Consider the following 115,343-nt stretch of genomic DNA (forward strand, 5'->3'; position numbering starts at 1 on the left):
TTTAAAACTTTAACCAATATTATTATGGCGGCCTAGCTCAGCTGGCTAGAGCGTCCGGTTCATACCCGGGAGGTCGGGGGTTCGATCCCCTCGGCCGCCATATTACCTAAAGGACCTTTAGCTCAGTTGGTTAGAGCAGACGGCTCATAACCGTCCGGTCGCAGGTTCGAGTCCTGCAAGGTCCACCAAGTAAGAACTTTATATACTATCTCGGAGGAATACCCAAGTCTGGCTGAAGGGATCGGTCTTGAAAACCGACAGGCGGGTCAAACCGCGCGGGGGTTCGAATCCCTCTTCCTCCTCCATATTAACCATACAATATAAATATTATTATCGCGGGGTGGAGCAGTTCGGTAGCTCGTCGGGCTCATAACCCGAAGGTCGCAGGTTCAAATCCTGTCCCCGCAACCAATTAAAAATGGTCCGGTAGTTCAGCTGGTTAGAATGCCTGCCTGTCACGCAGGAGGTCGCGGGTTCGAGTCCCGTCCGGACCGCCATTTTTAAAAAGATACATAAGTACAATCAATCATGGGTTTGTAGCTCAGTTGGTAGAGCATTAGATTGAAGCTCTAAGTGTCGGCGGTTCGATTCCGTCCAAACCCACCATGATTGCGGGTGTAGTTTAGTGGTAAAACCACAGCCTTCCAAGCTGTTGTCGGGAGTTCGATTCTCCTCACCCGCTCCAAAATGGGCCTATAGCTCAGCTGGTTAGAGCGCACGCCTGATAAGCGTGAGGTCGATGGTTCGAGTCCATTTAGGCCCACCATTTATATGATTCCGTTGTAGCTCAGTTGGTAGTAGCATCTGACTGTTAATCAGAGGGTCGCAGGTTCGAGTCCTGCCAACGGAGCCATATGGGGAAGTACTCAAGTGGCTGAAGAGGCGCCCCTGCTAAGGGTGTAGGTCGGGCAACCGGCGCGAGGGTTCAAATCCCTCCTTCTCCGCCATATTGGCCCCTTGGTCAAGCGGTTAAGACACCGCCCTTTCACGGCGGTAACACGGGTTCGAATCCCGTAGGGGTCATACTAATAATCGATTGCATATGATATGCAATCGATTATTTTTTTGTTTTTTAAATTATTTGGTAGGGTATTCTAACAAATATCTATTATTAATAGAACCATATAAAGTAAGGAGTTTTCATATGAAAAAAATTCTTTATATTTCAGTGACAGCGATTATTTTATCTGGATTCATTATTGCCGTAATGCAAGTTCAGGAGTTATTTGCTAATGAAAAAACCATACAGATTGCTATGAAAAAAAGTATAGAAGAAAAAAATAAAGCGCTACCTATTCAAAATATAAATACCTTAAAAAAGAATATTAAAAGTAAAGAAGCTCTTTTAATTAACTTAAATACGAATCAAGTACTTTATGCAAAAGAAGCTGAAAAAAGAGCCTATCCAGCATCGTTAACAAAATTAATGACTGTTATTGTTGCATTAGAAAATATACCGAATTTACAAAATCAAGTAACAGTTCCCGATTCAATTTTTGATTATATTCAACAAGCAAACGCTTCGATTGCTGGATTTAAGCCTAATGAAAAAGTGACAGTTGAAGATATACTATATGGTGTTATGTTACCTTCAGGAGCAGATGCATCTTTAGCTATTGCAAAATATGTTGCAGGTGATGAAAAAAACTTCGTTCATTTAATGAATGAGAAAGCAAAAGAACTTGATATGGATCAAACTCATTTTGAAAATGTTGAAGGTCTCCATCATGACAATCATTATTCAACTGCACATGACTTAATGAAATTGCTTCAATATGGAATGAAAAACCCAACATTTAAAGAAATCTTCTCTGCTAAACAGTACGGTGTTCAAAAAACAAATTTACGTCCTCAGGGCTTTTCATTCTCAAGCACACTGTTTAATAAAATAAACCCTAATAAAAAGCGTTCTTTTACATTTGTAGGTGGAAAAACAGGATATACATTAGAGAGTGGGTTGTCACTTGTTTCAGTTGCTAATAAAAAGGGAAAGACTTACGCATTAATCACTCTTAATGCGAAAGGGGCTGCAAGTGGAGAACCAATGCACATTGTAGATGCAATAACATTATATTCTGCTATTAAATAAAAGTCGAAACGATGTCGTTACAGAACGATATTGTTTTGACTTTTTTCTTATATTTACTAGAACAATGTCTAAAACATCTATATAGTTAAAGTAATGGAATAGTAAAACGAGGTGTAAGAATGGAAATAATTGATTTGCATTGTGACGTTCTTTATACATTATCACAAGCAGAAGAACCAATCTCTTTTAAAAACAATGAGAAACTAGAAGTAACGTTAGAACAATTAAAAAAGACAAATACGAAATTACAAGTATTTGCGATTTTTATAGACGATACACTAAATGAAAATCAACGATACTTAGAAGCGATTCGCCAAGTAGAAATTTTTCACCAGGAAATCATAACACCTTATGAAGAAATGGTACACATTACAGATTGGAAACAATTAGAACAATTACAATCGAATCAAATTGGTGCAGTGTTAAGTCTTGAGGGCTGCGATGCGATTGGCTCAGATCTGCGAAAACTTCAAACATTTATAGATGCAGGCATTTTATTATGCGGACTAACTTGGAATCATGAAAATGCAGTAGCTTATGGCGCTGAAGAAGATCCTACAAAAGGAATTAAACCTTTTGGTCGAGAAGTCATTGCTTTATTAAATGCACATCACATTATTATCGATGTATCGCATTTAAATGAACAATGTTTTTGGGATACGCTGCAAGAAGCAACATATGTGATTGCTAGTCATTCAAATGCACGTACTATTCAAGATCATCCACGTAATTTATATGATCAACAATTAAGAGCAATCGCTGAAAAAGGTGGGCACGTACATTGTGTATTCTATCCTCCTTTTATTAGCAATGAAGCATCTGTGACAATTGATGACTTAGTAAAGCATATCAAACACCTTGCTAAAATCATCACACCATCTAGAGTTGGTCTTGGCTCAGATTTTGAGGGAATTGATTTGTATGTTGAAAATCTTACGAGAACAGAAGAAATACCGAATCTTTTACAAGCATTAGAGGGTATTTTTACAACAGAAGAAATAAAAGGAATTGCAGCTGAAAACTTTCAACATTTTATTTCTAAAATCGAAAGAAGCTAGGATTTATTATGTGCTGAATAGCTTATAAAGTTGTATGATAGTATATGAAGTAAGTATGTACGAGTAGATTTAGAATCTACTGACGGAGGTAATTTTGATGAATCGTAAATTGTCGACGATAAACGGCGATCTAAGTAAAACTGATCAGTCGACAGTCCACTTTTATATTGAGTCGAAAGAGTTAGAAACACAATCTACTTTAGTATTTTTTGAAATCGGCGAAGAAAAGTTTAAGGGACAATGTTTTTATTGGCAAAACAAAGATAAAGATTTCACATTAGTTGGGCTAGGTCATGCTTATACAATTAAAAGTAATGATGCAGATGCTCGCTATGAAGATGTTGAAAAAGCATGGAAACATTTGATTCATTCAACATCATTAAAAGGAATTAAACAACAACCCATTTTATTTGGTAGCTTTACCTTTGATCCAAAAAAAGGTGTGTCGGATGAATGGGCTAATTTTTCACATGCGAATTTCGCACTGGCAAAACACCAATTAGTAGAGTCAAATGGACGCTTTTACATGAATACACATCTTGTATCAGAGGAAGTCATTACAGATGAAGATATTGAGCTTGCACGAGAAGAACGAGAAGCATTGCTTGAGCAAGCGAAAGGGCGTACATTAAAGACGTATATCAAACCACATGTTGTATTAACAGAAGAACCGTATAAAGAGGAATATCTTCAATCTATTACACAAGTAACAAATCAAATCAAAGCAAAACAAGCGGATAAAGTCGTGATTGCGCGCTCACTTGCGCTGACGTTTGACGAGGAAGTAAATACGTCGAATTTATTAGCACAACTTTCAGAAGAACAACCAGAAAGTTATTTATTTGCACAGGAGCAAGGGCAGGACTTGTTTTTAGGTGCCACACCTGAGCGACTAGTTTTTGTAAATCATAAAAAAGCGTATTCATCTTGTGTAGCGGGTTCGATTCGACGTGGTGCAACGGTTCAAGAAGATGAGGAGTTTGGGCGTATTCTTTTAAATGATACGAAGAATTTACAAGAACATCAGTATGTTGTAGATATGATTTCAAATTCATTTAAAGAAACGTGTGAACAGTATACGTTACCAAATCATCCAGATTTATTAAAAATTCGTGATATTCAGCATCTTCATACGCCAATTGAAGGTATTTTAAAAGAAGATGCAACAATCTTACAAATGGTTGAAAAATTACATCCAACGCCTGCGCTTGGAGGATCACCACGTGAAGTTGCGATGGAGATGATTCGCCAGTATGAACCGATGAATCGTGGTGTATATGCAGCACCAATTGGTTGGCTTAACGCAGATGGCGACGGTGAGTTTGCTGTTGCGATTCGTTCAGCATTATTACAAGATAAAAAAGCTTATTTATATGCAGGCGGCGGCATTGTGGCAGATTCTGAACCACAAAGTGAATACGAGGAAACATTGGTGAAGTTTAGACCGATGTTACGTACATTAGGAGGAAAGTTGAATGACGAATAAGCAAATTCTATCGGATTATGTTTATCGAATCATCGGCTCATTAGCAGAGTATGGCGTAACCGATGTTGTTATAAGTCCAGGATCACGTTCGACACCTCTTGCTTATGGGTTTGCATCTTCTAAAGAGTTTAACGTATTTCGACAAGTAGATGAGCGCTCAGCAGCTTTTTTAGCGCTAGGTATGGCGAAAACAAAAGCAAAGCCCGTTGCGTTACTCTGTACATCAGGAACAGCAGCAGCCAACTACTTTCCTGCGATTGTAGAAGCATATTATGCACGAGTTCCACTTATTATTTTAACAGCAGATCGTCCGCATGAATTGCGCGACGTCGGAGCACCGCAAGCGATTAATCAACCGGACTTATATGGACATCATGTGAAATGGTCTGTTGATTTACCAATTCCAGACGAATATGAAGCGACACTGCCTCATATTGAACGTCATATTGCACGCGCTACAACGGTGTCGATGGCTTCTCCTAAAGGACCTGTACATTTAAATATTCCTTTTAGAGAGCCGCTTTTGATTGATTTTCAAGATGAATTACCAAAGCCAACTTTTCATCAGTCATTTACTGCGAAACTCGTACCAAGTAATGATGCACTACAATTTTGGAAAGAGGCTATTCAACAAGCTAGAAAAGGTTTTGTTGTAATAGGGGAATTAGCAGAAGGTACAGATTTAAACGAAGTTTGGTCATTTATTCGTACATTAAAGTGGCCTGTCTTAGTTGAAAGTTTATCGCAGCTACGTACCCAAGTGCCAAATGACTGTAAGCATTATGTGATTGAACATTATGATAGTATCTTAAAAAATGATGTATTTAAAAAGAACATGCATCCAGATACGGTCATTCGATTTGGTGCGCAGCCTGTTTCAAAGCCGCTAACACTATTTTTAAAAGTCGTGAAACCACGTACTTTTATTACAGTAGATGAAGATAGTTTATTTAGAGATCCATTAGGTGTTACAACTACACACATTCAAGCAGAAATCGGTTCTTGGATGTCTGATTTTAATGTAGATGAGATGAACTATGACGCGGAGTACCAACAAATCTTTACACGGGCAAATGAAATTGCATGTCAACATGTGAAGGCCTATATTGCTAAAGAACATGATGAAGGTGCATTGGCAGGAATGCTGTTTGAATGTTTACCAGATCAAAGTGATTTAGTTGTGAGCAGTAGTATGCCAATACGTGATGTAGATACATTCTTCTACCAAACAGAACGTGATATTCGTATATTTGCGAATCGTGGTGCAAATGGTATTGATGGTGTTGTATCTACTGCAATTGGCGCGCAATTAGGTACGATGCGCGACACGTATTTATTAATTGGTGATTTAGCGTTTTTACATGATGCGAATGGTTTGCTTGCGAGTCGTTATCAAGATACACAGTTAACGATTATTGTGATGAACAATGATGGTGGTGGTATTTTCTCTTATTTAGCACAATCGTCTGTTGAAGCGCATTATGAACAACTATTTGGTACACCTACAGGACTTGGCTTTGAGGAATTGGCACGTATGTATGACGCACAGTATGAGCATGTTCATACGAAGGAAGAATTTAAGTCTGTTTTACAACAACCGAAAGAAAAAAATCTTCGAATCATTGAAGTACAAACGAATCGTGAAGATAATGTTGTCACACATCGTAAACTATGGGCAAGCATGAATGAGGAGCTTAATCAATTATGGCAAGTGTAATAACGAATATACGTGGCATTGATGTACATTATGAAGTGCACAATGCACGACAAGAACAAACAATTGTCTTTTTACATGGCTTTACAGGTAGTACACGCACGTGGGATGAAGTGATTGAACAACTTCCTGCTACACATCGTCTGATTACAATTGACTTAGTTGGACATGGTCAGACGGATGCACCGAAATTATTGCGCTATTATTCTATGCAAGAACAAGTTGAAATACTAGAAGCCTTCTTCGAATGGAAACAAATCGAACAATTCGATTTAATTGGTTATTCAATGGGAGGACGTGTGGCGTTAGCTTATGCAATGAATTATCCACAACGTATTCATACGCTAATTTTAGAAAATGCGTCACCGGGTTTAAAAACGATTGAAGAACGTGAGCAGCGTATTCAGTTGGATCATTTACTGGCAGATCGAATTGAACAGCGAGGTATTGTGGATTTTGTTGATTATTGGCAAGATATCCCACTATTCCAAACACAAAAGTTATTATCTGAAGAAAAGCAACATGCGATTCGAGAAGAACGCTTGAACCAACAAGAGATTGGCTTAGCGAATAGTTTACGTGGAATGGGAACAGGGCAACAAAATTCATATTGGCCGGAGTTGTCAAAATTCGAGAAAAATGTGGTATTATTAAATGGAGAGCTTGACTTGAAGTTTATAACAATTTCTGAGCAGATGAAGGGACTATTTCCAAATGCTCAACAAATTGTGGTACCAAAAGTTGGGCATGCAATTCATGTGGAAAATCCACAATCTTTTGCTACAATAGTAAAAGAGCAATTACATCTATAATAGTAGGAGGAGTTCATAATGACTCGTCAATGGGTAACAGAACATGTCTATGAAGACATTAAATATGAATCATACAATGGAATCGCAAAAATTACGATTAACCGTCCAGAGGTTCGTAATGCATTCCGTCCAAAAACAACTGCTGAAATGATTGATGCTTTCACACGTGCGCGTGATGATGCGAAAATCGGTGCAATCATCTTAACAGGTGAAGGCGAAAAAGCATTCTGTTCAGGCGGTGACCAAAAAGTACGTGGTAACGGTGGTTACGTAGGTGACGATAATATTCCACGTCTAAATGTATTAGATTTACAAACATTAATTCGTAAAATTCCAAAACCAGTAGTTGCGATGGTAGCAGGTTATGCAATCGGTGGAGGTCACGTATTACATGTTGTTTGTGACTTAACAATCGCAGCTGATAATGCACGCTTCGGTCAAACAGGTCCTCGCGTAGGTTCATTTGACGGTGGTTACGGTGCAGGTTACTTAGCACGTATTATCGGTCATAAAAAAGCACGTGAAATTTGGTTCTTATGCCGTCAATATGATGCACAAGAAGCACTTGATATGGGCTTAGTTAATACAGTAGTACCTTACGAGCAGTTAGAAGACGAAACAGTGAAATGGTGTGAAGAAATGCTTGCACTGTCACCAATGGCTCTTCGTATGTTAAAAGGTGCATTCAATGCAGATTCAGACGGTCTTGCAGGTATTCAACAACTTGCAGGTGACGCAACACTTCTTTACTACACATCAGATGAAGCAAAAGAAGGTCGCGATGCATTCAAAGAAAAACGTCAACCAGACTTCGGTCAGTTCCCACGTTTCCCATAGAACTTAAATGATTATAAAAAGTAGCGTAGACCTTTGGATGGTTTACGCTACTTTTTTATTATCATAATCCCATGCGTTCACGGAATGTATGCTCCATGTAAGCCTCTCTAAAAAGTCCTCTTTTTTGCATTTCAGGAACAATCATTTCAACAAAATCTTCTAAACTATCAGGTAATGTTGGAGGCATGAGGTTAAATCCATCAGCTACGCCTTCCTTAAACCAGATCTCCATTTGGTCTACAATTTCCTTTGGTGTACCAATCAATGTACAATGTCCACCGCCAGCATTTAAGTAACCGAGTAATTCTTTCACTGTTGGATCGGTATCACGAATGATTTCTAGAATCGTTTCATAGCGTCCCACAGGTCCATTGAATGCTTCTACAGAAGGTAATGGAGGGATCTTTTCATCAATATTCCAATTTAAGCAGTCTTGCTGAATAAATGAGCTTAATTGTTTTAAAGCAACTTCAATTGGGAGAGCTTGGTCCAATGCTTCCTTTTTAGCTAAAGCTTCTTCATGTGTATGACCTACATATGTTACTAATCCAGGTAAAATTTTAATATGTTTCTTAGGTTTAGATGATTTTTCAATTGCGTCATTTAATTTATGTCGAAAATTTTTAGCTTGCTTGAGGTTCCAAGAGACTGAATAGACTACTTCAGCATGATTAGCAGCTAAAGCAACGCCCTGTTTTGAAGCACCTGCTTGCATTTTGACCGGTGCACCTTGTGGACTTTTTGGTACAGTAGAAGGACCTGCAACTTGAAAATAATGACCACTGTGATTAAAAGAGTGAATATTTGAAGCATTGATAATTTTATTTTCTTCACGATTATAGACAAAATCACAAGCATCCCAAGATAAAAATAGTTGATCCATAAGTATCGAAAATTCTTCAGCTTTTTCATAGCGTTGATTATGGGGAGGTAATGCTTCCATACTGTGATTACGAGCTTCATTATCACTCATTGATGTAACGAGATTCCAACCTACGCGCCCCTCGGTGAGATGGTCCAAACTTAATAGTTGTCTAGAAACTGTATAGGGATTAGAGAACGTACTTGAAATAGTGGCAACTAAACCAATATGATGCGTTACTTGAGAAATAGCTGTTAAATTAATTAGCGGATCAAACCAAAATGCAGGCATGACTTGTGCATCATTTGCTGGAAAAGCATGATGATCTGCAAAAAATACAGCGTCTAACAATCCTTTTTCCGCTAGTTGAGCTAATTCTTGATAATAAGAGATACTTCCAATATCCTCAATGCGTGAATTGTCCATTAGCCAAGCTGCTTGATGATGACCACAACCATATAGTAAAACACCTATATGTAACTGTTTTTCTGTAGTTTTTAACATGATTTACACCTCGATTTATTTGGATAGGGATTAGTTCATTGTTAAACCACCATCTACTGTAAAGTTTTGTCCTGTAATTCCATGTGCTTTTTCGGAACATAGATAAGCTACCATATTGGCAACATCTTGTGGCGTGGTTACTTTTCTTAAAGGTGTAGATTGAGAGATTAAATCGAATACTTCAGGTGTTGTAACAGCACTGGCATCTGTTGTTTTTAAAAGACCTCCTGAAACAACATTTGCTCGGATGCCATAGACGCCTAATTCTGAAGCGAGATTACGTGTGAAACCAATCAAAGCTGCTTTAGCAGTTGTGTATTCATGGTAGGGTACGACAGGATTTTGAAATAAATTAGTACCAATGCTAATAATGCTACCGTTTTTTCTTTCAATAAACTGTGGAATCACACTCTGGCTTGTATTGAATGCCGCTTTTAACGTACCATCCAGCTGTTTTTGATAATCATCCCAAGAAAGGTCTTTGAAAGATTTTTGTTTAATCGGATCGAATTTAAAGTCGATTAATGCATTATTTACAACAGCGTCTATTTGACCAAAGTGTTCTGTTGCCATGTTCATTAATTGATCGACTTCTTTTCGATTCGTTACATCAGCTTGAATAGCAATGGCTTTGTCTTCACCAATTTCAGCTACTAATTTTTCAGCAGCTTCTTTACTTTGATAATAATTAATGACAACTTGAAAATCTTGTTGTGCAAGTGTTTTGACAATAACTGCACCTAACCCTCTACTCCCACCTGTAACTACTACTGTTTTTTTCATTCAAAACAACTCCTCTTATTTATTTCAACTTAAATAAAAAATACACAACCTTCGTAGGAAAGTTGTGTATAACAAATCATTGCATAACAAAAAAGTACAGACTTTTTTCAGTATGTATAGAATTGACACTTTCCTACGCTAGTATTAACTAGTTCAGGTTCAAAGGGTTTGAGTAGGACTCATCTCAGTTAAATAACACCCCTAGTGTAGACCTATTAAGTTACATTGAATACTAACTTATAAGGTTTATATTGTCAAATTTGTTTATTATTTATATTGATATTAAACAAAAGTTTGTTTTTATAAACATTTGACACTAGACTTAATTTTGTTTATGATGTAAACAAATAAAACTTAGGGTGATGACATTGACGGAGAGAGAACAAGCACTGATTCAACTCATTAAGGAAAACCCGTTTATGCAGCAACAAGAGATGGCTGAAAAATTAGAAATGTCGAGACCGGCTCTAGCTAACTTAATATCGGGGTTAGTGAAAAAGGGTAAGATTATAGGGAGAGCGTACGTATTGCCAAAAGAAAATAAAATTATATGTATTGGTGGAGCCAATATGGACCGAAAACTTCATTTGAAGGGACAGGTTCAGATGGGGACATCAAATCCTGTAACATCTACAGAAAGTGTAGGTGGCGTAGCGCGAAATATTGCTGAAAACTTGGGAAGACTTGGACATCAAGTGAGTTTACTGACGACTGCTGGAAAAGATTCTGATTGGCAAGCAATTGTTGCAGCTTCGAATGCTTTCATTCATTTAGAAGAAGTCGAGCAGTTGGAACAATGTTCAACAGGTTCTTACACAGCCATTATGGATGAACAAGGCGAATTGGTTATGGCAACAGCGAATATGGACGTCTATGATGCATTAACACCACAAATTCTAATGAAGCATGAACATGTTTTATCGACTGCTCCGGCAATTATAGTTGATTTGAATTGTCCGAAAGAAACAGTTGATTATATTCAACAATTTGCAGTAACGAGAGAAGTACCTCTTATTATTGTGCCGGTATCTTCTCCAAAGATGAACCGTATGCCAACAACATTAGAAGGCGTTACATGGTTCATCTGTAATACAGATGAAGCCGAAACATTAACAAATCGTACGATTACATCAGAAGCAGATTATTTACAAGCAATTCAAGAGATCGCTCAGATGGGCGTAGAAAATGTCGTAATTACAGCTGGCGCAAAGGGAGTTTATGCTGCAAACAAGAACTTGATGCCAACACATTTTGAAGCACGAGCAGCAAATCAAATTGAGGATGTTACAGGCGCAGGAGATGCATTCGTCTCAGCAGTTGTACATGCTTGGTTAGAGAAGTACACATTTGAACAGACGATTCAAGCAGGATTAATCAATGCGAAAAATACGCTTGAATCTAAGTTTACTGTACGTCCTGAATTAACAAAACAATCGTTAGAACAAGAACTGGAGGATTAATTATGAAACAATACATCGAATTATCAAAAGAAGTACAAGAAGGAATGGACGCTGGTAAAGCTATCGTTGCATTAGAATCAACAATTATCTCACACGGTATGCCATACCCACAAAATGTACAAACAGCACGTGAAGTAGAACAAATCATTCGTGAACATGGCGCAGTTCCAGCAACAATCGCAATCATCGATGGCAAAATCAAAATTGGTTTATCAGATGAAGAATTAGAAATGTTCGGTAATGCGGATAATGTAGCAAAAGCTTCTCGTCGTGATATTCCATACTTAATCGCAACGAAAAAAATCGGTGCGACAACAGTAGCAGCGACAATGATTGCAGCTGAATTAGCAGGAATCGAGTTATTCGTAACAGGTGGTATTGGTGGCGTTCACCGCGGCGCAGAAACAACAATGGATATTTCAGCTGACTTAGAAGAATTAGCAACTTCTAAAGTAGGTGTTGTATGTGCAGGTGCAAAATCAATTTTAGATATTGGTTTAACACTTGAATTCTTAGAAACAAAAGGTGTGCCTGTTATTGGATATGGTACAGACGAATTACCAGCATTCTTCACACGTAAATCAGGATTTGATGTAAACTTCCGTCAAGATACACCTGCAGAAGTTGCAGCAACTTTACGTACAAAATGGAATTTAAATATGGCTGGTGGCGCAGTAATCGCTAACCCAATCCCAGAAGCAGATGCATTAGACCATGACTTCATTACAAATATTATTCATGAAGCATTAAAAGAAGCAGAAGAAAATAATATTCAAGGTAAATCAGTTACGCCATTCTTATTAGGTAAAGTAAAAGAGTTAACAGAAGGTAAGAGCCTAGTAGCTAACATTGCATTAGTAAAACACAATGCGCATATCGGTGCTCAAATCGCAGTTGAATTAAATAAAACAAAATAATATACGAACGGAAACCTTTCGATTTGAGGGGTTTCCGTTTTGTATTTCACATGTTTCGTATTAGAATAAGAAAGGATGAAAACAATAGAGTTAGGGATGAAAAAAATGATACCAAACTGGATTGAGCAACGCACGTCATTAACACCTCATCGTGTAGCATTAACTTTTCAAGATGAGAAATGGACGTATGAACAGCTATCCGAACAATCGAAATATTATGCTGGTGCTATAAAAGCTGCCGGTTTACATGAAGGACAACGCGTTGCCATTTTTGGGCGGTCAACACCGCATCTTATTCGTACGATTTTTGCATGTATGCAATTGCGTATCGAGATGGTGTTATTAAACTTACGATTAACAGAAGCAGAACTTGCTTATCAAATTCAAGATGCACAAGTAGATGCATTACTTGTGGATGACGATTTAGTAGAACAATTACCTTCTACGCATAAATTGCAAATTCTATTTTCTGATTTAATGACCTCACAAGAAAAGGCAGAGGTAATTAAACATTGGTCACGAGATGAAACAATGACTATCATGTACACATCAGGTACAACTAGTCAGCCAAAAGGTGTTCGTCAAACGATTGGTAATCATATGGCGAGTGCGACCTCAGCACTTTATAATACAGGTTTAGTAGAAGATGAAGGATGGATTTGTACAGTCCCTATTTTTCATATTAGCGGGTTCTCTATGCTGTGCAAATGTATTTTACATGGTGTTCGACTAGATTTGTATGAGAAATATACAGTTGAAGAAGTGGCATTACAATTAATTGAAGGTACTGCGACTCGTATGTCAGCTGTCGCAGTTATGTTAGAGAAGTTAGTGTCTTATATTGAAGAGCAAGGACAGCGTGTATCGCCAAAGTTCCAATTACTATTAGTAGGCGGTGGTCCTGTTCCCAAAAGCTATTTAACACGTGCAGAAGCCATTGATCTACGTGTAGCACAAACATACGGAATGACGGAAACAGCAAGCCAAGTAGCGACACTATCCAGTAAAGACGCGCTTCGTAAAGTGGGTTCTGTTGGAAAACCACTGATGTTTAATGAGATTTGTATTGCAGGAGCAGAAAGACCATTTGACCATGGTGAGATTTGTGTAAGAGGGGATAGTGTTACACCAGGTTATGTTGGACAACATGCCCATATTAAAACACAGGTAGATGGTTTTTTACACACAGGAGATATTGGCTATTTTGATGATGAAGGTTATCTTTATGTAGCCGATCGTCGTTCAGATTTAATTATCTCAGGTGGAGAAAATATTTATCCAGCTGAAATTGAAAATGTATTAGCAGGGCATCCTCATATTGCCGCAGTTGGTGTATGTGGTGTCCAAGATGAGATATGGGGACAAGTTCCGGCTGCCTTTATTATGTCAAAAGAGACAACATTGAATGCAGAAACGATTTTAGCCTTTTGCGAAGATAAATTAGCAAAATATAAACTACCCAAACAAATTCATTTCGTCGAAGAATTACCACGAAATGGTACAGGGAAATTACTTCGTCGTAAATTAGTTGAGTTAATACCAAAATAATATTGAAAAAGAGGAATCATTTTTATACGATTCCTCTTTTAGTATGCATTTTTTTGTTTTTTAAGCCACTCTTGCATGAATGGAATGAATTTTTTAGAAGCAGGTGACAAACTTTTTAAATCGTCTTTTGATGTAATGCCGAGTGTACGAACATGGTTTGGTTCAAGAGGTAGGCTTATCATATCATCAGCGTGGTCTTGAATGAGTAGCTCTGATAATAAAGAGATACCAAGACCTTGTTTAACCATGGCAATAATCGCTTCATCACCACGAATTTGATACGCAATATTTGGCTTAACATTTGCTTGTTTAAAAATACGTTGTACATCCTTATGTGTATCTTCATATGGAATAATGCAAGGTTCTTCTGCAAATTGCTCAATTGCAAATGCATGATTTTCTGCAAGTGTATGATTTTCAGGAAGAATTGCCATCATACGATCTTCCATGAGTGGTAAAAAATGAAATTCTTCTGGACGCTGAATCGTGCTAATCGCAAAATCAATATGGCCTTCTTCAAGCCATGCATGAATCTCATCTGAGTTCCCTTCGAATAAGTGAATATCAATTTTAGGATAACTTTTATGGAATTCCTTTAATAAATAAGGCATCCAATGAACGCAAATGGACGTATAAGCGCCAATCCGAATGGCTCCGACATCTAAACCATGAATGGCACAAACGGCTTCAGAGAGATGTTCATAGCGTTGTACGATATCTTGCATGATTGGAAGAAGCTCAAGCCCATTATCAGTGGGTGTCACACCACTTTTGCTACGTGTTAATAACGAAAAGCCATAATCATCTTCTAAAGAATGAATCATATGACTAATACTTGGCTGTGTATAATCAAGTGCCTCTGCCGCTTTCGTTAAAGAACCAAATTGTACAGCTGCAATGTATGCTTTTAATTTTAAAATACTCATGTAATCACCTAACTATAGAAAAATGTAATGTTAACTATATAATAAATTCAATTTACTTATATTAAATATGAAATTACAATACAAGAGAAGCGACATTTACAAAACACAAAGGGAGATTTCAAACATATGGGGTATGTCATCCAATTCATCATTGGCGGTTCAGTTATGCTGCTCGCTACGATTTTAAGTCAGTCGAAATATTTATTCTTATCAGGAGTCATTACACTACTACCGATTTTGACATTGCTTAATTTAAAACTGCAAGTTCAGCATATGTCACAAGAAGCCTTTCATGAAACGCAACGAAATGGCATTATCGGTGCAGTAGGTATGGTCATTCTGATTGTGGCAATTTATATTTTTTCGAGCCATTTCAAGCCTTCAACAGCTGTCTTAATGGGAATTGGTCTATATGTGATGTATATGTTCGGTTCGAAATTAATAGTAGCATAAAAGTGAGCTTAGGTGGGGGGAACTTAAGCCCACTTTTTTAATTTTGACTTATAGGAGAAATTTCGGTTATGGTGTAGAAAGAACGTACATTATTCAAGGAGTTGAAAATGATGTGTATCATTACATTTGCTTATAAAGTAGTAGAAAATCAGCCACTCATTGTTGTAGCCAACCGCGATGAATTCTATGAAAGACCAGCAAAAGAAGCTGCTTTTTGGGAAGATGAACCGAATATATTTGGTGGGCGTGATTTAGAAAAGATGGGTGGCTGGCTTGCAGTTCAAGAAAATGGGCGCTTTGCCGCTGTCACAAATTATCGTGACTTTTCAATGGATCCTGTAGGTGAGAAGTCGCGTGGTGAAATTGTCAAAAATTTTGTGGCAGGCACTGAATATCCAGAAGCCTTCTTGGAAGCGATTCAGCAAGAACGCACACGTTACGGTGCAATGAATGTACTTGTTTACGACGGTGAAACATTCATGCATTATAATAATATCGAAAATGTGTTACATACAATTGAACCTGGTATTCATTGTGTAAGTAATGCGATATTGAATACACCATGGCCAAAATTAGAGCGCATGAAGATGTTAGTTGCGCATCAATTAGAACAACAAGCTACAACAGAAGAACTTGCGCAGATTGGATTAGATGATATAAAGCCGAATGACGAACGATTACCTAATACAGGAGCAGGTCTCTTGTTAGAACGAGATTTATCTTCAATCTTTGTCAAACGAGAAGGTTACGGCACACGTTGTACGACTGTACTTCGTTTGATGGAAGATAAAATCGAATTTTTTGAACAAACGTATGAGCAGGGGATAGCGACAACTTGTGTGCATGAATGGATTAAATTGCGAGTAAATGCATAAAGAGGCTTTGATAAAATATTTCATTCGCTCTTTTAGGGTTTGTAACGAAAAAAAAAACGAAACCGCATTACGATGCGATTTCGTTTTTTTTATGCTCATATGAGAAGATGTTTAACACTTATTTTATTATTGTAACGCTTTTTTAAATGTTTCTAAGTTTTCTTTCATAATCGATACATAATCTTTTTTCGCAGCGATATCTTCTTTTGTTAAAACACTCAAGTTATTAACTGTTAAACTCTCAGCACCAATATCATTCTTTAATACTTCTGCAAGTTTAGAAGATACATTCTGTTCGAATAAGATATATTGAATATTATCTTTTTTCGCTTCATCTGCAATTTTTGTTAATTCTTTTTGAGAAGGTTCATCTTGTGAATTTAATCCTGCAATTGATTCTTGTTTTAAACCATATGTCCCAGCAATATAGCCGAATGCTGCATGTGAAACAAAGAACTCTTTACGTTTCGCATTGTCAGCCATTTCTTTATAGTCTGTATTTAAATCTTTCAAGTCTTTAATCAATGCTTCATAATTTTTTTCGTAATCTGCTTTATGAGTCGCATCTTTTTGAACAAGGCTATCTTTAATCGATTTTGCTAAATCTTGTGAAATAATAGGAGATAACCATACGTGCGGATCAACACCACCGTGGTCATGTTCATCTTCATGTGCTTCACCTTCATGTTCATCATGATCATGCTCTTTTGAAGCAGTACTTACATCTAAAGCGCTCTCGGGTACATCTTTTGTTGTTTCTATCATTTTAACATTTTCATTTTTTAATGTTTTTTGTGCATTACTTACAAAACCTTCTAGACCTAAACCAATATAAAAGAATAAATCTGCATCTGCTAATGCAATCATGTCTTTTTGTGTTGGCTCAAATGTATGCTCGTTTGAACCAGGTGGATAAATTGATGATACATTGACGTGATCGCCACCAATTCTTTCTGCGAAATATTGTAAAGGATACACTGTAGTATAAATTTTGATTTGATTTTTCGAAGCGTTGTTTTCTTTTTCTGTATTACCACACGCTGCTGTAAAAATAGTTAAAACAGCTACGAGTAAAAGTAGTGAGAGTTTCTTCATAATTTCCTCCTTAAATAGTAATGGTTACGATTTACTCTTATGAATATACTAGAAAAAATACTTTTTGACAATAGAAAAACCATCGAAATTATTTTTTTTTCGATGGCCATTCTTCTGGTACAGGATCATAACCGCCTTTTGAGAACGGTTGACAGCGTAGAATACGATATACAGTTAAAATCGTGCCTTTGATTGCACCATGTTTACGCATCGCTTCAATTCCATAGTTAGAACATGTTGGATAGAAGCGGCAACTAGGCGGTTTTAAAGGAGAAATCACTTTTTGATAAACACGAAATAGGAAAATAAAAATTTGTTTCATCATCAAACTTCTTTCTATTATGAACTTAGAATACCTTCTTTTAGTATACTCGATTTTTTGAAAAATCCCCAATAGAATGATTTTAAAAAAAATTAAATAAAAATGTTTAGACTAGCAACTTTTAGGAAATAGATTATAGAACCTATATATGAGAGGAGAAGGGTATTATGTTTTCATTTCTTTGGTACATCATTATAGGGGGCATCTTGGGTTGGCTAGCAGGACTTATTGTTAAAAGAGATGTGCCTGGTGGTATTCTAGGAAATATTCTAGCAGGTATCGTCGGCGCATGGCTTGGTAGTGTATTACTAGGAGATTGGGGATGGCAAGTAAGTAAATTCTACGTGTTCCCAGCATTAATCGGTAGTATTATTTTAATTTTAATTGTCAGCTTTATTATGAGAGCTACAGCTAAGAAGTAATTATCCATTTCTTTTATTTAAAAACCCATTATACTCTCTAAGAGTTTGAAAAGAAGAGAAAGAGGCTAAGTTTAAAACTTAGCCTCTTTTTTTAATACGTTGAAGTAGCCACTCGGTCGATAATTGCTTCTGCAATATCATGAGCTAATTCAAGTTCTGATGTGAATCCAACACATGAACAATTCATCTCACCAAGTACATAACAATCTGTTCCATCTGGATTTGTGTCTAGAATAAAGTCCGCAGTCCAAAGTAATGGTAAATCATAACCGCCTAACTGTTTTGTAACGTCAGGTAACTGCATTAAAAATGATGTTACAAGCTCTTGCCACTCTTCTGGTGAATCATAACGATAGGCAGCACCAGAAAATAATGTAGCACTAAAAGCATCTTCATGGTCTTGAGGCTTTTTATGCACAACATTAATTGGGCGATCTTTTAGCATTAATAAACGAATTTCGCCTTCTTTAATACGTGGTAAGAACGGCATATCAACAAGCATACCATTATCACCTGTAATATATTGTTCGCAGAAATACATAAAGTCTTTGAGTTCCCAATGTTCCACATGGTTATCTTTTGCTTCTGTACACTTAATTTTTGATTTTGCATGTGGAACTTCGCCTTCATCAACTAGTGAAACTCGCCAGATACCTTCGCCTGTAGATCCACGATTTTGTTTTAATACACGTTCTCCTTTTGCTAGTGATGAAGGAAATTGCTCGAATAGCTCCTGTAATGAATAATATGCGTACGTGTCTGCTGGCACGAGTGACGTATTTGTTAATTTAACAAGGGCATCTTTTGCGCCATAGCCAATCATAGCGTCTGGATGTGGCATACCGATTATGCCATTTTCACAAAGCTGGCGTAGCATAGAAAAGTATGCTGATTCATGCTTTAAGTTACCGGGATTAATACGCGATACATATGCACAGGCATTTTCTAAAACGTCGTTTAAAATCTCTTGTTGGCGTTCAAAATCGTAGAAAACAACCTCTGCTTCAAATCCACGTTGTTGTAAAGCTTGTACCATGGGCATCGTATCTTTTCTATAACCGTCTGGACCTTTGTCGCTGCCGCCTTGTACCTCGAAAATAATGATCTTTTTCATTATTCATATAGCCTCCTTTTGCTTTTTTTCTTGCTAGATTAATATACACTGTTTATGTAAAGATGGTATAGTATATTTTGTAAAAAAATATGTATAATTAAAGACAAGGTCACGAATGTAAAAGAGGTGTAAAAATGGACGTAGCAGCAATGTCATCTGCTTTATCGGCGATGCAATTACAACAGCAAGTACAGCTTAGTGTTGTGGGAAAAGCAATGGATTTTCAAGAGCAAAATGCAACAGCTCTAATTGAAACAATGTCAGAAATTCCAGTCGCACAAGACCCGAATCGAGGTCAGTTATTTGATATGTCAGTATAAAGGCAAAGTAAGAGTATGGCTTAATACGCGATACTCTTTTTTGTATCGTTGTTTCTCTATGTATTTTTCGATACACTTTGTATAAGGGAGTGATTTTCTTGTTTAAATTTACAGATTTAAATGGTTATGGTGTCACTTTATCTTTTAAAAAAGAGGCATTTGAAATAGAACCGACGCATATTTTAATATTAGCTAAAAAACAAAATCAGTGGCTATTAACGAATCATCCAAAAAGAGGACTTGAATTTCCGGGTGGCAAGGTAGAGGTAGGAGAAACCTTAACAGAAGCAGTTATTCGTGAAGCGTATGAAGAAACAGGAGCTACCCTTACGAACATTGAGTGGTTTGCTTCTTATTATGTGCAATGTGAAGAACCTTTTGTAAAAGCAGTCTATACAGCAGAAGTACAGTTGCTAGATGAAGATTTCAAAAGATACGAAACATTAGGGGCTGTTCTTTGTCCAACAGAAGATTTAATGAATGAAGAGCATTTAAGCTTTTATATGAAAGATGCTGGAATGAAGAAGATGCTAGAGAAGGAGAGCGAACGCGTGTGAAGAATGCCATGATTGTAACGGAACGAATTTATCCATCACCTAGTCCACATATTCGATTAATAGAAATTACGTATTGGTCTGAGGGAGTTCGCGTGAAAGGAATGCTAGCAGAACCCGTACGAAAAGGCGATTATGAAGGCGTTCTTTATTTACGTGGTGGTATTCAATCAATCGGTATGGTACGTCCTGCACGAATTGCTGAAATTGCATCACAAGGTTTTGTTGTTTTTGCACCTTATTACCGAGGAAACCGTGGTGGAGAAGGCAAGGATCAATTTGGTGGAGTAGATGTATATGATGCTGTTCATGGAGTAGATGTACTAAAAAGGCGATATAATTCTTCAAAAATTCATCTATTTGCATTCTCACGCGGTGGGATTATGGCGTTATGGACAGCTATTTTACGAGATGATATAACCTCTGTGGTCACATGGGGAGGTGTGTCGTCATTAGAATTAACGTATGAAGAACGAGTCGATATGCGTCGTATGATGAAGCGAGTAATTGGTGGTACACCGAGTCGTGTGCCTGATATTTATAATAAGCGCTCTGCTTTAAAACAATTAGAACACATTCATGCACCAGTCTTAGTTATTCATGGTGAAAAAGATTTGAATGTTCGAGTGACACATGCACATCTTTTAGAAAAGTTGCTAAAAAAACATCATAAAAGAATAGAGACATGGTACTATCCTGAGTTGAATCATTTCTTTCCGGGTAAATTAAACCATCAGGTTCTTGTAAAAGCACTACAGTGGATGAAAAGACAATGATGGAAGGGTGAATATGAGTGGGTTATTTTCGTGCGAAAATTGATATTAATCAAAATGGTCATACACCTTTTTCAAAAAATTATTGGTATTGGGAACGATTATGGAATCGATACGCAGTGAAATTAGCAGAGGTACAAGTACAATGTTGGAATGAAGAAACTAAGCAAATTCATGAACTACACGCAGTAGCAGAGAATACACAACAAGAAGGACTTGTGCATATTCATTCAATTGAACTCACCAAGGAACATTTTTTATTTTTGCGAGATGATTCATATGATGGACGAAAATTAAAATGGTTTATGATGACTTTTACGGATTGTGAAGGTGTTGAAAGATTAGAGATTCGTGATTATGGTACAGAAGTGATTTTTAATCAAATATCGATCGAAGACGCACAGCCAGTCATTGAGCTTTTCCAAGAAGGAAATGCGAATGCCGTGTTTGTAAAAGATGAACAAGATTAATTAATTTTTAAAAAAGGAAGAATTATGCTTAGGCGTAATTCTTCCTTTTTTAACAAACGTTTTAAATTTAAGTTTACAAATTTATAAACGAAATGTTATATTGTTTATATAAATAGGAGGTGCATGATGGAGAAAGATATATTTGAGCAGGCGACTGTCGAACAATTAGTAAAAGGTTTTATAGAAGATGAACAAAGCTATACATGTATTTTTTGTGGTGATGTTATTGAAAAGGGCATTATTTACCCACACAATGAGCGTTTATTAGAAGCACAAAAATATATGGAAGTTCATATTCAAACGCAACATCAATCACCTTTTCATTATTTTATTCAGCTTAATAAAAAAATGACGGGGTTAACAGAACAACAAAGCCATGTAATGAAAGCTTTTTATGAAGGTAAAACAGATCAGCAAATTCAGCAAGAATTAGCGATTGGTAGTGCCTCTACAATTCGCCAATATCGTTTTGCACTGAGAGAAAAAGAGCGCCAAGCAAAAACATTTTTAGCGATGATGACTTTATTAAAAGAACAGGAGGAGAATCCAGTGGAATATGTGCCAATCCATGCAACAGCTACAATGGTAGATGAACGCTATCATGTAACGCGTGAGGAGGAAGAAGAAGTACTAAGAAAACTTTTTCCGAATGGTTTAGAGGGACAATTAGTGCGTTTCCCCAAAAAACAGAAGCAAAAAGTAATCGTATTACGCGCAATTACATCGATGCTTGATCAAACGAAAAGATATACAGAGCAAGAATTAAATGCAGCGATTGCTAAATATGATCCGGATTATGTAACAATTCGTCGTTATTTAATTGAATATGGTTTTGTAGACCGAGAAAATGATGGTAGTGCTTATTGGGTGAAAAAATAAGAAAAGAGATGAATGGAATGGATCAACGAAAAATATTAAAAGAGCAGTATAAAGAAATAAAAATTGAAGCAGGTATTTATACGATTACAAATAAGCAAACTGGAGACATATATATCGGTTCATTAAATAATCTAAAACGATTGAACGGAATTATTTTTCAATTAAATAGCGGAACACATATGCATAAAAACTTACAACAAGCATGGAAAGAACAAGGCGAGTCGGCTTTTGAATGTGTAGTTCGAGAAATATTAAAAGAAGAAGTAATAGAAGAACAAGGTATGAAAGAAGCTTTGGAAAAAACACAGGAAAAGTGGTCAAGTCAATTAGGTCATACAATTTCATTAAATTAAACAACAATAAAAGAGGCTCTCTTTGGGAAAGAGCCTCTTTTCTATTTAAACCATATGATATTTGGGTGTAACTAATCTTAAACTAAAGGAGCGCCTTTTGTTGCGATATCTTCAGCTACTTCACCGAATTTTTTGAAGTTCTCGTGGAACATACCAGCAAGTTGTGTTGCTTTGATGTCATAAGCATCTTTATCGGCCCAAGCATTGCGAGGATTTAATAATTCAGTTGGTACGCCTTCAATTGAAGTTGGAATTGCTAAACCGAAGAATGCATCTTTTTCAGTTGGTACATCATTTAATTTACCTTCGATTGCAGCATTAACCATTGCACGTGTATAAGAAAGTTTCATACGTGTACCTGTACCGAATGAACCACCAGTCCAACCAGTGTTTACTAGGAATACATTAACATTATGTTCATCAATTTTCTTACCTAACATTTCAGCATATACTGTTGCCGGTAATGGTAAGAATGGAGAACCGAAGCAAGTAGAGAATGCTGGTTCTGGTTCTACAACACCACGTTCTGTACCAGGTGTTTTTGAAGTGAAGCCAGAGATAAAGTGATACATTGCTTGTTCTTTTGTTAATTTAGAGATTGGAGGTAATACACCAAATGCATCTGCAGTTAAGAAGATGATTGTATTTGGGTGACCTGCAACAGATGGTAATACGATATTATCAATATTCGTAATCGGATAAGCAGCACGTGTATTTTGAGTCGGTGTTTCATCATCATAATCTGGGATACGTGTTTCTTCATCTACTACTACGTTTTCAAGTACTGTACCGAAACGAATTGCGTTATAAATTTCAGGTTCTTTTTCAGCTGAAAGGTTGATTGTTTTTGCATAGCAACCACCTTCAATGTTGAATACGCCATTATCTGACCAACCATGCTCATCATCACCAACTAATTTACGGTTTGCGTCTGCAGATAAAGTAGTTTTACCTGTACCAGAAAGTCCGAAGAATAAAGTTGTATCACCTTTTTCACCAACGTTTGCTGAGCAGTGCATTGATAAAATACCTTGTTGTGGTAATAAGTAGTTCATAATACCGAAGATTGATTTTTTCATTTCTCCTGCGTATTCTGTACCGCCGATTAAGATAATTTTCTTTTCAAGTGAAACCATAATAAATGTTTCTGATTCTGTACCGTCTATAGCTGGGTTTGCATGGAATGTTGGAGCTGATACGATTGTGAAATCAGCAATATGGTTTGCAGCTTCTTCTTCTGTTGGACGAATGAATAGATTATGTGCAAATAGATTATGCCAAGCATATTCGTTCACAACGCGGATTGCTAAACGTGTTTCAGCGTCAGCACCAGCAAAACCTTTGAATACGAACACTTCTTCTTTTTCTTTAAGATAATTAATTACTTTTGTATAAAGGGCATCAAATACTTCAGATGAGATTGGACGGTTTACTGAACCCCAATCAATATGATCTTTTGAAGACGCTTCTTCAACCATAAACTTATCTTTAGGAGAACGACCTGTATATTTACCTGTGTTAGCACGTAATGCACCATCAACTGTTAAAATCGCTTCACCGCGAGATGTTGCTTTTTCAACTAATTCTGGAACAGTTAGTTGTTCTTTAATGTTATTACCTGATAGAAGTGTGTTCAGTTCATTCATCATTTCTACTGAATTCATAATGTGTATATACCATCCTTTTTTCGTATTTATTGTACCCACAAATGTGGTTAGTCATCATTTATGGAATTAGTATAACACATTAAAAGAATTAGTCTATACTAATATGATATGTTTTTTTATTTTTTTAACATTTTATCATGTTTAGGACAAATTATATATATACTTTATTTAAAACACTCTATATATAGGTATAACATTTAAGTCATATTCAGATTGAGGTTGACATCGACGTATAATTCTACTAACATAGGCTATGAACGGATACTCTTATCCCGAGCTGGTGGAGGGTCAGGCCCTATGAAACCCGGCAACCTGCATTTCATTTCACGAGATGCGCTGGTGCTAATCTGAATGCAAGGATTCATTCCTTGAACGATAAGAGTGAAAGGTGCTTACGAAATAACCCCTTTCTCTCATACTGTATGAGTGAGAGGGTTTTTTTATTTCAAAATATATGGTGGTGGAACAACTACCTTTTTATTACGTATATACTGGCACTTTCTATAAAAAAAATCCTCGTGTAAAAAGCAGCATAGGCTGGCTTGGAGTTTTTTCTACATTTATATAGAAGAAACACACATGGATAAAGAGTACCGTATCTTTTTTCGAGGCGATCTCGTATAGGAGGAAACCAATTATGGCTCAACGTCGATTATTTACATCAGAAAGTGTTACGGAAGGACACCCTGATAAAATTTGTGACCAAATTTCAGATGCGATTTTAGATGCAATCATCGCAAAAGATCCAAATGCTCGTGTAGCATGTGAAACAACTGTTACAACAGGACTTGTGTTAGTAGCAGGAGAAATTACAACATCTACGTATGTAGATATTAAAGGAATTGTTCGTGAAACAGTTCAAGAAATCGGTTATACACGTGGTAAATATGGTTTTGATGCAGAAAACCTAGCTGTACTTGTAGCAATCGGTGAACAGTCACCTGATATTGCACAAGGTGTTGACCAAGCTTTAGAAGCACGTGAAGGAAGCATGACAGATGAAGATATCGAAGCAATCGGTGCTGGCGACCAAGGTTTAATGTTCGGTTATGCAAATAATGAAACACCTGAACTAATGCCGCTACCAATTAGTCTAGCGCATAAATTATCACGTCGCTTAACAGAAGTTCGCAAATCAGGATTATTAAAGTATTTACGTCCAGATGGTAAAACACAAGTCACGGTAGAATACGATGAAAATAACCACCCTGTGCGTGTGGATACAATCGTTATCTCAACACAACATGATGAGGAAGTAACATTAGAACAAATCAATGAAGACCTTCGTAAACATGTGATTGCGGAAGTTGTACCTGCTGAATTATTAGATGCAGATACAAAATACTTTATTAATCCAACAGGTCGTTTTGTAATTGGTGGACCAAAAGGTGATGCAGGTTTAACAGGTCGTAAAATTATTGTTGATACTTACGGTGGTTATGCACGTCATGGTGGTGGTGCATTCTCTGGTAAAGATGCTACAAAAGTTGACCGCTCAGGTGCTTATGCAGCGCGCTATGTAGCGAAAAACATCGTAGCTGCTGGTCTTGCAGATAAAGCAGAAGTACAGCTAGCATATGCAATCGGTGTAGCACAACCTGTATCAATCGCAATCGATACATTCGGCACAGGCAAAGTAACAGAAGCAGAACTTGTAGAAGCTGTTCGTGAATTATTTGACTTACGTCCAGCAGGTATTATTAAAATGCTTGATTTACGTCGTCCTATATATAAACAAACAGCAGCTTATGGTCATTTTGGACGCACAGATTTAAATGTTCCATGGGAAGCAACAGACAAAGCAGATGCATTAAAAGCAAAATTTTTAAAATAATAAAGTAAAATGGTAGGAGTCATGCAAAAACATGAAACTCCTGCCATTTTTTTATCTTTCACATCAATTTTTAGCAGTATAAAATAGTGTAAGAATGAGTTTTCAAATATACTATGCGCGATTGGTACGCATAAATATTCGTATAAAAAATTACACAACTAAGTAATTATTCGGTCGAATGTTTTTTTATAATTTACGAAAAGATCCGATTCGTGCAATGAATTGGTCGAATACATTAATCGAAAAAATACATTTAAGATGAGTAAAAAGCATGCGAAAATATTTAATGCAAATGGCACAATCAATATAACCATTCGTAAAAATATATTTGATTATTTCAATTCATCTGTTTTGTTTACACTATATGTAAAAAATGGTGTTGGCACGAATAAGTTGATTTACTGTGAAGTAACAGAAAAAAATAAAAAAGATTTATTAACAAATACACTTCAAAACATGTTGAGTGAGATGATTTATATAAAATATAATGTCCAACCAGATGGCTCACGTCAAACTGACCGTGTCTATTTTCCGGAAAGTGTACTAAGAAAAACGATTTAAAAATACTCTAATAGAGTAAAATCAAAGTATCTAAAATAAAAATAATTAAATCATTTGAACATATAAAAAATAATTCAAGCTATTCTCACAACTGCTATTCGATATAGTGATAAGATTTACAATAAGCTGTTTCATTTTTTCTTGCTTATTTCTATTCGCTTTGCAAAATGAAAGTTGACACTAATGGATAGTCCCGTATGGTTACGAAAAACTATACGGGATTTACTGTATTAAAAACATTCTTATCTTACGCACTTTTTGTATTTTGATTGAAAATTCCTAGGTGTTTTATGAGTAAAATTATGGGATAAGGGAAAATAATGGAGATGGTAAAAAATGAATAAGGAGGTATGGTCTGATATTTTATATGCGTATGAAAATAGAGGGGGGTGAATAAGAAAAATACGTATAGTAGCATATGTACTATTTAAATAGAAGAAACTCTATTTAAAAGCCAGATTTTACAGACTATTTTAGAAGAAGTTGAATTTAGAATTGAGTATTGAAGAAAAGAAGAACAATGTTATAATGGGTAAGAAGTTTTTCCTATATAATATATGAGTAAACTCCTTCAATCGAAAAGATTTACAATTCAAACGAATAGACTGTGGTTTTGTAAGGTTTATGTCGTTTGTTTGTGACTTTTTCCATTTTCAAGAGTTTTTCGTGTAAGAACGACCTATTTTTTGCAGTGTATTCTAGAATTTATAAAAAGTTGCAAAAGAAATATTGGTTTATGAAAACTAATTAAGTTATTAAAAGGTAATTATATAGTTCTAAAGTAACTAAAAAGTGCTTGAAAATTGCTAGAAATAGAAGTCGTCCACAGAACGTTCAAAAACTTTCAAAGAAAATGTGAAATTATAGATATTTTTATTCTTTTCGGTAGATATTAGGTTTATAATTCATTTGAATTGAAAAGAAGGTTGAATGCTTCTTAGTGTAAGAAGAGGGTTAGAGAGCTTGGGTTGCTTTACTCGTCTTATACTTCGTCTTAACAATCGTTTTAGTTTAACTTATTTTCGTTCTATAGCAATTATAAAAGAAATTAGAACGACTCAATGATTAAGACGAATAAGAGTAAAAAATGTTCAATCATCTCAGCAGTTCATAAACTTGCTTATTCTACATAGAATAGGTTAGGGGGAAACACTTCAATATCCATTCAACATTCTGCACTTAAATTAAAAGAAGGTTGTTTTAGAAGGGAGTACAACATGAGTAAAAAAGTGTTAATTATGCCAATCGTTGCAGGTTTGTTAGCAGTGTTTTTATCTGGATGTGAACCACTAATGGTACTAAATCCAAAAGGACCTAACGCACAAACATTATCGAACACGATCTGGATCTCTATCGGGACAATGTTATGTGTATTAGCAGTTGTCTATGTTTTATTAATCAATATGTTAGTTAAATACCGTGCTGGAAAACAAGCGGCGGACTATGAGCCACCACACGAAGCAGGTAACCACAAACTAGAAATTTTCTGGACAGTTATTCCAATCCTAACAGTTGCTTTCTTATCAGTTGTAACAATCATCACATTAAAGGATGTAGAAAGTAAACCAGAAGGTTACGGAGACAAGAAACCTCTAGTAATTTATGCGTCATCATCACAATGGAAATGGCATTTCAGTTATCCTGAAGAAGGAATTGAAACTGTAAACTATGCACATATTCCAACAGATCGTCCAATTGAGTTCCGTTTATACTCATATGGTACAATCACAAGTTTCTGGGTTCCACAATTAGCTGGTCAGAAATATGCGATGACAGACATGTTAACAACAATCCATTTAGCAGCAGACCACGAGGGAGACTATTGGGGTCGTAACTCGAACTTCAACGGTGAAGGATTCGAGGCAATGCAATTCGAAATCACTGCTCAAAAACAAGGTGAATTCGATCAGTGGGTTAAAGATGTAAAAGCAAATGAACCAAAATTAACAGAAAAAGAGTTCAGTAACTTACTTAAAGCAAGTGTTGTTGGACGTAAGAGCTTCTCTTCTACTCATTTAGGTTTCTCTTCACCACCTATGGATCACTCTAAGATGATGGATGCTGAGAAATATAATGAATCTAAAAAAGCTCAAAATGGTAATTTAGATTTAGATTCTCACGACATGGAAGAAATGGACGATATCGGTGAATAATCCGATTACATTGATACAACATGTTATTTACTAAATAGTAGATGTATGAAAGGAGTTAACCAAATTGTTTACCAAAATGACAATGAGTGAAGTATTTGCACCGCTTAAAGAACCACTGATCATGGGTACGGCGATCGGTATTTTAGTTGGTGTAATCGCAGTAGTTGCAGGTCTAACATATTTCAAGTTATGGGGTTGGTTATATACTAACTACGTAAAGACAGTAGACCATAAAAAAATCGGTGTAATGTACATTTTCGTAGCATTACTAATGTTATTCAAAGGTGGGGTTGAGGCGTTATTAATGCGTGCTCAAACTGCTGTTCCGGATAATAAATTATTAAACTCTGAACACTACAATGAGATTTTCAGTACACATGGTGTGTTAATGATTATCTTCGTAGCAATGCCATTCTTATTTGGTTTGTTCAACGTAGTTATTCCACTACAAATTGGTGCGCGCGACGTAGCATTCCCACGTCTTAACGCATTATCTTTCTGGTTATTCGCAATGGGTGCAGTGTTAATTAACGTTTCATTCATCATTGGTGGATCTCCAAACGCAGGTTGGACTTCTTATTTCCCACTTGCAGGTATTGAATTTAACCCAGGCGTAAACAATAACTATTATGCTTGGTCACTACAAATCTCGGGTCTAGGTACATTAATGACAGGGATTAACTTTGTAACAACAATCGTGAAAATGCGTGCTCCAGGTATGACATGGATGAAAGTTCCAATGTTCACTTGGTCATCATTCATCGCAAACATTATCATCGTATTTGCATTCCCAGTGTTAACAGTAGCACTTGTAATGATGACAATGGATCGCCAGTTCGGTACTAAATTCTTCGCTACAGAAGATGGCGGTATGGACATGCTTTGGGCGAACATCTTCTGGGTATGGGGACATCCAGAGGTATACATCGTAATTCTTCCAGCATTCGGTGTATTTAGTGAGGTAATCTCTACATTTGCTCGTAAAAACTTATTCGGTTATGGTTCGATGGTTGCTTCTATGATCATCATCTCGTTACTATCATTCTTAGTATGGGCTCACCATTTCTACACAATGGGTCAAAACGTAGCAGTAAACGGCGTATTCTCAATCACTACAATGTTAATCGCAGTTCCAACTGGGGTTAAAATTTTCAACTGGTTATTAACAATGCGTCATGGTCGTATTACATTCACAACACCAATGTTATATTCTTTAGGCTTTATTCCAATCTTCACAATCGGTGGGGTTACTGGGGTAATGCTAGCAATGGCAAGTGCTGACTATCAATATCACAATACATTATTCTTAGTTGCCCACTTCCACTATGTATTAATTCCTGGTACAGTATTTGGTGTACTAGCTGGTTACCACTTCTGGTGGTCTAAAATCTTCGGTTTCCAACTTAAAGATTCAATCGGTAAAGTTGGTTTCTGGTTAATTGCAATTGGTTTCAACGTAACATTCTTCCCTATGTTCATCTTAGGTTTAGATGGTTACGCCCGTCGAATGTACACGTACTCAGCTGAAACAGGCTATGGTACATTAAACATGATTTCATTCATTGGTGCATTAGTATTAGCTCTTGGTTTCTTAGCGCTTTGCTACAACATCTACTACAGTGTTCGTCACAGAGAAGAATTAAAAGTTACTGGCGATCCATGGGATGGTCGTTCACTTGAATGGGCTACTCATTCTCCAGTTCCTGAGTATAACTTCGCAGTTATTCCAAAAATTTCTCGTCTTGATGAATTCTGGTTTGCTAAAAAAGAAGGCCGCGATTTACAAGCAGGCGAAATTAAAGATATTCATATGCCTAATGACTCTGCCGCGCCATTCTGGCAATCAGTTGTTATGGGATTAGCATCATTCTTCTTCGTATTCAACGAAATTGGTATCGCAATTATCTTAGGTATTGTGACACTACTATTCATGGCTTACCGTTCATTTGAAATTGATAATGGTCGTCATATCCATGTTGAAGAAATCGAAGAAACAGAGCGTAAGCTAAAAGAAACAGAGCGTCAATTGAGAGGTGACCGATAATGTCAAAACATAATAATTCAGTGCCATTGGAGTACCAAGGTGAAGAAAATGATTTGAAAATCTTCGGTTTCTGGGTATTCTTAGGCGCAGAAATTGTTCTTTTCGCAACTTTATTCACAGCGTATTTCACATTAGTTGACCGTACAGGTTCAGGTCCAACAGGCGTTGACCTTTTTGAATTACCACCAGTAATTCTAGAAACATTCTTACTTTTAACATCTAGTTTCACAATTGGTTTAGGTGTTCACGCAATGCGTTTAGGCCGTGTTAAACCAATGATCGTATTCTACATCATTACATTAATTCTTGGTGCAGGATTCATCGCGGTAGAGGTAGATGAGTTTATCACTTATATCTATCACGAAGATGCTACGATTCAAACAAGTGCATTTACTTCAAGTTTAATGACTTTACTAGGTACTCACGGTGCCCACGTATCGTTTGGTTTACTATGGGGAATTGCGATTATTATTCAAGTTGCTAAGCACGGTATTAATAAGCGTACTGCCAATAAAGCGTTCATCTTCTCTTTATACTGGCACTTCCTAGATGTTGTTTGGATCTTCCTATTCAGCTTTATTTACTTGAAAGGAATGATGTAAAATGGCACAATTATTTCCAAAAGAACATGTCCTTGGGTTTATTGGATCAATCATTTTAACAATCGCTGCACTGTCCGTTGTGCAGTTTGATGTATCATTAACAGCAGGTTTAGTTATTCTTTGGGTAACAGCACTTGCTCAAGCTTCATTGCAACTAGTACTATTCATGCATATTGGTGAAACAGACGATAAAGGTTCAATTTACGTCATTACACTATATTCAGTAGTTATTGGTTTAGTAACAGTATTCGGTTCATTATTCGCTATGATCTGGGGATACTAATTTACAGAAGAATAAAACCAGCCTTTCGGGTATCCCCCTAGGAAGGCTGGTTTTTTCTTTTGATAGTATAAATAATAAAAAGAAGATGCTAGTTTAAGAGAAGCACCTTCTTTTAGTTTTTTTAGGAAATAGTATTTTAAATGTTAAAAAAAAGAAGTGAAGGGTATAAAAATACTAAGGTTATTTCTTTTGAACAGATTTATAGTATTGTCCTTTTTCATAATATTCGTTTAAAATGCGCTGCATATCTTTTTTATCCTCTTCATTTAATTCACGTACAACCTTCGCAGGGCGACCAAATGCAAGTGTATTCGGTGGGATCACTTTACCTTGTGTTACAAGACTACCAGCACCGATAAAAGCACCTTCGCCGATTTCAGCACCATCTAAAACAATCGAAGCCATACCAATCAAAGCCCCTTTTTTAATATGACAGCTGTGAAGTGTTACTTGATGTCCAATTGAAGCTTCGTCTTCAATAATTAATGGATGAGCTGGACTTTGGTGTAAACAGCATAAATCTTGAATATTTACCTTTTTTCCAATGATTGTAGGTGACACATCACCACGAATCACAGTATTATAAAAAATAGATGAACCTTCTCCAATTGTCACATCACCTGTAATAACAACATTATCACCGATGAAAGCAGTCGGATCAATTTTTGGTTCTTTTCCCTTGTATGGGTATAACATATTCATCCCTCTTTCCTTTGAACTGTAACATAATCGTATCAAACATCATGGATTTATGGAACGAAAAAGTAGAGGAATGCGTTACAATAAGAATGAGTACTATGAAGGAGAGAAGTTTATGTGGAAATGGGAAGCAGACGGACATGCAAAAGCAGTTATTGTAATCGTACATAGTGCGTATGAACATCATAGAAGATACGCATGGTTAATTGAAAAATTTCGTGTAGCAGGTTTTCATGTGATCACAGGGGACTTACCTGGGCATGGTGAAGAAAGTAAAGTGAAATCCGCCCATGATGAATATTTAAAACAATATGAAAAATATATAAAGTTAATGATTTATGAAGCGACACAATATAACTTACCATTATTTATTTTAGGGCATGGTCTTGGGGCAACATTAGCGATGTATGCAGTAGGTGAATTTAAATATGAGATTGCAGGAGCCATCTTGACGTCACCTTGGCTACATTTACAGCATCAACCATCAAAATTCGCTGCAGCCTTAAAAGGAGTGAGTAAGATTGCAGGGAGCTTTAAAATGCATCATGAGATGAATACGAAGCTTTTATCACGTAGTTATGAGTTTTATACAGAAATGGGACGAGACCCTTATTACAACTCTAATGTAACCATTCGTTGGTACCATGATGTTCAACAATTTATGAAAGCCATTTATCAATTAGAAAATCATTTTAAAGACATACCTGTCTTAATGATGAATGGAAAGAGCGATAAAATTATTGATATTCAATACAATCGTCAATGGTTGGAGAAACAGAAATTATCTGAGTATGCTTACAAAGAGTGGGCGAACTGTTATCATGATTTGTTCCAAGAACCAGAACGTGATTTGATTTATCAATATACAGAAGATTTTATTTTGAACAGACTACGAACAATAGGGTATATCGTTTAAAAAGGAATTATGTCACGTTTTATAAGTGGCATGATTCCTTTTCTTTTTTCTGTAGTTTACTCTAGAAATACAAAAATATTAAATATATAAAAAACATATAAAATAAAGGTTTAAAAATGACTTAATTGTATTCTCTGAAAGTACAATTAGAGGAAAAATGTATGAGTGAGCGAAAAAATGTAGAACTATCTCTTTAAAAAGACATAATACTTTTATATAATAGAACAATATAGTAATTGACAAAAACGTACGTTCAATATGTTTTATATTTAAAATGTTCGTATTTAGGAGGATTTACATGGAAGCAATCATTAATACCATCTATGAACTACTCTGGGGTCCGTGGATGATTTACGGTATTCTCATCGTGGGACTTATATTTACTGTGAGAACTAGGGGAGTACAAGTTCGATTCTTAAAAGATATGTTCGGTCAAATTTTCACAGGCAAAAAATCAGATGCAGGTGTTTCATCATTCCAAGCGATGACAATGGCGTTATCAGGTCGAATAGGGACGGGGAATATTGCAGGGACAGCAACAGCGATTGCTTTCGGTGGCCCTGGTGCAATCTTCTGGATGTGGGCAATTGCTTTCATTGGTTCAGCTACAGCTTACGTTGAGTCGACACTTGCGCAAATTTATAAAGAAGAGAAAAACGGTGTTTATCGTGGTGGCCCTGCTTTTTACATACATAAGTTCACAGGTAAACGTTGGCTAGGTATGATTTTTGCCATTGCAGCATTAATCGCTATGTCATTTTTACAACCAACCGTTCAAGCAAATGCGATTGCTGATGCGATGTACAATGCATTTGAGTTACCAAAATGGGTTTCTGGTTTAGTAGTTTGTGTAATTTTAGGTGCAATCATTATTGGCGGTGTAAAACGAATCGCAACTGCTGCTTCAATTATTGTTCCTTTCATGGCGATTGCATATATTTTAGTGGCCGCAATCATCATTGCAATGAATATTTCAGAAGTGCCATACATCTTCGCTTTAATTTTCAAAAGTGCTTTTGGTGCTGAGCAAATGTTTAGTGGTATGGTAGGGGCTGCCATTGCTTGGGGTGTAAAGCGTGGTATTTATGCGAATGAAGCTGGTCAAGGTACAGGACCACATTCAGCAGCAGCAGCAGAAGTATCACACCCTGTAAAACAAGGTTTAGTACAAGCTGCTTCAGTTTACTTGGATACATTCTTAGTTTGTACAGCAACAGCCTTTATGATTTTGTTCACAGGTATGTACAATGTACAAGAAGATGATGGCAAGGGAACATTTATTGTAGAACATCTACCTGGTGTAGAAGCAGGAACAGCCTTCACACAACATGCTGTAGATGCAGCATTCCCAATTGCAGGTTTTGGTACAATCTTCGTAGCTTTTGCTCTATTCTTCTTTGCCTTTACAACAACGATGGCTTACTACTATATTGCTGAAACGAATGTGGCGTATTTATTTGATGGTAAAAAACAAAAAATCGGTGTGCGCGTTGTACAGATTGTTATTCTTTTAGCTACTTATTTTGGCGCTGTACGACCAGCAGCGGCAGCTTGGGTGCTTGGAGATATTGGTTTAGGGATTATGGTATGGGTGAACGTCATTGCGATACTATTTATGGCAAAACCAGCCGTTCTTGCTTTGAAAGATTATGAACAACAAAAACGTATGGGGCTAGATCCTGTATTTGACCCACGAAAAGTTGGGATTAAAAATGCGACATTTTGGGAGAAATAAATAATGAGCGAGGGACGATTTACGTAATCGTCTCTCTTTTTTTATTGTGTAATCATAGTATTTTAATATAATTTTTGAGAGAATAGAGATAGTTTTGTAAAGAAAGAAGGAATTTGATTATTATGGAAAAAATGTTCGGTACTGCCGAGTTCGCTATACAAGTTGGCGTAACGAAATCTTCACTCAAGCATTATATTTCGATATTAGAAAATAGTGGTTACCATGTAAAGCGAGATCACCGAAATTATCGTTTATTTACGGAAGAAGATGTACATGTTTTTCAAAATTATAAACAGTTGCATCAAGAAAAAGGCATGACATTAAAAGAAGCAGCAGCTGTTATTATTGGCGATGATACGATTGTGCAAGATGCAGAGATGTTACCAGCTAAACGAGAGTATCATACACAAGTTGTTGAAAAATACGATGATTTATCAAAAACAATGGAATTACTGGCAGATCATATTCAAGGTATTGAAGCGCAAAATGCACAATTGCTACAACTTATACAAATGCAACATCAACAAAATGAATGGTTAAAAGAAGAAATGAGTATGATGAAGCATCAATTAGAAGAGCCAAAAGTGGATTATAAACGCCAGTTGGACCGCGTTGAATCACAAAATAGTGCAATCATGTCAGTGTTAAATAAATTAACCGTTCAAAAATTGAAAGAAGAAGTACAAGAGGTTGAACCAGAGCCGACTGGCTTTATGAAAGGTTTATTTAAAAGAAAATGAAAAAATAACCCACGAGATCTTAAAGGAATCTCGTGGGTTATTTTGATTACATTAAAATCTTATTAAATTTATCGGAATAAATAGTTGCAATTCGAGATAATATAAACTATAGTATTTCCATAGGAATTAATTGACTGATGAATCAGTTAGGGGATTGGTGATGATGACAAAGCGGATTACGAGAGAAGAAAGAAAGCAGCAATTGATTGAGATTGCATTAGAACAATTCGCGACAGTTGGTTATACGAAGACGAAAATCTCAGACATAGTTGCGTTAGCAGGTGTATCACAGGGCACTTTTTATTGGCACTTTAAAAGTAAAGAAGAAATAGCGCTCTATATTTTAGAAAGAGGGAATCAGCAAATATTGCAAATGATTTCACTAGGATTTCAAAATACACGCGTTCCAGTAGAGCAGTCAGTGAATTCATCTACTCGATTATTTGAAGCACTGTTTCACTTTGCAGAAGAAAATCGCTTTTTCACAATGTTACTTTTTAAAGGCTTATCATCAGAAGAATTATTACAACAGCAAATTTTACGCATTAAAAAGAATATGGAAGAAGCATTTGTGCATAACATTCAACAGGCACAAAAATTCCATATGGTAGCAGAACATAAAAATCCAAAAGTATTAGCGGTTTTTATTATGAGTTTAATTGAGGGTGTACTAAGTCGTTGGGTGGATCATGAAGCAGCATTTCAAGAGTTAACGTTAGAGGAACTCGTTCAACAGACGGTTCACTTTGAGTTTTTTGGCATTTTTGGTGTTTAAAAAAGGGAGGAATTATAGATGAAAAAATTAGGTTGGTTAGCATCACTTGTAGCAGCATCTGCATTAGTACTAGGAGCTTGTGGATCAAAAGACGATACGAGTAAAGAGGATGTATCGAAAAAAGAAGAATTAACAGTAGGGATTATGGGGACATATGCACCTTATAACTACTTAGATAAAGATAAGCAATATACAGGTTTTGATGTTGATATTGCAAAAGAAGTTGCAAAACGTTTAGATAAAAAAGCGAAGTTTGTCGCACAAGATTTTTCAGGATTGATTCCGGGTTTACAAAAAGGGAAGTTTGATATGTTAGTAAGCCAAGTAACGATTACAGATGATCGTAAAAAACAAGTTGATTTTACAGAGCCATATATTACAAATGAAGTAAAAGCTATCGTAAAAGATGATAATACAACGATTAAATCAGTAGAAGACTTCAAAGGGAAAACAATTGGTGTAGGTTTAGGTACAAACGATGAAGCATATCTTCGTAATGACTTAATGAAAAAAGTAGGCGAATTCAAAATTAATACGTATGACGATGTTATCACAACATTAAAAGATTTAAATGTTGGACGTATTGATGCAACGATTAATAACGTATTTGCTTTAAAACCGATTGTTGAAGAAAATGGCTATAAAATTAAAGCTGTTGGTGGAGCTTTAAAATCAGATAAAGCTGGTATCGCAGTGAAAAAAGGTCAAACAGAGCTAGTGGATCAATTAAATAAAGCGTTAAATGATATGGAGAAAGACGGAACATACACAAAAATCTATAAAAAATGGTTTAACGAAGAACCACCAGCAGAATATACAAAATAGCAAGGTAGGGACTAAATATGGAGCTCGTACTAGATAATTGGCGTTTCCTTTTACAAGGTGCCTACTATACATTATTGATTACCGTTGTTTCAATGTTTTTTGGGTTAATTTTAGGTTTAATCATTGCCATCATGCGTGTAAAAGGCAATACATTTTTACGTAATATTGCACGATTCTATGTCTCGATTATTCGAGGTACTCCACCGCTTGTTCAAATTTTCATTGTTTATTATGGATTGAGTGATTATGGTATTGAATTACCATCCATTGTAGCAGCTTGTATCGCGTTAAGTATTAATATTGCAGCGTATATCGCAGAAGCTTTCCGAGGTGCTTTACAGTCTGTACCAAAAGGACAATTAGAGGCAGCTGTTGCATCAGGTATGACAGAAGGACAGGCGATGAAGCGAATCATTATTCCGCAAGCAGTTCGCTACGCTATTCCACCAATTGGGAATACATTCGTCGGTATGTTAAAAGAAACATCGCTTGTATCAGCAATTGCTGTAACAGAATTAATGCGTGCAGCTCAGTTATTAGTCGCACAATATTATGTATATATGCCGTTTTACATTATGATTGCTTTAATGTATTGGGCGATGAGTGTGTTCTTCACATTCATTTTAAACCGAGTTGAAAAACGTTTATCCGTTTATTAGGAGTGTCCATATGATTACAGTAGAACATTTATCAAAAAAATTTGATGAACTAGAAGTATTACATGATTTATCGATTACAATTCCAGCACATCAAGTAGTTGCAGTAATTGGGCCTTCAGGTTCTGGGAAAAGTACATTTTTACGCTGTTTGAATGGTCTAGAAATTTTAACAGAAGGTAAAATTACAGTCGGTCAACATACGATTGAAGCCAATATGAATAAAAAAGAGTTAAAGCAAATGATTTATGGGATTCGTCAAGAGACGGGAATGGTATTTCAACAGTTCAACTTATATCCGCATAAGACGGTCATCGAAAATGTGATGGAATCTTTAATTGTTGTAAAAAAATTAAAAAAAGAAGAAGCGCAAGTACGTGCAGAGCGTTTACTTGACAAAGTCGGGTTACTTGAGAAATTAGATAACTATCCTTCGCAATTATCGGGTGGTCAACAACAACGAGTTGCGATTGCGCGTGCACTTGCGATGGAACCACAATTGATGTTATTTGATGAACCTACGTCAGCGCTAGACCCTGAATTAGTAGGCGATGTACTACGTGTTATGAAGAATCTTGCTGAAGACGGTATGACGATGGTGATTGTGACGCATGAGATGAATTTCGCGCGTGATGTTGCCGATCGTATCGTCTTTATGGCAGATGGTCGAATTGTAGAAGATTCACAAGACCCGAAAGCGTTCTTTACGAAACCAACAACAGAACGTGCACAACAATTTATTCGTAAAGTAAACGAATTTTAGGAGGAATAGAAATGAGAATTCAAGCAACTTGGCAAGGTGGACGTGCTTTTGAAGCAAAAGGCGATTCAGGATTTCCGATGTTAATGGATGCCACTGAAAAATATGGTGGCGATTCATCTGCACCAACACCAACAGAGATGTTATTGAGTGCTTTAGCAGGATGTATTGGTATTGATGTGACGATGATTTTAAAACCGCATTTAGACCAAATTACAAAATTAGATATTACAGTAGATGGTGAACGTAAAGAGGAAATGCCAACTGCTTTTACAAAAGCACATATTACGTTCACAGTTGATGGTGATATTACAGCTAAAAAAGTATGGCGTGCGATTAAATTAGGTGAAGAAAAATATTGTGCTGTTTCCGCTTCATTAAAAGCAGAAATTACACATTCGCTTATTTTAAATGGTGAACAAGTTGAAGAAGTATAAATAAGATAGAAGGAGGCATCACTCAATTGAGTGAATGCCTCCTTTTTTATTTAGGGAATTCTTTTACTTTTTCAAGTGCGATAACGAATGGTGGGTCATTTTGTTGATTGATGAATTCATAGCGCAGTACATGGACTTGTTTTTGAGGGAGAGAAGCGGCGTAATCGAGTACGCGGTCACGTTCTTCTTTACCACCTTCATGTCCATAGTAAATGACTAAGACAATCATACCGCCTACAACGAGTTGTTGAAGCAATGATTCAAGTGCTGCCACCGTCGTAGAAGGTTTTGTAATCACATCATGTGCTGCACCGGGTAAATAACCAAGATTAAAAACCGCTGCTTTAATCGGTTTAGATACATAGTTCGCTACTTGTTCATGTCCATCAAGAATGACTTCACATCTTGCTTGTACACCAGCTTCCGCAAGACGACTCATTGTCGCATCAACAGCTTGTTGTTGTACATCAAATGCATAGACGCGACCAGTCTCGCCAACGAGTTCAGCTAAAAATAATGTATCATGTCCATTACCAGCAGTGGCATCGACAACTGTATCACCGATTTCGATTGTATCTCTTAATAGAGTTTTAGCATATTGTAAAACACGTTCTAATCGCATGAAGACGTCATCTCCGCAGGTACATAGTGCTTACCTTGCCAACTATCACGTTTTGCAAGTTCTGCATCAATACCGTTTAATACTTCCCATTTATTCACTGACCACATTGGTCCAATCATTAAATCGATCGGTCCATCACCTGTAATACGCTGTACGACCATGCTTGGTGGAATGACTTCTAATTGGTCTGCAACAAGTTGCGTATAGGCATCTTGGTCCATTAATTCCAATTGGCCTTTTTCGTATTGTTTGACAAGTGGCGTTCCTTTTAATAAATGAAGTAAATGAATTTTAATGCCTTGTACATCTAGCTTGGCTACTTCACGTGCTGTTTCCATCATCATATCGTAGTCTTCAAGAGGGAGACCGTTAATGATGTGTGTGCAAATACGAATACCATGTTTACGGAGTTTATTAACACCTTCAACGTATGTTTGATAGTCATGCGCGCGATTAATTAAATTCGCTGTTTTTTCATGTACTGTTTGTAAACCTAATTCTACCCATAAATAAGTACGTTGGTTTAACTCGGCTAAATACTCAACGACATCATCTGGTAAACAGTCTGGGCGCGTTGCGATACTTAGACCGACAACACCTTCACACGCAAGCGCTGCTTCAAATTTTTCTTTTAATACAGGAAGTGGTGCATGTGTATTCGTATAGGCTTGGAAGTAGGCCATCGTTTTGCCACCCTTCCACTTATGCTCCATCTTCTCTTTGATTTTAGCAAATTGTACGTCGATTGGATCTACACGATCGCCTGCAAAGTCACCTGAACCAGCAGCTGAACAGAATGTACAACCGCCGAATGCTACAGTACCATCTCGGTTTGGACAATCGAACCCAGCATCAAGTGCTACTTTGAATACTTTTGAACCGAATTCATTGCGTAAGTAACGATTCCATGTATAATATCGCTTTCCATCTGAAGGGAAAGGAAATTGATTTTCTGTCATTGTTTCTGTCATCTCCTCTAACGATTTATTTTAACATGAAATGCTTTCGATATGCTAAAAAGTGTTTGTTAAAATATTTTTCGGAAATCGGAATATTTGGGGTTGTATCGAGGTGATTTCTCCTTTAATATTACGAGATAGATATCATCTCATTTTGAGATTATAGGAGGGGGTTTATGCATGAAAATGCCAAAAACAGTTTGGCTTTTAGTAATCGGAATGCTTGTAAATACGACAGGTAACTCTTTTTTATGGCCAATGAATACAATTTATCTGCATGACCACCTCGGTCAGAGTTTAACAGTAGCAGGGCTTGTATTAATGTTAAATGCAGCAGCTGGCGTAGTAGGGAATCTACTCGGCGGCTATTTATTTGATAAAATAGGCGGTTATAAAACGATTTTATTTGGTATTATTTTGACGATTGTGGGTCTCGCACTTTTAACGATTTGGCATGGATGGCCGCAATATGTATGGCTACTTGCGCTTATCGGTTTTAGCGGTGGGATTGTGTTTCCGAGTATGTTCGCGCTTGTTGGTGTTGCGTGGCCAGAAGGTGGCCGAAAAGGATTCAATGCCATTTACTTAGCACAAAATCTTGGAGTAGCAGTGGGTCCTGTATTAGCAGGTGTTGTAGCTTCGTATAGTTTTGATTATTTATTTGTTGCTAATTTAATTATGTATATTCTTTTCTTAGGCATTGCATTCAAGTTCAAAAAAATCCAAACAGAAGATGCGTATGGTCCAACAGCAGCATTACCTAAAGGTGAGTTGAAAAATCGTGCACCACTCATTGCGCTATGTATTTTAGGTGTCGGCTTCTTACTTGGATGGCTTGTGTACTCACAATGGGTATCAACGATTTCAACTTATACACAAGATCTCGGTTTATCGTTAAAACAATATAGTGCACTTTGGGCTGTGAATGGCTTCCTAATCGTTCTTGGTCAGCCACTAATTGCGCCAATTGTACGCAAATTAGAAGGACGTTATAAAGCACAAATCTTATTTGGTTTATCCATTTTCATCGTGTCGTTTGTTGTATTAATTTTTGCAAAAACATTCACAATGTTTATTGTCGCAATGGTTATTCTAACATTCGGTGAAATGTTCATCTGGCCAGTCGTTCCAACATTGGCAAGTGTGCTCGCACCAAAGGGGAAAGATGGTTTCTTCCAAGGATTGATTAATGGTTTTGCGACATTCGGGCGTATGCTAGGACCGGTTGTAGGTGGTGTACTTGCGCAAGCTTATGGTATGCAAGTGACGTTTATTGTATTAATCGGTATTCTATTCCTTGCGGCAATTCCATTCTTCTTCTACGATTTGCCACTTAAAAGGAAGAAAGTTACGAGTTAAAGAAATGGACTTGTTATTTTAAGGCTTTTCAGATAAAATAAAGGCATTATACTAATAGGACGAAGATCAGGAGTAGTAGATAACGGAAGTTTTTAGAGAGTTAGCGGTTGGTGGGAGCTAATAACGGATGGAATCGAACTTACCTTGGGAGTCTGCATAGGAATGATTGACCTACGCCGTTAATCCGCGATAAGGATTCAAGTTGAGTGTTTTCACTAATTTGGGTGGTACCGCGGGAATTATATGTCTCGTCCCTTTTTCAAGGGACGGGACTTTTTATTTTCCGTCATTGGTGAATGCGTTCTTATATTAAAGGAGGAAAAAACATGAGCTTTAATCATCAAGAGATTGAGAAGAAGTGGCAAAAGTATTGGGATGAACACCAATCTTTTAAAACAGTCAATGACGATTCAAAACCAAAATTTTATGCACTTGATATGTTCCCATATCCATCAGGATCAGGTCTACACGTAGGACACCCTGAAGGTTATACAGCGACAGATATTTTATCTCGCTTCAAACGTATGCAAGGTTACAACGTACTTCACCCAATGGGATGGGATGCGTTCGGTTTACCAGCAGAGCAATATGCACTGGATACTGGGAATGACCCTGCTGAATTTACAGCGCAAAACATTGCAACGTTCAAACGCCAAATCCAAGAGCTTGGCTTTAGTTATGATTGGGATCGCGAAATTAATACAACAGACCCTTCATACTACAAGTGGACACAATGGATTTTCATCCAATTATATAAAAAGGGATTAGCTTACATTGATGAAGTAGCTGTAAACTGGTGCCCAGCACTTGGGACAGTTCTTGCAAATGAAGAAGTCATCGATGGTAAATCAGAGCGTGGTGGACATCCAGTAGAACGTCGTCCGATGAAACAATGGATGCTGAAAATCACTGCTTATGCAGACCGTCTAATTGACGATTTAGAAGATGTGGATTGGCCTGAAAATATTAAAGATATGCAACGCCACTGGATTGGTCGTTCTGAAGGTGCGGAAGTAGACTTTAAAATTAAAGGAACAGATAAGCAATTCCGCGTATTCACAACACGTCCAGATACATTATTCGGTGCAACTTACACAGTTTTAGCACCAGAACATGAATTTGTAAAAGACATCACAACACCAGAACAAAAAGAAGCAGTACAAGCTTACTTAGATCAAGTGAAGATGAAGTCAGATCTTGAACGTACAGACCTTGCAAAAGAAAAAACAGGTGTGTTCACAGGTGCTTATGCAATCAACCCAATCAACGGTCAAGAAGTGCCGATTTGGATTGCAGATTATGTACTTGCTTCATACGGTACAGGTGCGATCATGGCTGTTCCAGCACATGATGAGCGTGACTACGAGTTTGCAAAACAATTCGACTTACCAATCATCCCTGTATTAGAAGGCGGCAACATTGAAGAAGCGGCATTCACAGAAGATGGTCCACACATTAATTCAGGCTTCTTAAATGGACTTGATAAAGAAGAAGGCATTCAAAAAGCCATCGCTTGGTTGGAAGAAAATAAAGTGGGTGAGAAGAAAGTAACGTATCGTTTACGTGACTGGTTATTCTCTCGTCAACGTTACTGGGGTGAGCCGATTCCAATTATCCATTGGGAAGATGGTTCAATTACAACAGTTCCAGAAGATCAACTACCACTTGAATTACCAAAGACAAAAGATATTCACCCATCAGGTACAGGTGAATCACCACTTGCGAATATCGCAGAGTGGGTAAATGTTGTAGACCCTGAAACAGGTATGAAAGGTCGTCGTGAAACGAACACAATGCCACAATGGGCAGGTTCATCATGGTACTTCTTACGCTATATCGATCCACACAATACAGAAGCAATCGCAGACCCAGAGCTATTAAAACGCTGGTTACCAGTTGATATCTATATTGGCGGACAAGAACACGCAGTACTTCACTTACTATATGCTCGTTTCTGGCATAAAGTGTTATACGATCTAGGCGTTGTTCCAACGAAAGAGCCATTCCAAAAATTATTCAACCAAGGGATGATTCTTGGTGAAGGTAACGAAAAAATGTCGAAATCAAAAGGGAATGTTGTAAACCCGGATGATATTATCGAATCACATGGTGCAGATACACTTCGTTTATACGAAATGTTCATGGGACCACTTGAAGCATCGATTCCATGGTCTACAAATGGACTTGACGGAGCACGTCGCTTCTTAGATCGTATTTGGCGTTTATTCATCAATGAGGAAACAGGTGAATTAGCAGATAAGATTCAAGATTCGAACGACACAACACTTGAAAAAGTGTACAACCAAACAGTTCAAAAAGTAACAGATAACAATGAAAACATCCGTTTCAATACATCAATCTCACAAATGATGGTATTCATCAACGAATGTTACAAAGCAGAAGTTGTACCAACAGCTTATGCAGAAGGCTTCGTAAAAATGTTATCACCGATCGCACCACACCTTGCAGAAGAATTATGGGCGAAACTAGGTCACACAGAATCAATCACATATGCTGAATGGCCAACATATGATGAAACAAAACTAGTAGACGACGAAGTAGAAATCGTTGTTCAAATCAACGGTAAAGTACGTGCGAAACTACTTGTAGCAAAAGACGCTTCACGCGAAGATCTTGAAAAAGCTGCACTTGAAAATGAAAACGTACAAGAACACATCGACGGTAAAGAAATTAAAAAATTAATTGCCGTACCAGGTAAATTAGTTAATATTGTAGCGAAATAATAGTGTGAAAACAAAACCGTAACGTGTACAGGAAGACTGTCGCGTTACGGTTTTTGTTATATAAAGCTATTTATAGAAAGAATAAAGCTGTTCGATAGATATATGTATATGCGCTTTGTTAAGTAGTCCAATGCGCTTATTATAAAGTAAAGAAAGTAATTTTTGTTTCTCAATGTCTTGAGCTAAATGAATTTTGCGGTGGCAATTTGGACACAATGAAACAATATTACAAGGAATATCGATTGAATGTTCGAAAAACTTTTGTGCTGCCATAGGGATTAAATGGTGTGCTTCAGTATAGTTTTTTGATGTGTTTTTACTAATAAATGATTCATGGTTCACATCTACCTCACATTGCCAATGTGCTTGTTTTTTTGCTTGTATGGCAAAGTTTTCATTTCGTACATAACCAATAATTTCTGTCTTATATTGCTCTGGTCGTTCATAAATAGTATTTGTATTTTCATTCATTATATAGTCTGCATATTCTTGTTCTTTAAAATCTTTTTCAGATAAAACTTCACTAATATTGTCTGATTGAATATACCTTGAAAAGCATTTAATAGTGGCGTTGGGGAATCTTTTTTCACCTAAGTTATACATACTGAAATTTGTATCTTGTTGTAGATTTTTTAAAACTTTATAAATCTTTTCAATGTTTGTTACAGAAGGTTGAACTAAGTTGTTTTCTTCTGCAATGATTAGCATTTTAATTAAATAACGAGTGTAGGAAGAAGTTTTACCACTAATTTTTGTAGAGTTTCCAGCTAATTCGGTTTCATATTGTGCATATTTCCCGAATGAAGTTAGTAAATTTCTATGTAATTCGGATAGTTCTCGAGCTCTTTGTTCTTTGGCTTCAACTTTTCTAAAGTGAATCATGCATACACCTCTTTTGTATTGTTTGTAAGTATTATACAATTAATAGGGATGATATTCGAAGCTAAATAAATATATCGAGGTGTTATAAATGAATATAAAATACGATAAAACAGATCCGTTAAGCATTGAAGCATACGGTAAAAAAATGGTAGGGAAAACTTTTTTAGATATTATTCAAGAGTCTTCAGAACCTTACGAAACGAAACAAGAGCTTATTACATCTTATGGAAATAAAAAAAGAAAAGGGGGGCTGGGAAATTTAATTGAGGAAGTTTACTTTGGTTACAAGGCAAATAGTGATCAAAGTGCAGACTTTCTTGAAGCAGGTGTTGAATTAAAAGCATCTCCTTATGAATATGTAGGCAAAGGAAAAGTTAAAGATGTTAGAGCAGGTGAAAGACTAGTTGTAACGATGATAGATTATCAAAATCCTGTGGAAGATGATTATTTTAAATCGCATGTACATGAAAAAATAAATAAAATGCTTTTAGTGTACTATTTAAGAAATCGTAATTTACCAAGTAATTTAGATTATCCAATTGACTATGTGAAATTATATTCTCCTACTCAAGCAGATTTAAAAATTATTCAAGATGACTATAAAAAAATTAACGATAAAATAAAATCGGGTAAGGCACATGAATTATCTGAGAGTGACACAATCTATTTGTCTGCTTGTACAAAAGGTTCGACAGCAGCAAAAAGTTGGGTTCCTCAATATTACAATCCCGAAGTTAAAGCAAAAAAACGAGCTTATTCTTTAAAACAAGGATTTATGACACAAGTGCTTAAAAATTATCTTGTAAAAGATATTGATACGTATGAACCGATTATTAAAAATCCAGCCGAATTAAATGAACAAACTTTTGAAGATATTGTTCAAAATCGTATTCATCAACATAATGGAAAAACAGATGAAACGTTGTGTGTAGAGTTTGATAGGGTGTATAACAATGATAAATCATTATGGGCTGATTTAGCACTACGAATGCTTGGGATTAAAAGTAATAAAGCCGAAGAATTCGTAAAAGCTAACATTGTTGTAAAAGCTGTTCGTATAAATGAAAATAATAAAATAGTAGAAAGTAGTTCACTTCCTAGTATGCCTTTAATCGAATTAGTCGATGAAGAATGGGAAGAATCAAAGCTTTACAAGTATTTCGAAGAAACAAAATTCTTACTTGTCGTATTTAAAAAGGTAGGGGATAGGTATGTTTTAAAAGGCTCTCAATTTTGGAATATGCCTGAAAGTAAGCTGAATACAGTTGTTAAAGATGGATGGGAGCAGATTCGAAAAGTAGTGAAAGAAGGTATTGTATTCACTCCTTCACAGCAGAGCAATGGTATTGTTATTAAAAATAATTTACCTAAAAAAGGCGCAAATGAAGTGATTCATCTTCGCCCACATACATCAAAATCTTATTATGTTTTTGAGGATGGTACAACACATGGAAGTGGTAATATAAATAATTCAGAAGTATTGCCAGATGGTAGAAGAATGACAAAACAAAGCTTTTGGATTAACAACAGCTTTCTTTATAGTGTTTTAGAAGAACATCTAAAAAATGAATAGTGTTTTATTTTTATCTCTATTATAATAAGAAAGTTGTGCATATGTATTGATCTTTTATGCGTTTTTTTATATAATATAAAAGAGATTAAAATAAGAAAGGATGTTCGCCTTATGAAACAAACAATTAATGTTGTTGAACTATTTGCAGGCGTTGGCGGCTTCCGTTTAGGTTTAGAAAAAGCAAATAAGCAGTTATTTAAAACGGTTTGGGCAAATCAATGGGAACCTTCAAAAAAGGTACAACATGCATTTGATTGCTATACACATAATTTTAAAGAAGGCTATGCAAGTAATGAAGATATTACAAGTGTACCAGATGAAACATTTCAAAATTTAAATATAGATTTACTTGTAGGTGGATTTCCTTGCCAAGATTATTCTGTTGCTCGCTCTTTATCAAAAGAAGAGGGGATTAAAGGGAAAAAGGGTGTTCTTTTTTGGGATATAAAACGTGTGTTGGAGAATTCACACCCTAAATATGTTCTACTTGAAAATGTTGATCGCTTATTAAAATCGCCATCTAAACAACGTGGGCGTGATTTCGCAGTTATGTTAGCCACATTTAGAGATTTGAACTATATTGTGGAGTGGCGAGTAATTAATGCAGCTGAATATGGTCATGCGCAAAGAAGAAGAAGAGTCTTTATTTTTGCTTATAAAGAAAATTTAGATTTTGCTAAAAAACAGTCAGTTCATTCACAAGATGAATTAATCTATGAAAAAGGCTTCTTTGCACAAACTTTTCCTGTTCAAAGAGAAGCATATAAAAATCGTCGTATGAGTGTTACTCTCCCAGAAGATATTGTTGATATTTCTGATAATTTTTCATTTGAGTTCCATTTAGCTGGGAGAATGGAAAAAGGGAATGTACATACAATTCATACAATCCCGCAATTACAGCGAGCTATTCCATTAGGTGAAATACTTGAGAATGAAGTGGATGAAAAATATTATTTAACAGAAGCACAAATTGAAAAGTTTGCTTATTTAAGAGGTCCAAAAAAAATTGAACGAACATCTGCTGATGGACATAAATATATATTCTCAGAAGGTGGAATGTCACCCGTTGATGATTTAGCTTTACCAGGTAGAACAATGTTAACGAGTGAAGCCTCTGTTAATCGTAGTACTCATATTGTAGAAATAGATGGTAGAAAGCGATTTTTAACGCCAGTAGAATGTGAAAGATTAAACAGTTTTCCAGACAATTGGACAGCGAATATACCTGAAAGAATGCGTTATTTTACAATGGGCAATGCATTAGTTGTAAATTTAGTGAAAGATATGGCTAAAACAATTGAAAAAATAGAATCTCTTGAACAAGTTACTGATACACAATTAGAATTACATTTAAATTAACAAAACCCGTAACGATTGCAGTCGTTACGGGTTTTTTTTGTTTATGCTTTTTCCAACTCCTCCGTTAGTTCTTCCAACTGTGTAATCAGTTGTCCGATATAAGCGATGGTGTTGCGGAGTGGTTCATCTGTTGATACGTCAACGCCTGCCATTTTAGCGAGTTCTTCAGGTGTGGCTGTGCCACCTGCTTGTAGAACGCGTAGCCAGTCGTCTACGGCGTTTTCGTCTTTATGGATGATTCTTTGTGCTACTTGTGTGGCAATCGTTAAACCAGCGCTATACGTGTACGGATATAAGCCCATATAGTAATGTGGTTGGCGCATCCATGTGCGTTCAGCACCTTCATTGATAAGGATATCCTCACCCCAGAATTGTTCAAGCACTTGACGTTTTAATTCATTAAGGCGTTTCGCTGTGACAGCACCACCTGCATCAACAATGCGATATACTTCACGCTGATAAGCTGCTTCTAATAAGTGTGTCACAAAGTTATGGTAATACGTTTTTGATACCATATTTGAAATAATCCAGCGTTTAAAACGAAGGTCGTCTTTTGTTGTAACGAGGTGTTCTGCGACTAGCAGTTCATTCAATGTTGAAGGAGCTTCTACAAAGTAACGTGATACACGTCCGTCAAAAACATTTTGTTTTTGATATGCTTGTTGGAAATGCCCGGCATGTCCTAGCTCATGTGCGAGTGTAAACACATTACTCATATGATTATTCCATGACATCAAGATGTACGAGTTTGCGCCATAAGGGCTTGCACAAAATGCGCCTGTTCGTTTGCCTTCATTCGGTGCATAGTCAATCCAGCGCTCATCATATGCACGTTGTAACATCTTTGTATAGTTTTCACCCATTGGTTGTAATGCTTCTAAAATCATTTTTTCGGCTTCTTTTTTCGTAACAGTCGGTTCATACTCAGGATCTAGTGAGATTTTTAAGTCAGCAAAAGTCATTTGGTCGAGTCCATGCACTTTTTGAAGTAACTTAGCATAGCGGCGCATATGCGGTGCTAATTCGTTCATAATGACATCAATTTGTCTGTGGTATAAATCTTCCGTCACCTTTTGTTCGTGGAGTAGAGAATGGAAGACAGAATCAAAACCACGTAAATCCGCCATACGTTTTTCAATTTGTACTTGTGTATCATAGGCTTTTGCGGTTGTTGCTTCATAATCACGCAATTTTCCGTAAAATGTTTGGAAAGCTGCATGACGTTTACTGAAGTCGACTTCTTGTTCCCAATTATTTTCAAATGAGCTATAGCTTAATGGGAACTGTTCACCGTCTACGTCAACATCAGGGAAGCGAAGGTCGAGTGCTTTTGTTGTATTATAGAGTGCATAAGGTGCATCAAAAGCGACATTAAGTGAGGCGAATGCTTTTTCGACTTCTGGGTGTAATTGGTACGGTTGATTACGTAAGATGTCTTCTACAAAATGTTTTAAGTGAGGAACTTGTTCAACTGCTTCGTTCAATACGTCCTCAGATGTACTTAGTAATGTTGTTTTGAAAAAAGATGTCTTACTAAAGAGAGTCGCCGCCACTTGATTCATGCGAGAGACACGTGCTTGCGCCGCTTCATCGCCTTGGTTTGTTTCCCATGAGAGATTGGCATATGTATGCACAATCACAAATTGCTCAAAGATTTTTTCGTAATCTTTTAGTGCTTGTGCAATCGATGTAGCAGCGTTTAAGTGATCTTCATAATTTACTTGGAATTGATGTACAGCTTCTAACAATACCTCAACTCTTTCATTAAACTCATCTTCATCTTTGACTAAACGTGTTAAATCCCAAGTTTCTTCTAACGGCACAGCTTCACGAACAGGTAATTTCATATCACTTCACTCCTTATATTTAGTCTTTTCATTATATTCTAAATATTTCGGATTGTGAAGTAAATGATTACAGTCGACGAATTGAATATTTCCCGAGCAATAAATCAATGAAGTAAAGAATTGCGATACATAGATGAATACCCCACCCAAGTATAGGAATCCATGTGAAACAAGTTAAGAAAATCGCAATGATTGGAACTACTTTTGATTGGATTGTCCCCATACGAACGATGAGTACAATGGCATGAATGACAAGAGCAACCCATACAGTTGCATAGCCAGTAGCAAGTACTGTAGCTCCTCCTACAATTGGAATTGCGAGATAGGCTTCATATAAAAAAGCGATTAATGTCGTTACAAAAAACATACACATCCATCCTTTCGTTAGTACATATACGAATGACTTTGAATTTTGTTTCAAGGAGGAAAAGAAAAAAATCGCACCGAAGCGCGATTTTTCTCTCTAACTCTTCGTTTACGATTTTGCAAAATCATCTTCTCCAGATTCGTAAACATCGTCAAATACCTCACCTTTATTTTCTTCACTTGTTGTTACATAGAGCGTACATGCTAGGTCACCTGTTGAATTTACCATCGTACGTGTCATATCGAGTAGACGATCAATACCGATGATTAAAGCAATACCTTCTACAGGTAAGCCAACCGCTGTTAATACCATAGCAAGCATGATAAGACCAGCGCCTGGAACAGCGGCAGTTCCAATACTTGCGAGTACAGCTGTTAATACGACTGTAATTAGTGCTGTAATGGATAAATCAACCGAGAAAACTTGTGCAATAAAGATTGTTGCAACCCCTTGCATAATCGCAGTTCCATCCATGTTAATCGTTGCACCGAGTGGTTGTACGAATGAACTAATTGAACGAGGGACGCCAAGTTTTTTCTGCGCAATTTCCATAGCGACAGGTAGTGTAGCGCTACTACTTGATGTACTAAACGATACAGCCATTGCAGGCGAATACGTTTTAATTACCTGTACTGGATTACGTTTCGCTAAAAACTTCATAGCACCGCCGTAAACGAAGAAGAAGTGGACAGCAAGTGCAAGCAATACAACAAGCATGTATAAGAACATTGCTTTTAATGCACTAAATCCGAGTTGACCAACTGCAGAGGCGATTAAACCGAATGTACCAAACGGTGCAAACTTCATGACAAGGTTGACTAAGAACATCATAATTTCGTTTCCTTGTTCCATTAGTTTTGCAATACCCTCTACTTTTTTACCTAAATAGCTAATTGCAAAGCCGATGAAAACAGCGAAGAAGATAATTTGTAGCATTGCGCCTTCTGCCATTGCAGCAATTGGATTAACTGGAATGATACCGAGGAATGTCTCTGATGCGGGCGGTGCTTTTGTTGGTTCATAGTTTAAATTATCTGTTTGAAAAGTTCCAGCAAGACCTGGTTTTAAAATCAGTGCTAAAACAATTCCGATTGTAATCGCGATAGCTGTTGTTGTTAAAAAGAATGTAATCGTCTTAATGCCAATTCTGCCCAGTTTTTTAGGATCACCAATATTCGCAACACCTGTCACAATCGAGAAGAATACAAGTGGTACAATCACCATCTTAATTAAGTTTAAGAAAATTGTGCCAAGTGGTGTAAATAAATAACCATCTAAAGGTTTAAAAATACTCGGAAAAAAGGCGTTAATGACAACACCTACAATAGCCCCTAATGCAAGTGCAATTAAAATACGTTTTGCTAATTTCATCCATTCATCCCCTTTATGTAAAAATAAAATAAGCATTACATTTCTCTATGTATGATATAAAGAAAAATAATGCTTACTGTTATATTATAATAAAACAAAAGGAAATGAAAGTGCTTTCATGCTAATAATTTGATTCTTTTGCCTGGATAATTGCGTAAAGTTTATCATTCGTTGGTGTAGCAATTTGATGTTTTACACCTAATTTTCGGATTGTTCCTGCAAAAAGTGGTAGCTCGCTTTTTCTTTTTGCGTCGACATCCTGTGCCATGGAAGGTTTTCCTTCTGGGTTAAGCGTTGCTAGAATATCAAGCCAATAAGCTAAATCTTTTTCGGATAGTGCGATTCCTTCTGCTTGTCCAATTTTGATTACTTCTCGCATGGCACTAATCATCATATCGCGCGCTTCACCTTCGATTTGAACATCATGGAATGTACCTTCAATTGCAGCAACAGTTTGGTTCACACCAACATTTAACATGAATTTCCCCCATAAGCGATGGCGCATTTGTGGATCGACTTCATAAGGGAATTCCGTTTCATCGAAGAATTTTGTAACGGTATGTAAGCGTTCAAGTTCCATTCCTTCCAAGTCTGCCCCGATGCAAAGTAAGCCTTTATTGACATAAGTCATATGGTTGCCTGTTTTTAAAGCATCCATTCCTTGTGCTACACAATATAGTGTATGTTCGACACCGAAAACTTTTGCAATTTCTTCTTCACTAATAATGCCATTTAATACAGAGAGAATAATCGTTTGTTTTTGTACGATTGGACGAATTATCTCAATGGCTTCAGATAAACCATCAAACTTTGTTGCGATTAAAATCAAATCTGCTGGTGTCGCTTGTTCAGGTGTTACATAATGGAATGTACAAGGTTTGCCATTACAAAAAATACCGTCTCGTTTATAGCGTTCAATGCGTTTAGCATCTGCAATTACTTCTACACATTCTTTTGGTAAACGTTTTGAAAAATGTTCTGCATACAGTACACCAAGTGCACCAAGCCCTACAATTGCTACTTGTTGAATTTTCAATTGACCCACTCCTAAATTATGTCATAAAAGTATCATAACAAATTTTTTGATGAAAAATGAAACAAATCGGGTATAAAAACAGTAAGTAAGGTAATGGAGGCGAACGCCGATGGAAAAACAACAATTCAATAAAGTGCTACAATTCTTCACAGTATTATGGGTTTTTACAATTATTGGATTATTAATAGGGACTGTATTACCACAAGTCTTTATATTACCACTTAGCATTGTGACGTTAATCTTACTAATTGCGATGATGTTTAGTCGTACAATGAGAAGATTAGGAAGATTCATATCGATTATTGTCGCAACATTAGTCGGTATTACATTTTATAGTGCATTAAATTTTTATCTAGGTGCATTAGGTGGAGGAGTGGTCTTACTCATTTTAGGGACGACTGCCATCATCTTCATCGCAGCCGGTTTATATGGTTACTATACAAAACGAGACTTTACGAATAAAGGAAGTATCTTATTCATCTTATTAGTTGGTTTAATCGCATTCTCAATCATCGCGATTTTTGTGAAATTCTCATCAGTTGTGTGGATTTTTGTTAGTGCATTAGGTGTCATTGTATTTACTGTTTATACAATTTTCGATATGAACCGAATTGCAAAACAACCAATTAAAGATGAAGATGTACCGATGATTGCACTAAATTTATATTTAGATTTCATTAACTTATTCCAATATCTATTAAGTCTTGTGTACAATATTCGTCGCACATTTTAAATGAAGGCGAGTTGTTATAGGTCTGACAACTCGCTTTTTTCTATGAAAAAGTTGCGTTTTTTAATAGATTTCATTATTGTTTGTAATAAGGATGTTTATAGTGTGGTTGTGGAAGTGGAGGAAAGCATATGATCAATTCAAAAAAACAAAGTGTTACAGAGAATACGATTACATATCATTATCCATTTATTGATTTAGAAAAAAAGAAAGTAGAAGCGAAGGTAACGGTTGATCAGCAGATGTATTTATCTGTAGCTGTTGATTTATCAAATGGGGTTATTCAGATTGAAAAGAACGCAGCAGACTTTGAATTAGCTTTGACAGACGATCAAAAGATAATTGAACAGATTAAAACAATGGCGGAATTCATGATTTTTAATCAAATTGATAGCTATTCAAAGACGTTTTTAAGTTAGCTTGCATATATACATAAATAAAAAGGAAGATGAGCCAACGCATTGAGCGAGGTTCTTCTTCCTTTTGTGCTTATAGAAGTTAGTTCTTCGATTCATCATATTTTTGTAAGTTATACTGCTGAATCATCGCATTTAATTTTTTATTATACTTTGTGTCGGTAGCATAACTACCTGTTAATGCTTCTGTTGCTTCTTGATAGGTAGAAGCGGAAGACTTGAATGTTTTTTTATAAAATTTCTTGTTCCATGAAGTGCCGTTCTTTAAAAGTGTTGCATAATCTTTCATGCTCTCTTCGTAAGAATTGTACTTTCGAAATGCAGCATCAATGGTACGTAAATTCCCTTTACCATCATCTTCTTGAGTAGGTAGTAGAACACTTTCACCTTTATACGTTCCTTTAATTCCAAAAAGATTGTAATTGGGTGCACTAGCAAGTTCACTGTTTCCGGAGTTACTTTCGAGTGTTGCTTGTGCAATCATAACAGAAGCGTATAAACCATAGCGGTCTGCAATTTTTTGAGCAGTTGGTGCAATTTTTTTGATAAATTCTTTTTCTGTGTAACCGACTTTCTTTGATTCTACTGGTTTAGGTTGTGCTTCGTTATTAAATATAAGTGTTTTAACTAATAACACGACACAAAAAATAAAAAGACTAAGAGCAATAATAATTCCAATGAGTAATTGTGAAGCTTTTCGCATGTTGATCTCCTTTTATTTTACGCGATTACAATTAAAACGTTTATAAACATAAAAAGTTCCGTTTATTGACATTGTGCAATAGAGTCTGGCATAGAAATAATCTTCCCATTTTCCATTAAAACAAAATCATTTTTTGTTGAATGTTTTACCATATATTGAGCTTCGTCAGCATGTAATATGCAAGTATTCATATCATCTACATGTATAATAGTCTGTGAATTCCCACCAATACTAAAAGTTAAATAATCGGCAGTTTCAGAAGCTACATGTTGGATGTGGTATGAATTAATCTGGTTTAAAAATTGCTTATAAAATCGATGTACTTCATTCTCTGTATGATTTTGAAGGAGTACTAAAAACTCTTCTCCACCCCAACGTGAAGCAAATCGATTCGGACCTGCACATAAATCATGTAGTGTAGAAGCGACTTTTGCAAGTACGATATCTCCATACGCATGTCCATAGTAATCATTATATTTTTTAAAACAATCAATATCAATCATGAGCACGGTCATTTTACAAGGAAGTTGTGTTTGTAAATAATCTAAATGATGTAAATAGCCGCGACGATTTGATAAATTAGTTAATTCATCTGTATAAGCAGCAGCTCTAAGTTCTTTTGTTAACATTTTTGATACTTGCTTTTCTTCAACAAGACGTTGATTTTGCTCTAAGTGTTGTTTCATAATACGATAATTTAAGTAATTTAAAGAGAGTGTTAAAATAGTAATTAATAGTAATAAGATTAAATTAAATTGTCCGTATGTAATAAAGTTTGAGTTGAAAATAATAGCTATACTAAGTAAAATTGTGCAAAATAAAATCGGAATCATCGTTTTTCTGAGAGGTATAATTACAACACATGAACATAAGAAAGCATAGACTAAGTAAATCACAATTTGTCCATGTAATTGTTGGTCATAATTTGAAATATAGCAACTGCTCAAAAGGGTAATCCAAACGTATAAAAAGATGATCGCATTGATGTTTTTAGTTTGTTCAATCGAGATTGCCTGTTTTCTTCGATGTTTAAAAGCATAAATTAATGTAAAAATATTAATAGCTATAATAAGAATGTAACAAATAACATATCCTTTGTAGTCTTTAAAATGATATGTAGTATGTGTGTGTGCATATAAGTTAATAAAAAAAATAGCGGAAAGCATAAATAACGAAAATATCGAAACAAGAAATAATCTTTTAATATTTTGTTTGGCAAATTCACGTTGAATATAAATCGATGCTGGAGGCGAATGTGATAAATTCGCAAATAACTTTTTCATGCAATGCACTCCAATTCTTAGTTGTTTACTTATTCCTATAGAATACCATAATATAGAATTTATGTGCTTAAAAAGAATTAAAAACAATATGTTCATATATATAACGTACAAATTTGTGACAGAAATAGATTTTGGCATAAAAAATACGAATCGTATGGAAACGATTCGTACTTAAAAAACGTTAAATAGGGTATGAGAGAGAAGCTGCGCTATCGCCTGCAATATGTCCTGTGACTAGAGCTGCAGTGATATTATAACCACCTGTGTAACCATGTACGTCTAAAATTTCGCCGCAGAAAAATAGACCGTGTTTTTTCTTAGAAGCCATTGTTTGTGGTTCGATTTCTTTCGTAGATACACCACCACCTGTTACAAAAGCTTTTTCAATTGGTTGTGTACCGTAGACAGTCATTTCGAATGCGACAAGTGATTGTGCGAGCGTGCGCGTTTGCTCAGCAGATAAATCCGCTCCTGTTAATGCTTCATCGATATTTGCACGCTGCATTAAAAAAAGTAACCAGCGCTCTGGAACAATGCCTTTCCAGACGTTTTTTAACGCTTTTTTCGGCTCATCTTTTGCCAATTTAAAGAGCATTTGAAAAGCGGATTCAGCATTATGTTCTGGTAAAGCTGCAATGCGCATCGTAACAGGTTTCTGACCATTTTTCTTAAGTTCTTTTACAACATATTGGCTACAACGAAGAATGGCTGGACCACTTAAACCGAAATGTGTAAAAAGCATGTCCATTGTATGTGTTACAATCGGTTTACCATTTTTTTTAAGAATGGATACAGCGGCATCGCGAAGTGCTAAACCTTGAAGTTCTTTTGATTGGATAAAGTCATCATTTGATAGTAAGGGAACTTCTGTTGGATAGAGATCTGTTACAGTGTGTCCAGCTTTTTCAGCCCATGGATAACCGTCACCTGTTGAACCAGTTTGAGGTACAGCTTTACCACCAACTGCGACAATAACTGCTTGTGATTTGATTTCGGTACCATCTTCTAAACGAACGCCAATCACTTTTTCATCGTCCATGAGTAACTTACTTACTTTTGTTAATTTGCGTACTTCGACGTGAAGACGATCAAGTTCGCGTAACAGCGCATCTACAACATCTAGTGCGCGATTTGATACAGGAAACATACGCCCGTGATCTTCTTCTTTTAAAGCAACACCTAGATTTTCAAAGAATGCGATAATATCTTCGTTATTAAATACCGTAAAAGGACTATAAAGAAAGCGGCCGTTACCAGGAATATGTTTAACAATTTCCTCAACAGGTAGGCGGTTCGTTACATTACAACGACCACCTCCAGAAATCGCTAATTTCTGCCCTAGTTTTTTACCTTTTTCAAGCAACAATACTTTTTTACCTTTAGACCCAGCAGCGATTGCGGCCATTAGTCCAGATGGTCCACCGCCAATTACAATTACATCATACATTTTTCTAGCTCACTTTCTTTTTTTATTTTATTATACATGAAATGAAGAAACTATTTGAGTAATTGTATATCGAGTTGTAAACTATAGTTTAGGTTTTATTAGATTTGGACAGAATGGAAGGATTTTATGTCATCATTAATGAAGGGAACTGCCATTCTTACGATTGGTATGTTTTTATCAAAAGTATTAGGTCTTGTATACATATTCCCGTTCTACGCGATTATCGGTCAAGAGAATGTTACACTATATTCTTATGCATATATTCCTTATTCAATTATGTTGTCGATTGCCATTTCAGGAGCACCTGTAGCTGTTTCGAAATTCGTCGCTAAATATAATAGTATGGGTGATTATGAGTCGGGTAGAAAACTCGTCAAGTCGGGTTTAATGATTATGCTTGGAACTGGTATTTTATCGTTTATCGCATTATATTCTCTAGCAACACCGATTGCAGAGTTAGTTATTAAAGATGACGATCAAATTTTCACAGTGCCACAAATTGCGAGTGTGATTCGTTGGGTAAGTTTTGCATTAATCGCAGTACCATTTATGAGTTTATTACGTGGATTCTTCCAAGGTTATAACCATATGTCACCAACAGCAGTATCACAATTAGTCGAACAAATTGTACGAATTGTTGTGCTGTTAGTCGGCTCATTCTTAGTAATGAATGTGTTTGCTGGTCAGGCACAAACAGCAGTATCATTCGCTGTATTCTCAGCATTTATTGGTGCTATTGGTGGTTTATTATGTTTATATTATTACTGGCGTAAATTGAAGCCGGAATTTGATTTGAAGTTAGCTGAGAGTGTCCCGTCTGGAGAACTCAGCTACAAAAAGATTTATAAAGAAGTTATTACGTATTCGATTCCTTACATTTTTGTAGGGGTTGCAAATCCACTATTCCAATTAGTTGATATGTTCACGTTTAACCAAGCGATGTCGAGTATTGGTTTAGCGAAAATTTCAGATAATATTCTTGGCATGTTGAACTTTACTACACATAAGATTGTCATTATCCCTGTTATGTTAGCAACGGGATTTTCAATGGCACTTGTCCCGACAATTACACGTTATTATACGCAAAAACAGCGTGGTGAATTGATTGATGCTGTAGATAAGACATATCAAATTCTATTATTTATCACACTTCCAGCAGTTATTGGTATTTCGATTTTATCGTATGATGTGTATACGATGTTATATGAACCAGATGCAATGGGAGCGAGCGTGTTAGCTCATTATGCACCTGTAGCGATTTTGTTTGCTTTCTTCCAAGTAACAGCGGCATTATTACAGGGGATTGACTATCAAAAGTGGATTATTTTAAGTTTATTAACAGGGATTTTAGTGAAGTTATCCATAAACATCCCAATGATTCAATGGTTAGAAGCAGATGGTGCGATTTTAGCAACAACCATTGGTTATATGGTATCGATTGGTATCAATTTAATTGTTTTAAGTAAAGTATTAGATTACAAACCACAAGTGGTCATTCGACGTTCTATTTTAATTGTTATTTTAACAGCGGTTATGACATTGATTGTATGGCTAACTCGCGAAGGATTATCACTCATTTTACCTGAAGTAGAAACACGCTTTACAGCAATGATTTATATTATTGTCTGTGGTTCTGTAGGTGTGGCTGTTTATGGGTATTTATCACTGCGTATCGGTTTAGCACAAAAATTATTAGGTAGTCGCGTGACGAAAATCGCACGCAAACTAGGTATGTAGGAGGAAATATGCGTTTAGATAAATTATTATCGAATATGGGCTTTGGCTCTCGTAAAGAAGTAAAAGCTTTATTAAAAAGCCAAGTAGTAAAAGTAGATGGGGTTGTTACGAAAGATGTAGCAAAACATGTCGATCCAGAAAAACAAGAAGTGATGGTCTATGGTGAGCGCGTTCATTATCAAGAGTTTATTTACTTGATGATGAACAAGCCGCCGGGCGTTATTTCAGCAACAGAAGATATGTATGATCAAACAGTCATTGACTTGTTAGATCCATTTCATCAACATTTCAAACCATTCCCTGTTGGACGTTTAGATAAGGATACAGAAGGTTTTTTACTCATTACAAACGATGGTCAATTATCACACAATCTTTTGTCTCCGAAAAAGCATGTACCGAAAGTGTATTATGCTCAAATTGAAGGAGAAGTAGTCGAAGCAGATATTGAAGCTTTCGCACAAGGTGTGACATTAGAAGACGGATATCATACAAAACCAGGGAAATTAAAGATTTTAAAAGCTGGGGAACAATCTGAAATTGAGCTCGAGATTTCAGAAGGTAAGTTTCATCAAGTGAAGCGTATGTTCGAGTCAGTTGGTAAAACAGTGACATACTTAAAGCGCTTGTCGATGGGACCACTCGAATTAGATGAAAATTTAGAGCTTGGCGAGTATAGAGAATTAACAACAGAAGAAGTAGAAAAATTAAAACAAAAAGAATGACCTCGCGACGCAGCAGGGTCATTCTTTTTTTACAAGTTCATTTATAGTTGATTTGAGTAATATGAGAAGTTGGCCTCAGCATGTTATTCTTAGGGCTTGTTGGCTTCTCAATACAACGAGTCAGTGTGAGATAAAACTCATTGTAACCTTTCTAAGATGTCATTTTCACTTTTTTACGCGTCGTTGTCCATTTACCTCTAGATGGACTTTCAACTAAGTCATTAAAGGCTAACACATTCAAATCTCTTTGAATGGTGCGAGGAGTGATGCCGAATTCGTCGACTAAATCCTGTGTTGTTACAGTTCCATTATCATGGATGTATTTATACACATCTTTAATACGGTTAAGCATCCGATCAGTTGTTGGTTTCATTGGTGAACCACTCCTTCATCTTATATTCTCAAGACTAGCGGACGATAGAAATTGCGATCTGTAGGCGAAATTTATTTTGCCTTAGACATCTCCCTTTTCGGTTTTTTCGTCAGTATTATCTGACAATCATATTATAACGGATTATGCACTATTTTTCCATAAAAAAGTATAGAAAAAGCTTTTTTTACAATAGCTTTACAGTAAAAGGCGTACGATTATATATTTACATTCAATTAATGTACGTTTTATAGGTGTAAATATACTATTTTTAACGATAGAAAAGTTATTTTATTGTATAATTTAGGTAAAAATTAATATTGTAACGAACAATTATAGTGTGGATAGTGGAAAAGCATTGTAAATAAATATAGTTTGCAATAATTTTAATATAAGTAAAATATAATAGTGATAAAGAGTCCATAAGAGTTTAAGTTGTAGAGACAATATTGACGGGTTATAATGAAAGCTTTAAACTATTAATCTATCTTTAATTCGATTTTCTCGTAAAATGTTTCATGTATTTTTACATAAGAAAATGAGCATATATGAATATGATAAAGGAGAGGACAGATGACAATTCGCATCAATTGGCGCGCTATCTTTCTTTGTGTGTTCACTCTATCATTTGTTGTGCTTGTAAGTGGAGAAGTTGCACAAGCAAAAACATATCAAGTGACACCGAATAGTAAACCGCTTATTAAAACTAAAAATAGTAATCAGCACACTAAACATTATTATCTACTAAAAGGTTATTTAGAACGTATTGAAAAAGAAGGTGGAGGTAAACTTATTTTAAAAAAAGGAACGTATAAAATTTCAAATAACTTATATATTCCTTCAAATACAACACTTGAATTAAAAGATGGAACGAAAGTCCAAAAATATAACCAAACAGGTAAAGCGAATTTTAAAGCAAGTAAATCACTATTCCTTCTTGTACCTTCTCAAACCGTTAAAAAAGGTAAACAGGTGAATGGGTATGCAGGAAGTAAAAATATTACAATTAAAGGGTATGGTAGTGCAACAATAGATTTAGGGAAAATTGAAAAAGCACAGGGGATTGTGAGTGCTCATACAAATAATGTGCGTATAACAGGTATTCAATTTAGAAATAATCACAAAGGCACATTCATTCATATAATAGGTTCAACGAAGCAAAATATTGAAAATAATCATTTTTTATATGCTACAAAACAAACGACAACACCTGCTATTCGATTAGAATCTGCAATGAAGCATGCGGCTGTTTTGAACTATGCATGGATTAAGCATGATCAAGTAACAAATCAGTATGTAACCATATCAAACAATCAATTCGATTCACAGTACATGGCTGTAAGAACGAGTACTTACAACAAAAAAGCACATCAAACAGGAATAATAATTGAAAGTAATCAATTAAAACGTATGAACAATACTTCACTATACTTAATTGGTTGGACCAATCCAATTATTGACCATAATCAGTTTGACGATACGATGGGGAAGGCAAACGCAACAATTGAGTTGCGTGCAGTTCAAACACCTGTTATTCGAAAAAATATGTTTATTCGTTCAAATCAAATGGTTGCATTCCGCACATTATCTGAAAGTTTACAGTTAGGTCTTTCAGCTGCAAAAAATACATTTACACTAGATAATAAACGTGATTTATTAACAAACAAAGCAAGACAAGTAAAGCAAAATATCATCATTTTACCTTCAGGTAGCTATAATCAAACGGGAAATAAAGCAGAAATTATGGATGAAGCAGAATTTCAAAAAGACGTTTATCATGTGAATCATGATACAAAGCCATTAAATCGTACGTATGAATTAAGACCTTCTTACACATCAATGACAAAGGATTATTATGTTTTACGTTCGATTTTTGAACAATTAGAAAAGCAAAACGGAGGAACAGTTTATATTGAGAAGGGTACGTATATGCTTACGAATACATTATTTATACCATCGAATGTGACAGTAGAATTAGAAGATGGTGTTATTTTAAAAAAAGCATTAGAAACAGATGCAACAACAATGCCGCTATCTAATTCGATATTCCAATTAGTTCCACCATCTAAAGCAAATAAAAAAGCTAGTGTCCGAGAGTATGATGGTTCTCAAAATATTAAGATTTATTCACAAGGACGTGCAACAATTGATTTGCAGCATAAATATTTTAGTTTTGGTGTAATTATGGCACATACAAATAATGTGGTATTTAAAAATATCGATTTTCGTAATATGAATTCTGGGCATTTTATTGAATTAGATGCTTCTCAAGATGTATTAATTGATGCGTGTACATTTGAAGACTCTACTCCTTCTGAAAATATGGTGAAAGAAGCAATTAACATTGATACACCTGACCGTGCAACGAAAGGATTTAATTCTGAATGGAGTAGTTTTGACCGTACCCCTGTAAACCGGGTGACAATTCAAGACTCTACTTTTAAAAATATTGACCGTGCAATTGGCACGCACAAATATTCAGGAGAAGGCATAATCAAAGGAGTACATTATGAATCAAAACCTCATAAAGGCATTGTCATCCAAAATAATATATTTATGGACATTCGTAATGATGCAATTCGTGCGATGAATTGGGATGGACCAATTATTTCACAAAACTATTTTAAAAATATTGCAGTAGGACAAGCTGGAAAAAGAGGTATTCTGTCGAGTGGTTCTTATGCGCCACGTTATGAACATAATACATTTGAAAATGTCGGAAGAGCAATGCAATTTCTTCCTTGGCGTAATAATGTGAACGCAGAGGAGTATGAAATTATCTATGATCGACTTGATGAAGAAGCGATTCGCGCGTTAGAAACAAATATAGGAAAAGATTTAGATGAATATTTTATTCGAATTTCTGATCAATATTTAGTTTATACAAATCCGAAAAAGGTAACGATTATAAAACAATAGAATTGACACATACAAGAACCGAACATATATGAACAACTGGCATCCATAACATGTTCGGTTTTGTGTTGGTTAGTTATTTTTTATACAGCATTTAGAGATGATTCGAATCGTATCTTTCACAAAATCAAATTATTTGTCATAATAACTAAGAAGACAGAAATGAGGAAGTGGAAAGTTTTGCGTACAATTTTATTAAATAATCAAATGATACAGGCTGAAGATGCACATATTCACATAGAAGATCGCGGTTTTCAGTTTGGTGACGGAATTTATGAAGTGATTAAAGTTTATAATGGTTCGTTGTTCACAATTAAAGAACATATCGACCGTTTTTATACATGCGCTGAAAAATTACAAATTGTTATTCCTTATACAAAAGATTTACTACACAAAATGTTATATGACTTAGTTGAAGAAAATGAGTTAGAAGTAGGACATGTTTATATGCAAATTACACGCGGTGTAGCAAGTCGTACACATTTTTTCCCGAGTGATGTAGCTCCAACATTTGTCGCATATACACAACAAGGTGATAGACCTCTACAAAATTTACAACGTGGTGTTAGAACAATTTTTGATGAGGATATTCGTTGGTTACGTTGCGATATTAAATCACTTAATTTACTCGGCGCTGTATTGTCAAAGCAAAAAGCACATGAGCAAGGTTGCTATGAAGCGATTTTACATCGTGATGGTGTCATTACAGAAGGTTCTTCTTCGAATATTTTTGGTATTAAAGACGGGGTGCTCTATACACATCCAGTAAATAATTATATTTTGAATGGTATTACACGTCACGTATTACTTCAATGTTGCGAAGAAATAGGTTTACCTGTTGTAGAAGAAGCGATGACTTGTGAACGGGCTTTAGAGATGGATGAATTATTACTTACATCGACTACTTCCGAAGTGACACCCATTATTGAAGTAGATTGTCACCCCATTGCAGATGGCTTACCAGGTGAATGGACACGTCGTTTACAGCAGGCATTTGAATTAAAAGTAAAAACAGCAGTAATGATGTAAATAAATGAGAGATTGTCCGAAATAAATAGCAGGACAATCTCTTTTTTAGAAATGAATGGATGAATGTTAAGGAGAGAATAACATGGCACAACTTATTAAATTACAAGACTATATCTCGAGATATCAAGTTGATGCGACGCGTTATCCAACACAGTATATTCGAATGAAACAGGCGAAGTGGGAACGCATGAGAAAAGAGTGGGAAACGAAACCACTTTTTGAAGAGACATGGGAAGAAGAGGAAGAAATTCTTTGGGAAGATGATGAATCAACACCTAAAAAATTCTTTAAAAAATTAAATCCGTTTAAAAAACGAAAACAAGATTTTGAATATGATGATCATGAAGAAGAAATTTTTGAAAAGCCAAAACAAGAAGAGGAAGAAGATATTGGCTTTGCTTTTGAGCCGAACCTATTGTACCGTCCGCAGACCATTCAAGATTTACGTCGCATGTATTTGGACCAGTTGTTTGGTTTTCAACTAAACTGGGCAAGTACGACGATGCGCGAAAAATCAAATATTGATCCGCGCTATCAAAGAGACGTATTTTTAAAAGAATTATTACAACAGCTACCAGATACTTTCTTTGTATTATATGAACCGATTCTTCTTGTGAAAAAAGCACCTGTAGAACTGGGTATTTTGATTTTGACACCAACAGACTGCTACTGTATTCAAGTGATTGATGCCGAAGAACGTGCGACATTCTCAGGAATTAATACAGATCGCTTTTGGGTGAAACGAATTGGTGAACGAACAAAAAATATTGTCAATCCACTAATTGGTTTGAATCGAATGGAAAGTCTTTTAAAGCCCTTTTTTGAACATCATGATTTACATCTAGGTATTAAAAAAGTTGTTTTATCAAGACGAGGATATATTGATTATCCAGGTTCTTCGTATGGGGTGCAGTTTATTGATCGAAGACATTATGACCAGTGGTTTGAGCAATTAAAAAATCATCGCTCACCGATGAAACACACGCAATTTAGAGCAGCACAATTATTACTAGACCATATGCAAACAACGTCATTTATGCGTGCAGAATGGTTTACAGATGGAGAATAGCGATGGAAGTAGTCATTATTGTGAATGTACAAGCAGGGCATGGTCGTGCTAAAAAACAATGTGAAAAAATTACAAAAGAATTAACGGTTCCTTTTACGCTAGAGAGAACTGCTTACACAGGACATGCAGCGGAGATTGTTGAAAAGCATCTGATAGATAAGCGAAAAATATTATTTATTGCAATTGGTGGGGACGGAACGATGCATGAAGTAGTTGAAGGTGCACATGCCCATTCTCATGCAATTGTCGGTATGGTAAAAGGCGGTTCAGGTAATGATTTTAGTCGAGCTTATCCAACATTTAAAAATGCACAGCAGATTGAACAATTTCTTTTGCGCCATGAAGTCGTTCCGATGGATTTAGGAAAACTCATAAAAGGAACGAAACAGTCTCTTTTTATTAATAATGGTGGATTTGGCTTTGATGCACTTGTCACATATCGCACGAATCAATCTAAATTGAAAAAGCTATTGAACCGGTTCTCTCTCGGTAAAGTAGCTTATGCTTGGATTGTTTTTCAAGAACTAATCCGTTTTACACCATTTGATCTTACAATAAACAATGAAAAAACTTACACATCATGTTATTTTGTCGTAGTAAGTAATCAACCTTATTTTGGTGGAGGAATGAAAATTTCACCTCAATCCAAGGCAGATGATCATTTACTTGAACTAACAATTGTATATAATATTGCGAAGTGGAAATTATTATTAATTTTTGGAACTGTCTTTTTTGGCAAACATACACGGTTTAAAGCAGTACAGCAGATGCAAGCAACTTCTTTTGACGTGACAATTCACGGTGAAGTATATGGACATGTTGATGGCGAATTTATTGACAAAACTGTGTACGGTCAAACAATCCACTACGAAATTATGCCACATGAATGGCAATTAGCAGTGAACACACTTGACTAAATGAATAGTTTCTTTAAAATGAACAGATGATAAGTAAAAAAGAAATGAGGAAATACGCTTGAGACTTAGAAATAATCCAAATGCGCCACAATTTTTAGATGCGCATCCTGAAATAGTTGTACAAAATCCAGAAAATTATCGTGGACGCTGGAATGAATTATTCGGTAATGACCATCCACTACACATCGAAGTAGGAACAGGTAAAGGACAATTCGTTACAGGAATGGCACTTGCTAATCCAGAGGTGAATTATATCGGTATCGAATTATTTGATAGTGTTATGATGAAAGCTTGTGAGAAAGCACTAGATGCAGGTTCACCATCGAATTTACGTCTATTGCGTGTAAATGGTGCAGATTTAGAAAAATATTTTGCAAAAAATGATGTCGATCGTTTATACCTAAATTTCTCAGATCCATGGCCAAAATCTCGTCATGCAAAACGTCGTTTAACACATGAAGGTTTCTTAAAATTATACGAAGCTGTATTAGTCGATAATGGTGAAATTCATTTTAAAACGGATAATCGCGGTTTATTTGAATATTCATTAATTAGTATGACAGACTATGGCATGAAGTTAAAGCTTGTGTCACTTGATTTACATGCGGATAACCCAGCAGATAATATTATGACAGAGTATGAAGAAAAATTCTCTGCAAAAGGTCAGCCAATTTATCGCGTTGAAGCACAATTTATCACAAAAAAAGATTAAATACACAGAAAATAGGTAACGTGATGAATACGTTATCTATTTTTTTTAGGCGATTGTTAACGAACTGGAGGCGTTAGTGATGTATAGGGAACTATCAGTAGAGCATAGTCTATTCATGATTGATCCTATATTGGTCGAAGAATTTCAACAGTATTCACAAGACTACCACGACTTACAACCGGCATTTAATCTGACTCATTCAGAAGTGGATACATGGGCAGCAGCTTTTAATCATTGGTTACTATTAATTAGCCAAGAAGAATGTCTCATCATCGATCATATTAAAACTTTTTCTCATACTGTGAATATTTTTTGTATTCAAGAAATTGAAAAAACCGAAATGTATTTAATGATTCTAGATCGCTTTACAAGAAAAGAACGTTTTGTTGTGGCGTGCTTTTTAACGGATTATGTACACGCTTGGAAACGTAAAATTATGGAGAAACATGCTTATGATGAGATGTTGATGAGGAATTTATGCACTAAAACGTATTATTTAGTAGAAAATATTGAACTTTCTCAGATGACACCAGAATTACAGATTATTCTAGAAAATCAGGCGAAGTTAGTGAAATTACTCGTAAAAGAGATACAAGAGGATTGTGCAATTGAGTGTTGTATTGAGAAGTCTATCATTCAAGCAAAAGCCTTTTTACGCTATCGTTCTCCAAATAAAAATGATGATTTCGCGACTTAAAAAAGAAAATAATTACTTTTTCGAGCTTTTCATGGTAAAATATAGAAGTGAAGTCGAATCATAACAAGGGGGATAAACAGATGGATTCTTACAAATTTCATGATATGACATTAACGTGGCTAAATGGTGGTGTTACATTTTTAGATGGTGGGGCGATGTTTGGGGTAGTACCAAAACCACTATGGTCTAGAAAGTATCCTGTGAATGACAAAAATCAAATTGAATTACCAACACATCCAATTTTGATCCAATATGGTGGTAAAAATTATTTAATTGATTCAGGTGTAGGTAATGGCAAATTCACAGAAAAACAACTACGCAATTACGGTGTAACAGATCAATCACATATTGAAGAAGACCTAGCAAAGTTGAATTTAACACCTGCGGATATCGATTATGTATTAATGACGCATCTTCATTTTGATCATGCATGTGGTTTAACAAAATATGAAGGTGAAAAACTTGTTCCAGTTTTTCCAAATGCGACAATCTACACAACACAAGTAGAATGGGATGAGATGCGTAATCCGAATATTCGCTCACAAAACACATATTGGAAAGAGAACTGGGAGCCAATCGTTCATCAAGTACAGACATATGAAGACAAGTTGGATGTAGCTGAAGGTATTCAAATGATTCATACAGGTGGACATAGTGACGGTCATGCAATTATTCGTCTATCACAAAATGGCGAGACAATTATTCATATGGCAGATTTAATGCCAACACATGCACATCAAAATCCACTGTGGGTACTGGCATATGATGATTATCCAATGACATCTGTTTTTGCAAAAGATGAGCTTGTATCAGAAATTCTTGAGAACGGTTACTTCGTGAGCTTCTACCATGATGCACATAAGCGTCTGATTAAATGGGACCCAACAGGTAAGGAAGTCATTGACGAGCTTATTGTAACAGAGAAAAATCCAGTTCAATAAGTGTAATGGAGCCTGAGACAAAAGTATTTTCAACATAGCAAATCCCGTATGATTTTTCAAAATCATACGGGATTTGTTCGTTCAGATCAATTTCCGCTTCGAAAAACGCTTTCCGCGGGCATGGCTTCAAACTCCTCGTCACTACGTTCCTGTGGGGTTTTCAGCTCATGCTATTCCCGCAGGAGTCGTTTTCTACGCGTTCAATTGATTTGATTATTCGTATTTGAAACATATTATTTTGTTCTGTCCCAGCCTATTTTATAGCTTGAATTCACAATATAAGTGCAACACCAAAAGAGACTTCATCGATTCAAAAAATGGACTGCTTAGAGAGTAATTTGATAGTTTGTCAAATTAAGTGCCACAGTTTTTTTAAAACGCCTCGTATGCAGTTTTTCACCCAATTTTAGTATTTTGTAATAGCTGAATTCTTTCCCGCGATTCGTTGTTGTTGTTTGAATAGCCCCTTCAAGTAATTATTTATGTAACCGTTTTGCTACAGTCTCCATCGAAGCAAAACGGTTGGGAATTAATACATCGAAATATCAACGTGTTTTATGCTTAATCAAGTAACAAAAAGTCATAGTAAAACACTTATTTCTGCTGGTGTACTAAAAACCGTTCAAAAAATGTTTAAAAAACAAATGATTTCAAAAAAGCTTTAGAAAAACAGTGAAATCGGATAAAGAAAGAGATAAAGCTTCTAAACTTAGTTGGAATCAAATTTTGATGAAACCTACAGTTGTAATATCTATTACTGCTATAATTGGTATATCTGTTGGAAAATTATTATTAAATCCTAGATTGATTTTTGGATAAAAAAAGGAGATTTATGTACATGGATTCATTTATTAGAGTTTTTAAATCAAGAGATTTAGAGATATTTGAATTTTTAAGAGATCGTAATGTTGTTAGTTATATAGTGATTTAGAACTGGATGAAGAAGATAGTTTATTTTTGAAAAACTTTTTTAATGAGTTGTTAAATATTACGAATTTAACAACTATGATTTTTAAAAATTTTGTTGTTAAAGATTTATATGATAATGAATTTAGAGTAGATACAATACCTTTTTTTAATAGGTTATTAGATTGTGTAAAATCAGATGTAAAATTGAATGAAAATGAAATTAATGATTCGAGTTGGATGTATTTATCACAATATTGATTGAATAAATTGAGATTATATCCTGATCATTGGGATATTTTATTTTTAGAAATGATGATGTATTAGTTCATAATCGATTCAGTTAAATTATGAATAGAATTTATTTTTTTGTTGAAACATATGCATATGTATTTTTTTACTATAATTCTAATATATTATTTTTACTTTTTATGTTTTATAAAAAGACGTTGATTTTAAAGTTATAACCTTTGGGCTAATTAAAATGAACGGAATAACTCTGTTCAAGTTTAATTATTTTAAAGGCTTTTTTGTATCTTGAGTTTACAATGTAAGTGCAATATCAAAAGAGACTCATCGATTCAGAAGATGGACTGATTAGGGAGTACTTTTCAAAAATAGAAGATATGACAGCCTGTTTAAATGATTATATTACTACTTGTATCGAGAAATTAAATAAACGTCCGCGTAAGTGCTTAGGTTGGAAGACACCTTATGAACTTTTCTTTGGTAAGGCGTTGCGTTTAATTTGACAATTCAAGAGACATAAAAAAAGACGCTCATGAAATCATGAGTGTCCTTGTAAAAAATGTTAGGTTGACTAACAGCTACATATAAAAAAATTATGCGACGCGTACTAAGTCAACGATGACACCGCTTTTGCTATCAGCAGCGAATTCAAAGTTTACGCTTTCGCCATTTTCGATGCGTGAAATTCCACCCTTATAAACAGAGATTGGAATATCTTCTTTATAGAATGTTTCGGGTTGCATGAAAATCCACGAACCATCGATTGGTCCTTGTTTTTTAAACTCTTGCTTGATTTCTTCCAAAATGGCATTCGGATTGCGATTTGGATTCACTTGTTTCGTCGCCTCTTTTACGACATAAGCAGCTGCTACACCTGTAACAACACCAATTATAAAGTCACGTGCTTTCATAATTTGAATACCCCCTCATTAGTTCTATTCTTTGTTAGTGTACCATAAATAAGGGGAATTATGGTATTGAAAACAGTGTCGAATATTACGGTTTTCGAAACTATCAGTGGTTTTTTGGAAATATTAATATTAAAATAAGGGTATTGCTTATGTAATTAAGGGGGCTATTTCATTGAATCAAGACACATTACAATTATTTAAAACATTAACAGAATTACCAGGTGCACCTGGTAATGAACATGCAGTACGAGCTTTTATGCGTGAGGAATTATCAAAGTATGCAGACGAAATTGTACAAGATCAATTAGGTGGGATTTTCGGATTAAAAAAGGGTGACGATAATGGGCCACGTATTTTAGTTGCGGGACATATGGATGAAGTAGCATTCATGGTGACACAAATTACAGATAACGGTATGATTCGTTTTCAACCATTAGGTGGTTGGTCAAATCAAGTGATGCTTGCGCAGCGCGTAGATATCTATGGTGACCAAGGTGTGATTCCAGGGGTTATTAGTTCAGTGCCACCACATTTATTAACGCCCGAGATGGCGAAAAAACCGACAGAAATTAAAAATATGCTAATTGATGTTGGTGCAGATGATAAAGATGATGCGATGTCGATGGGCATTAAACCAGGTCAATCGATTATTCCAACAAGTCAATTTGTTCAAATGGCAAATCCTAAAAAAATCATGGCAAAAGCGTGGGATAATCGCTATGGCTGTGGTTTAGCAATTGAACTCCTAAAAGAAGTAAAAGGTGAAAAATTACCAAATACATTATATTCAGGCGCAAATGTAATGGAAGAAGTAGGGCTTCGCGGTGCAAAAGTTTCAGCTAATATGATTAAACCAGATTTATTCTTTGCGCTTGATGCAAGTCCAGCAAATGATGTAACAGGTGACCGTAATCAATTTGGTCAGTTAGGTAAAGGTGCATTATTACGTATTTTTGATCGTACGATGGTGACACATAAAGGCATGCGGGAATATATTCTAGATACAGCAGAATCAAATAATATTCCATATCAATATTTTGTATCACCGGGTGGTACAGATGCAGGGAATGTTCATATCTCAAATAATGGTGTACCGTCTTCTGTTATTGGTATTTGTTCACGTTATATTCATACACACGCTTCAATTATTCATACAGATGATATTGATGCAGCAAAAGAATTAATCGTGACACTTGTACGTAATGCAGACCGCACAACATGGGAAACAATCCAACAAAATGGTTAAATAACTTTGAAAGAAGAAGTCGTGAACGGTTGCGATTTCTTCTTTCATTTCTTCAAGTTACATGAAAGATGCAGGAGTGATGAATGTGAAGATCGCAGTAGGAACAAAAAATAAAGCAAAATTAAAAGCAGTGGAAACAGTAGTAAATCGTACACTCATCGAAATTTCAAGTATCACTGGCTATGATGTAGACTCAGGTGTAAGCGCACAACCTTTTTCAGATGAAGAAACGCGTCTTGGTGCGATTAATCGAGCAAAGCAGACGTTACAGACATCAAGAGCAGACCTTGCCTTTGGGTTAGAAGGCGGTGTGAAATGGATTGGTAAAGAACTCTACTTATGTAACTGGGCAGCTCTTGCAACGAAAGAGCATACTTACACAGCAGCAGGTGTACAAATACCCTTACCAATCGAAATCGTCCAATCATTAATTGCAGGTGAAGAGCTTGGACCTGTTATGGATCGTTACACAAAAGAACAAGATACGAGACAACATGCAGGTGCGATTGGTGTATTTACAGATGGATTAATTGATCGTGCACAGATGTTTGAACCAATTGTGGAAATGTTAGTAGGACAGTATCGTTATTGGTCGAAACAGTAGAGTTGCAAAGGAATAGATGGTACAGTTAGAATGAGGAAGTCCTATATTTGATACGGAGGTTAGAAAAATGAAAACATTACAAAGTGTAGAGCAATTTGAAACAATCAAAGCACAAGGCAAAACGGTATTTGTATTTTCAGCAGGCTGGTGTCCAGATTGTCGTTTTATCGAACCGTTTATGCCAGCTTTGGAAACAAAATTTAACGATTTTGAATTTGTATTAGTAGATCGTGATCAGTTTATCGATTTATGTATCGAACTTGATATTTTTGGTATTCCAAGTTTTATCGCTTATAAAGATGGTCAAGAAACAGGTCGCTTTGTATCAAAAGATCGTAAAACACAACAAGAAATTGAAGAATTTCTTCTTGCACAATAATGGAGTGATGACATGAAAGCACCTGAATTAATTCAAGCGTTGAAAGAACGTTTAGGTGAAGATACGTATGCGTGGGAATTAGATGGGAAGACGAATAAACTACGCATTGAACATCGAGCGTTACAAAAAGGTATGGACTTAATGCTTGGCGATGTACTGAATAAGTACGAACAGCGTCAAGAAGCTGCGATTGACGAGGTCGTATATATTATTGAACAAACTTTCGAAGCGATGTTACGTGAACAGGCAGAGGGATTTGGGCAAAATATTACGATTTATCCAGCCATTCGTTCAGGTTCATTCCCGAAGAAAACAAAAGACGGTATTCCTTTCATTACAGAAAAGCATACTGCTGAAACGACGATTTTCTTTGCGCTTGATTTAGGAAATACGTATCGTCTAATTGATGAGAGTATGCTCAGTCAATTAAATTTAACAGAGACACAAGTAAAAGAAATGGCGCGTTTCCAAGTACGTTCTTTAAAAACAGACGTCAAACAAGATGAAGTCGCTGGCAATGTATTTTACTTCTTAAATCACAATGATGGATATGATGCGAGCCGTATTTTAAACGAAGCTTTCCTACAAGAGATGGCGAATAAGGTTGAAGGTGATATGACCGTTTCTGTACCACATCAAGATGTACTCATTATTGGAGACATACGAAATAAAGAGGGATATGATGTTTTAGCACAGATGACGATGCACTTCTTCTCAGTAGGTGCTGTGCCCATCACATCATTATCATTCATTTACGAAAACCAAAAATTAGAGCCTATATTCATTATGGCGAAAAACAGTGTGAAAAAGGAGAAAGAATAAGCAATGATTGCATCATATAATAAAGAACATGTCGGTGACGTGTTACTAGTAGAACTATCAACAGAACCAGCTGTAAAAACAATTGTGGACCGTCGTGGTGACGTCGCAATTTTAACAGAAGAAGCTACTTCAGAAGTGAAGGGCTTTAACTTATTTAACGCGAGTGAAAAAATGAATTTAGACGGTGTTGTAGGGAATATTGATATTACAAAAGAGTTTGTACAATCACTGGAAAAAGCACTAACAGAAGCAGATGTACAAATTGATTTACATGTTGATTTTTCACCAAAATTCGTTGTTGGTCATGTTGTAGAAATTGAAAAACATCCGAATGCTGACAAACTACACATTACAAAAGTAGACGTAGGTGAATCAGAACCACTTCAAATCGTATGCGGCGCACCAAATGTTGCACAAAATCAAAAAGTTGTTGTCGCAAAAGTCGGTGCAGTGATGCCATCAGGTATGGTGATTAAAGAGTCTGCACTCCGTGGTGTGGATTCGTTTGGAATGCTTTGTTCAGCTCGTGAATTAGCAATTCCAAATGCCCCACAAGTAAAAGGAATTTTAGTTTTAGAAGACAGCGCACAAGTAGGTACTGCTTTTAAAGCATAAAGTGTAAAAGAGGGATTATGCACATGCGTAATCCCTTTTTGTATATAAAAGTTTTTGTCTGAGCATGCTAATTTTTATGAAAAAAAGATGAAAATTACAAAAAAGATTACTTTATTGGGAAAAAAGATGTTTAAATTCTGTGTGAACGTTGCACCATCTGCTTTATAACTGATAAAATAAAGTCAATTATTTGGAAATGAGTTGATTGGATATGAAATGGTTTAAAAACCTTTTTAATAAAGTAACAGATGAAGATGGACAAGAGATGTATGATCGAAATACATATGAAGAAGCAGAAGAAGACTTTTCTTATGAAACCTATGAAGAGCAACAACGAGAAGAACAGCCGAAAACATCTAAAGGTAACTTTCGATTCCCATTAATAGACGATGTTGTTACGGATTCTTCTACTCATTCAAATGAAGTGAATCAATTAATTGAACAACCAGCAGTTGAATCTAAACCATTACGTTTAAATAGAGGAACAACACCAGTAAGTTCAAAAGAGCATTACTCACCTTTTACAGCGCCAGGTAATTCACAACACGTTGCACATGGTATGTCACGTGAACACTATAATCCATTTAAAAAATCAAGTACGCCTACTACAAAAGTAGAGATAAAAGACGAACCAGCAGTGAAACCACAATTAAATAAAACACCAGTGCCAATCGAGCCAGCGGTACAACCGAAAAAACGGTTTGTACCAAGTGATGTACCATCACCAGTGTTTGGATTTAAAAAGCCATCAACACTTACGCCATATGAGCGAAAGGTACAGGAGCGATTACAAGCAGAACGTAAGAAAAATCGTGGCACATTGGCAGATCAATTAGTGCAAAATCGTGTGCGTAGAGAGGAAAGATTAGAAGCGAGTCGCATGTCTGTTCCAACTACGCCAAAGCCTACTGAACAAAAGTCAGAATCTTTAACGATTAAAAAGCACGATGAAATTCTAGTGACACTACCAAAATTGGAATCTAAAGTACATGAACAGCCTAAAACAATTCAAATAGATGAAGTAGCAAAAGTCACTACAACAAATGAAGCTGTTGAGATAATCTCACCTTCTGAACAAGTAGTGGAAGAAGTAGAAGTAGCATTGCTAGTTCAAGAGAAAGAAACAATCGAGTTAGCAACAGCTGAAGTACAAGAACTTGTAACAAAGCAAGTGTCAGAGCGAGAAGAAGTACAAGAACTTGTAACAGAGCAAGAACCAGAACAGATAGAAGTACAAGAACTTGTAACAGAGCAAGTATTAGAGCGAGAAGAAGTAGAGGAACTCGTACAAGAGCAAGAACCAGAGCGAGAAGAAGTACAAGAACTCGTAACAGAGCAAGAACCAGAGCGAGAAGAAGTACAAGAACTCGTAACAGAGCAAGAACCAGAACAAGAAGAAGTAAAAGAACTTGTAACAGAGCAAGTGTCAGAGCGAGAAGAAGTACAAGAACTCGTACAAGGACAAGAACCAGAGCGAGAAGAAGTACAAGAACTCGTAACAGAGCAAGAACCAGAGCGAGAAGAAGTACAAGAACTTGTACCAGCTCAGATGCCAATAGAAACTCCAGTAAGAGAAAGAAGTAAGACACCAATTAATGTGGTTATGTTGAAATCAGACAAAGAAAAGTTACAGCAAGCACAGGCGAAGGAAATCGTTCTACCAAGCTGGAAAGATTCCAAAGCACCTACAAATCGTTATGCTGTACCGTCAGTAAAGCGAACTACAGAAGATTCTGTAAAAGTAGAAGATGAGGATTCACCCACCAAAGTTTTAGAAGAGGAGTTACCCTTACCAAGCACAATTGAGGCAAATGTAATAGAAGAAGTACAAGAAAAAATCGAATGGCAAGTTTACGATGAAACATTGCAGTTATTACGTGAACCAGAATTTCAACAAGCTGATGTAGAGTGGATGGAAGAACAGGGACAGTTATTAGTTGAAGTTTTAGCAGAGTTTAATGTTCCAGCAGAAATTGAAAATATCGTACAAGGTCCAACTGTTACACAATTTGAAATTACAGTTGGTCATGGCGTAAAAATAAGTAAAATTAAAAATCTTTCGGATAATCTAAAGTTAGCACTTGCTGCACGTGATATTCGAATTGAAGCACCAATTCCAGGAAAACGTTCAATTGGTATTGAAATACCGAATGCAAAAGCAAGACCGGTTAGACTATCGGAAATTGTGGGTAATAACAGTTTTAGAGATTCTAACAAAGATTTGGAAGTAGCTTTAGGACTCGATATTACAGGTCAACCTGTAACATTTGATTTAAGTGAAATGCCACATGGATTAATTGCTGGAGCGACTGGTTCAGGTAAGTCCGTCTGTATTAATTCTATTTTAATTAGCTTGTTAATGAAGGCTAGTCCACAAGATGTCAAGCTGATGTTAATTGATCCGAAAATTGTTGAGTTAGCTGTATACGATGAACTACCTCATTTAGTGAGTCCTGTAATTACAGATGTAAAAGCAGCGACAGCCGCATTAAAATGGGCAGTAGATGAAATGGAACGTCGTTATCAATTATTCCATCATATGAAGGTTCGTCATATTACACGCTATAATGAAATCGTTGAAGAACAAAGAAGATTCTCATTAAAAATGCCGTATCTTGTTATAGTAATTGATGAGTTAGCAGACTTAATGATGATGGCTCCAGCAGAAGTAGAAGAATCGATTTGTCGTATTGCACAAAAAGCACGTGCATGCGGAATTCATTTAGTACTTGCTACACAAAGACCATCTGTTGATGTCATTACAGGGCTAATCAAATCGAATATCCCAACACGTATAGCATTCTCTGTATCATCTCAAATTGATTCACGTACAATTATTGACTCACAAGGGGCAGAACGTCTTTTAGGACGCGGTGATTTATTGTATTTAGGGTATGGTAAATCAGATACGGTTCGTTTACAAGGAACGTTTGTAACAGATGAGGAAATTGAACAAATTACAGCATATATTCGTTCATTAGGTAAACCAAATTATGCTTTCGCACCAGAGGAGCTTGTTCAAAAAGTAGAACAGGCAGAAGAGCAAGATGAACTATTTGAGGAAGTTTGTCGTTCAGTTGCAGAAGAAGGTAGTGTATCCATCTCATCTTTACAACGTAAATATCGCATTGGTTATAACCGAGCAGCACGATTAGTAGAAATGATGGATGCTCACGGCTTTGTGTCAGAAGCAAAAGGCACGAAACCACGTGAAGTATTTTTAACACCAGACCAAGTCGATTCAATCTTCCAACAGTAATACGAAAATCACTCTTATATGTTGAAAAGTTTCGCGAAATATAGGTATATGGAAGTAAAATGAACGGAAGTTTTTGAAATGATTCGTTTCGTGCTATAATATTAGATGTTTTGAAAAATCAATGAATCTATTACTGTAAATAACAATTAAGAACGATGAAAAAAAGAGAGTGAAAAACAGACTCTCAGGAGGTTTCAACATGACATTATATCATTTTACTGGAATTAAAGGTTCTGGTATGAGTTCATTAGCACAAATTTTATTTGATTCTGGTGAGAAGGTACAAGGATCTGATATAGAAAAACATTTCTTCACTGAGGAGCCACTACATGAACGTGGTATTCGTGTGTTACCTTTCGATGCGAATAACATTGAAGAAGGTATGACCGTCATTGCAGGAAATGCTTTTCCAGATGATCACGTAGAACTTGTGCGTGCAAAAGAATTAGGTGTCGAGGTTATTCGTTACCATGAATTTTTAGGGAATTATCTTGAAAAATATACATCTGTAGCAATTACAGGCGCACATGGTAAAACATCTACAACAGGTTTGATGGCACATGTACTAGCAGGTAATGAACCGACATCTTATTTAATTGGTGATGGTACAGGACGAGGAGCAGTAGATGCAAAAAACTTCGTAATGGAGGCGTGTGAATACCGTCGTCATTTCTTAGCATACCACCCAGATTATGCGGTTATGTTAAATATTGATTTTGACCATCCAGATTATTATACAAGTATTGACGATGTATTTAGTGCATTCCAAGAGATGGCACTACAAGTGAAAAAAGCCATCATTGCATGTGGTGACGATGAAAACTTACAACGTATTCAAGCAAATGTTCCAGTTGTTTATTATGGCTTTGGCTCTGAAAATGACTTTGAAGCACGCAATCTTGAAAAAGATACGACAGGTACGACATTTGATGTATTCGTTCGTAATGAGTTTTATAGTCAATTCCATATTCCATTATTCGGAGATCACAATGTTTTAAATACATTAGCTGTTATCTCTCTATGTGAGTATGAAGGTATTCCAGCTACAATGATTCAAGAGCAATTAAACACATATCATGGTGTAAAGCGTCGTTTTTCTGAAACAATCAAAGGCGAGCAAATATTAATTGATGATTATGCACATCATCCAACAGAAATTCGTGCAACGATTCAGTCAGCACGTCAAAAATATCCAAATCGTGAAGTGGTAGCAGTATTCCAACCACACACATTCTCACGTACAAAAGCGTTTTTAGAGAACTTTGCCGAAAGTTTAAGTGGAGCAGATTGTGTTTACTTATGTGATATTTTCGGTTCTGCACGTGAAAATGCAGGAGAATTAACGATTGAAGATTTAGCAGCATTAATTCCAGGAAGCCACATATTACGTACAGAAAACATTGAAGATTTAAAAGCACATGAAGAAGCTGTATTCTTATTTATGGGTGCAGGCGACATTGGTAAATTCCAAAAAGCATTCGAAGAAGTATTGGTGTAAATTAGGAGAGGTATGGAGTCATTCCAGCCTCTTTTTTTCTTTTGTATTAAATTTTTTGAAAGAATATTTGCTTACGATAATGATATTGTTGGAAGGATTTAGAGAAAAATAGTAGAATATAGATATCACACAATGTTTAGGTAACGTAAAATTGTGGAAATTTGAGTAGTATTACCATGTAGGAGGGGAAAAGCATGATTAGCATTCTCTACATCGCAGCACTTATTTTTGCGATAGCCGTATTAGTGCTATGTATTAGCTTGGCTGTAACACTAAGTTCTGTGAAAAGAACATTAACTAGTGTTGCAAAAACAATGGAAGGTATTGAAGGTCAGATGCAAGGCATTACAAAGGAAACAGAAGTATTACTTCATACAACAAATGCACTTGCAGCAGATGTTCAACATAAGTCAGAACAACTGAACTCATTAGTTGGTGCAGTAAAAGGATTTGGTGATTCTGTATCTGGTTTAAACAATACTGTACAAAATGTTACATCTACAATTAATACAAGTGTTGACCAAAATCGCGATCAAATTGCGAATGTGGTACAATGGGGTACAACCATTTTAAGTCTACGTAACAAAATGAAGAAAAATAAAGTTGTTAATTAGATAGAGGAGGAACTTGCATGTCAGGATCAAAATTAAACTATAGTGAAGTCCGTGAACAATTAGAAAATACAGGACAGTCGCTTTATTTACCCGAAACATACGTATCAAAACAAGATGCACTTTATGAAGATAACTCATCGTGTACGAGTAGTAAAGATTTTGTGATTGGCGCATTCGTCGGTGGTGTAATTGGAGCAGCAGCAGCATTATTTTTAGCACCAAAATCTGGTAAAGATTTACGTAATGACGTGAAAGTGAAAAGCTCTGACATCACTTCACAAGCAAAACAAAAATCCTCAGAATTAACGAAAAAAGTGCAAGAGCAAGCTGCACCTGTCGTAAAAAAAGTACAGGAACAAGCAGCGCCAGTTGTAAATAAAGTAAAATCATTAAAAGGTAACAATGTTACACCACCTTTAGATGATGGAACGGCATTTGCAGATGGTGAAGATCAAATGGAATTCATGGAAACTGTTGAGAATACAATTCATGAATATGAAAAAACAGAAAAAGATCAACACTAATTTAAAAGTAGATTGGATATACGTATGAAATACGACTAGATCTAATTATAAGAAAAATCGGAATCGCGTTATGCGGTTCCGATTTTTCTTTACGAATGCTAAAAAAGTAGAATGAAATGTGTTGCCTCGATCACTTTTTTATGAATTCTTCTTCAAATTTAAACGAGTGTTGTTGGAATTAATTGTAGATTAAGCGTATCTCCACCAAAAACAGGTGCATCAAATTGAGCTTTTTCACCATTTCTAAGTAGTTCAAACGTTCCTTTGAAATCACGTGGTAACGACCAATTCGTATATTTAAAAACGTCTTGGAACGTCCATTGACTATATTCGATTTGAACGAATTGAATACGATCTCCAATTGATAAAATCGTATCGAGTGAACATTCTTGTCCATTCACATAGATATTATATAGCGGTCTTTGTAAGACAATTTCTTCATGTTGGAATGTAAGTTGGCATTGATCGAGTAAAGTCATATTTAATTGCTTTGTAAAATCTTCTACTGTAGGTTTGATTGCTTCTTGTAATAGGATATGGTCACCGTCTTGTAAAATATGGTGTCCTTGTACAGTTAAACCATTTACAGTTAGTTGAGCTTGAAAAGCAGTCATGTTAAGTTTTTGGTCATTTAAGTAATAATAAGTTGGTTCATTGTAATGAGCGCTATGTTCAAAACCAAACTGTTGTAATGCTTCTTCTACCGTTGTATCTGTTGAAACAAAAATGACATCGCCTTCTTGTAAAGCAGTGTCCTTATTTGCCGGAACGCCATTCACAAGAATTGTAGAAGAAATGGTATAGGTTTGATCATTAACCTTAATAATTTTATTAGATGCTTCATCTAATAAATCAGCAATTGTTGCAGTTGCAGGTTTACCATCTTGACCTTCAATCAATTCAATAAAGTCACCATTTTCAATCGTTGCCTTCATAGATGCTTCTTCGCCATTAATTAAAATACGTGTTGGACTTCCTAGATTGCCAGGTATATGAATTGTCTGTCCATTTAATTGAACCGACATCGCAAGACCTGGTTTACCATATAGTTTGGAAGCAACAATATTTGCAGCAAGTAGCGCGTCTGTTACAGTCATTTCTTTTAATTCAAAAAGACGCACAACTTGCTCGTTGACAGTAAGTGACATGTATTTAATCGGTGTATTTTGTGCAGCAATCGCAATACCGATTGGTGTCACTAACTCTGGAGTAGCTGGAATATGGTTTTCTCGTGTTAAATTTTGAATGGCATTTAAATCACGTACCGCTACACGTTGGTCAGGTAAATCAAGCGCTAGACTAATTTCTTTTGTAATATTTGGTGTTAAACTACCGCCACCAATTAATAAAACAGCTTTTGGTGACTGACCAGAGTTGAGACGTTTTATTTCCTGGGCAATATTCGTCGAGAGATGTTGAATGGCTCCCTGAATATGTGAAATTACTTCAGTTGAATGGATTTGTTGTTCAAAACCTAAAATATCTGTAATCGTAACATGTTCTGAAACAGATAGTTCTCTTTTTACAGTTTCAGCAATAGGGAAGTCTAATAAGTAATGATCACTTAAAGCCTCTGTAATCTCATCTCCAGCTGTTGGAACCATTCCGTAAGCTATAACTGTACTTTGATCTGTAATGGCAATATCGGACGTTCCAGCACCTATATCAACGAGTGCAACATTTAAACGTCGCATCGAAGGGGGAATGAGTGCATTAATTGCTGCAATCGGCTCTAAAGTTAATCCATCCATCTCTAAATTTGCACGTTTTAAAGCAGCAATCAGTGATTCAACCACTACACGTGGTAAAAATGTGGCGATGACTTCGATGGAAGCTTCTGTACCTTGTTGATCGATTAAGCTACCGATTTCCTCGCCATCTAAACGATAATAAAGAACAGAGTAGCCAACACAATAATAATGGCTCCCTTTTAAATCTTCCTTATGTTCTAGTAGTTTTGCTTGTGCTTCTTGTACAGCAGCTAATTCAAGTCGGTCTATATCCGTTTCTGTTAGTGCAGGGCGATGTTGAATGGATAGCTTAGAGCTTGCTTGTTCTGTTTTTAAAGAACGACCTGCAGCAGCGACAGATACTTTCGTAAGAGGACCATGCCTTTCTTCTAATTCTGCTTTCACTTGTGAAATGACATTTGCAACATAGACAACATTATGTATTTGTCCATCAACCATTGCGCGCTCTTTATGCTCTTTAGAAATCAAATCAACAACATGATAACCTTCATCAATCTGTTCTAATATAATACCGACAACAGAACGCGTTCCGATGTCTAGTGCGAATAATTTTTCTGTCATTTTTGTTTACACATCCTTTGCTCAATTATTGCGAAATTTTGTGAAATAAAACCTTTTTACTTTTTCGCGTTGAAGCGTTAAAGAAAAAGTTCGTGACTTTTAAGAATGGATTGCTTATAATACATGTATATCATAAAATGTATCATACATTTCACTGGGCTGGAAGTACTAGATACGTAAGGAGAGAGGAGAACGGTTATGAGTCATGAAATTTTAGAGAACTTAAGAAATCAAGTAGACGAAATTAACTTAGAGATTTTAAACTTGATTAACAAGCGTGCAGAGCTAGTTGAAGAGATTGGTAAAACAAAGGAAAAGCAAGGTGTTAACCGATTTGATCCTTTACGTGAACGTCACATGCTCGATTTAATTAAAGAAAATAATCAAGGACCGCTAACAGAAGGTGCGGTTAGTCATATATTTAAAGAAATTTTCAAACAAGCATTAGATTTACAACAAACGAATACGAAAAAAGAATTACTAGTATCTCGTAAACGTAAAAAAGAAGATACAATCGTGAATGTGAATGGAGAACCGATTGGTACAGGAGCGCCATCATTTGTATTCGGTCCATGTGCAGTAGAATCTTACGAACAAGTAGATGCAGTCGGTGCAGAAATTGCGAAAAAAGGTTTGAAATTAATGCGCGGTGGTGCATACAAACCAAGAACATCACCATACGATTTCCAAGGGCTTGGGTTAGAAGGGTTAAAAATTCTAAAAGAAGTTGGTCAAAAATACGGTCTAGGTATTGTATCTGAAATTGTTACGCCAACACATTTAGAAGAAGCATTAGACTATGTAGATGTTATTCAAATTGGTGCACGTAATATGCAAAACTTTGAATTATTAAAAGCAGCAGGACAAACGAATAAACCAGTTTTATTAAAACGCGGTTTAGCAGCAACAATTGATGAGTTCATCCATGCAGCAGAATACATTATGTCAAAAGGGAATGAGCAAATTATTTTATGTGAACGTGGTATTCGTACTTACGAAAAAGCAACACGTAATACATTAGATATTTCAGCTGTTCCAATTTTAAAACAAGAAACACATTTACCTGTATTTGTAGATGTTACACATTCTACAGGTCGTCGTGATTTATTATTACCATGTGCGAAAGCAGCAATTGCAATTGGTGCAGACGGTGTGATGGCCGAAGTACACCCAGATCCAGCAGTAGCGCTATCAGATTCGCAACAACAAATGGACTTTGAAACATTCGATGCATTCTATGATACATTGCAAACATTCATGAAAACACACGATATTAAAGCATAATTTGTAAGTGGCGATTCGAAATCCTTTGAATCGTCACTTTTTTGCTTGACTAGCTGTTGAAAATCGTTGACACAATATATTATGATTAGAAGTAGTTCGAAAAAGGAGGGTCATCGGTGACCGTAACAATTTATGATGTTGCACGTGAAGCAAATGTTTCGATGGCAACGGTATCTAGGGTAGTCAATGGGAATCCCAATGTAAAACCTACAACTAGAAAAAAAGTATTAGAAGTAATTGATCGTTTAGAATATCGTCCAAATGCCGTTGCACGTGGCTTAGCAAGTAAGAAAACAACAACAGTGGGCGTTATTATTCCTGATATTTCAAATGTATTCTACGCAGAGTTAGCACGCGGAATTGAGGATATTGCAACGATGTATCGTTATAATATTATCTTATCCAATTCTGATCAAAACGAAGCAAAAGAAATTGAATTATTGGATACAATGTACGGAAAGCAAGTAGATGGGATTGTGATGATGAGTGAAAATGTATCAGAAGCAATTCTAGACAAAATGAGTCATTCACCTTCACCAATCGTTTTAGCGGGTTCTGTTGAAGATTCTAAACAGATTCCAGCTGTGAATATTGATTATGTACAGGCAGCATATGAAGCAGTGAAAAAATTGATTGATAACGGTCATAAGCGTATTGCCTTCGTATCGGGACCATTCACATCAACAATTAATAAAGAGCATAAGTTTGTAGGGTATCAAAAAGCATTAGAAGAAGCAGGTATTGCACTGGATGATAACCTTGTATTAGCAGCAGAAGATTCATATGATAGTGGTATGGAAGACTTTACGCATGCAAATGAATTAGCAGACCCACCAACAGCTTATTTTACAGGTAGCGATGAATTAGCGATTGGCATTATTCATGCAGCACAAGATGTTGGTAAGTCTGTACCAGACGATATTGAAGTGATTAGTTTTGAAAACTCAAAATTAGCACGTATGGTACGTCCACAACTTACAAGTATGGTATTACCACTGTATGATATCGGTGCTGTATCGATGCGTTTACTTACAAAAATTATGAACAAAGAACAGACAGAACAATTACAAGTTGTTCTACCACACCGTATGGAAGAGCGAAATTCTACAAAAGCATAAAATATAAAAGACAGGAATCACAAATACTCGTGATCCCTGTCTTTTAATTTTGGCGAATCATGTATAACGCTTTTTCAAGTGTTTGCTGATTTTTTTCTGTAATTTCTTCTTTACGTGGGATTGGTTCATATAAATCTTCAGGATCTTCCCATGTAGGTATGAGTGTAACAGGTGCTTCTTTTTGCCAATTGTCTAACCATTCTTGTGGAATAGCGCCTGTTGGAACTTGTTGATTCGTCATCGCAAGCCATACCATTGACCATGCGCGTGGAACAACGCGCCAAATATCATAGCCACCACCGCCAACTGCAATCCAGCGCCCTTCACAAAATTCATGAGCTAGTTCATGAGCGATTTTTGGTATGACTTCATATGTTTTAATTGTACTGTAAAGATGCGTAAGTGGATCAAAATAATGTGCATCTGCACCATTTTGAGTCAAAATAACATCCGGTTTAAAGTGTGCAATGACTTCTCGAATGGCTGTTTCATAGACTTCTAAAAAAGAGCCATCTTCTGTAAAAGCATCGAGCGGAATATTAAAGGAAGTGCCATATCCTTCACCATTCCCACGTTCTGTTACCGCACCCGTTCCAGGAAATAGATATCGTCCTGTTTCATGAATAGATAGTGTACATACATTCGGATCATCGTAAAAGCTCCATTGTACACCATCTCCGTGATGCGCATCTGTATCTATGTAAAGTACGCGTGCATCATATTTTTTTTGCATATATTTGATGGCAACTGTACTATCATTATAAATACAAAAACCAGAAGCTTTCCCGTGAAAACCATGATGTAATCCGCCACCAAGGTTGAGTGCATGATTTGTTTTGCCTTGCATCACATAATCACAAGCTGTAAGCGTACCACCTACAAACATGGCACTTGCTTCATGCATATTTTTAAAAATAGGTGTATCTTCTGTACCAATTCCGTAAACTTCGCCCTCACCATTACGCAATTCACCATGACCTGCTCTTTTGACAATATCAATATAAGCAGCATCATGACCGAGCAACAATTCTTCATCCGTAGCAACACGAGCTGTTTTGATTTGTTCGGGTTGAAGTGCATTAATCTGCTTTAGTAAATCCATTGTTAATTGAAGACGTTTTTGATTAAAAGGATGTGTTTCTGAAAATTTATAATCAAGTTGCTCTGGTGAATAAATAAAGACTGCATCTTGTTCTAAAGGTCCATTCCTGGTGTATTTGGCCATAACACATCAAATCCTTCCTTACGTAATGCACGAATGATTGGAACAGGATTCATGCTTTTTACACGAATCGAGATTACCTGATGATTAGGAGAAATATCTGGGTGTAGTAAGATACTTAAAATATTTGCATTATATTGTGCAATCACGCCAGTAATGTCATGTAAAATCCCTGCCTCATCTTTAATTCGTATATCAATTCGTGAACTTGGTTTTGTAGCACCTGTCAATTCAATGTAATTATAAAGTAAATCACTATCTGTTAAGATTCCAACTAACTTTTTATGACTAATAATCGGTAAACAACCAATTTTGTGTTCATAAAATAGAAGGGCAACTTCTTCGACAAAATCGAGTGGATGTCCAACTAAAGGGTGTTTAGTCATAATTTCTGAAATAGGTGTTTGAAGAATCTTTTTTTCTTCATCTTGATTCAATAAATGCGTAATTGTATTTTTAATATCGCGTTGTGCAACTAAGCCAACAAGTTGTTTCTCTGTATTAATAATTGGTAAATGTCGAATCTTTTTTTCACGCATTAATTGGTTAGCATCTTGTAAAGTATGCTCAGGTGTAAGCGTAAAAACATCTTTCGTCATAATTCTTTCAACAATCATGATGATTCCCTCCTTTACTTAATACATCAAACGATTTGAAAAACGTAAACGATCAAATTTTTCAATACTTGCACGGTCTACTCGACTACCGATACGCGCCATAAGACAGTTTGCAGGATGAGCAGAAATTTCAGGATCGTCTGTTGCATAATATTCTAGTCCGCCTTCATTCATCATTTTCTCCATAACTTTGCGATAATCCCATACATTTAACCCTGTTCTCTTTAAATCCCAATGCCAATAATATTCAGTGGTAATAATGATATAGTCTTCCATCGCGTCATCTAACATTGAAACACGTAACATTGCTTTTCCTAAACCACTACCTCTGAAGTCATTAATCACTTCGATTGCACCTAGCTCAATTAAATTTTCCATATTGCCTTCAGCCCATCGTTCAAGTGGGTCTGGGTAAACAAATGTTGTATAACCGACGACCAGCTGATCTTGTCTGCACACAATGATACGACCTTCGGGTAGCTTTGAGATGCCCAAAATAGCTTTAAATTGTTGTGGTGCTGGACGAAATGCAGCTAAATCTTCATGAAATGTCATTTTTTCTAAATTTTCAGGTAATACAGGACCTTCTACTATGACTGGGCCACGTGAGGTATCGATGATTTCAGAATAAAATGTACGAATATGTTCCAATGTCCACCGCTCCTTTTCGATACGTTTGTTTTTTATTATACATCATGTGAAAAGAAAAAAATAACGTAAATGAGAAGAAATGATAGATTAGTGCGAAAATGTGTACAAAAAAGGATATTCATTCTAAAAGTATAATTTTAACTGAAATTTGCTGTTTAAATTCGAAAAATCCTTATTTTTTTGAATTATTCAGTCAATTTTATATAATCTATTATAACACAGGTTTATCTGTTATATAATAAAAAGGTATTAATCGAACAAGGGGGTTAAAATATGAGAATTGAACCACTAGTAGCAACGAAGGGTGATTTTAATCTTGTAGATTATGACAAAGAAAAAGCCACATTCAATTGGGAGAAAGTGAATGAAGTTTTTTCATGGAGCACAACAGGTCTTGTCAATTTGGCGCATGAAGCAATCGATCGCCATGCTGATTCAGAAAAAGAAAATCGTATTGCTTTATATTATGAAGATGCACATCGAAAAGAAGCCTATTCATTTGGGGAAATGAAAAAGTTATCTAATCGAGCAGCAAATGTATTTTCAAATTATACAGATTTGAAAAAAGGGGATCGCTTATTTATCTTTATGCCACGAACACCAGAACTTTATATTGCCTTACTTGGTGCAGTTAAAAAAGGTGTTATTGTAGGGCCTTTGTTTGAAGCTTTTATGGAAGTAGCAGTATATGATCGTCTATATGATAGTGAAGCTTCTGTTTTAGTAACGACACCAGAGTTGTTACCGCGTGTTCCAGTTGATCGACTACCACATTTGAAAAAGATTTTTGTAGTAGGAGAAGAAATCGAAGAAACAGAACAAATTTTTGATTTTAATCGATTAATGGAGCAAGCTTCGGATCAATTCTCAGTAGAGTGGGTAACGCTAGAAGACGGAGCTGTTCTACATTATACGTCTGGTTCAACTGGTAAACCAAAAGGGGTTTTACATGTACACAATGCAATGATTCAACAATATCAAAGTGCTAAATGGGTTTTAGATTTAAAAGATGATGATATTTATTGGTGTACAGCTGACCCAGGTTGGGTAACAGGAACAGCTTATGGCATTTTTGCACCATGGTTACATGGTATTTCGATGGTCATCGTTGGGGGACGATTTTCACCGGAATCCTGGTATGGTGCATTAGAAAAGTATAAAGTAACGGTATGGTATAGTGCGCCTACAGCATTTCGAATGTTAATGGGGGCAGGTAATCATGTGGTTGAACAGTATGATTTAAGTCATTTACGTCATGTATTATCTGTAGGGGAGCCATTAAACCCAGAAGTTATTAAATGGGGAAAAGAAGTGTTACATCATCGTATTCATGATACATGGTGGATGACGGAGACAGGAGCGCAGATGATTTGTAATTATCCTTCAATGGATATTAAGCCAGGTTCTATGGGAAAACCATTACCAGGTATTGAAGCGACAATTGTAGATGATCAAGGAATAGAAGTACCACCGTTCACAATGGGGAACTTAGCGATTAAAAAGGGGTGGCCATCAATGATGCGCCAAGTTTGGAATAATCCAGAACGCTATGATTCGTACTTTTTAAAAGACGAATGGTATGTTTCAGGAGATTCCGCTTATATGGATGATGAAGGTTACTTCTGGTTCCAAGGGAGAATTGATGATGTGATTATGACAGCCGGAGAGCGTGTCGGACCGTTTGAAGTAGAGAGTAAATTATTAGAACATCCTGATGTTGTGGAGGCCGGTGTTATTGGAAAGCCGGATCCAGTAAGAGGGGAAATTATTAAAGCTTTTATTGCCCTACGTGAAGGTGTTACACCAACACCAGAGCTTGAAGCGAATATTAAGGATTTTGTAAAGAAGGGTTTGGCAGCACATGCAGCGCCACGTGAAATTGAGTTTAAAGAGAAGTTACCAAAAACAAGAAGTGGTAAAATTATGCGTCGTGTATTAAAAGCATGGGAATTAAATTTACCGACAGGTGATTTGTCTACAATGGAAGATGATTAAAAAATGATATGTGTAATAATAAAAAAATCGCGATGGTGCGGTTTTTTTATTTTTTAAGAAATGAAAAGAGAAGTAGGTAGACCCCACTTCTCTTTTACTATTCTTTATCTTCTTTTGAATCATCTGGTTTTGGCTTTGGTTTTTCAGTAGATTCGTTAGAACCGCTACCTGAATTTCCACCGCCTGTACTTGGTTTTTCTTCTGTACCTGTACTTGGTTTATTCGAACTATTGCCACTACCACCATTGTTGGTAGCTGGTGGCTTATTGTTTGATTCTGGTTTTGATGTGTTATCAGAACCTGTTGAATTATTTGAACCACCAGTAGACGGTTTATTTGTTTGAGTATTATTCGAACTTGATGAATTCGAATTATTGCTAGATGATTCATTTTTATTTTTGTCTTCATTCTTTTTATCTGTCGTAGTGTTATTTACATTTTTCTTTTCTTCTTTTTTCGCTGGTAGCGTACCACCGAATGGTGATAATAGAGAAGAGATAGTTACTGGAGGAACAGACAATGAACCATTGAATAAATCAGATGTCATGTTACCACATCCAGAATAACCACCAGTATCTGCACAGAATGAACGATTCACAACATTTGGAGGGCGTGTAAATGAGCTACCACCAGCTGTTGCAAGTTTTGGATCTGTACTATAAATCGAGTTCATAACACGTGCCCAGAATAAGTTGATACGTGTACTTGGATCGAAATAAGCGCCGTTATATTGATTTAATGTTTTTGGTTGGTCATAACCCATCCACACACCTAATGTAATTTTCGGGTTGTAGCCGACTAACCATACATCTTTATATTCTTGAGATGTACCTGTTTTACCAGCAAAATCACCACTAAAGTTTAGGCTACCTTTTGCTTTTGAACCTGTACCGCCATTGAATACATCTCGTAGCATATCTGTAATGATATACGATGTTTCTTCAGAGAATACGCGTTTCTTTTTCGACTTGTGTTTGTAAATCGTTTTACCGTTACGGTCTACAATTTTTTCAACCACATACGCATCAACGAAATCTCCGCCGTTTGCGAATGTCGCAAATGCATTGGCATTTTCTTCTACTGTTACGCCGTATTTTAAAGCACCAATCGATGTTGAGTAGTTTGTATAATCATCTGCATCTAGATTTGAGAAGCCCATTTTTTCTAAGAAGTTTGCAGGTTTATTCGCCATAATTTGAGCGTATAAACGAATCGCAGGTAAGTTTAATGAGTCTTTTAAAGCGTCACGTGCAGAAACAATACCACGTTCTTCATTCACATCAAAGTTAGAAGGTTGCCAACCACCATAATTAAATTTCACATCGGCTACAGGACTACCAGCACCAATACGACCATATTCAATTGCAGGTGCATAAACAAGTAAAGGTTTCATTGTTGAACCATTTGAACGTTTTGCTTGTGTTGCATGGTTGAGTTCTTCAAGTTTGAAGTCTCGACCACCGATGAAGCTTAATAAGCGACCTGTCTCATTTTCGATGACTACGCCACCTACTTGAACAGGGTCGGCTACAGGCTTCGTTTCGCCTGTTTCAGGGTCTGTTACATTCTTCGTGTACGTAGCTCCGTAATAAGGGAATGAGTCCTTCGCTTTATCCATCGCGTCATACAATTTTTTATCAATTGTCGAATAAATTTTATAACCTTTTGAGCGTAATTCACGGTCAGCTAAAATTGTGTATTTTTCACGTAATTTGGATTCTTTATCAATACGTTTTGCTTCAATCCCGTCTTTTTTCGCCAAAATTTTTGCCATAATATCTTTTGCTTGATCTTCAATTTCATATGTTACGTATGGATATTTTTCTGTCGCTTGTTTTTCGCGTGCGCGGAAATCTTTCACAATGTTATATTTAAGTGCTTTTTTATATTCTGCATCTGAAATATAACCTGTTTCATGCATACGATAAAGTACTGTTTTCATACGATTTACGCCAAGTTGTAACATCTTTTTATCTTTTAATTGTCCAGTTTGCGTATAAGGTGTATAAGCAAATGGAGATTGCGGAATCCCAGCAATATAAGCAGCTTGTGGTAAATTCAAGTCTGAAGCGCTCTTATTGAAAATTCCTTTTGAAGCTGTTTCAACACCTGCAATATTACGACCAGCCGAATTACGACCATACGGGATAATATTCAAATATGCTTCTAAAATCTCATCTTTTGTCATGAAGTGCTCTAAACGCATGGCAAGCAGTAATTCTTTTGCTTTACGTTCATAAGATACTTCATTCGTTAAGACTTGGTTTTTAATTAATTGTTGTGTCAGTGTCGAACCACCTGTTTGCATAGACGAATTCGATACATCTTGTAATAAACCACGGAATACAGCCTTTGGTACAATTCCGTTATGTTCATAGAAGTATTCATCTTCTGTCGCAAGTACAGCATCAATTACTTTTGGTGATACTTGTTTTAAAGTTGTTTCCGTTCTTTCTAAATCAGTTCGCATCTTCCCTAAATATTGATTATTAGCGAAGTATAACTGACTGGTCTCATCATAGTTAAAAATGGTCTCACGCATTTCTTGCTTTGATGAGAGCTTTTCGTCTTTTACTAGTGATGCAAAATAACCTGCACCAATAGAACCTAAAAAGACAATTCCGACAAGCATAAGCGTTAAGAATAATAAGAATAAATTCCAAATTACGCTGGATGAAATACGGAAATATTTCATAAATGGTTTGTCGGAAAATGCTTGTATATGTTGATCCCAACTCTCTAATAGCTTTTTCATGGATATCACTCGAACGATCATTTTTAAAACTCTTTTGAGAGCATTGCTACTTTAAAAATGACCTTCCTCCTTCAGTTTAAATCAGGTTAAAAAAGGTATTGCAACTATACATTTTTTAACTGGTCACAAGACTGTATAATACAATCGATTTTTCTTTTTTTAATTATAAATGAATCGATGCAATTAGCATATGTATGAACCGTTATTAACTTTAGCATCTCTTACGTAAAAATAGTATACAATATTTTACCCTACTTATAGCAAATATATTCCAAATAATAGACGGTTAAAATTTTTGCATACATACTTAATATTACATGAAAATGACTCACTTATGTGTGAACAATTTAAACATTGACAAAAAAAATGAACTAAAGTAAAGTAACAGGTATATATTTCGTACGGAGAAAAATGCGCAGTAGAAACAAAATTCCCTGTTCAGAGAGTTAGCGGTCGGTGCAAGCTAACCATAATTTTGTTTTGAATTACACATTTGGAGTAACGACGTAGCCGCTGCGTTAAAGCGATAGAGCGGGAGAGATGACAAGCATTTCTCCAAGCCGGGTGGTACCGCGTTATTCGTCCCTAACGTCCCTGCATCAATATATGATGGTAGGGACGATTTTTTTATTATTAGGAGGAATAACAATGACAAATGCATTAATTGAAGACTTAACATGGCGCGGTTTGTTGTACCAGCAAACAGATGAAGAAGGCATGGCGAAATTACTAGAAGAAGAAAAAGTATCGTTATACGTAGGTGTAGATCCAACAGCAGATTCGATGCATATCGGTCACATCGTTCCAATGCTAACATTACGTCGTTTCCAACAAGCTGGTCATCAACCTGTATTACTAGTAGGTGGTGCAACAGGAATGATTGGTGACCCATCAGGTCGTTCTTCAGAGCGTAATTTATTAACAGAAGAACAAATTCAACACAATGTAGACTGTATCAAAGGACAACTAGGTCGTATTTTCGACTTCAAAGATGAAGCGAATGGCGCAAAATTAGTGAATAACTACGATTGGTTCGGCAATATGACAACAATCGAATTTTTACGTGACTATGGTAAATTAATTAATATTAATTACATGCTAGGTAAGGATACGATTTCTTCTCGCTTAGAATCAGGTCTATCATTCACTGAATTCACATACACACTAATTCAAGGTATGGACTTTAATCATTTATACGATCACCACAATGTACGTATTCAAGTGGGTGGCTCTGATCAATGGGGTAATATTACAACAGGTCTAGAAGTAATTCGTAAAACACATGATGAAGAGGCAAAAGCATTCGGTTTTACAATTCCACTTGTGACAAAAGCTGATGGTACGAAATTTGGTAAAACAGCTGGTGGTGCGATTTGGTTAGATGGTGAAAAAACATCTCCATATGAATTCTACCAATTCTGGTTAAACACAGCAGATGCAGATGTTGTGAAATACTTAAAAATCTTTACATTCTTAACACGTGCTGAAATTGAAGCTTTAGCTGAAAAAGTAGAAACAGAAGCGCATTTACGTGAAGCTCAAAAAACATTAGCTGCTGAAATGACAAAAATGATTCACGGTGAAGAAGGTTTAGAGCAAGCATTAAAAATTACAGCTGCGCTATTCTCAGGTGACTTAAAAGCTTTATCAGCAGATGAGATGAAAGTTGCATTCTCAGGTGTCCCATCTGTAGAAGTAACGAAAGCAGATACAAATATTGTTGAATTATTAGTAGAAGCTAAAATCTCACCTTCAAAACGTCAAGCCCGTGAAGATGTAACAAACGGTGCTATTTCCGTAAACGGTGAGAAAGTACAAGACCTTGACTACACAGTTGACGCAAAAGATCGTTTAGAGGATGCATTTACAATCATTCGTCGTGGTAAGAAAAAATACTTCATGGTGAAGTTTTCATAATAAACCTCATTTGAACGCAAAAAAGAAGGAATCGCAACTAGTCGATTCCTTCTTTTTTTATGCATGAAAAATGAGTTTCTTCCTATTATATTGTTAAAAAAGATGGGATTTCGACATGTGCATATGCTTTTGGATGAATTCGTTTGGCAAGTTGAATTGCACCAATTAAAAGACGTGGAGAGGGGCGACAGTAAAGCCATTCTTCCATTTTAAAAATACGTTCATTTTTTACAGCATCCATCTCTTGCCATCCATCACGCTTTAATACGACTTTTGGATTGATTCGTTCATAAGCTACGCCCACCCATGATAAAAAAATATAATCAGGATTTCTCTTTTTTACATCGTCAAAATCAGTCATGATACTAGCTAATTCAACATCTTCAAACGTATTACGACCACCTGCAAGTTGACTGATTTCTGTTAGCCAATTCACTTTTCCAGGTGTGAAAATAGGATTGGGCCACCATTCCCAATAAAGTGAAGGATGTTCATTGATTGATTGAGAAATGGTATGTAGTTCATGTCTTTTTGCTTCATAGGCTGTTGCAACTTCTTCCGCACGAACTGCAACACCACAAGCTTTCCCAACAAGACGGACTTCTTCAATGATCTCATCAAGTGAATTTGCATTTAAAACGAGTTGAGGAATCCCGCGTTCTTTTAAACCTTCAACATTCTTTTCCATACCAGGAACACTGAGAGAAGATAGAACGAGGTCTGGTTGTAATGCCTCTAATGCATCTAAATCAATGGATAAATCAGGTCCTAATTTTGGTAATGCATGTACAGCCTGTGGCCAATCTGAAAAATCATCAACAGCGATGAGTGAATCAGTCAAGCCGAGTAAAGCAACGATTTCTGTATTACTTGGACAAATGGAGATAATACGCATGAAAATCCTCCTTCACATTTCTTTTCAAAAATTATAACATAGTGTATGATGAACTTCTGAATTTTAAATGCTTGACTAAATACCTTATGGGGTATATCATAGCAATATAAATAAATGATGGGAGGTAAAAATAGTGGAATATGATCAACAAGTTCGAAACAGACTGAAACGCATCGATGGACAGATTCAAGGAATTTTACGCATGATGGATGAAGGTAAAGACTGTAAACAAGTCATTACACAATTATCTGCTGCTCGTTCAGCAATCGATCGTACAATTGGCTTAGTCGTTAGTACGAATTTAGTACACTGTATCCAAGGCGAAGGGAATACAGACGATAAAACACACGAAGAGCTTATTCAAGAAGCTGTGAATCTTCTTGTGAAAAGTCGCTAAAAAGAAGTCGTTTCGTACTTCTTTTTACTATTTTTAATACCCCCGTAAGTATAAAAGAGGAGCATATAGAATGAAAACTATTACAACAACAGAAGTACAAGAAAAGTTAGCAGCAGGCGAGGAATTACATTTAATCGATGTACGCGAAGTAGAAGAAGTAGAAGCAGGGAAAATTCCTGGCATTATTCATATTCCATTAGGTTTATTAGAATTTAGAATGCATGAATTAGATAAAAATACACCATATATTATGGTATGTCGCTCAGGTGGACGCTCAGGTCAAGCGACACAATTTTTAGAGCAACAAGGTTACGATGTAACGAATATGAATGGCGGTATGATGATGTGGGGCGGAGAAGTAGAATAATCAATACTCAATTTGGAAGAATCACACAATGTTGTGGTTCTTCTTTTTTTGTAAAGTAACAATAAATGAAGGCTGTTTGTCCTAAAAGAAATCAGGGTAAATCCTAATAACATCAAAAAATTCATGTCTTATTAATTAGGAGGATGAGCATGCGTAAAAAAGTAAATCCCTTTACACATCTCTGGTTTCATCCAGTTGATACGGTGAAAAGCGTATTGATGGAACGCAGTTTTTGGGGTATATTCTTTCTTGCTTTCTTAGGTGCATGGGCAACAAGTTTATTTGGAACAATGGATCAAAAGAATATGGTGACAAGTTCAGGTGACTTACCAAACTCTTTCATCATTATATTCGCTGGAGCAGTCGGTGCCATTTTTGCTTTAATTGTAGGTAGTATTTTTACAGCATTCTTTTATTGGTTAGCGGGTAAAATTTTAAAGGGAACAGGTAGTTTTGTAGCTTTATATAAAGGTTCGATGTTCCTAACATTCCCTCACTTTTTACTTTTCCCATTTGTAATTATTTATTTAATTGCATATCCGGCTAATTTTTATAATACGGATTTAGATCAGACAGCTGGATCAGTTACGTTAGCAATTATCGTGGTTATTTTAGCGGTTATTTGTTCTATCTATACGTTCATTGTAGGGATTGTTATGTTATCGGAAGTACATCAATTCTCCAAATGGAAAGCGTTCTTTACGATGATTTTATCAGTGGTTGTCATTTCTGCTATTATATTTGCTTGTGTAGGAATCTTTTTAGGTCTTACACAACTATAGAATTTAAGCAGATTGAAACATAAGTATACAAAATATGAGTCCACATGAGCATAAGAAAAACTGGAATCGCGTTGTGACGCAGTTCCAGTTTTTTTAACCTGTTTTTTATTTATACATCCATCCAATTACTGTAGTAACCATGTTTACCGAAATCAACAAGTACATCTTCGTCAGCAGTAGGAGCAACACCATTCCAATGCGATGTGCTAAGGAGTTTCCCTTCATCATCACGGATTTTAATATGTTGGCGATTTAGTTCCACATTTTCTTCTGCGTATGACTTAGCTTCTCCAATATCTTCAAACAAACCTTCAAAAGCATTGCCTAATCCAAAGTTAATTGAGTAGTAGCGTCCCATAAATTATCTTCCTTTCAATTAAATAGATTTATTTTACTTCAATATGCCACTTATATTCTTTTTTGTCATTTATATAGGCTGGTTTATAAATAAGCTCATATTCTCCAGCACCTTCAACATCATATTGTAATACACCTTTAACTGTTTTGTTTCTATCTAAATTACCATCTAGATGATTTGTTTCACCGAAGTAACTTTCTTGTTTCTTACCGTTTTTATAAAGTGTAAATTCTGTAGAAGCAAGTAGTACTTTTTTGTCTGATTCATTTTTTGCAGTTACATCTAGTGTAAGAGCCTTGCCTTTAGGCTTTATATTTTTTTCACCATCCGATAATTTTGCAGATGTAATGGTGAAATCAACATGATCAATTTTCACCGTATGTCCTATTTCATATTTTGTACCATTTTTCGATGTATCAGTTGTTGATGAACTTTCTGCTTTTTCGCCATTTTTTTCTTCTGTTGCATTACCGCAAGCGCTTAATAAAAAAAGTGCAACCAATGGTAAAGCAACTAATGACTTACGCATAGTAAACCCTCCCGAAATAGAATTTAGACTGTTCTTTGTTTATTTGCCCTTTTTTAGTAGGATTTAATCTTTTTAAGTGAAAGGTGAGGTATGGAAAGAGAAAATATGTTTATCGATGAATGAAAATAAGTGTATTTTTGTTATAAATTATGTATTTAAACAACAAAAAAACCTTTGAAAACAACGTTTTCAAAGGTTTTTGAATCAAAAAGATTAACGAGAGTAGAACTCTACGATGTAAGCTTCGTTGATTTCAGCTGATAATTCAGAGCGCTCTGGTAGGCGAGTGAAAGTACCAACTTTGTTGTCAGCATCGAAAGTTAAGTATTCTGGAACGAATGCGTTAGCTTCGATTGCTTCGTTTACAGCAGTAAGGTTAAGAGATTTTTCACGAAGAGAAATAACTTGACCTGGTTTTACGCTGTATGATGGGATATCAACGCGTTTACCATCAACTGTTACGTGACCGTGGTTTACCAATTGACGAGCGCCGCGACGAGTGCGAGCTAAGCCAAGACGGTAAACTAGGTTGTCTAAGCGAGTTTCAAGAAGGATCATGAAGTTTTCACCATGTACACCATTCATTTTACCAGCTTTAACGAATAAGTTGTGGAATTGACGTTCAGTCATACCGTACATATGACGAAGTTTTTGTTTTTCTTGTAATTGTAGACCATACTCAGATAATTTTTTACGTTGAGTTGGACCGTGTTGACCTGGAGCGTATGGACGCTTTTCGATTTCTTTACCAGTACCGCTTAAAGAAATGCCTAAACGACGAGATAGTTTCCAAGATGGACCTGTATAACGAGACATTTAAAGTCCCTCCTATGATTTTTATTTGGCATAAAACAAAAATCAGCTGTATTTAGCAAAGCAGTTATTCTATATTCAAGTAGTTTCGTTCATGCAGCCTAAGAATTACTCCTACTCCGTCTAGCAGAACTAGAGGAACAGAATAAACGACAATACCATACAACCGCTGCGTTTATTTTACACAAACTCTATTCTATAGCGTATAGATTGGTATGTCAAGAAAATGAAAAAAATAACGGACAAATTAATTAATAAAAATAGTTTTTTTGAACTTGGTTAAATAGAAGTAGTATAAAAGAACCTATTTGTGTATAATACAGTTAAGAATCTTGTGTCTATTAAACGAAAATAGGTGATTACATTTGCGAGATCAACATATTATGGATGCAATTAAAGGGCATATATTGGACTTATGGATTGAAATTCATCGCGATGGATTTAATACCTTCTCATATTATAGTTATTTAAATGAATTATTGTATCAACAATTCCAATTAAAAAATGTAGAGTACTATTTTATAGAAGAAAAACAACTACGAAAGCTAAGACATCATCAACAAGATTTTCAATCTCATCATATTGCTTTAGATTGTATTCTCACACACATACAAAATAATTCAATTCATCATCTTGTATCAAGCGTACAAATACATCATCCAGAAGTGAATGATGCTTTAATCATTCGACAAAAAGGCGATGTAGAAGGAGTGTTGTTTTTTACTTCTTCACCTAAATGGGAAGAATTCAAACAAAGTGATTACTTTGCGGAATTAATGGAGTCATTTTATGAGTCTGCACGTACAATTAAGCAACAATATCAAAATCGTGCAGAAAATCGTTTGAATAAAGAATTGTTGAAAATGACAGAATTATTCCACTCAACAATGAATGTTGAGCATATTATAGATGCGCTTTTACAAGAATTAGAAAGTAAGTTTCCTCAATATGAACATCAATTGATTTTATCAAATGATCAAGAACATCAACTACCTAAAAATGTATCGGTATATGACTATATTAATGAAAGACCTGCGACAACGGAATCGTTTGTATCGGGTCATTTGGTGCATGAAAATTTTGAAGAACATGGACTAACATCTTTATGTGCTCCAATCAAGGGTCGTCAAGGAACATACGGTGTAATCCGCATTGAAAAGCATGAGAAATACCAATTCACAGAATATGATGAACGAAAACTAAGTTTTTTAGGCGATACATCAGGTAAAGCGTTAGAAAATGCAAAGTTATATGGGCAATCGCATCGACTTGTCAGCGATTTACAGTTTATTAATGAGTCATTTCATGATTTGAATATGAACTTATCACAAAAAGAAATGCTTGAATATTTGTCGAAACAAATTTCAAAAGCATTTAAACCTTCTGAATTGGCAGTTGTTTTTATGAACCAACGATTAGAGATGGAGACAGGAACAACACCTTATTTTTATTCAAATGAATCAGCTGTTTATTTGGAGTATATTGGTGAGCACTTTTCAAGAACGAATGAGCCACTGTTTGTTGCGGATTTTCAAGAATTAATTGATTTAGAAATACCATACGCATCATTGATGGCTGTACCTATCATTATTCGAGAGAAAGTGCATGGCTTTGTGTTATTAGTACATGAAGAAGCTTATTACTTCTCCTTTGATAGTTATAAATTGATTCAATCGATTATTCGTCACTCTTCTTTGGCAATTTCAAATGTTATTTTACGTGAACAGCTACAGGAGATGGTAAACCGCGATAATTTAACCAAACTTTTTGCGCGCCATTATCTAGATAGCTTTGTTGAGAAGGCGATGCACATCGATAGACAAGGTGTTTTTGTATTATTTGACATTGATGACTTCAAACAAGTGAATGATAAATTCGGTCATCATCAAGGAGACCGTGTTTTAGAGCATGTAGCAAAAATTATTCAAGAAGAAGTAGGGGAGTGTGGAATTGGAGCGCGTTGGGGCGGGGAAGAACTAGCTGTTTATCTACCGAATAATCAGTTGCTGAATAGTCAACAAATCGTAGCGCGTATTTCACAACGTATTGCCACTGAGACAGTTCCTAAAGTAACAGTTTCTGCAGGAATTTCTTATTGGAATCATCACCGAAAGCATGTAACATATCAAAGTCTATTTAAAGAAGCTGATGCAGCGTTATATTTTGCAAAAGGTAATGGGAAAAATCAAGCTCAAATATACACGAAAAAGATGGAAATTAAAGAGAGTCTTTAATAGATAAAAAGAATTGAAAAAAGAGAAGTCCCATTATTTTTAAAGGGATTTCTCTTTTTGTGTTTGCTTATACTAAGAATTTTTGAAGTGTTTCGACAAATAGCTCAATACCTTCTTGGTCTTCTTCTGAGAAGCGATTTTTGATTGGGCTATCAATGTCAAGTACGCCGTATAGTTCTCCGTTGATTACAATTGGTACGACAATTTCAGAATTGGATGCAGCATCACAAGCGATGTGTCCTGGGAAAGCATGCACGTCTTCTACACGATATGTTTTTAATTCGCTTGCAGCTGTACCGCAAACACCACGACCAAGAGTGATGTGTACACAAGCTGGTAAGCCTTGGAATGGACCTAATAATAACTCATCATTTTTATATAAATAAAAACCACACCAGTTAATTGTATCAAGCGCTTGGTTTAATAAAGCTGATGCATTACTTAAAATAGCGATGTGATCTGTTTCGCCTTCTGTTAATGCTGCTAGTTGTTTTGATAACATAACATATTTTTCTTTTGATGAACCTTCAATATTTTGTGGTGTAAACATATAAAGCCACTTCCTTTTCTATAAATACGGTTGTAATTCCTCAAAGAACTGGTCAAAGTCTTTTGCTTGATGAGCATCTGAACCAAAAACGAGAGGAATTTGTAATTGTTTTGCGTGTTCGATATAACGAATAGGTGGGTAAGATTCTAAACAAAATTTCTTAGCATATCCCGCACTATTTACGTCAAGCTCATAGTTATGATGCTTGATGGATTGTAAAACATGTTCAATCTGTTCGTGATCGTCAATCGTTTCTTGATGAGCATGTTGAAATTTATGGATGAGTGTTGGATGTCCAATTCTCTTTGGTTTAAAAGTCCCTAAATCGGCTTCAATCGACTGCTGAACTGTATCATAATACATATGATATAATCGTTCAACTGAGCCGACTTTTTGAACGGTATCCATAAAAACACTATCTGAGTAATCAATACAAACATACTCTCCGTTAATTTTTAAAAAATGAACAGATAAAATAGCGTCGTCTATTACAGGACCATATGTATGTAACCATTGTTTTGTTTCTTCTTCATATCCCATTATATAATCAACTTCAAAACCAATGCGGATTTTTATGTTGTTCGCATATTGAACTTGTAAGTTTTGCAATGTTTTAATATACGTATCTACATCTTTTGGTTGCATACCACTATCTTGTAAAGGTGTTGGATCTACAAAATTTGTTGGTAAAGGAGCATGTTCTGTAAAAGTAATATCTTCAAAACCTGCTTGAATTGCCTGTTCAATATATTGCTCGAAAGAATCTTTCGTGCCATGTGGGCAGAAAGGTGTATGAATATGTCCGTTTCTTTTCATGAGAAAACCTCCTAATGGCTTAAAAAAAGTACAAAAAATTGAAAAAAACACAAAATCGCATACAAATGGTGAACAAAAAGAAATGAAACATGGTAATATTAAAATAATATAAGTAGGCAGAAAACCTGATAGAAGAGATAGGGGGCATATGATGTACAATTATATCATTCCAATTGTCATCGTACTATTGATTTTTGTGGTCGTACTTTTTGTGTACCGCAAAAAACATCATACTGAGATTAGTAGATTGGATCAAAAAAGGTTAGACCTTCAAAACAAACCAGTTTTAGAGGAATTATCGAAAGTGAAAAAGTTAAATATGAGTGGTCAGGCAGAAGAAATGTTTGAGAGATGGCGCAATAAATGGACTGACATGATGGATGATGACTTAGTTCAAATTGAACAACAACTAATCCAAGCAGAAGAAACTGTAGATAAGTTCCAATTTAAAAAAGCTACACAAATTGAAGAAGAAGTGGAACAGCGCATTGATGCTTGTGATGGTGAGCTCGAAAACATTCTAACAGAACTAAATGATTTAATTGAAAGCGAAAAGAAAAGTCGTGTGGAAATCGAAAATTTAAAATTAGATTATCGTACATCACGCAAGACTTTACTCGCACATCAATATTCATTTGGGGAAGCGGGTAATCTACTTGAAAGTCGTTTAGCTGTATTCCCAGAAAAATTTGAAGCTTATGAGCGACTAACAGCAGAAGGTAACTATTTAGAAGCGAAAGAAATTGTGAAAGAGTTGGATCATGAAGGTAAAGAAATTCTACGCTTAATTACGGAGATTCCAACATTGTTGACAGATGTGCAACATAAGATACCAAATGATTTATCCGACTTACGTAATGGTTATCGTTCGATGGAACAGCAATCATTCTTCCTCTTACACTTAGAGTTGCCAGAAAAATTGGATGCAATTGAAGCGCAATTACCTATATTAAAAGAGCAGTTGGTGCAGTTAGAAACTGAAGTTGCAATTGAACAAGTAGAACAAATGAAAAAAGATATTGATGCCTATTATGAAGCACTTGAAAATGAAGTCCATGCAAAACAATTTGTGGATTCTAATTTTACAAAGTTAGGTACACGTTTAGAAGATTTACTTTTAGCTGTAGATGAAATGCAGTATGAAGCAGAAGTTGTTCAAAAAAGTTATCATTTAACAACACAGGAACTTGCAATGCCTCGTCAATGCCGTTCAGCTTTAAATACGTATAAGCAACGATACGATTTATTATGTGTAGAAGTAAAAGAAGAACAATCTGCTTACTCTATTCTAAAAGAAGAATTAGAAGATTTAGATAAGCTTGTTGAAATTAAGAAAAAAGAGATTGAAGAATTTTCTAAAAAATTAGTAGACTTACGTGTTCATGAAAATGAAGGACGCGAACAGCTAGAATCATTTGAACAACGACTTCGTTTACTAGAACGTAGAATTCAAAAAGCGAATATGCCAGGTATTCCAGATGAGATTATTGCTCGCTTTAAAGAAGCTGATCAGCAATTAGATGTTGTGAAGCAAGAATTATTAGAAGTACCGATTAATGTAGGTGTGATTGCCGCAAACTTAAAAAAATCAAATGAATTAATTACTGAAGCAGAAGGTGTAATTGAAGAAATGTTAAGTAATGTTCAGTTGATTGAATTATTGATTCAATATGGTAATCGTTACCGTACTTCAAAACCTGGTATGGATGAAAAATTAACAGAAGCAGAACTAGCTTTTACTAATTTACGTTATACGAAAGCTTTAGAAGTGGTTGCGACGGCAGTAGAAGCAGCTGAACCGGGTGCTTTAAAACGAATCGAAGGTTTAGCGAAACAAACGGTGACACGCGTTTAATACACATTTAATTAGAGGTTGGAGCAAATGTCTGCTCTAGCCTCTTTTATATTGCAAGAAAAGGTGTAAGACATCTGTTATTCTTTTTGATATAATAATTGAATATGTACGATAGAAGGAAGGGTCAATATGATTTATTTAGACAACAGTGCAACGACGAAGCCAGATGAACAAGTTATGCGCGCGTTTATTCAAGCGAATGAACGTTTTTACGCAAATCCAGCTTCATTGCATGAAATGGGTGTCGAAACAAATAAATTATTAAGTCGTTCTCGCCAACAAGTAGCCGATGTTTTTGGCACAACAGCTGAACAAGTTGTATTTACTTCAGGTGGTTCAGAATCGAATAATTTTATTATAAAAGGCATTGCACGAGCAAATACACATCGAGGGAAGCATATTCTAGTTTCAACGATTGAGCATGCGTCGGTATTAGAAAGTGTACGTGCTTTAGAACAAGAAGGATTTACAGTTGATTATGTGGACGTCACAACAACAGGTATTGTCGACTTAGAAGATTTACAGCGAAAATTACAAAAAGATACGGTACTTGTGAGTGTCATGCATGTGAATAATGAAGTGGGTGCGATTCAACCGATTGAACAAATTGCACAAATTGTTCATCGAGAAAGTCGTGCTTTTTTCCATGTAGATGCGGTGCAAAGTTTTGGTAAGTTACCAATCCGTTTTGCAAGTGAAGCAGGGCCAGATGCGATTACAATTTCCGGTCATAAATTACACGCACTAAAAGGAACAGGTGTAGCAGTTTTTCGTAAACAAATGACACTTGAACCACTTATTCATGGTGGTGGTCAAGAGATGGGATTGCGCAGCGGTACAGTAGCGGTTCCTCAGTATGTGGCATTATCAAAAGCGATTCGTTTAGCTGCTGAACAGCAACAAGTGAATGCGAAGAAATATAGCATGTGGCGCAATGAGCTACATGAATTTTTACAGCAATTTGAAGCAATTCGTGTACTATCAACGAATCATGGTGCACCTCATATTGTTAGTTATGCAGTTTCAGGTATCAAAGGTGAAGTGATGATCAATGCGATGCAAGCACATAATGTCATTATTTCTACTTCAAGTGCTTGTCATTCAAAAGATACAAAGGTTAGTCATGTTGTATCTGCGATGAATGTACCACATGAATATGCACGTGGTGTTGTGCGTATTAGCTTTGGGATGTTTAATACAGATGAGGAAATTCAGCAAGTAAAAGACATTATAGAACGCGTGATTCAGCAAGTTAAGGGAGAGGTCAAAAAGTATGAAATGGCATGAAATTTTAATTCGTTACGGTGAAATTTCAACAAAAGGAAAGAACCGTAAACAATTCATTAGTCGTCTACGTGAAAATCTACGTTTTGTTTTTCAAGATGTAACAGATTTACGTATTCGTTCAGAGCATGATCGTATGTATTTAAGAAGTAGTCATGAACATGAGATGGCAATTTTATTAGAACGTTTACCACGTGTTTTCGGCATACAATCATTTAGCCCAGTAGCAGAATGTAAAACCGATTTAGAAGAAATGAAAGCACTCGCTGTAAAGATTGTTGAAGGAATCGATTACAAAGGTAAAACATTCAAAGTGAATGTACGTCGTGCTTATAAAAAATTTGAATTAGACACATATGAATTAAATCGTGATTTAGCAGGACATGTGTTAACGACACTGCCAGGCATGACGGTTCAAATGAAAAATCCAGAAATTGAATTAGTTGTGGAAGTACGTGAAAATGGCACATATATGATGGTGGAGAAAATTCCAGGTGCTACAGGTTTACCAGTTGGTTCAAATGGTAAAGCACTTCTATTATTATCAGGTGGGATTGATAGCCCCGTAGCAGCGTACTTCATTATGAAGCGTGGTGTGCGAATTGAAGCGATTCACTTCTTTAGTCCGCCATTCACAAGTGACCAATCACTTGAAAAAGTTAAAGATCTTTGTCAACAAATCAGTCAATTTGGTGGTAAAGTTCGTCTACACATTATTCCATTTACAGAAATTCAGCAAACGATTCAACAAAATGTACCGGAGAATGTAACGATGACTTCAACGCGCCGTATGATGATGAAAATTTCTGATTTAGTTCGTAAAGAAATTGACGCAAAAGTCTTAGTGACAGGGGAGAATTTAGGACAGGTAGCGAGTCAAACATTAGAGAGTTTAGCAGCTATTAATGATGTAACAACAACGCCTATTTTACGTCCGCTAATCACATATGATAAGCTTGAAATTATTGATATCGCACAAAAAATTGGTACGTATGAAACATCGATTCGTCCATATGAGGATTGCTGTACGGTATTTACACCAGCAAGTCCAAAAACTAAACCTAAGATCGACAAAATGAATTATTATGAAAGCTTTACAGATTTCGATGAAATGATTGAACGCGCGATACAAAATCGCGAAATTCATGACTTCCCACGTAAAAAAGAAGTAGATGCGTTTGACGATTTACTTTAAATAAAAAGCGAAAAATCCGTATAATTTTTTATGCGGATTTTTTTGTACTGAAAAATCTTTTAGTTAAGTAAATAAATTGTTTTTAATTGTTTATTTATTGATGAATACATCAGAATTCAAGAATCTAAAGTTACATGAAATAACTACTTTGAGTGTTTAATGCTCGTCTTTTGAATAATTTTGTTGAAAAACACACTTTTCTCTATAGTTTATAATGGTATTTTACTTTTTTAATATGTTATAATTTTGGGAATTATTAGGTAATTGAAAATATTTTTCTTTTGATATTAAGACCTAGTAATAATAATAAGTTATAGTAATAGGTTGTGCAATCGGGAGTGCTTAGTTATAATAATTAAGCAGAAATCTTAAATTTAGGGGGAGTTCGTTATGAACAGAGAGGATTTATTAGCACCAGAACATTATAACTTGGTATCAGAGTTTGAACAGTTCGCAACAGGTGAAGGTGCCATAGCAGTCAAATATGAAGACGTAGAAGGACAACACAAAGAAATCACATACGATGCTCTCATTCAACAAGCGAATCAAATGGCCAATGTGTTTCAAGCACATGGACTAAAAAAAGGAGACGTTATGATTGTCATGGTTCCACGTTTAATTGAAGCATATGTTACGTATATTGCTGCGATTAAATCCGGAATTATTGTGATTCCAAGTTCTGAAATGCTACGTACAAAAGATATTGAATACCGTATTGAACACAGTTCAGCAAAAGCGATTGTGTCATACGAACCATATATTGATCAATTCGATCAAGTACGCAATTTAGAAGGTGTAAAACAATTTGTAATTGGTCATGCACATACACCGTGGGTTCCTTTATTAGAAGAAGTAAAGGAAGCTTCTACATCATTTGAAATGTGCGATACGTTAAGTACGGATACAGCATTCCTATCTTATACAAGCGGCACGACGGGTAATCCAAAAGCAGCTGTTCACACACATGCATGGGCTTATGCGCATTTACGCACAGCTGCTTCTCACTGGTTAGGAATTCAAAAAGGTGATTTAGTTTGGGCAACGGCAAGTCCAGGATGGCAAAAATGGATTTGGAGTCCATTCTTATCTGTATTAGGTAGCGGAGCAACAGGCTTTGTTTATAACAGTCGTTTTGATGCACAAACATATCTGTCACTTATTCAAGAACATAAAATTAATGTATTGTGCTGTACACCGACTGAGTATCGTGTTATGGCGAAAGTTGAAAATTTAGCCGACTTTGATTTAAGTAGCTTACACAGTGCAGTATCTGCTGGTGAACCATTAAATGTTGAGGTTATTAATAAATTCCAACAGACATTTGACTTACAAGTACGCGATGGTTATGGTCAAACTGAAAACACATTACTAATCGGTACAATGAAGGGCATGGAAGCAAAAGCTGGTTCGATGGGTAAACCAACACCAGGAAACATGGTAGTAGTGGTCGATGAGAACGGTGAACCATGTGCGCCAAATACAGTAGGAGATATCGCCATCCATAAAACAACACCTGCATTATTCAAAGAATATTATCGCGACCCTGAGCGTACACAAGGTCAATTTAGAGGCGATTACTACATTACAGGTGACCAAGCTAAAGTAGACGAAGATGGTTACTTCTGGTTTGAAGGGCGTAGCGATGATATTATTATCAGTTCTGGCTATACAATTGGGCCATTCGAAGTAGAGGATGCACTTGTGAAACACCCTGATGTACAAGAATGTGCAGTAGTTGGAAGTCCAGATGAAATTCGTGGAACGATTGTTAAAGCATATATCATCTTACAAAACAAAGAACGCGCTAACGAAGAAGGATTTATTAAAGAGCTACAAAGCTTTGCAAAAGAAGCAACAGCTCCTTATAAATATCCACGCGCAATTGAATTCGTTGATGAATTACCAAAAACAGCTTCAGGTAAAATTCGCCGTGTAGAATTGCGCGAACGCGAAATGAAAAAAACAGTGTAATGAAATAGAACAAATAAGCCTGTATGCAATAGTAGATGCATGCAGGCTTATTCATATTTAAAACTTTCGTTAAACGAAGAAAAAATTATTTACATATGCAAACAAATATTACTATACTATAGAAACACTAGAAAGAAGAAAAGAGATGAAACGAGAATGGATTCAACAAAAAAAGGTATTTTGTCCGCAACGTTTGCGTATATTATTTGGGGACTTGTACCGATTTATTGGAAACAACTAGACATGGTGAATAGTAACGAAATTATTACGAGTCGTATTATCTGGTCATTTATTTTAACGCTCATCTTTGTCGTAGCCATTCGACAAGGAAAAGATTTATTACAAGATGTTCAAACACTGTGGCAACATCAAAAATCATTTTGGTCATTAGTTGCAGCTTCCTATTTAATATCAGCAAACTGGTACATATTTATTTGGGCAGTGAATCATAATCATATTGTAGAGACAAGTATGGGTTATTATATTAATCCATTAGTTTCTGTATTACTAGGTGTTATTTTCTTGAAAGAGCGTTTATCAAAGGCGCAAGTTTTAGCGTGCATCATTGCATTTGCCGGTGTAGCAGTTCTCATTATTTCAAATGGAAAGTTCCCATTTGTAGCACTTGGACTTGCTTTTTCATTTGGTATTTATGGGTTATTAAAGAAACAAATCAAACTAGATGCCACACGCGGTTTAGTAATTGAAACACTATTTATTCTGCCACTTGCAGTAGGCTATTATATTTATTTAATTGCTAAAGGTGAATCGGCAATGTTCCACTTAGACTGGGTAACAACATTACTATTAATTGGTACAGGTGTCATCACAGCAATTCCATTAATCTTATTTGCAGTAGGTGCACAAAATATTCCACTTTACTTAGTTGGATTCTTCCAATATATTGCGCCAACTATGACATTGTTAATTGGTACATTTATTTACCATGAAAAATTTGGACTTCATGATTTCATTGCATTTGGCTGTATCTGGCTTGCCATTATTGTTTTCTCATATGCTACAATTGTAGAGGCGAAAAAATCAAAAAATTTAGCCTGAAAATGAAACATTTGGAAAAATAATGCGTATAAACAGTCAGAGGAGATGAGTTTATGAATGCAAAAAGATGGATTGCACTTGGAATAGCAGCCTTTTTACTGGTTGGTTCTACGGTAATTAGTGGCTTGATTAATTTTAGTAAAGTAAAATTTTCTGATGCTATGGTGCAAGTAATGGGTGAAGAATCTTCACTTGAACGTACAACAGTACAAGAAGGAAAAGAAACATCACAAATTGCAGTTTTAAAAGTAGATGGAGCAATTCAAGATACAGGTGAAGCTTCGGCGTTTACAGGGTCAAAGGGATATAATCATAAACAGTTTTTAAAACAGTTAGATGATGTGAAAAAAGATACAACTGTAAAAGGTGTTGTATTATATGTGAATTCACCAGGTGGTGGCGTTGTCGAGTCAAAACAAATCTATGAAAAAATCAAAGATATTCAAAAGACGCGTAATATTCCAATCTATACATCAATGGGATCAATGGCCGCTTCAGGTGGTTACTATATCTCAGCGCCAACAGATAAAATCTTTATCGATGAAGAGACGTTAACAGGTTCAATCGGCGTTATCATGCAATCAATTAACTACAGTAAATTAGCTGATAAATACGGCGTGAAATTCGAAACGATTAAAACAGGTCCGTATAAAGATATTATGAGTGGCTCTCGTGAGATGACAGAAGGCGACCGTAAAATCTTACAATCAATGGTTGATGACTCATACCAACGTTTCTTAAAAGTTGTAGCAGATGGTCGTAACATGCCGATGGAAAAAGTTAAAAAAGTGGCAGATGGTCGCGTATATAATGGTTCACAAGCTGTAAAAGTAGGATTAGCAGATGAATTCGGTTATACAGAAGATGCGATTGCTGCAATGAAGAAAGAAAAAGGTTTAACAGGTTCAAAAGTATATGAATACAGTACAACCGATTCCATCACAAGCTTATTTGCAACAAAAGTGCAGTCGTTATTAGGTGGTGGCTCAGTTGATGCACAAATGGTTCAACACATTTTATCAAATGCACAAAATGGCCCACGTCTCATGTATATGTATGGTGAAGAATAGGAGGTTTTCGCATGACACAATTTGCAACGCAAATCGAAATGCAAGAATCCGCTATTTTTGAACATAAATCAGCGGGATTTTGGGTTCGCTTTTTCGCTTTTTTAATTGATGTATTATTAGTAAACACTGTCCTAGTCGGTCTGCTGTTACAAAACATTATTCCCAAGTCGATTTGGGAAAATGAATTGATTTTATATATCTCGATTTCAGCTGTTTTATCAGGCGTGATGTTTTACATTTACTTCATCTTGATGACAAAATTTTTAAGTCAGACATTAGGTAAGATGATTTTTGGTTTAAAAGTCGTACGAGATGATGGTGAACCTCTTTCATGGTCTACTGTGCTATTTCGTGAAGGTGTAGGGCGCTTTATTTCGATGACAGTGAAAATTTTATATTTAATCATTCCATTCACACCAAAGCATAAAGCTGTCCATGATTTCATTGCAGATACACATGTTATCCATGAAAGAGCATATAGTAAAAAAGAACAAGTAGTATCGCAAACAGTCGAAGTATAAAGAATTAAGGCTTCATAGTTGCGTAGTAAAGTGTAATTTTAGTAGAATTGGAAGTAGAAATTTTGAGGAGGCGTTTTGAGAATGGCAAATGTAACATTTATTAATAATCCAGTAACACTAGTAGGCGAAGAAGTAACTGTAGGTTCAAAAGCACCTGATTTTAAAGTTGTAGATAACGGTTTAGGTGAAAAAACATGGAAAGATTTCGCTGGTAAAAAAGTGTTAATTTCAGTTGTACCTTCTTTAGACACAGGCGTTTGTGATGCACAAACACGTCGTTTCAATGAAGAAGCGGCATCATTTGGTGATGATGTTGTGGTACTGACGATTTCAATGGACTTACCATTCGCACAAAAACGTTGGTGTGGCGCAAACGGTATTGAAAATGTTATTACATTATCAGATCACCGCGATGCATCATTTGGTGAAGCTTATGGCGTATTAATGAAAGAACTTCGCTTATTAGCTCGTTCAATCTTCGTAATTAATGAAGCTGGTGAAGTCACTTACACAGAATATGTTCCAGAAGGCACAAACCACCCAGATTACGATCGTGCTTTAGAAGCTTTAAAAGCACTTTAATTAAAAACATGAACGTTAGGGCCTGTCCTGTAAAGGATAGTCCCTTTCGTGTTTAGGAGTATCAAATGGAAAAAATAGAAAATATTTTCACTTATTTAGATGAGCAATCTAAAAAAGTAAGCAAAGAATTTGATGTTACGTATTTAGACGGTCTTCTATCTACTTTAACGCAATTAGTGGAAGAACCTGAATCATCTATTCTAAAAGAAGTATCAAAAGAGCAAGTGAGAAAGGCAATTCAACTCGCTTTATTAAAAGGCATGCGTAAAAATGTACAGCCAAATCATCAAATGACACCCGATTCTCTTGGTTTTTTAGTAGGTTATTTTGTCGAGCAGTTCTTTGAAAAGCAATTAAAAGAGCAAGAGAAAGTTACATTACTTGATCCAACCATTGGAACAGGGAACCTAATGATGACTGTGATGAATCATTTAGACGGTAAAATTGAAGGAATTGGTGTAGAGATTGATGAACTATTAATTCAACTCGCTGCAGTTTCAGCTGATTTACAAGAGCAACCGGTTGCTTTATATCGTCAAGATGCGTTACAACACCTTTTAATCGATCCTGTTGATGGAGTAATTTGCGATCTACCTGTTGGATATTATCCAGATACAGAATATGCAGAGAACTTTGAAATTCATAAGGAAGATGGTATGACGTATGCACACCATTTATTAATTGAGCAATCAATGAACCATACGAAAGATGGTGGCTACTTATTCTTCTTAGTACCGAATAACTTATTTGAATCAGAACAAGCACCTTTACTTTATAGTTATGTGCAAAAACATGCGTGGATTCAAGCGGTTGTCCAGTTACCTGAAAATCTTTTTAAACAAAAAGAAATGGGAAAAAGCTTATTCATTTTACAGAAGAAAAAAGAAGGCGAACAAGCAGTTAAAGATGTGCTACTCGCGAAAGTTCCAAGACTAGACAATATTCAAGCACTCGAAACTTTCTTCGCACGCGTACAAAATTGGAAGAAAGAAGAGAAGAAATAAATTGAATCCACAATATAAACAATATGAAAACACAGAATTATGGGCAACCATTTGGCAATCACTCGATGAATTAGTTGAGAATGGTGACTTAGAAGAAAAAACACCAAGAGGTCATATTGTTGGTTACCTGTGTGAAAAGCTCACTAAAGAGCAAGAACAAGAAAAGTAATAGAAAAAGAGAAATCGCATTGAATCGCGATTTCTCTTTTTTTATTGGTGATTATTCAGCTGCTGGTGTACGTACAACTAATACGTCACATTTTGCAGAGCGTACGATGCTTTCAGATACACTACCGATTAGGAAGCGCTCTACAGCATTTAGACCAGTCGCACCACATACGATTAAATCAGCTACTGTTTTTTCAGCAACGTCTTTTGTAATCATTGTTTTTGGTGAACCGTATTCGATTAATGTTTTCACTTCTTTTACGCCATGTTGTTCAGCAATTGTTTTATATTCGTTTAACTTTTCTTCAGCAAAGCTTTGAGCGCGTTCAGCGATTGAGCGATCATACGCTTCGATTGCTGCGAAAGAACGTGTATCGATGATGTTTACTAAGTGTAAAACCGCATCGTTACGTTGTGCTACCTCTACTGCTTTGTTGAATGCGTATTCTGCTTCTGCAGAACCATCTACTGCTACAATAATGTTGTTATAAGTTGCCATAATAAAATTCCTCCTCTTTGCTTTTATAAGCATATTATAACATTCTATATCAATTCACAAATCCCTCTTTTTTAAATGGAATTGGAACAAATTGTGAATTTTTCATCAAAAAATTAATTAGAAAAATCAAAAAATTTAATATAATTAAATAGCGTATTTTGTTATTTTTACATAAAAAAAGAGTTTATAATCCTTTTGTAAACGCAATTATTTGGAAAAAAGAAAAAAACTTGAAAATTATTTTGCAAAAAGTCGTAAAAATCTGTTAAGATAGATTTGTTTGAAGAGATAAGTTTAACTTCATATATACTTTTATCTTTAGGAGGATGGGTCATGAAAATTGGTATTCCAAAGGAAATCAAAAACAATGAAAATCGTGTAGCAATTACACCAGCAGGCGTTGTGAACTTTAAGGTATCAGGTCACGATGTTGTCGTAGAAAAGGGCGCTGGTATTGGTTCAGGATTTACAGATGAAGAATATATTGAAGCAGGGGCAGTAATGGTAGACCAAGCAGGTGCTTGGAATGTTGATATGGTCATGAAAGTTAAAGAACCAATCGAATCAGAATACAGCTTCTTTACAGAAGGCTTAATCTTATTCACTTATTTACACTTAGCACCAGAACCAGCTTTAACAAAAGCATTAATCGATAAAAAAGTGACAGCGATTGCTTATGAAACAGTACAATTACCAAACCGTTCACTACCATTATTAACACCAATGAGTGAAGTTGCAGGTCGTATGGCAACACAAATCGGTGCACAGTATTTAGAAAAACAAGAAGGCGGTAAAGGTATTTTACTAGGCGGCGTACCAGGGGTGTCACGCGGTAAAGTAACAGTAATCGGCGGTGGTATGGCTGGCGCAAATGCTGCGAAAATCGCTGTAGGTATGGGTGCTGATGTAACAATTATCGACTTAAGCCCAGAACGTTTACGTGAATTAGATGATCAATTCGGTACAGATGTTCATACACTTATTTCAAACCCATATAACATTGCAGAGTCTGTAAAACAATCTGATTTAGTAATCGGTGCTGTATTAATTCCAGGTGCTAAAGCGCCGAAATTAGTAACAGAAGAGATGATTAAATCGATGTCACCAGGTTCAGTTGTTGTTGATATCGCAATCGACCAAGGTGGTATTTTCGAAACATCAGATCGTATTACAACACATGATGAGCCAACTTATGTGAAGCATGGTGTGGTTCACTATGCAGTAGCAAATATGCCAGGTGCAGTACCACGTACAGCAACAATGGCTTTAACAAATAACACAGTACCTTACGCAGTACAAATTGCGAATAAAGGTTATGTAAAAGCATGCTTAGATAATGAAGCATTACGTAAAGGTTTAAACGTATTAGATGGTCATGTAACGTTCGATGCAGTTGCAGAAGCGCTTGGTTACGAATACGTTCCAGCTGACGCGTTATTACAAGCAAAAGCATAATCAAAAATGATTCATACAAAGGGAATCAGGGGTCAGTTTGTTTGTGAGTAGATAACGTATAAATAGAGATTGATATAAGTCAATCCATTGTATAAAAAAAGAGAAATTCCAAAGCCGATTGGCAGCGGAATTTCTCTTTTGTTTTTTAACACTTATTTTGGTTCAACAATGTGTAACTCTTTAGGGAATGACGTTAGAATTTCAACACCATCTTTTGTCACAACAACATCATCTTCGATACGTACGCCAGCTGTGTCACCTTTATAAACACCTGGTTCAATCGTGAAAACCATACCTTCCACTAAAGGCAATTCATTTGA

Annotated in this window: 108 protein-coding genes, 11 tRNA genes, 2 riboswitches and 2 other annotated features (1 of these 123 running past the window's edge); of the genes, 86 read left to right on the plus strand and 33 right to left on the minus strand. The window is 35.9% G+C overall.

What is annotated here, in order from left to right; all coding sequences use genetic code 11:
• Positions 1 to 26: 26 nt before the first annotated feature.
• The 17 genes from ACKVQX_RS03595 (at position 27) to menB (ending at position 7,996) form a co-directional block, all read left to right on the plus strand.
• Positions 27 to 100, plus strand: a tRNA-Met gene (locus ACKVQX_RS03595).
• Between the two features lie 11 nt (positions 101 to 111).
• A tRNA-Ile gene (locus tag ACKVQX_RS03600) sits at positions 112 to 188 on the plus strand.
• A gap of 24 nt (positions 189 to 212) precedes the next feature.
• Positions 213 to 305, plus strand: a tRNA-Ser gene (locus ACKVQX_RS03605).
• Positions 306 to 334: 29 nt separating this feature from the next.
• A tRNA-Met gene (locus tag ACKVQX_RS03610) sits at positions 335 to 411 on the plus strand.
• A gap of 9 nt (positions 412 to 420) precedes the next feature.
• Positions 421 to 497, plus strand: a tRNA-Asp gene (locus ACKVQX_RS03615).
• 33 nt (positions 498 to 530) lie between these two features.
• Positions 531 to 606 (plus strand) — tRNA-Phe (locus ACKVQX_RS03620).
• Between the two features lie 5 nt (positions 607 to 611).
• Positions 612 to 685: transfer RNA gene (locus ACKVQX_RS03625), tRNA-Gly, on the plus strand.
• Positions 686 to 689: 4 nt separating this feature from the next.
• Positions 690 to 766, plus strand: a tRNA-Ile gene (locus ACKVQX_RS03630).
• A 10-nt stretch (positions 767 to 776) separates the two neighbouring features.
• Positions 777 to 853: transfer RNA gene (locus ACKVQX_RS03635), tRNA-Asn, on the plus strand.
• Positions 854 to 856: 3 nt separating this feature from the next.
• A tRNA-Ser gene (locus tag ACKVQX_RS03640) sits at positions 857 to 947 on the plus strand.
• Between the two features lie 4 nt (positions 948 to 951).
• A tRNA-Glu gene (locus ACKVQX_RS03645) sits at positions 952 to 1,023 on the plus strand.
• 121 nt (positions 1,024 to 1,144) lie between these two features.
• Positions 1,145 to 2,089 (plus strand): D-alanyl-D-alanine carboxypeptidase family protein, encoded by a 945-nt coding sequence (locus ACKVQX_RS03650; protein ID WP_409136031.1) that lies wholly within the window; start codon positions 1,145 to 1,147, stop codon positions 2,087 to 2,089.
• Positions 2,090 to 2,208: 119 nt separating this feature from the next.
• Positions 2,209 to 3,147 (plus strand): dipeptidase, encoded by a 939-nt coding sequence (locus tag ACKVQX_RS03655; protein ID WP_409136032.1) that lies wholly within the window; start codon positions 2,209 to 2,211, stop codon positions 3,145 to 3,147.
• A 97-nt stretch (positions 3,148 to 3,244) separates the two neighbouring features.
• On the plus strand, positions 3,245 to 4,633 hold the full coding sequence (locus ACKVQX_RS03660) for an isochorismate synthase (RefSeq protein ID WP_325922950.1): 1,389 nt from the start codon (positions 3,245 to 3,247) through the stop codon (positions 4,631 to 4,633).
• Entirely contained in the window at positions 4,623 to 6,350 is a 1,728-nt protein-coding gene (gene menD, locus ACKVQX_RS03665; protein WP_409136033.1) for a 2-succinyl-5-enolpyruvyl-6-hydroxy-3-cyclohexene-1-carboxylic-acid synthase, read from the plus strand. Before ACKVQX_RS03660 ends, menD begins: the two co-directional genes overlap by 11 nt.
• The gene (menH, locus tag ACKVQX_RS03670; RefSeq protein WP_068451608.1) at positions 6,338 to 7,159 is read left to right on the plus strand and encodes a 2-succinyl-6-hydroxy-2,4-cyclohexadiene-1-carboxylate synthase; all 822 of its coding nucleotides are present in this window, start codon (positions 6,338 to 6,340) and stop codon (positions 7,157 to 7,159) included. The genes menD and menH overlap by 13 nt, the downstream gene beginning before the upstream one ends.
• A gap of 18 nt (positions 7,160 to 7,177) precedes the next feature.
• The gene (gene menB, locus ACKVQX_RS03675; protein WP_068451610.1) at positions 7,178 to 7,996 is read left to right on the plus strand and encodes a 1,4-dihydroxy-2-naphthoyl-CoA synthase; all 819 of its coding nucleotides are present in this window, start codon (positions 7,178 to 7,180) and stop codon (positions 7,994 to 7,996) included.
• Positions 7,997 to 8,057: 61 nt separating this feature from the next.
• On the opposite strand, the gene ACKVQX_RS03680 is transcribed toward menB, so the two are convergent.
• Together ACKVQX_RS03680 and ACKVQX_RS03685 are read right to left on the minus strand one after the other, a co-directional pair.
• Positions 8,058 to 9,362 (minus strand): NtaA/DmoA family FMN-dependent monooxygenase, encoded by a 1,305-nt coding sequence (locus ACKVQX_RS03680; protein ID WP_338838109.1) that lies wholly within the window; start codon positions 9,360 to 9,362, stop codon positions 8,058 to 8,060.
• Positions 9,363 to 9,392: 30 nt separating this feature from the next.
• Complete coding sequence (locus ACKVQX_RS03685; protein WP_336663376.1) at positions 9,393 to 10,145, minus strand: 3-oxoacyl-ACP reductase; 753 nt, start codon at positions 10,143 to 10,145, stop codon at positions 9,393 to 9,395.
• A gap of 113 nt (positions 10,146 to 10,258) precedes the next feature.
• A riboswitch (TPP riboswitch) is annotated at positions 10,259 to 10,358 on the minus strand.
• A 149-nt stretch (positions 10,359 to 10,507) separates the two neighbouring features.
• Between ACKVQX_RS03685 and ACKVQX_RS03690 the strand changes: the two genes are divergently transcribed.
• From ACKVQX_RS03690 to ACKVQX_RS03700, 3 genes are all read left to right on the plus strand, one after another.
• Entirely contained in the window at positions 10,508 to 11,605 is a 1,098-nt protein-coding gene (locus ACKVQX_RS03690) for a PfkB family carbohydrate kinase (RefSeq protein ID WP_068451619.1), read from the plus strand.
• 2 nt (positions 11,606 to 11,607) lie between these two features.
• Complete coding sequence (locus ACKVQX_RS03695) at positions 11,608 to 12,522, plus strand: pseudouridine-5'-phosphate glycosidase (RefSeq protein WP_409136034.1); 915 nt, start codon at positions 11,608 to 11,610, stop codon at positions 12,520 to 12,522.
• Between the two features lie 96 nt (positions 12,523 to 12,618).
• The gene (locus ACKVQX_RS03700; RefSeq protein WP_325943219.1) at positions 12,619 to 14,070 is read left to right on the plus strand and encodes an o-succinylbenzoate--CoA ligase; all 1,452 of its coding nucleotides are present in this window, start codon (positions 12,619 to 12,621) and stop codon (positions 14,068 to 14,070) included.
• Positions 14,071 to 14,108: 38 nt separating this feature from the next.
• Here the strand turns inward: ACKVQX_RS03700 and ACKVQX_RS03705 are convergent, their stop codons facing one another.
• Positions 14,109 to 14,996, minus strand: a complete 888-nt coding sequence (locus ACKVQX_RS03705; RefSeq protein ID WP_068451625.1) for a LysR family transcriptional regulator — start codon at positions 14,994 to 14,996, stop codon at positions 14,109 to 14,111.
• Between the two features lie 126 nt (positions 14,997 to 15,122).
• On the opposite strand from ACKVQX_RS03705, the gene ACKVQX_RS03710 reads away from it, so the two are divergent.
• Both ACKVQX_RS03710 and ACKVQX_RS03715 read left to right on the plus strand, forming a co-directional pair.
• A complete protein-coding gene (locus ACKVQX_RS03710) occupies positions 15,123 to 15,449 on the plus strand; it encodes a GlpM family protein (RefSeq protein WP_068451628.1) in 327 nt (108 codons plus the stop codon).
• Between the two features lie 110 nt (positions 15,450 to 15,559).
• A complete protein-coding gene (locus ACKVQX_RS03715; RefSeq protein ID WP_409136035.1) occupies positions 15,560 to 16,324 on the plus strand; it encodes an NRDE family protein in 765 nt (254 codons plus the stop codon).
• A 126-nt stretch (positions 16,325 to 16,450) separates the two neighbouring features.
• Here the strand turns inward: ACKVQX_RS03715 and ACKVQX_RS03720 are convergent, their stop codons facing one another.
• Both ACKVQX_RS03720 and yidD read right to left on the minus strand, forming a co-directional pair.
• Complete coding sequence (locus ACKVQX_RS03720) at positions 16,451 to 17,419, minus strand: metal ABC transporter solute-binding protein, Zn/Mn family (RefSeq protein WP_121177786.1); 969 nt, start codon at positions 17,417 to 17,419, stop codon at positions 16,451 to 16,453.
• Between the two features lie 88 nt (positions 17,420 to 17,507).
• On the minus strand, positions 17,508 to 17,741 hold the full coding sequence (gene yidD, locus ACKVQX_RS03725; protein WP_068451636.1) for a membrane protein insertion efficiency factor YidD: 234 nt from the start codon (positions 17,739 to 17,741) through the stop codon (positions 17,508 to 17,510).
• A 167-nt stretch (positions 17,742 to 17,908) separates the two neighbouring features.
• On the opposite strand from yidD, the gene ACKVQX_RS03730 reads away from it, so the two are divergent.
• Complete coding sequence (locus ACKVQX_RS03730; RefSeq protein ID WP_068451639.1) at positions 17,909 to 18,163, plus strand: GlsB/YeaQ/YmgE family stress response membrane protein; 255 nt, start codon at positions 17,909 to 17,911, stop codon at positions 18,161 to 18,163.
• A gap of 91 nt (positions 18,164 to 18,254) precedes the next feature.
• On the opposite strand, the gene ACKVQX_RS03735 is transcribed toward ACKVQX_RS03730, so the two are convergent.
• Positions 18,255 to 19,277, minus strand: a complete 1,023-nt coding sequence (locus ACKVQX_RS03735; RefSeq protein ID WP_231726980.1) for a Cj0069 family protein — start codon at positions 19,275 to 19,277, stop codon at positions 18,255 to 18,257.
• Positions 19,278 to 19,411: 134 nt separating this feature from the next.
• Here ACKVQX_RS03735 and ACKVQX_RS03740 point away from each other — a divergent pair, with 134 nt between their 5' ends.
• The 6 genes from ACKVQX_RS03740 (at position 19,412) to ACKVQX_RS03765 (ending at position 22,626) form a co-directional block, all read left to right on the plus strand.
• Positions 19,412 to 19,597, plus strand: a complete 186-nt coding sequence (locus ACKVQX_RS03740; protein ID WP_068451646.1) for a putative motility protein — start codon at positions 19,412 to 19,414, stop codon at positions 19,595 to 19,597.
• Between the two features lie 98 nt (positions 19,598 to 19,695).
• Positions 19,696 to 20,154: an RNA deprotection pyrophosphohydrolase gene (gene ytkD, locus ACKVQX_RS03745; RefSeq protein WP_068451649.1), complete on the plus strand. Its 459-nt coding sequence runs from the start codon at positions 19,696 to 19,698 to the stop codon at positions 20,152 to 20,154.
• Between the two features lie 8 nt (positions 20,155 to 20,162).
• The gene (locus ACKVQX_RS03750; RefSeq protein WP_409136125.1) at positions 20,163 to 20,927 is read left to right on the plus strand and encodes an alpha/beta hydrolase family protein; all 765 of its coding nucleotides are present in this window, start codon (positions 20,163 to 20,165) and stop codon (positions 20,925 to 20,927) included.
• Between the two features lie 17 nt (positions 20,928 to 20,944).
• The gene (locus ACKVQX_RS03755) at positions 20,945 to 21,394 is read left to right on the plus strand and encodes a hypothetical protein (protein WP_068451660.1); all 450 of its coding nucleotides are present in this window, start codon (positions 20,945 to 20,947) and stop codon (positions 21,392 to 21,394) included.
• Between the two features lie 123 nt (positions 21,395 to 21,517).
• Positions 21,518 to 22,273 (plus strand): DUF2087 domain-containing protein, encoded by a 756-nt coding sequence (locus ACKVQX_RS03760; protein WP_068451662.1) that lies wholly within the window; start codon positions 21,518 to 21,520, stop codon positions 22,271 to 22,273.
• 17 nt (positions 22,274 to 22,290) lie between these two features.
• Positions 22,291 to 22,626, plus strand: a complete 336-nt coding sequence (locus tag ACKVQX_RS03765) for a GIY-YIG nuclease family protein (protein ID WP_068451663.1) — start codon at positions 22,291 to 22,293, stop codon at positions 22,624 to 22,626.
• A gap of 77 nt (positions 22,627 to 22,703) precedes the next feature.
• On the opposite strand, the gene pckA is transcribed toward ACKVQX_RS03765, so the two are convergent.
• On the minus strand, positions 22,704 to 24,290 hold the full coding sequence (gene pckA / locus ACKVQX_RS03770) for a phosphoenolpyruvate carboxykinase (ATP) (RefSeq protein WP_068451667.1): 1,587 nt from the start codon (positions 24,288 to 24,290) through the stop codon (positions 22,704 to 22,706).
• Between the two features lie 267 nt (positions 24,291 to 24,557).
• Positions 24,558 to 24,675: riboswitch (SAM riboswitch) on the plus strand.
• 255 nt (positions 24,676 to 24,930) lie between these two features.
• Here pckA and metK point away from each other — a divergent pair.
• The 6 genes from metK to qoxD all read left to right on the plus strand — a co-directional run bounded on the left by metK (position 24,931) and on the right by qoxD (position 31,770).
• A complete protein-coding gene (metK, locus tag ACKVQX_RS03775) occupies positions 24,931 to 26,127 on the plus strand; it encodes a methionine adenosyltransferase (RefSeq protein ID WP_336663379.1) in 1,197 nt (398 codons plus the stop codon).
• 258 nt (positions 26,128 to 26,385) lie between these two features.
• Positions 26,386 to 26,688 carry a hypothetical protein gene (locus ACKVQX_RS03780; RefSeq protein ID WP_409136036.1) on the plus strand — a complete coding sequence of 101 codons (303 nt, stop codon included), beginning with the start codon at positions 26,386 to 26,388 and terminating at the stop codon, positions 26,686 to 26,688.
• A gap of 1,217 nt (positions 26,689 to 27,905) precedes the next feature.
• Positions 27,906 to 28,841, plus strand: a complete 936-nt coding sequence (gene qoxA / locus ACKVQX_RS03785; RefSeq protein ID WP_068451680.1) for a cytochrome aa3 quinol oxidase subunit II — start codon at positions 27,906 to 27,908, stop codon at positions 28,839 to 28,841.
• A gap of 76 nt (positions 28,842 to 28,917) precedes the next feature.
• The gene (qoxB, locus tag ACKVQX_RS03790) at positions 28,918 to 30,885 is read left to right on the plus strand and encodes a cytochrome aa3 quinol oxidase subunit I (RefSeq protein WP_068457275.1); all 1,968 of its coding nucleotides are present in this window, start codon (positions 28,918 to 28,920) and stop codon (positions 30,883 to 30,885) included.
• Positions 30,885 to 31,487, plus strand: coding sequence for a cytochrome (ubi)quinol oxidase subunit III (locus ACKVQX_RS03795; protein ID WP_068451683.1), 603 nt, complete (start codon positions 30,885 to 30,887; stop codon positions 31,485 to 31,487). Before qoxB ends, ACKVQX_RS03795 begins: the two co-directional genes overlap by 1 nt.
• A gap of 1 nt (position 31,488) precedes the next feature.
• On the plus strand, positions 31,489 to 31,770 hold the full coding sequence (gene qoxD / locus ACKVQX_RS03800; protein ID WP_068451687.1) for a cytochrome aa3 quinol oxidase subunit IV: 282 nt from the start codon (positions 31,489 to 31,491) through the stop codon (positions 31,768 to 31,770).
• 180 nt (positions 31,771 to 31,950) lie between these two features.
• Here the strand turns inward: qoxD and ACKVQX_RS03805 are convergent, their stop codons facing one another.
• Entirely contained in the window at positions 31,951 to 32,466 is a 516-nt protein-coding gene (locus tag ACKVQX_RS03805) for a gamma carbonic anhydrase family protein (RefSeq protein ID WP_087680440.1), read from the minus strand.
• A gap of 118 nt (positions 32,467 to 32,584) precedes the next feature.
• Here ACKVQX_RS03805 and ACKVQX_RS03810 point away from each other — a divergent pair, with 118 nt between their 5' ends.
• From ACKVQX_RS03810 to ACKVQX_RS03845, 8 genes are all read left to right on the plus strand, one after another.
• The gene (locus ACKVQX_RS03810; RefSeq protein ID WP_068451691.1) at positions 32,585 to 33,385 is read left to right on the plus strand and encodes an alpha/beta hydrolase; all 801 of its coding nucleotides are present in this window, start codon (positions 32,585 to 32,587) and stop codon (positions 33,383 to 33,385) included.
• A gap of 298 nt (positions 33,386 to 33,683) precedes the next feature.
• Complete coding sequence (locus ACKVQX_RS03815; RefSeq protein WP_068451697.1) at positions 33,684 to 35,120, plus strand: sodium:alanine symporter family protein; 1,437 nt, start codon at positions 33,684 to 33,686, stop codon at positions 35,118 to 35,120.
• Positions 35,121 to 35,242: 122 nt separating this feature from the next.
• On the plus strand, positions 35,243 to 35,860 hold the full coding sequence (locus ACKVQX_RS03820; RefSeq protein ID WP_068451700.1) for a MerR family transcriptional regulator: 618 nt from the start codon (positions 35,243 to 35,245) through the stop codon (positions 35,858 to 35,860).
• A 163-nt stretch (positions 35,861 to 36,023) separates the two neighbouring features.
• On the plus strand, positions 36,024 to 36,635 hold the full coding sequence (locus ACKVQX_RS03825; protein ID WP_409136037.1) for a TetR/AcrR family transcriptional regulator: 612 nt from the start codon (positions 36,024 to 36,026) through the stop codon (positions 36,633 to 36,635).
• An 18-nt stretch (positions 36,636 to 36,653) separates the two neighbouring features.
• Positions 36,654 to 37,460, plus strand: coding sequence for an ABC transporter substrate-binding protein (locus ACKVQX_RS03830; RefSeq protein WP_325943226.1), 807 nt, complete (start codon positions 36,654 to 36,656; stop codon positions 37,458 to 37,460).
• A 17-nt stretch (positions 37,461 to 37,477) separates the two neighbouring features.
• Entirely contained in the window at positions 37,478 to 38,119 is a 642-nt protein-coding gene (locus tag ACKVQX_RS03835; protein ID WP_068451709.1) for an amino acid ABC transporter permease, read from the plus strand.
• Positions 38,120 to 38,129: 10 nt separating this feature from the next.
• Positions 38,130 to 38,879 (plus strand): amino acid ABC transporter ATP-binding protein, encoded by a 750-nt coding sequence (locus ACKVQX_RS03840; RefSeq protein WP_285215310.1) that lies wholly within the window; start codon positions 38,130 to 38,132, stop codon positions 38,877 to 38,879.
• Between the two features lie 11 nt (positions 38,880 to 38,890).
• Positions 38,891 to 39,313: an OsmC family protein gene (locus tag ACKVQX_RS03845; RefSeq protein WP_068451717.1), complete on the plus strand. Its 423-nt coding sequence runs from the start codon at positions 38,891 to 38,893 to the stop codon at positions 39,311 to 39,313.
• A 46-nt stretch (positions 39,314 to 39,359) separates the two neighbouring features.
• On the opposite strand, the gene ACKVQX_RS03850 is transcribed toward ACKVQX_RS03845, so the two are convergent.
• Together ACKVQX_RS03850 and ACKVQX_RS03855 are read right to left on the minus strand one after the other, a co-directional pair.
• The gene (locus tag ACKVQX_RS03850; RefSeq protein WP_409136038.1) at positions 39,360 to 39,935 is read right to left on the minus strand and encodes a class I SAM-dependent methyltransferase; all 576 of its coding nucleotides are present in this window, start codon (positions 39,933 to 39,935) and stop codon (positions 39,360 to 39,362) included.
• Positions 39,926 to 40,894 (minus strand): TIGR01212 family radical SAM protein, encoded by a 969-nt coding sequence (locus tag ACKVQX_RS03855; RefSeq protein ID WP_285215308.1) that lies wholly within the window; start codon positions 40,892 to 40,894, stop codon positions 39,926 to 39,928. Before ACKVQX_RS03855 ends, ACKVQX_RS03850 begins: the two co-directional genes overlap by 10 nt.
• A gap of 186 nt (positions 40,895 to 41,080) precedes the next feature.
• On the opposite strand from ACKVQX_RS03855, the gene ACKVQX_RS03860 reads away from it, so the two are divergent.
• Both ACKVQX_RS03860 and leuS read left to right on the plus strand, forming a co-directional pair.
• Positions 41,081 to 42,253, plus strand: a complete 1,173-nt coding sequence (locus ACKVQX_RS03860) for an MFS transporter (protein WP_285216429.1) — start codon at positions 41,081 to 41,083, stop codon at positions 42,251 to 42,253.
• Between the two features lie 53 nt (positions 42,254 to 42,306).
• Positions 42,307 to 42,512 (plus strand) — a binding site (T-box leader).
• Positions 42,513 to 42,579: 67 nt separating this feature from the next.
• A complete protein-coding gene (leuS, locus tag ACKVQX_RS03865; RefSeq protein ID WP_325943227.1) occupies positions 42,580 to 44,997 on the plus strand; it encodes a leucine--tRNA ligase in 2,418 nt (805 codons plus the stop codon).
• Between the two features lie 66 nt (positions 44,998 to 45,063).
• Here leuS and ACKVQX_RS03870 read toward each other — a convergent pair whose 3' ends face one another.
• Positions 45,064 to 45,879: a hypothetical protein gene (locus ACKVQX_RS03870; protein WP_336663384.1), complete on the minus strand. Its 816-nt coding sequence runs from the start codon at positions 45,877 to 45,879 to the stop codon at positions 45,064 to 45,066.
• A gap of 88 nt (positions 45,880 to 45,967) precedes the next feature.
• Between ACKVQX_RS03870 and ACKVQX_RS03875 the strand changes: the two genes are divergently transcribed.
• Positions 45,968 to 47,452: a Sau3AI family type II restriction endonuclease gene (locus ACKVQX_RS03875; RefSeq protein ID WP_409136039.1), complete on the plus strand. Its 1,485-nt coding sequence runs from the start codon at positions 45,968 to 45,970 to the stop codon at positions 47,450 to 47,452.
• A 111-nt stretch (positions 47,453 to 47,563) separates the two neighbouring features.
• The gene (gene dcm / locus ACKVQX_RS03880) at positions 47,564 to 48,811 is read left to right on the plus strand and encodes a DNA (cytosine-5-)-methyltransferase (RefSeq protein WP_121177814.1); all 1,248 of its coding nucleotides are present in this window, start codon (positions 47,564 to 47,566) and stop codon (positions 48,809 to 48,811) included.
• Between the two features lie 41 nt (positions 48,812 to 48,852).
• Here the strand turns inward: dcm and pepF are convergent, their stop codons facing one another.
• From pepF to ACKVQX_RS03900, 4 genes are all read right to left on the minus strand, one after another.
• On the minus strand, positions 48,853 to 50,658 hold the full coding sequence (gene pepF, locus ACKVQX_RS03885; protein ID WP_409136040.1) for an oligoendopeptidase F: 1,806 nt from the start codon (positions 50,656 to 50,658) through the stop codon (positions 48,853 to 48,855).
• A gap of 67 nt (positions 50,659 to 50,725) precedes the next feature.
• Positions 50,726 to 51,025, minus strand: a complete 300-nt coding sequence (locus ACKVQX_RS03890) for a hypothetical protein (RefSeq protein WP_068451745.1) — start codon at positions 51,023 to 51,025, stop codon at positions 50,726 to 50,728.
• Between the two features lie 108 nt (positions 51,026 to 51,133).
• Positions 51,134 to 52,396 carry a dicarboxylate/amino acid:cation symporter gene (locus ACKVQX_RS03895; RefSeq protein WP_087680429.1) on the minus strand — a complete coding sequence of 421 codons (1,263 nt, stop codon included), beginning with the start codon at positions 52,394 to 52,396 and terminating at the stop codon, positions 51,134 to 51,136.
• A gap of 121 nt (positions 52,397 to 52,517) precedes the next feature.
• Positions 52,518 to 53,441, minus strand: coding sequence for a ketopantoate reductase family protein (locus ACKVQX_RS03900; protein WP_335339058.1), 924 nt, complete (start codon positions 53,439 to 53,441; stop codon positions 52,518 to 52,520).
• Positions 53,442 to 53,541: 100 nt separating this feature from the next.
• On the opposite strand from ACKVQX_RS03900, the gene ACKVQX_RS03905 reads away from it, so the two are divergent.
• Together ACKVQX_RS03905 and ACKVQX_RS03910 are read left to right on the plus strand one after the other, a co-directional pair.
• The gene (locus tag ACKVQX_RS03905) at positions 53,542 to 54,165 is read left to right on the plus strand and encodes a Bax inhibitor-1 family protein (RefSeq protein WP_121177822.1); all 624 of its coding nucleotides are present in this window, start codon (positions 53,542 to 53,544) and stop codon (positions 54,163 to 54,165) included.
• Positions 54,166 to 54,293: 128 nt separating this feature from the next.
• On the plus strand, positions 54,294 to 54,581 hold the full coding sequence (locus ACKVQX_RS03910) for a hypothetical protein (RefSeq protein ID WP_068451755.1): 288 nt from the start codon (positions 54,294 to 54,296) through the stop codon (positions 54,579 to 54,581).
• A gap of 79 nt (positions 54,582 to 54,660) precedes the next feature.
• Here the strand turns inward: ACKVQX_RS03910 and ACKVQX_RS03915 are convergent, their stop codons facing one another.
• The 3 genes from ACKVQX_RS03915 to ACKVQX_RS03925 all read right to left on the minus strand — a co-directional run bounded on the left by ACKVQX_RS03915 (position 54,661) and on the right by ACKVQX_RS03925 (position 58,011).
• Positions 54,661 to 55,281, minus strand: coding sequence for a glucosaminidase domain-containing protein (locus ACKVQX_RS03915; RefSeq protein WP_068451758.1), 621 nt, complete (start codon positions 55,279 to 55,281; stop codon positions 54,661 to 54,663).
• A 62-nt stretch (positions 55,282 to 55,343) separates the two neighbouring features.
• The gene (locus ACKVQX_RS03920) at positions 55,344 to 56,564 is read right to left on the minus strand and encodes a GGDEF domain-containing protein (RefSeq protein WP_068451761.1); all 1,221 of its coding nucleotides are present in this window, start codon (positions 56,562 to 56,564) and stop codon (positions 55,344 to 55,346) included.
• A 181-nt stretch (positions 56,565 to 56,745) separates the two neighbouring features.
• A complete protein-coding gene (locus ACKVQX_RS03925; RefSeq protein WP_068451763.1) occupies positions 56,746 to 58,011 on the minus strand; it encodes an NAD(P)/FAD-dependent oxidoreductase in 1,266 nt (421 codons plus the stop codon).
• A gap of 126 nt (positions 58,012 to 58,137) precedes the next feature.
• On the opposite strand from ACKVQX_RS03925, the gene ACKVQX_RS03930 reads away from it, so the two are divergent.
• Positions 58,138 to 59,748: a polysaccharide biosynthesis protein gene (locus tag ACKVQX_RS03930; RefSeq protein ID WP_068451765.1), complete on the plus strand. Its 1,611-nt coding sequence runs from the start codon at positions 58,138 to 58,140 to the stop codon at positions 59,746 to 59,748.
• Between the two features lie 8 nt (positions 59,749 to 59,756).
• Positions 59,757 to 60,470 (plus strand): pseudouridine synthase, encoded by a 714-nt coding sequence (locus ACKVQX_RS03935; protein ID WP_409136041.1) that lies wholly within the window; start codon positions 59,757 to 59,759, stop codon positions 60,468 to 60,470.
• A 151-nt stretch (positions 60,471 to 60,621) separates the two neighbouring features.
• On the opposite strand, the gene ACKVQX_RS03940 is transcribed toward ACKVQX_RS03935, so the two are convergent.
• Entirely contained in the window at positions 60,622 to 60,843 is a 222-nt protein-coding gene (locus tag ACKVQX_RS03940; RefSeq protein ID WP_068451771.1) for a DeoR family transcriptional regulator, read from the minus strand.
• Positions 60,844 to 61,413: 570 nt separating this feature from the next.
• On the opposite strand from ACKVQX_RS03940, the gene ACKVQX_RS03945 reads away from it, so the two are divergent.
• From ACKVQX_RS03945 to ACKVQX_RS03975, 7 genes are all read left to right on the plus strand, one after another.
• A complete protein-coding gene (locus tag ACKVQX_RS03945) occupies positions 61,414 to 63,759 on the plus strand; it encodes a right-handed parallel beta-helix repeat-containing protein (protein WP_409136042.1) in 2,346 nt (781 codons plus the stop codon).
• A gap of 159 nt (positions 63,760 to 63,918) precedes the next feature.
• The gene (gene dat, locus ACKVQX_RS03950; RefSeq protein WP_068451777.1) at positions 63,919 to 64,785 is read left to right on the plus strand and encodes a D-amino-acid transaminase; all 867 of its coding nucleotides are present in this window, start codon (positions 63,919 to 63,921) and stop codon (positions 64,783 to 64,785) included.
• An 82-nt stretch (positions 64,786 to 64,867) separates the two neighbouring features.
• The gene (locus ACKVQX_RS03955) at positions 64,868 to 65,854 is read left to right on the plus strand and encodes an NERD domain-containing protein (protein WP_087680420.1); all 987 of its coding nucleotides are present in this window, start codon (positions 64,868 to 64,870) and stop codon (positions 65,852 to 65,854) included.
• Positions 65,855 to 65,856: 2 nt separating this feature from the next.
• Positions 65,857 to 66,771: a diacylglycerol/lipid kinase family protein gene (locus tag ACKVQX_RS03960; protein ID WP_409136043.1), complete on the plus strand. Its 915-nt coding sequence runs from the start codon at positions 65,857 to 65,859 to the stop codon at positions 66,769 to 66,771.
• 58 nt (positions 66,772 to 66,829) lie between these two features.
• On the plus strand, positions 66,830 to 67,483 hold the full coding sequence (trmB, locus tag ACKVQX_RS03965) for a tRNA (guanosine(46)-N7)-methyltransferase TrmB (RefSeq protein ID WP_068451785.1): 654 nt from the start codon (positions 66,830 to 66,832) through the stop codon (positions 67,481 to 67,483).
• A gap of 79 nt (positions 67,484 to 67,562) precedes the next feature.
• On the plus strand, positions 67,563 to 68,180 hold the full coding sequence (locus ACKVQX_RS03970) for a hypothetical protein (protein WP_087680418.1): 618 nt from the start codon (positions 67,563 to 67,565) through the stop codon (positions 68,178 to 68,180).
• A gap of 80 nt (positions 68,181 to 68,260) precedes the next feature.
• On the plus strand, positions 68,261 to 69,121 hold the full coding sequence (locus ACKVQX_RS03975; protein ID WP_409136044.1) for an MBL fold metallo-hydrolase: 861 nt from the start codon (positions 68,261 to 68,263) through the stop codon (positions 69,119 to 69,121).
• 1,748 nt (positions 69,122 to 70,869) lie between these two features.
• Here the strand turns inward: ACKVQX_RS03975 and ACKVQX_RS03980 are convergent.
• Entirely contained in the window at positions 70,870 to 71,187 is a 318-nt protein-coding gene (locus ACKVQX_RS03980; protein WP_068451794.1) for a peptidase M4, read from the minus strand.
• A 172-nt stretch (positions 71,188 to 71,359) separates the two neighbouring features.
• Here ACKVQX_RS03980 and ACKVQX_RS03985 point away from each other — a divergent pair, with 172 nt between their 5' ends.
• From ACKVQX_RS03985 to ACKVQX_RS04025, 9 genes are all read left to right on the plus strand, one after another.
• Positions 71,360 to 72,433 carry a M42 family metallopeptidase gene (locus ACKVQX_RS03985; protein WP_409136045.1) on the plus strand — a complete coding sequence of 358 codons (1,074 nt, stop codon included), beginning with the start codon at positions 71,360 to 71,362 and terminating at the stop codon, positions 72,431 to 72,433.
• 79 nt (positions 72,434 to 72,512) lie between these two features.
• Positions 72,513 to 73,037: a DUF84 family protein gene (locus tag ACKVQX_RS03990; RefSeq protein ID WP_409136046.1), complete on the plus strand. Its 525-nt coding sequence runs from the start codon at positions 72,513 to 72,515 to the stop codon at positions 73,035 to 73,037.
• Positions 73,038 to 73,104: 67 nt separating this feature from the next.
• Positions 73,105 to 73,416 (plus strand): thioredoxin family protein, encoded by a 312-nt coding sequence (locus tag ACKVQX_RS03995; RefSeq protein ID WP_068451804.1) that lies wholly within the window; start codon positions 73,105 to 73,107, stop codon positions 73,414 to 73,416.
• A 12-nt stretch (positions 73,417 to 73,428) separates the two neighbouring features.
• The gene (locus ACKVQX_RS04000) at positions 73,429 to 74,238 is read left to right on the plus strand and encodes a DUF1444 family protein (RefSeq protein WP_068451807.1); all 810 of its coding nucleotides are present in this window, start codon (positions 73,429 to 73,431) and stop codon (positions 74,236 to 74,238) included.
• Between the two features lie 3 nt (positions 74,239 to 74,241).
• The gene (ytpR, locus tag ACKVQX_RS04005) at positions 74,242 to 74,853 is read left to right on the plus strand and encodes a YtpR family tRNA-binding protein (protein ID WP_325943237.1); all 612 of its coding nucleotides are present in this window, start codon (positions 74,242 to 74,244) and stop codon (positions 74,851 to 74,853) included.
• Positions 74,854 to 75,064: 211 nt separating this feature from the next.
• Positions 75,065 to 78,112, plus strand: a complete 3,048-nt coding sequence (locus ACKVQX_RS04010) for a DNA translocase FtsK (protein WP_338838087.1) — start codon at positions 75,065 to 75,067, stop codon at positions 78,110 to 78,112.
• A 199-nt stretch (positions 78,113 to 78,311) separates the two neighbouring features.
• A complete protein-coding gene (gene murC, locus ACKVQX_RS04015) occupies positions 78,312 to 79,610 on the plus strand; it encodes a UDP-N-acetylmuramate--L-alanine ligase (protein ID WP_068451814.1) in 1,299 nt (432 codons plus the stop codon).
• A gap of 194 nt (positions 79,611 to 79,804) precedes the next feature.
• Positions 79,805 to 80,224, plus strand: a complete 420-nt coding sequence (locus ACKVQX_RS04020; RefSeq protein ID WP_068451817.1) for a DUF948 domain-containing protein — start codon at positions 79,805 to 79,807, stop codon at positions 80,222 to 80,224.
• Positions 80,225 to 80,241: 17 nt separating this feature from the next.
• The gene (locus ACKVQX_RS04025; protein WP_068451820.1) at positions 80,242 to 80,748 is read left to right on the plus strand and encodes a YtxH domain-containing protein; all 507 of its coding nucleotides are present in this window, start codon (positions 80,242 to 80,244) and stop codon (positions 80,746 to 80,748) included.
• 158 nt (positions 80,749 to 80,906) lie between these two features.
• On the opposite strand, the gene pilM is transcribed toward ACKVQX_RS04025, so the two are convergent.
• Positions 80,907 to 83,060, minus strand: coding sequence for a pilus assembly protein PilM (gene pilM, locus ACKVQX_RS04030; RefSeq protein WP_409136047.1), 2,154 nt, complete (start codon positions 83,058 to 83,060; stop codon positions 80,907 to 80,909).
• Positions 83,061 to 83,258: 198 nt separating this feature from the next.
• Here pilM and ACKVQX_RS04035 point away from each other — a divergent pair, with 198 nt between their 5' ends.
• A complete protein-coding gene (locus ACKVQX_RS04035; protein WP_068451826.1) occupies positions 83,259 to 84,344 on the plus strand; it encodes a bifunctional 3-deoxy-7-phosphoheptulonate synthase/chorismate mutase in 1,086 nt (361 codons plus the stop codon).
• A gap of 116 nt (positions 84,345 to 84,460) precedes the next feature.
• Positions 84,461 to 85,462 (plus strand): catabolite control protein A, encoded by a 1,002-nt coding sequence (gene ccpA / locus ACKVQX_RS04040; RefSeq protein ID WP_068451830.1) that lies wholly within the window; start codon positions 84,461 to 84,463, stop codon positions 85,460 to 85,462.
• Positions 85,463 to 85,505: 43 nt separating this feature from the next.
• On the opposite strand, the gene ACKVQX_RS04045 is transcribed toward ccpA, so the two are convergent.
• Genes ACKVQX_RS04045 through ACKVQX_RS04055 form a run of 3 tightly spaced genes read right to left on the minus strand, consistent with a single transcriptional unit; the run spans position 85,506 to position 87,952 of the window.
• Complete coding sequence (locus ACKVQX_RS04045) at positions 85,506 to 86,687, minus strand: acetoin utilization protein AcuC (RefSeq protein ID WP_141273767.1); 1,182 nt, start codon at positions 86,685 to 86,687, stop codon at positions 85,506 to 85,508.
• Positions 86,657 to 87,301, minus strand: coding sequence for a CBS and ACT domain-containing protein (locus ACKVQX_RS04050; RefSeq protein WP_068451836.1), 645 nt, complete (start codon positions 87,299 to 87,301; stop codon positions 86,657 to 86,659). The genes ACKVQX_RS04045 and ACKVQX_RS04050 overlap by 31 nt, the downstream gene beginning before the upstream one ends.
• A gap of 18 nt (positions 87,302 to 87,319) precedes the next feature.
• Positions 87,320 to 87,952, minus strand: coding sequence for a GNAT family N-acetyltransferase (locus ACKVQX_RS04055; protein ID WP_068451839.1), 633 nt, complete (start codon positions 87,950 to 87,952; stop codon positions 87,320 to 87,322).
• 273 nt (positions 87,953 to 88,225) lie between these two features.
• Here ACKVQX_RS04055 and acsA point away from each other — a divergent pair, with 273 nt between their 5' ends.
• Positions 88,226 to 89,947: an acetate--CoA ligase gene (gene acsA / locus ACKVQX_RS04060; protein ID WP_068451844.1), complete on the plus strand. Its 1,722-nt coding sequence runs from the start codon at positions 88,226 to 88,228 to the stop codon at positions 89,945 to 89,947.
• Positions 89,948 to 90,044: 97 nt separating this feature from the next.
• Here the strand turns inward: acsA and ACKVQX_RS04065 are convergent, their stop codons facing one another.
• A complete protein-coding gene (locus tag ACKVQX_RS04065; RefSeq protein ID WP_285215287.1) occupies positions 90,045 to 92,702 on the minus strand; it encodes a transglycosylase domain-containing protein in 2,658 nt (885 codons plus the stop codon).
• Positions 92,703 to 93,097: 395 nt separating this feature from the next.
• Positions 93,098 to 93,301, plus strand: a binding site (T-box leader).
• 49 nt (positions 93,302 to 93,350) lie between these two features.
• Between ACKVQX_RS04065 and tyrS the strand changes: the two genes are divergently transcribed.
• Positions 93,351 to 94,619, plus strand: coding sequence for a tyrosine--tRNA ligase (tyrS, locus tag ACKVQX_RS04070; RefSeq protein ID WP_068451847.1), 1,269 nt, complete (start codon positions 93,351 to 93,353; stop codon positions 94,617 to 94,619).
• Positions 94,620 to 94,704: 85 nt separating this feature from the next.
• Here the strand turns inward: tyrS and ACKVQX_RS04075 are convergent, their stop codons facing one another.
• Positions 94,705 to 95,514 carry a cobalamin-binding protein gene (locus ACKVQX_RS04075; RefSeq protein WP_325922275.1) on the minus strand — a complete coding sequence of 270 codons (810 nt, stop codon included), beginning with the start codon at positions 95,512 to 95,514 and terminating at the stop codon, positions 94,705 to 94,707.
• Positions 95,515 to 95,647: 133 nt separating this feature from the next.
• On the opposite strand from ACKVQX_RS04075, the gene ACKVQX_RS04080 reads away from it, so the two are divergent.
• The 3 genes from ACKVQX_RS04080 (at position 95,648) to ACKVQX_RS04090 (ending at position 97,060) form a co-directional block, all read left to right on the plus strand.
• Positions 95,648 to 95,911, plus strand: a complete 264-nt coding sequence (locus ACKVQX_RS04080) for a metal-sensitive transcriptional regulator (RefSeq protein ID WP_068451854.1) — start codon at positions 95,648 to 95,650, stop codon at positions 95,909 to 95,911.
• Between the two features lie 70 nt (positions 95,912 to 95,981).
• Positions 95,982 to 96,278, plus strand: coding sequence for a rhodanese-like domain-containing protein (locus ACKVQX_RS04085; protein WP_068451857.1), 297 nt, complete (start codon positions 95,982 to 95,984; stop codon positions 96,276 to 96,278).
• A gap of 149 nt (positions 96,279 to 96,427) precedes the next feature.
• A complete protein-coding gene (locus ACKVQX_RS04090) occupies positions 96,428 to 97,060 on the plus strand; it encodes a YIP1 family protein (RefSeq protein WP_068451861.1) in 633 nt (210 codons plus the stop codon).
• A gap of 109 nt (positions 97,061 to 97,169) precedes the next feature.
• Here ACKVQX_RS04090 and ACKVQX_RS04095 read toward each other — a convergent pair whose 3' ends face one another.
• The 3 genes from ACKVQX_RS04095 to rpsD form a co-directional block, all read right to left on the minus strand.
• Complete coding sequence (locus tag ACKVQX_RS04095) at positions 97,170 to 97,418, minus strand: hypothetical protein (protein WP_068451867.1); 249 nt, start codon at positions 97,416 to 97,418, stop codon at positions 97,170 to 97,172.
• 28 nt (positions 97,419 to 97,446) lie between these two features.
• Positions 97,447 to 97,947: a DUF4352 domain-containing protein gene (locus tag ACKVQX_RS04100; RefSeq protein ID WP_068451871.1), complete on the minus strand. Its 501-nt coding sequence runs from the start codon at positions 97,945 to 97,947 to the stop codon at positions 97,447 to 97,449.
• A 213-nt stretch (positions 97,948 to 98,160) separates the two neighbouring features.
• Positions 98,161 to 98,763, minus strand: a complete 603-nt coding sequence (gene rpsD / locus ACKVQX_RS04105) for a 30S ribosomal protein S4 (RefSeq protein ID WP_068451873.1) — start codon at positions 98,761 to 98,763, stop codon at positions 98,161 to 98,163.
• A gap of 362 nt (positions 98,764 to 99,125) precedes the next feature.
• Between rpsD and ACKVQX_RS04110 the strand changes: the two genes are divergently transcribed.
• Positions 99,126 to 100,994 carry a sensor domain-containing diguanylate cyclase gene (locus tag ACKVQX_RS04110; RefSeq protein WP_285215282.1) on the plus strand — a complete coding sequence of 623 codons (1,869 nt, stop codon included), beginning with the start codon at positions 99,126 to 99,128 and terminating at the stop codon, positions 100,992 to 100,994.
• Between the two features lie 67 nt (positions 100,995 to 101,061).
• Here the strand turns inward: ACKVQX_RS04110 and ACKVQX_RS04115 are convergent, their stop codons facing one another.
• A complete protein-coding gene (locus ACKVQX_RS04115; protein WP_068451877.1) occupies positions 101,062 to 101,544 on the minus strand; it encodes a GAF domain-containing protein in 483 nt (160 codons plus the stop codon).
• Between the two features lie 18 nt (positions 101,545 to 101,562).
• Positions 101,563 to 102,360, minus strand: a complete 798-nt coding sequence (hisJ, locus tag ACKVQX_RS04120) for a histidinol-phosphatase HisJ (RefSeq protein WP_285215281.1) — start codon at positions 102,358 to 102,360, stop codon at positions 101,563 to 101,565.
• Between the two features lie 151 nt (positions 102,361 to 102,511).
• On the opposite strand from hisJ, the gene ACKVQX_RS04125 reads away from it, so the two are divergent.
• The 10 genes from ACKVQX_RS04125 (at position 102,512) to ACKVQX_RS04170 (ending at position 113,070) form a co-directional block, all read left to right on the plus strand.
• The gene (locus ACKVQX_RS04125; RefSeq protein WP_068451883.1) at positions 102,512 to 104,215 is read left to right on the plus strand and encodes a septation ring formation regulator EzrA; all 1,704 of its coding nucleotides are present in this window, start codon (positions 102,512 to 102,514) and stop codon (positions 104,213 to 104,215) included.
• Positions 104,216 to 104,344: 129 nt separating this feature from the next.
• A complete protein-coding gene (locus ACKVQX_RS04130; protein WP_068451885.1) occupies positions 104,345 to 105,502 on the plus strand; it encodes a cysteine desulfurase family protein in 1,158 nt (385 codons plus the stop codon).
• Positions 105,489 to 106,694: a tRNA uracil 4-sulfurtransferase ThiI gene (gene thiI, locus ACKVQX_RS04135; RefSeq protein WP_068451887.1), complete on the plus strand. Its 1,206-nt coding sequence runs from the start codon at positions 105,489 to 105,491 to the stop codon at positions 106,692 to 106,694. Before ACKVQX_RS04130 ends, thiI begins: the two co-directional genes overlap by 14 nt.
• A gap of 390 nt (positions 106,695 to 107,084) precedes the next feature.
• A complete protein-coding gene (mbcS, locus tag ACKVQX_RS04140; RefSeq protein WP_285215279.1) occupies positions 107,085 to 108,665 on the plus strand; it encodes an acyl-CoA synthetase MbcS in 1,581 nt (526 codons plus the stop codon).
• Between the two features lie 156 nt (positions 108,666 to 108,821).
• Positions 108,822 to 109,724, plus strand: a complete 903-nt coding sequence (gene rarD, locus ACKVQX_RS04145) for an EamA family transporter RarD (RefSeq protein WP_285215278.1) — start codon at positions 108,822 to 108,824, stop codon at positions 109,722 to 109,724.
• Between the two features lie 53 nt (positions 109,725 to 109,777).
• Positions 109,778 to 110,794 carry a signal peptide peptidase SppA gene (gene sppA, locus ACKVQX_RS04150; RefSeq protein ID WP_285215277.1) on the plus strand — a complete coding sequence of 339 codons (1,017 nt, stop codon included), beginning with the start codon at positions 109,778 to 109,780 and terminating at the stop codon, positions 110,792 to 110,794.
• An 11-nt stretch (positions 110,795 to 110,805) separates the two neighbouring features.
• Positions 110,806 to 111,315 (plus strand): RDD family protein, encoded by a 510-nt coding sequence (locus ACKVQX_RS04155; RefSeq protein ID WP_082701376.1) that lies wholly within the window; start codon positions 110,806 to 110,808, stop codon positions 111,313 to 111,315.
• Between the two features lie 81 nt (positions 111,316 to 111,396).
• Positions 111,397 to 111,897: a thiol peroxidase gene (gene tpx, locus ACKVQX_RS04160; protein WP_068451900.1), complete on the plus strand. Its 501-nt coding sequence runs from the start codon at positions 111,397 to 111,399 to the stop codon at positions 111,895 to 111,897.
• Positions 111,898 to 111,962: 65 nt separating this feature from the next.
• Complete coding sequence (locus ACKVQX_RS04165; protein ID WP_068451902.1) at positions 111,963 to 112,901, plus strand: class I SAM-dependent methyltransferase; 939 nt, start codon at positions 111,963 to 111,965, stop codon at positions 112,899 to 112,901.
• Between the two features lies 1 nt (position 112,902).
• On the plus strand, positions 112,903 to 113,070 hold the full coding sequence (locus ACKVQX_RS04170) for a hypothetical protein (RefSeq protein ID WP_165442694.1): 168 nt from the start codon (positions 112,903 to 112,905) through the stop codon (positions 113,068 to 113,070).
• A gap of 51 nt (positions 113,071 to 113,121) precedes the next feature.
• Here the strand turns inward: ACKVQX_RS04170 and ACKVQX_RS04175 are convergent, their stop codons facing one another.
• Positions 113,122 to 113,568, minus strand: coding sequence for a universal stress protein (locus ACKVQX_RS04175; RefSeq protein WP_068451904.1), 447 nt, complete (start codon positions 113,566 to 113,568; stop codon positions 113,122 to 113,124).
• A gap of 333 nt (positions 113,569 to 113,901) precedes the next feature.
• Between ACKVQX_RS04175 and ald the strand changes: the two genes are divergently transcribed.
• Entirely contained in the window at positions 113,902 to 115,023 is a 1,122-nt protein-coding gene (ald, locus tag ACKVQX_RS04180; protein ID WP_068451906.1) for an alanine dehydrogenase, read from the plus strand.
• A 152-nt stretch (positions 115,024 to 115,175) separates the two neighbouring features.
• On the opposite strand, the gene ACKVQX_RS04185 is transcribed toward ald, so the two are convergent.
• Positions 115,176 to 115,343, minus strand: partial view of a Xaa-Pro peptidase family protein gene (locus ACKVQX_RS04185; RefSeq protein WP_068451911.1) — the 3' end only. Its footprint extends 933 nt past the window's final position; 168 of the gene's 1,101 nt are visible here — the last part of the coding sequence; the start codon falls outside the window, past its right edge; its stop codon occupies positions 115,176 to 115,178.

It is taken from the genome of Kurthia sp. ISK08 (assembly GCF_046159805.1).
Lineage (GTDB): Bacteria > Bacillota > Bacilli > Bacillales_A > Planococcaceae > Kurthia > Kurthia gibsonii.

What these genes read in the sequence shown, in the direction of transcription:
- ACKVQX_RS03650 (WP_409136031.1), top strand. Translation starts at nt 1,145, where the DNA reads ATGAAAAAAATTCTTTATATTTCAGTGACAGCGATTATTTTATCTGGA.
- ACKVQX_RS03655 (WP_409136032.1), top strand. Translation starts at nt 2,209, where the DNA reads ATGGAAATAATTGATTTGCATTGTGACGTTCTTTATACATTATCACAA.
- ACKVQX_RS03660 (WP_325922950.1), top strand. Translation starts at nt 3,245, where the DNA reads ATGAATCGTAAATTGTCGACGATAAACGGCGATCTAAGTAAAACTGAT.
- menD (WP_409136033.1), top strand. Translation starts at nt 4,623, where the DNA reads ATGACGAATAAGCAAATTCTATCGGATTATGTTTATCGAATCATCGGC.
- menH (WP_068451608.1), top strand. Translation starts at nt 6,338, where the DNA reads ATGGCAAGTGTAATAACGAATATACGTGGCATTGATGTACATTATGAA.
- menB (WP_068451610.1), top strand. Translation starts at nt 7,178, where the DNA reads ATGACTCGTCAATGGGTAACAGAACATGTCTATGAAGACATTAAATAT.
- ACKVQX_RS03680 (WP_338838109.1), bottom strand. Translation starts at nt 9,362, where the DNA reads ATGTTAAAAACTACAGAAAAACAGTTACATATAGGTGTTTTACTATAT.
- ACKVQX_RS03685 (WP_336663376.1), bottom strand. Translation starts at nt 10,145, where the DNA reads ATGAAAAAAACAGTAGTAGTTACAGGTGGGAGTAGAGGGTTAGGTGCA.
- ACKVQX_RS03690 (WP_068451619.1), top strand. Translation starts at nt 10,508, where the DNA reads ATGACATTGACGGAGAGAGAACAAGCACTGATTCAACTCATTAAGGAA.
- ACKVQX_RS03695 (WP_409136034.1), top strand. Translation starts at nt 11,608, where the DNA reads ATGAAACAATACATCGAATTATCAAAAGAAGTACAAGAAGGAATGGAC.
- ACKVQX_RS03700 (WP_325943219.1), top strand. Translation starts at nt 12,619, where the DNA reads ATGAAAAAAATGATACCAAACTGGATTGAGCAACGCACGTCATTAACA.
- ACKVQX_RS03705 (WP_068451625.1), bottom strand. Translation starts at nt 14,996, where the DNA reads ATGAGTATTTTAAAATTAAAAGCATACATTGCAGCTGTACAATTTGGT.
- ACKVQX_RS03710 (WP_068451628.1), top strand. Translation starts at nt 15,123, where the DNA reads ATGGGGTATGTCATCCAATTCATCATTGGCGGTTCAGTTATGCTGCTC.
- ACKVQX_RS03715 (WP_409136035.1), top strand. Translation starts at nt 15,560, where the DNA reads ATGTGTATCATTACATTTGCTTATAAAGTAGTAGAAAATCAGCCACTC.
- ACKVQX_RS03720 (WP_121177786.1), bottom strand. Translation starts at nt 17,419, where the DNA reads ATGAAGAAACTCTCACTACTTTTACTCGTAGCTGTTTTAACTATTTTT.
- yidD (WP_068451636.1), bottom strand. Translation starts at nt 17,741, where the DNA reads ATGAAACAAATTTTTATTTTCCTATTTCGTGTTTATCAAAAAGTGATT.
- ACKVQX_RS03730 (WP_068451639.1), top strand. Translation starts at nt 17,909, where the DNA reads ATGTTTTCATTTCTTTGGTACATCATTATAGGGGGCATCTTGGGTTGG.
- ACKVQX_RS03735 (WP_231726980.1), bottom strand. Translation starts at nt 19,277, where the DNA reads ATGAAAAAGATCATTATTTTCGAGGTACAAGGCGGCAGCGACAAAGGT.
- ACKVQX_RS03740 (WP_068451646.1), top strand. Translation starts at nt 19,412, where the DNA reads ATGGACGTAGCAGCAATGTCATCTGCTTTATCGGCGATGCAATTACAA.
- ACKVQX_RS03750 (WP_409136125.1), top strand. Translation starts at nt 20,163, where the DNA reads ATGATTGTAACGGAACGAATTTATCCATCACCTAGTCCACATATTCGA.
- ACKVQX_RS03760 (WP_068451662.1), top strand. Translation starts at nt 21,518, where the DNA reads ATGATGGAGAAAGATATATTTGAGCAGGCGACTGTCGAACAATTAGTA.
- ACKVQX_RS03765 (WP_068451663.1), top strand. Translation starts at nt 22,291, where the DNA reads ATGGATCAACGAAAAATATTAAAAGAGCAGTATAAAGAAATAAAAATT.
- pckA (WP_068451667.1), bottom strand. Translation starts at nt 24,290, where the DNA reads ATGAATTCAGTAGAAATGATGAATGAACTGAACACACTTCTATCAGGT.
- metK (WP_336663379.1), top strand. Translation starts at nt 24,931, where the DNA reads ATGGCTCAACGTCGATTATTTACATCAGAAAGTGTTACGGAAGGACAC.
- ACKVQX_RS03780 (WP_409136036.1), top strand. Translation starts at nt 26,386, where the DNA reads ATGAGTAAAAAGCATGCGAAAATATTTAATGCAAATGGCACAATCAAT.
- qoxA (WP_068451680.1), top strand. Translation starts at nt 27,906, where the DNA reads ATGAGTAAAAAAGTGTTAATTATGCCAATCGTTGCAGGTTTGTTAGCA.
- qoxB (WP_068457275.1), top strand. Translation starts at nt 28,918, where the DNA reads ATGACAATGAGTGAAGTATTTGCACCGCTTAAAGAACCACTGATCATG.
- ACKVQX_RS03795 (WP_068451683.1), top strand. Translation starts at nt 30,885, where the DNA reads ATGTCAAAACATAATAATTCAGTGCCATTGGAGTACCAAGGTGAAGAA.
- qoxD (WP_068451687.1), top strand. Translation starts at nt 31,489, where the DNA reads ATGGCACAATTATTTCCAAAAGAACATGTCCTTGGGTTTATTGGATCA.
- ACKVQX_RS03805 (WP_087680440.1), bottom strand. Translation starts at nt 32,466, where the DNA reads ATGTTATACCCATACAAGGGAAAAGAACCAAAAATTGATCCGACTGCT.
- ACKVQX_RS03810 (WP_068451691.1), top strand. Translation starts at nt 32,585, where the DNA reads ATGTGGAAATGGGAAGCAGACGGACATGCAAAAGCAGTTATTGTAATC.
- ACKVQX_RS03815 (WP_068451697.1), top strand. Translation starts at nt 33,684, where the DNA reads ATGGAAGCAATCATTAATACCATCTATGAACTACTCTGGGGTCCGTGG.
- ACKVQX_RS03820 (WP_068451700.1), top strand. Translation starts at nt 35,243, where the DNA reads ATGGAAAAAATGTTCGGTACTGCCGAGTTCGCTATACAAGTTGGCGTA.
- ACKVQX_RS03825 (WP_409136037.1), top strand. Translation starts at nt 36,024, where the DNA reads ATGACAAAGCGGATTACGAGAGAAGAAAGAAAGCAGCAATTGATTGAG.
- ACKVQX_RS03830 (WP_325943226.1), top strand. Translation starts at nt 36,654, where the DNA reads ATGAAAAAATTAGGTTGGTTAGCATCACTTGTAGCAGCATCTGCATTA.
- ACKVQX_RS03835 (WP_068451709.1), top strand. Translation starts at nt 37,478, where the DNA reads ATGGAGCTCGTACTAGATAATTGGCGTTTCCTTTTACAAGGTGCCTAC.
- ACKVQX_RS03840 (WP_285215310.1), top strand. Translation starts at nt 38,130, where the DNA reads ATGATTACAGTAGAACATTTATCAAAAAAATTTGATGAACTAGAAGTA.
- ACKVQX_RS03845 (WP_068451717.1), top strand. Translation starts at nt 38,891, where the DNA reads ATGAGAATTCAAGCAACTTGGCAAGGTGGACGTGCTTTTGAAGCAAAA.
- ACKVQX_RS03850 (WP_409136038.1), bottom strand. Translation starts at nt 39,935, where the DNA reads ATGCGATTAGAACGTGTTTTACAATATGCTAAAACTCTATTAAGAGAT.
- ACKVQX_RS03855 (WP_285215308.1), bottom strand. Translation starts at nt 40,894, where the DNA reads ATGACAGAAAATCAATTTCCTTTCCCTTCAGATGGAAAGCGATATTAT.
- ACKVQX_RS03860 (WP_285216429.1), top strand. Translation starts at nt 41,081, where the DNA reads ATGCCAAAAACAGTTTGGCTTTTAGTAATCGGAATGCTTGTAAATACG.
- leuS (WP_325943227.1), top strand. Translation starts at nt 42,580, where the DNA reads ATGAGCTTTAATCATCAAGAGATTGAGAAGAAGTGGCAAAAGTATTGG.
- ACKVQX_RS03870 (WP_336663384.1), bottom strand. Translation starts at nt 45,879, where the DNA reads ATGATTCACTTTAGAAAAGTTGAAGCCAAAGAACAAAGAGCTCGAGAA.
- ACKVQX_RS03875 (WP_409136039.1), top strand. Translation starts at nt 45,968, where the DNA reads ATGAATATAAAATACGATAAAACAGATCCGTTAAGCATTGAAGCATAC.
- dcm (WP_121177814.1), top strand. Translation starts at nt 47,564, where the DNA reads ATGAAACAAACAATTAATGTTGTTGAACTATTTGCAGGCGTTGGCGGC.
- pepF (WP_409136040.1), bottom strand. Translation starts at nt 50,658, where the DNA reads ATGAAATTACCTGTTCGTGAAGCTGTGCCGTTAGAAGAAACTTGGGAT.
- ACKVQX_RS03890 (WP_068451745.1), bottom strand. Translation starts at nt 51,025, where the DNA reads ATGTTTTTTGTAACGACATTAATCGCTTTTTTATATGAAGCCTATCTC.
- ACKVQX_RS03895 (WP_087680429.1), bottom strand. Translation starts at nt 52,396, where the DNA reads ATGAAATTAGCAAAACGTATTTTAATTGCACTTGCATTAGGGGCTATT.
- ACKVQX_RS03905 (WP_121177822.1), top strand. Translation starts at nt 53,542, where the DNA reads ATGGAAAAACAACAATTCAATAAAGTGCTACAATTCTTCACAGTATTA.
- ACKVQX_RS03910 (WP_068451755.1), top strand. Translation starts at nt 54,294, where the DNA reads ATGATCAATTCAAAAAAACAAAGTGTTACAGAGAATACGATTACATAT.
- ACKVQX_RS03915 (WP_068451758.1), bottom strand. Translation starts at nt 55,281, where the DNA reads ATGCGAAAAGCTTCACAATTACTCATTGGAATTATTATTGCTCTTAGT.
- ACKVQX_RS03920 (WP_068451761.1), bottom strand. Translation starts at nt 56,564, where the DNA reads ATGAAAAAGTTATTTGCGAATTTATCACATTCGCCTCCAGCATCGATT.
- ACKVQX_RS03925 (WP_068451763.1), bottom strand. Translation starts at nt 58,011, where the DNA reads ATGTATGATGTAATTGTAATTGGCGGTGGACCATCTGGACTAATGGCC.
- ACKVQX_RS03930 (WP_068451765.1), top strand. Translation starts at nt 58,138, where the DNA reads ATGTCATCATTAATGAAGGGAACTGCCATTCTTACGATTGGTATGTTT.
- ACKVQX_RS03935 (WP_409136041.1), top strand. Translation starts at nt 59,757, where the DNA reads ATGCGTTTAGATAAATTATTATCGAATATGGGCTTTGGCTCTCGTAAA.
- ACKVQX_RS03940 (WP_068451771.1), bottom strand. Translation starts at nt 60,843, where the DNA reads ATGAAACCAACAACTGATCGGATGCTTAACCGTATTAAAGATGTGTAT.
- ACKVQX_RS03945 (WP_409136042.1), top strand. Translation starts at nt 61,414, where the DNA reads ATGACAATTCGCATCAATTGGCGCGCTATCTTTCTTTGTGTGTTCACT.
- dat (WP_068451777.1), top strand. Translation starts at nt 63,919, where the DNA reads ATGAGGAAGTGGAAAGTTTTGCGTACAATTTTATTAAATAATCAAATG.
- ACKVQX_RS03955 (WP_087680420.1), top strand. Translation starts at nt 64,868, where the DNA reads ATGGCACAACTTATTAAATTACAAGACTATATCTCGAGATATCAAGTT.
- ACKVQX_RS03960 (WP_409136043.1), top strand. Translation starts at nt 65,857, where the DNA reads ATGGAAGTAGTCATTATTGTGAATGTACAAGCAGGGCATGGTCGTGCT.
- ACKVQX_RS03970 (WP_087680418.1), top strand. Translation starts at nt 67,563, where the DNA reads ATGTATAGGGAACTATCAGTAGAGCATAGTCTATTCATGATTGATCCT.
- ACKVQX_RS03975 (WP_409136044.1), top strand. Translation starts at nt 68,261, where the DNA reads ATGGATTCTTACAAATTTCATGATATGACATTAACGTGGCTAAATGGT.
- ACKVQX_RS03980 (WP_068451794.1), bottom strand. Translation starts at nt 71,187, where the DNA reads ATGAAAGCACGTGACTTTATAATTGGTGTTGTTACAGGTGTAGCAGCT.
- ACKVQX_RS03990 (WP_409136046.1), top strand. Translation starts at nt 72,513, where the DNA reads ATGAATGTGAAGATCGCAGTAGGAACAAAAAATAAAGCAAAATTAAAA.
- ACKVQX_RS03995 (WP_068451804.1), top strand. Translation starts at nt 73,105, where the DNA reads ATGAAAACATTACAAAGTGTAGAGCAATTTGAAACAATCAAAGCACAA.
- ACKVQX_RS04000 (WP_068451807.1), top strand. Translation starts at nt 73,429, where the DNA reads ATGAAAGCACCTGAATTAATTCAAGCGTTGAAAGAACGTTTAGGTGAA.
- ytpR (WP_325943237.1), top strand. Translation starts at nt 74,242, where the DNA reads ATGATTGCATCATATAATAAAGAACATGTCGGTGACGTGTTACTAGTA.
- ACKVQX_RS04010 (WP_338838087.1), top strand. Translation starts at nt 75,065, where the DNA reads ATGAAATGGTTTAAAAACCTTTTTAATAAAGTAACAGATGAAGATGGA.
- murC (WP_068451814.1), top strand. Translation starts at nt 78,312, where the DNA reads ATGACATTATATCATTTTACTGGAATTAAAGGTTCTGGTATGAGTTCA.
- ACKVQX_RS04020 (WP_068451817.1), top strand. Translation starts at nt 79,805, where the DNA reads ATGATTAGCATTCTCTACATCGCAGCACTTATTTTTGCGATAGCCGTA.
- ACKVQX_RS04025 (WP_068451820.1), top strand. Translation starts at nt 80,242, where the DNA reads ATGTCAGGATCAAAATTAAACTATAGTGAAGTCCGTGAACAATTAGAA.
- pilM (WP_409136047.1), bottom strand. Translation starts at nt 83,060, where the DNA reads ATGACAGAAAAATTATTCGCACTAGACATCGGAACGCGTTCTGTTGTC.
- ACKVQX_RS04035 (WP_068451826.1), top strand. Translation starts at nt 83,259, where the DNA reads ATGAGTCATGAAATTTTAGAGAACTTAAGAAATCAAGTAGACGAAATT.
- ACKVQX_RS04045 (WP_141273767.1), bottom strand. Translation starts at nt 86,687, where the DNA reads ATGGCCAAATACACCAGGAATGGACCTTTAGAACAAGATGCAGTCTTT.
- ACKVQX_RS04050 (WP_068451836.1), bottom strand. Translation starts at nt 87,301, where the DNA reads ATGATTGTTGAAAGAATTATGACGAAAGATGTTTTTACGCTTACACCT.
- acsA (WP_068451844.1), top strand. Translation starts at nt 88,226, where the DNA reads ATGAGAATTGAACCACTAGTAGCAACGAAGGGTGATTTTAATCTTGTA.
- ACKVQX_RS04065 (WP_285215287.1), bottom strand. Translation starts at nt 92,702, where the DNA reads ATGAAAAAGCTATTAGAGAGTTGGGATCAACATATACAAGCATTTTCC.
- tyrS (WP_068451847.1), top strand. Translation starts at nt 93,351, where the DNA reads ATGACAAATGCATTAATTGAAGACTTAACATGGCGCGGTTTGTTGTAC.
- ACKVQX_RS04075 (WP_325922275.1), bottom strand. Translation starts at nt 95,514, where the DNA reads ATGCGTATTATCTCCATTTGTCCAAGTAATACAGAAATCGTTGCTTTA.
- ACKVQX_RS04085 (WP_068451857.1), top strand. Translation starts at nt 95,982, where the DNA reads ATGAAAACTATTACAACAACAGAAGTACAAGAAAAGTTAGCAGCAGGC.
- ACKVQX_RS04090 (WP_068451861.1), top strand. Translation starts at nt 96,428, where the DNA reads ATGCGTAAAAAAGTAAATCCCTTTACACATCTCTGGTTTCATCCAGTT.
- ACKVQX_RS04095 (WP_068451867.1), bottom strand. Translation starts at nt 97,418, where the DNA reads ATGGGACGCTACTACTCAATTAACTTTGGATTAGGCAATGCTTTTGAA.
- ACKVQX_RS04100 (WP_068451871.1), bottom strand. Translation starts at nt 97,947, where the DNA reads ATGCGTAAGTCATTAGTTGCTTTACCATTGGTTGCACTTTTTTTATTA.
- rpsD (WP_068451873.1), bottom strand. Translation starts at nt 98,763, where the DNA reads ATGTCTCGTTATACAGGTCCATCTTGGAAACTATCTCGTCGTTTAGGC.
- ACKVQX_RS04115 (WP_068451877.1), bottom strand. Translation starts at nt 101,544, where the DNA reads ATGTTTACACCACAAAATATTGAAGGTTCATCAAAAGAAAAATATGTT.
- hisJ (WP_285215281.1), bottom strand. Translation starts at nt 102,360, where the DNA reads ATGAAAAGAAACGGACATATTCATACACCTTTCTGCCCACATGGCACG.
- ACKVQX_RS04125 (WP_068451883.1), top strand. Translation starts at nt 102,512, where the DNA reads ATGTACAATTATATCATTCCAATTGTCATCGTACTATTGATTTTTGTG.
- ACKVQX_RS04130 (WP_068451885.1), top strand. Translation starts at nt 104,345, where the DNA reads ATGATTTATTTAGACAACAGTGCAACGACGAAGCCAGATGAACAAGTT.
- thiI (WP_068451887.1), top strand. Translation starts at nt 105,489, where the DNA reads ATGAAATGGCATGAAATTTTAATTCGTTACGGTGAAATTTCAACAAAA.
- mbcS (WP_285215279.1), top strand. Translation starts at nt 107,085, where the DNA reads ATGAACAGAGAGGATTTATTAGCACCAGAACATTATAACTTGGTATCA.
- rarD (WP_285215278.1), top strand. Translation starts at nt 108,822, where the DNA reads ATGGATTCAACAAAAAAAGGTATTTTGTCCGCAACGTTTGCGTATATT.
- sppA (WP_285215277.1), top strand. Translation starts at nt 109,778, where the DNA reads ATGAATGCAAAAAGATGGATTGCACTTGGAATAGCAGCCTTTTTACTG.
- ACKVQX_RS04155 (WP_082701376.1), top strand. Translation starts at nt 110,806, where the DNA reads ATGACACAATTTGCAACGCAAATCGAAATGCAAGAATCCGCTATTTTT.
- tpx (WP_068451900.1), top strand. Translation starts at nt 111,397, where the DNA reads ATGGCAAATGTAACATTTATTAATAATCCAGTAACACTAGTAGGCGAA.
- ACKVQX_RS04165 (WP_068451902.1), top strand. Translation starts at nt 111,963, where the DNA reads ATGGAAAAAATAGAAAATATTTTCACTTATTTAGATGAGCAATCTAAA.
- ACKVQX_RS04175 (WP_068451904.1), bottom strand. Translation starts at nt 113,568, where the DNA reads ATGGCAACTTATAACAACATTATTGTAGCAGTAGATGGTTCTGCAGAA.
- ald (WP_068451906.1), top strand. Translation starts at nt 113,902, where the DNA reads ATGAAAATTGGTATTCCAAAGGAAATCAAAAACAATGAAAATCGTGTA.